111 protein-coding genes and 1 pseudogene (1 of these 112 running past the window's edge) are annotated in these 110232 nt (G+C 70.5%); 59 read left to right on the top strand and 53 right to left on the bottom strand.

The features are described 5' to 3' along the window. The 4 genes from Ate02nite_RS02080 to Ate02nite_RS02065 form a co-directional block, all read right to left on the bottom strand. A protein-coding gene (locus Ate02nite_RS02080; protein ID WP_203798033.1) for an LLM class flavin-dependent oxidoreductase crosses the window boundary here: on the bottom strand, positions 1–699 show its 5' portion. Its footprint begins 177 nt before the window's first position; only the first 699 of its 876 coding nucleotides appear in the window; the start codon lies at positions 697–699; the stop codon falls past the left edge of the window. A gap of 14 nt (positions 700–713) precedes the next feature. Then, complete coding sequence (locus Ate02nite_RS02075) at positions 714–1169, bottom strand: MarR family transcriptional regulator (RefSeq protein WP_203798031.1); 456 nt, start codon at positions 1167–1169, stop codon at positions 714–716. Between the two features lie 69 nt (positions 1170–1238). Beyond that, the gene (locus Ate02nite_RS02070; protein ID WP_239147062.1) at positions 1239–2390 is read right to left on the bottom strand and encodes a PP2C family protein-serine/threonine phosphatase; all 1152 of its coding nucleotides are present in this window, start codon (positions 2388–2390) and stop codon (positions 1239–1241) included. 98 nt (positions 2391–2488) lie between these two features. Continuing rightward, on the bottom strand, positions 2489–2875 hold the full coding sequence (locus Ate02nite_RS02065; RefSeq protein ID WP_239147061.1) for an ATP-binding protein: 387 nt from the start codon (positions 2873–2875) through the stop codon (positions 2489–2491). 155 nt (positions 2876–3030) lie between these two features. Here Ate02nite_RS02065 and Ate02nite_RS02060 point away from each other — a divergent pair, with 155 nt between their 5' ends. Next, positions 3031–4836 carry a sigma-70 family RNA polymerase sigma factor gene (locus Ate02nite_RS02060; RefSeq protein ID WP_203798026.1) on the top strand — a complete coding sequence of 602 codons (1806 nt, stop codon included), beginning with the start codon at positions 3031–3033 and terminating at the stop codon, positions 4834–4836. 9 nt (positions 4837–4845) lie between these two features. Beyond that, positions 4846–5844, top strand: coding sequence for a glucose-6-phosphate dehydrogenase (coenzyme-F420) (fgd, locus tag Ate02nite_RS02055; protein WP_203798024.1), 999 nt, complete (start codon positions 4846–4848; stop codon positions 5842–5844). Here fgd and Ate02nite_RS02050 read toward each other — a convergent pair. After that, positions 5841–7007, bottom strand: a complete 1167-nt coding sequence (locus Ate02nite_RS02050) for a glycosyltransferase family 2 protein (protein WP_203798023.1) — start codon at positions 7005–7007, stop codon at positions 5841–5843. The genes fgd and Ate02nite_RS02050 overlap by 4 nt on opposite strands. Before the next feature lie 286 nt (positions 7008–7293). On the opposite strand from Ate02nite_RS02050, the gene Ate02nite_RS02045 reads away from it, so the two are divergent. The 3 genes from Ate02nite_RS02045 to Ate02nite_RS02035 are packed head-to-tail and all read left to right on the top strand — an operon-like array spanning position 7294 to position 9595. Next, complete coding sequence (locus tag Ate02nite_RS02045; protein ID WP_203798021.1) at positions 7294–8160, top strand: LLM class F420-dependent oxidoreductase; 867 nt, start codon at positions 7294–7296, stop codon at positions 8158–8160. Continuing rightward, positions 8157–8810 carry an HAD family hydrolase gene (locus Ate02nite_RS02040; protein WP_203798019.1) on the top strand — a complete coding sequence of 218 codons (654 nt, stop codon included), beginning with the start codon at positions 8157–8159 and terminating at the stop codon, positions 8808–8810. Before Ate02nite_RS02045 ends, Ate02nite_RS02040 begins: the two co-directional genes overlap by 4 nt. Beyond that, positions 8810–9595 (top strand): alpha/beta fold hydrolase, encoded by a 786-nt coding sequence (locus tag Ate02nite_RS02035; protein WP_203798017.1) that lies wholly within the window; start codon positions 8810–8812, stop codon positions 9593–9595. The genes Ate02nite_RS02040 and Ate02nite_RS02035 overlap by 1 nt, the downstream gene beginning before the upstream one ends. Before the next feature lie 490 nt (positions 9596–10085). On the opposite strand, the gene Ate02nite_RS02030 is transcribed toward Ate02nite_RS02035, so the two are convergent. Next, positions 10086–11264, bottom strand: coding sequence for an FAD-dependent monooxygenase (locus Ate02nite_RS02030; protein WP_203798015.1), 1179 nt, complete (start codon positions 11262–11264; stop codon positions 10086–10088). A gap of 63 nt (positions 11265–11327) precedes the next feature. On the opposite strand from Ate02nite_RS02030, the gene Ate02nite_RS02025 reads away from it, so the two are divergent. The 4 genes from Ate02nite_RS02025 to Ate02nite_RS02010 all read left to right on the top strand — a co-directional run bounded on the left by Ate02nite_RS02025 (position 11328) and on the right by Ate02nite_RS02010 (position 14327). After that, entirely contained in the window at positions 11328–11984 is a 657-nt protein-coding gene (locus Ate02nite_RS02025) for a TetR/AcrR family transcriptional regulator (protein ID WP_203798012.1), read from the top strand. 50 nt (positions 11985–12034) lie between these two features. After that, the gene (locus Ate02nite_RS02020; protein ID WP_203798010.1) at positions 12035–13702 is read left to right on the top strand and encodes a sodium:solute symporter family protein; all 1668 of its coding nucleotides are present in this window, start codon (positions 12035–12037) and stop codon (positions 13700–13702) included. A gap of 14 nt (positions 13703–13716) precedes the next feature. Then, positions 13717–13986 carry a hypothetical protein gene (locus Ate02nite_RS02015; protein WP_203798008.1) on the top strand — a complete coding sequence of 90 codons (270 nt, stop codon included), beginning with the start codon at positions 13717–13719 and terminating at the stop codon, positions 13984–13986. Between the two features lie 158 nt (positions 13987–14144). Next, positions 14145–14327 carry a hypothetical protein gene (locus Ate02nite_RS02010; protein ID WP_203798006.1) on the top strand — a complete coding sequence of 61 codons (183 nt, stop codon included), beginning with the start codon at positions 14145–14147 and terminating at the stop codon, positions 14325–14327. Positions 14328–14371: 44 nt separating this feature from the next. Here the strand turns inward: Ate02nite_RS02010 and Ate02nite_RS02005 are convergent, their stop codons facing one another. Further along, positions 14372–15463 carry a PQQ-dependent sugar dehydrogenase gene (locus Ate02nite_RS02005; protein WP_203797998.1) on the bottom strand — a complete coding sequence of 364 codons (1092 nt, stop codon included), beginning with the start codon at positions 15461–15463 and terminating at the stop codon, positions 14372–14374. 115 nt (positions 15464–15578) lie between these two features. On the opposite strand from Ate02nite_RS02005, the gene Ate02nite_RS02000 reads away from it, so the two are divergent. From Ate02nite_RS02000 to Ate02nite_RS01975, 6 genes are all read left to right on the top strand, one after another. Further along, complete coding sequence (locus Ate02nite_RS02000; protein ID WP_203797996.1) at positions 15579–17075, top strand: alpha/beta hydrolase; 1497 nt, start codon at positions 15579–15581, stop codon at positions 17073–17075. A gap of 80 nt (positions 17076–17155) precedes the next feature. Continuing rightward, the gene (locus Ate02nite_RS01995; protein WP_203797994.1) at positions 17156–18931 is read left to right on the top strand and encodes an ABC transporter ATP-binding protein; all 1776 of its coding nucleotides are present in this window, start codon (positions 17156–17158) and stop codon (positions 18929–18931) included. After that, positions 18928–20862, top strand: coding sequence for an ABC transporter ATP-binding protein (locus Ate02nite_RS01990; RefSeq protein ID WP_203797992.1), 1935 nt, complete (start codon positions 18928–18930; stop codon positions 20860–20862). The genes Ate02nite_RS01995 and Ate02nite_RS01990 overlap by 4 nt, the downstream gene beginning before the upstream one ends. A gap of 30 nt (positions 20863–20892) precedes the next feature. Further along, positions 20893–22686: a gamma-glutamyltransferase family protein gene (locus tag Ate02nite_RS01985; RefSeq protein ID WP_203797990.1), complete on the top strand. Its 1794-nt coding sequence runs from the start codon at positions 20893–20895 to the stop codon at positions 22684–22686. Between the two features lie 30 nt (positions 22687–22716). After that, the gene (ggt, locus tag Ate02nite_RS01980) at positions 22717–24483 is read left to right on the top strand and encodes a gamma-glutamyltransferase (RefSeq protein ID WP_203797988.1); all 1767 of its coding nucleotides are present in this window, start codon (positions 22717–22719) and stop codon (positions 24481–24483) included. Positions 24484–24543: 60 nt separating this feature from the next. Next, entirely contained in the window at positions 24544–25059 is a 516-nt protein-coding gene (locus tag Ate02nite_RS01975; protein WP_203797986.1) for a GNAT family N-acetyltransferase, read from the top strand. Between the two features lie 356 nt (positions 25060–25415). On the opposite strand, the gene Ate02nite_RS01970 is transcribed toward Ate02nite_RS01975, so the two are convergent. From Ate02nite_RS01970 to Ate02nite_RS01925, 10 genes are all read right to left on the bottom strand, one after another. Then, positions 25416–25994: a 3'-5' exonuclease gene (locus Ate02nite_RS01970; protein ID WP_203797983.1), complete on the bottom strand. Its 579-nt coding sequence runs from the start codon at positions 25992–25994 to the stop codon at positions 25416–25418. 65 nt (positions 25995–26059) lie between these two features. Beyond that, positions 26060–26476, bottom strand: a complete 417-nt coding sequence (locus tag Ate02nite_RS01965; protein ID WP_203797981.1) for a PIN domain nuclease — start codon at positions 26474–26476, stop codon at positions 26060–26062. After that, positions 26467–26691, bottom strand: coding sequence for a type II toxin-antitoxin system VapB family antitoxin (gene vapB, locus Ate02nite_RS01960; RefSeq protein WP_203797979.1), 225 nt, complete (start codon positions 26689–26691; stop codon positions 26467–26469). Before vapB ends, Ate02nite_RS01965 begins: the two co-directional genes overlap by 10 nt. 115 nt (positions 26692–26806) lie before the next feature. Then, the gene (locus tag Ate02nite_RS01955) at positions 26807–28288 is read right to left on the bottom strand and encodes a family 43 glycosylhydrolase (RefSeq protein WP_203797977.1); all 1482 of its coding nucleotides are present in this window, start codon (positions 28286–28288) and stop codon (positions 26807–26809) included. 10 nt (positions 28289–28298) lie between these two features. After that, entirely contained in the window at positions 28299–29273 is a 975-nt protein-coding gene (locus Ate02nite_RS01950) for an arabinan endo-1,5-alpha-L-arabinosidase (RefSeq protein WP_203797968.1), read from the bottom strand. 111 nt (positions 29274–29384) lie between these two features. After that, positions 29385–31439 (bottom strand): ATP-binding protein, encoded by a 2055-nt coding sequence (locus Ate02nite_RS01945; RefSeq protein ID WP_239147060.1) that lies wholly within the window; start codon positions 31437–31439, stop codon positions 29385–29387. A 104-nt stretch (positions 31440–31543) separates the two neighbouring features. Beyond that, positions 31544–32218, bottom strand: coding sequence for a tRNA (guanosine(46)-N7)-methyltransferase TrmB (gene trmB, locus Ate02nite_RS01940; RefSeq protein ID WP_203797960.1), 675 nt, complete (start codon positions 32216–32218; stop codon positions 31544–31546). A 17-nt stretch (positions 32219–32235) separates the two neighbouring features. After that, the gene (locus Ate02nite_RS01935; RefSeq protein WP_203797958.1) at positions 32236–32625 is read right to left on the bottom strand and encodes a hypothetical protein; all 390 of its coding nucleotides are present in this window, start codon (positions 32623–32625) and stop codon (positions 32236–32238) included. Between the two features lie 69 nt (positions 32626–32694). Then, positions 32695–33648, bottom strand: coding sequence for a TolB family protein (locus Ate02nite_RS01930; RefSeq protein WP_203797956.1), 954 nt, complete (start codon positions 33646–33648; stop codon positions 32695–32697). Between the two features lie 81 nt (positions 33649–33729). Further along, positions 33730–34419: a MerR family transcriptional regulator gene (locus Ate02nite_RS01925; RefSeq protein WP_203797955.1), complete on the bottom strand. Its 690-nt coding sequence runs from the start codon at positions 34417–34419 to the stop codon at positions 33730–33732. Between the two features lie 58 nt (positions 34420–34477). On the opposite strand from Ate02nite_RS01925, the gene Ate02nite_RS01920 reads away from it, so the two are divergent. Next, positions 34478–34960, top strand: coding sequence for a DUF4188 domain-containing protein (locus Ate02nite_RS01920; protein ID WP_203797953.1), 483 nt, complete (start codon positions 34478–34480; stop codon positions 34958–34960). Positions 34961–35009: 49 nt separating this feature from the next. Here the strand turns inward: Ate02nite_RS01920 and Ate02nite_RS01915 are convergent, their stop codons facing one another. Next, entirely contained in the window at positions 35010–35681 is a 672-nt protein-coding gene (locus Ate02nite_RS01915; RefSeq protein ID WP_203798907.1) for a hypothetical protein, read from the bottom strand. 81 nt (positions 35682–35762) lie between these two features. Here Ate02nite_RS01915 and Ate02nite_RS01910 point away from each other — a divergent pair, with 81 nt between their 5' ends. From Ate02nite_RS01910 to Ate02nite_RS01900, 3 genes are read left to right on the top strand one after another with little or no spacing between them, the layout of a single operon-like run. Beyond that, positions 35763–36311: a uridine kinase family protein gene (locus Ate02nite_RS01910; RefSeq protein ID WP_203797951.1), complete on the top strand. Its 549-nt coding sequence runs from the start codon at positions 35763–35765 to the stop codon at positions 36309–36311. Positions 36312–36334: 23 nt separating this feature from the next. After that, on the top strand, positions 36335–37276 hold the full coding sequence (locus Ate02nite_RS01905) for a MerR family transcriptional regulator (RefSeq protein WP_203797950.1): 942 nt from the start codon (positions 36335–36337) through the stop codon (positions 37274–37276). 17 nt (positions 37277–37293) lie between these two features. Continuing rightward, the gene (locus Ate02nite_RS01900) at positions 37294–38040 is read left to right on the top strand and encodes an alpha/beta hydrolase (RefSeq protein WP_203797948.1); all 747 of its coding nucleotides are present in this window, start codon (positions 37294–37296) and stop codon (positions 38038–38040) included. Positions 38041–38085: 45 nt separating this feature from the next. Here the strand turns inward: Ate02nite_RS01900 and Ate02nite_RS01895 are convergent, their stop codons facing one another. Together Ate02nite_RS01895 and Ate02nite_RS01890 are read right to left on the bottom strand one after the other, a co-directional pair. Further along, positions 38086–38475 carry a hypothetical protein gene (locus Ate02nite_RS01895; protein ID WP_203797946.1) on the bottom strand — a complete coding sequence of 130 codons (390 nt, stop codon included), beginning with the start codon at positions 38473–38475 and terminating at the stop codon, positions 38086–38088. Positions 38476–38593: 118 nt separating this feature from the next. Next, a complete protein-coding gene (locus tag Ate02nite_RS01890) occupies positions 38594–39499 on the bottom strand; it encodes a proteasome assembly chaperone family protein (RefSeq protein WP_203797945.1) in 906 nt (301 codons plus the stop codon). A 276-nt stretch (positions 39500–39775) separates the two neighbouring features. Between Ate02nite_RS01890 and Ate02nite_RS01885 the strand changes: the two genes are divergently transcribed. Together Ate02nite_RS01885 and Ate02nite_RS01880 are read left to right on the top strand one after the other, a co-directional pair. Continuing rightward, positions 39776–40381: an EcsC family protein gene (locus Ate02nite_RS01885; RefSeq protein WP_438871152.1), complete on the top strand. Its 606-nt coding sequence runs from the start codon at positions 39776–39778 to the stop codon at positions 40379–40381. A gap of 66 nt (positions 40382–40447) precedes the next feature. Next, positions 40448–41035 (top strand): hypothetical protein, encoded by a 588-nt coding sequence (locus tag Ate02nite_RS01880; RefSeq protein WP_203797935.1) that lies wholly within the window; start codon positions 40448–40450, stop codon positions 41033–41035. On the opposite strand, the gene Ate02nite_RS01875 is transcribed toward Ate02nite_RS01880, so the two are convergent. From Ate02nite_RS01875 to Ate02nite_RS01855, 5 genes are read right to left on the bottom strand one after another with little or no spacing between them, the layout of a single operon-like run. Further along, positions 41022–41867 (bottom strand): NAD-dependent epimerase/dehydratase family protein, encoded by an 846-nt coding sequence (locus Ate02nite_RS01875; RefSeq protein WP_203798905.1) that lies wholly within the window; start codon positions 41865–41867, stop codon positions 41022–41024. The genes Ate02nite_RS01880 and Ate02nite_RS01875 overlap by 14 nt on opposite strands. 32 nt (positions 41868–41899) lie before the next feature. Then, complete coding sequence (locus Ate02nite_RS01870; RefSeq protein WP_203797933.1) at positions 41900–42988, bottom strand: cytochrome P450; 1089 nt, start codon at positions 42986–42988, stop codon at positions 41900–41902. Continuing rightward, on the bottom strand, positions 42981–44408 hold the full coding sequence (locus tag Ate02nite_RS01865; RefSeq protein ID WP_203797918.1) for a class I adenylate-forming enzyme family protein: 1428 nt from the start codon (positions 44406–44408) through the stop codon (positions 42981–42983). Before Ate02nite_RS01865 ends, Ate02nite_RS01870 begins: the two co-directional genes overlap by 8 nt. After that, positions 44408–45142, bottom strand: coding sequence for a glycosyltransferase family 2 protein (locus Ate02nite_RS01860; RefSeq protein ID WP_203797916.1), 735 nt, complete (start codon positions 45140–45142; stop codon positions 44408–44410). The genes Ate02nite_RS01865 and Ate02nite_RS01860 overlap by 1 nt, the downstream gene beginning before the upstream one ends. Then, positions 45139–46149, bottom strand: coding sequence for a 3-oxoacyl-ACP synthase III family protein (locus tag Ate02nite_RS01855; RefSeq protein WP_203797914.1), 1011 nt, complete (start codon positions 46147–46149; stop codon positions 45139–45141). The genes Ate02nite_RS01860 and Ate02nite_RS01855 overlap by 4 nt, the downstream gene beginning before the upstream one ends. An 81-nt stretch (positions 46150–46230) precedes the next feature. On the opposite strand from Ate02nite_RS01855, the gene Ate02nite_RS01850 reads away from it, so the two are divergent. Genes Ate02nite_RS01850 through Ate02nite_RS01840 form a run of 3 tightly spaced genes read left to right on the top strand, consistent with a single transcriptional unit; the run spans position 46231 to position 48983 of the window. Then, on the top strand, positions 46231–47802 hold the full coding sequence (locus tag Ate02nite_RS01850; protein ID WP_203797912.1) for a Na+/H+ antiporter: 1572 nt from the start codon (positions 46231–46233) through the stop codon (positions 47800–47802). Next, positions 47799–48062 carry a UBP-type zinc finger domain-containing protein gene (locus tag Ate02nite_RS01845; protein ID WP_203797910.1) on the top strand — a complete coding sequence of 88 codons (264 nt, stop codon included), beginning with the start codon at positions 47799–47801 and terminating at the stop codon, positions 48060–48062. The genes Ate02nite_RS01850 and Ate02nite_RS01845 overlap by 4 nt, the downstream gene beginning before the upstream one ends. A gap of 6 nt (positions 48063–48068) precedes the next feature. After that, entirely contained in the window at positions 48069–48983 is a 915-nt protein-coding gene (locus Ate02nite_RS01840) for a ketopantoate reductase family protein (protein WP_203797908.1), read from the top strand. A gap of 4 nt (positions 48984–48987) precedes the next feature. Here Ate02nite_RS01840 and Ate02nite_RS01835 read toward each other — a convergent pair whose 3' ends face one another. Then, complete coding sequence (locus tag Ate02nite_RS01835) at positions 48988–49620, bottom strand: DUF4360 domain-containing protein (RefSeq protein ID WP_203797905.1); 633 nt, start codon at positions 49618–49620, stop codon at positions 48988–48990. 401 nt (positions 49621–50021) lie between these two features. On the opposite strand from Ate02nite_RS01835, the gene glgX reads away from it, so the two are divergent. The 8 genes from glgX to Ate02nite_RS01795 all read left to right on the top strand — a co-directional run bounded on the left by glgX (position 50022) and on the right by Ate02nite_RS01795 (position 62571). Then, entirely contained in the window at positions 50022–52133 is a 2112-nt protein-coding gene (gene glgX, locus Ate02nite_RS01830) for a glycogen debranching protein GlgX (RefSeq protein WP_203797903.1), read from the top strand. After that, a complete protein-coding gene (treY, locus tag Ate02nite_RS01825) occupies positions 52133–54403 on the top strand; it encodes a malto-oligosyltrehalose synthase (RefSeq protein ID WP_203797901.1) in 2271 nt (756 codons plus the stop codon). Before glgX ends, treY begins: the two co-directional genes overlap by 1 nt. Beyond that, on the top strand, positions 54400–56133 hold the full coding sequence (gene treZ, locus Ate02nite_RS01820; protein WP_203797899.1) for a malto-oligosyltrehalose trehalohydrolase: 1734 nt from the start codon (positions 54400–54402) through the stop codon (positions 56131–56133). The genes treY and treZ overlap by 4 nt, the downstream gene beginning before the upstream one ends. 23 nt (positions 56134–56156) lie before the next feature. Then, entirely contained in the window at positions 56157–57254 is a 1098-nt protein-coding gene (locus tag Ate02nite_RS01815; protein WP_203797897.1) for a transporter substrate-binding domain-containing protein, read from the top strand. Further along, positions 57251–58273, top strand: coding sequence for a hypothetical protein (locus Ate02nite_RS01810; protein ID WP_203797895.1), 1023 nt, complete (start codon positions 57251–57253; stop codon positions 58271–58273). The genes Ate02nite_RS01815 and Ate02nite_RS01810 overlap by 4 nt, the downstream gene beginning before the upstream one ends. A 92-nt stretch (positions 58274–58365) precedes the next feature. Continuing rightward, positions 58366–59088, top strand: coding sequence for a PP2C family protein-serine/threonine phosphatase (locus Ate02nite_RS01805; RefSeq protein ID WP_203797893.1), 723 nt, complete (start codon positions 58366–58368; stop codon positions 59086–59088). Positions 59089–59170: 82 nt separating this feature from the next. Further along, positions 59171–61495 (top strand): putative bifunctional diguanylate cyclase/phosphodiesterase, encoded by a 2325-nt coding sequence (locus tag Ate02nite_RS01800; protein ID WP_203797891.1) that lies wholly within the window; start codon positions 59171–59173, stop codon positions 61493–61495. Positions 61496–61566: 71 nt separating this feature from the next. Continuing rightward, a complete protein-coding gene (locus tag Ate02nite_RS01795; protein WP_203797889.1) occupies positions 61567–62571 on the top strand; it encodes a cation diffusion facilitator family transporter in 1005 nt (334 codons plus the stop codon). Here the strand turns inward: Ate02nite_RS01795 and hrpB are convergent. Next, positions 62552–65128: an ATP-dependent helicase HrpB gene (gene hrpB, locus Ate02nite_RS01790; RefSeq protein WP_203797888.1), complete on the bottom strand. Its 2577-nt coding sequence runs from the start codon at positions 65126–65128 to the stop codon at positions 62552–62554. The genes Ate02nite_RS01795 and hrpB overlap by 20 nt on opposite strands. Positions 65129–65253: 125 nt before the next feature. On the opposite strand from hrpB, the gene uraD reads away from it, so the two are divergent. From uraD to Ate02nite_RS01755, 7 genes are all read left to right on the top strand, one after another. After that, on the top strand, positions 65254–65763 hold the full coding sequence (uraD, locus tag Ate02nite_RS01785; protein WP_203797885.1) for a 2-oxo-4-hydroxy-4-carboxy-5-ureidoimidazoline decarboxylase: 510 nt from the start codon (positions 65254–65256) through the stop codon (positions 65761–65763). Next, entirely contained in the window at positions 65750–66112 is a 363-nt protein-coding gene (uraH, locus tag Ate02nite_RS01780) for a hydroxyisourate hydrolase (protein ID WP_203797879.1), read from the top strand. Before uraD ends, uraH begins: the two co-directional genes overlap by 14 nt. A gap of 4 nt (positions 66113–66116) precedes the next feature. Next, the gene (gene pucL / locus Ate02nite_RS01775) at positions 66117–66977 is read left to right on the top strand and encodes a factor-independent urate hydroxylase (RefSeq protein WP_203797872.1); all 861 of its coding nucleotides are present in this window, start codon (positions 66117–66119) and stop codon (positions 66975–66977) included. Continuing rightward, positions 66974–68329, top strand: coding sequence for an 8-oxoguanine deaminase (locus tag Ate02nite_RS01770; RefSeq protein ID WP_203797870.1), 1356 nt, complete (start codon positions 66974–66976; stop codon positions 68327–68329). Before pucL ends, Ate02nite_RS01770 begins: the two co-directional genes overlap by 4 nt. 176 nt (positions 68330–68505) lie before the next feature. Continuing rightward, on the top strand, positions 68506–69993 hold the full coding sequence (locus tag Ate02nite_RS01765; RefSeq protein ID WP_203797868.1) for a DUF1996 domain-containing protein: 1488 nt from the start codon (positions 68506–68508) through the stop codon (positions 69991–69993). Positions 69994–70309: 316 nt separating this feature from the next. Further along, a complete protein-coding gene (gene aceB, locus Ate02nite_RS01760; protein WP_203797866.1) occupies positions 70310–71851 on the top strand; it encodes a malate synthase A in 1542 nt (513 codons plus the stop codon). A 3-nt stretch (positions 71852–71854) separates the two neighbouring features. Next, the gene (locus Ate02nite_RS01755) at positions 71855–72985 is read left to right on the top strand and encodes a DUF6986 family protein (RefSeq protein WP_203797864.1); all 1131 of its coding nucleotides are present in this window, start codon (positions 71855–71857) and stop codon (positions 72983–72985) included. On the opposite strand, the gene Ate02nite_RS01750 is transcribed toward Ate02nite_RS01755, so the two are convergent. After that, the gene (locus Ate02nite_RS01750; RefSeq protein WP_203797862.1) at positions 72982–73623 is read right to left on the bottom strand and encodes a response regulator; all 642 of its coding nucleotides are present in this window, start codon (positions 73621–73623) and stop codon (positions 72982–72984) included. The two genes, Ate02nite_RS01755 and Ate02nite_RS01750, sit on opposite strands and share 4 nt — an antisense overlap. Next, complete coding sequence (locus Ate02nite_RS01745; protein WP_239147058.1) at positions 73620–74738, bottom strand: sensor histidine kinase; 1119 nt, start codon at positions 74736–74738, stop codon at positions 73620–73622. The genes Ate02nite_RS01750 and Ate02nite_RS01745 overlap by 4 nt, the downstream gene beginning before the upstream one ends. A gap of 101 nt (positions 74739–74839) precedes the next feature. Between Ate02nite_RS01745 and Ate02nite_RS01740 the strand changes: the two genes are divergently transcribed. From Ate02nite_RS01740 to Ate02nite_RS49360, 3 genes are all read left to right on the top strand, one after another. Then, positions 74840–75526 carry an ABC transporter ATP-binding protein gene (locus tag Ate02nite_RS01740; RefSeq protein ID WP_203797858.1) on the top strand — a complete coding sequence of 229 codons (687 nt, stop codon included), beginning with the start codon at positions 74840–74842 and terminating at the stop codon, positions 75524–75526. After that, entirely contained in the window at positions 75523–76485 is a 963-nt protein-coding gene (locus Ate02nite_RS01735) for an ABC-2 membrane transporter-related protein (RefSeq protein ID WP_203797856.1), read from the top strand. The genes Ate02nite_RS01740 and Ate02nite_RS01735 overlap by 4 nt, the downstream gene beginning before the upstream one ends. A gap of 200 nt (positions 76486–76685) precedes the next feature. Next, positions 76686–76820 carry a hypothetical protein gene (locus Ate02nite_RS49360; RefSeq protein WP_275422754.1) on the top strand — a complete coding sequence of 45 codons (135 nt, stop codon included), beginning with the start codon at positions 76686–76688 and terminating at the stop codon, positions 76818–76820. Positions 76821–76827: 7 nt separating this feature from the next. Here the strand turns inward: Ate02nite_RS49360 and Ate02nite_RS01725 are convergent, their stop codons facing one another. The 3 genes from Ate02nite_RS01725 to Ate02nite_RS01715 all read right to left on the bottom strand — a co-directional run bounded on the left by Ate02nite_RS01725 (position 76828) and on the right by Ate02nite_RS01715 (position 79411). After that, entirely contained in the window at positions 76828–77370 is a 543-nt protein-coding gene (locus Ate02nite_RS01725; protein ID WP_203797854.1) for a hypothetical protein, read from the bottom strand. A 91-nt stretch (positions 77371–77461) separates the two neighbouring features. Then, on the bottom strand, positions 77462–78628 hold the full coding sequence (locus Ate02nite_RS01720) for an FAD-dependent monooxygenase (protein WP_203797852.1): 1167 nt from the start codon (positions 78626–78628) through the stop codon (positions 77462–77464). A gap of 123 nt (positions 78629–78751) precedes the next feature. Beyond that, a complete protein-coding gene (locus Ate02nite_RS01715; protein WP_239147057.1) occupies positions 78752–79411 on the bottom strand; it encodes a PadR family transcriptional regulator in 660 nt (219 codons plus the stop codon). A 136-nt stretch (positions 79412–79547) separates the two neighbouring features. Here Ate02nite_RS01715 and Ate02nite_RS01710 point away from each other — a divergent pair, with 136 nt between their 5' ends. After that, entirely contained in the window at positions 79548–80075 is a 528-nt protein-coding gene (locus Ate02nite_RS01710) for a hypothetical protein (RefSeq protein WP_203797850.1), read from the top strand. A 97-nt stretch (positions 80076–80172) separates the two neighbouring features. Then, complete coding sequence (locus Ate02nite_RS01705; RefSeq protein ID WP_203797848.1) at positions 80173–80325, top strand: hypothetical protein; 153 nt, start codon at positions 80173–80175, stop codon at positions 80323–80325. A 96-nt stretch (positions 80326–80421) separates the two neighbouring features. On the opposite strand, the gene Ate02nite_RS01700 is transcribed toward Ate02nite_RS01705, so the two are convergent. From Ate02nite_RS01700 to Ate02nite_RS01685, 4 genes are read right to left on the bottom strand one after another with little or no spacing between them, the layout of a single operon-like run. Continuing rightward, on the bottom strand, positions 80422–80997 hold the full coding sequence (locus tag Ate02nite_RS01700) for a dihydrofolate reductase family protein (RefSeq protein WP_239147056.1): 576 nt from the start codon (positions 80995–80997) through the stop codon (positions 80422–80424). 19 nt (positions 80998–81016) lie between these two features. Then, on the bottom strand, positions 81017–82006 hold the full coding sequence (gene alc / locus Ate02nite_RS01695) for an allantoicase (protein WP_203797846.1): 990 nt from the start codon (positions 82004–82006) through the stop codon (positions 81017–81019). Between the two features lie 3 nt (positions 82007–82009). Continuing rightward, positions 82010–83308, bottom strand: a complete 1299-nt coding sequence (gene allB / locus Ate02nite_RS01690; RefSeq protein ID WP_203797844.1) for an allantoinase AllB — start codon at positions 83306–83308, stop codon at positions 82010–82012. 54 nt (positions 83309–83362) lie between these two features. Next, positions 83363–84118: a transglutaminase-like domain-containing protein gene (locus Ate02nite_RS01685; protein WP_203797842.1), complete on the bottom strand. Its 756-nt coding sequence runs from the start codon at positions 84116–84118 to the stop codon at positions 83363–83365. Positions 84119–84156: 38 nt separating this feature from the next. Between Ate02nite_RS01685 and Ate02nite_RS01680 the strand changes: the two genes are divergently transcribed. Both Ate02nite_RS01680 and Ate02nite_RS49940 read left to right on the top strand, forming a co-directional pair. Next, positions 84157–85263 carry a phosphotransferase family protein gene (locus Ate02nite_RS01680; protein WP_203797840.1) on the top strand — a complete coding sequence of 369 codons (1107 nt, stop codon included), beginning with the start codon at positions 84157–84159 and terminating at the stop codon, positions 85261–85263. Positions 85264–85267: 4 nt separating this feature from the next. After that, positions 85268–86506 (top strand): protein-L-isoaspartate O-methyltransferase family protein, encoded by a 1239-nt coding sequence (locus Ate02nite_RS49940; protein ID WP_203797838.1) that lies wholly within the window; start codon positions 85268–85270, stop codon positions 86504–86506. On the opposite strand, the gene Ate02nite_RS01670 is transcribed toward Ate02nite_RS49940, so the two are convergent. After that, positions 86455–88008: a phospholipase D family protein gene (locus Ate02nite_RS01670; protein WP_203797836.1), complete on the bottom strand. Its 1554-nt coding sequence runs from the start codon at positions 88006–88008 to the stop codon at positions 86455–86457. The genes Ate02nite_RS49940 and Ate02nite_RS01670 overlap by 52 nt on opposite strands. 104 nt (positions 88009–88112) lie before the next feature. On the opposite strand from Ate02nite_RS01670, the gene Ate02nite_RS49355 reads away from it, so the two are divergent. Then, positions 88113–88247 carry a hypothetical protein gene (locus Ate02nite_RS49355; protein WP_275422752.1) on the top strand — a complete coding sequence of 45 codons (135 nt, stop codon included), beginning with the start codon at positions 88113–88115 and terminating at the stop codon, positions 88245–88247. Here Ate02nite_RS49355 and Ate02nite_RS01665 read toward each other — a convergent pair. Beyond that, entirely contained in the window at positions 88237–88902 is a 666-nt protein-coding gene (locus Ate02nite_RS01665; protein WP_239147055.1) for a class I SAM-dependent methyltransferase, read from the bottom strand. The genes Ate02nite_RS49355 and Ate02nite_RS01665 overlap by 11 nt on opposite strands. Before the next feature lie 66 nt (positions 88903–88968). Next, positions 88969–90165: an aminopeptidase gene (locus Ate02nite_RS01660; protein WP_203797834.1), complete on the bottom strand. Its 1197-nt coding sequence runs from the start codon at positions 90163–90165 to the stop codon at positions 88969–88971. A gap of 237 nt (positions 90166–90402) precedes the next feature. Here Ate02nite_RS01660 and Ate02nite_RS01655 point away from each other — a divergent pair, with 237 nt between their 5' ends. Then, the gene (locus Ate02nite_RS01655; RefSeq protein WP_203797832.1) at positions 90403–90849 is read left to right on the top strand and encodes a DUF6232 family protein; all 447 of its coding nucleotides are present in this window, start codon (positions 90403–90405) and stop codon (positions 90847–90849) included. A gap of 3 nt (positions 90850–90852) precedes the next feature. Here the strand turns inward: Ate02nite_RS01655 and Ate02nite_RS01650 are convergent, their stop codons facing one another. Continuing rightward, positions 90853–91776, bottom strand: coding sequence for a helix-turn-helix domain-containing protein (locus Ate02nite_RS01650; protein ID WP_203797830.1), 924 nt, complete (start codon positions 91774–91776; stop codon positions 90853–90855). A gap of 222 nt (positions 91777–91998) precedes the next feature. Between Ate02nite_RS01650 and Ate02nite_RS01645 the strand changes: the two are divergent. Continuing rightward, positions 91999–92163, top strand: a pseudogene (locus tag Ate02nite_RS01645) (DUF397 domain-containing protein); the annotation flags it as partial. Here the strand turns inward: Ate02nite_RS01645 and Ate02nite_RS01640 are convergent. Both Ate02nite_RS01640 and Ate02nite_RS01635 read right to left on the bottom strand, forming a co-directional pair. Continuing rightward, positions 92141–92773, bottom strand: coding sequence for a DUF5753 domain-containing protein (locus Ate02nite_RS01640; protein ID WP_203797826.1), 633 nt, complete (start codon positions 92771–92773; stop codon positions 92141–92143). The pseudogene Ate02nite_RS01645 and the gene Ate02nite_RS01640 sit on opposite strands and share 23 nt — an antisense overlap. A gap of 135 nt (positions 92774–92908) precedes the next feature. Next, positions 92909–93367 (bottom strand): GNAT family N-acetyltransferase, encoded by a 459-nt coding sequence (locus Ate02nite_RS01635; RefSeq protein WP_203797824.1) that lies wholly within the window; start codon positions 93365–93367, stop codon positions 92909–92911. A gap of 61 nt (positions 93368–93428) precedes the next feature. Between Ate02nite_RS01635 and Ate02nite_RS01630 the strand changes: the two genes are divergently transcribed. From Ate02nite_RS01630 to Ate02nite_RS01620, 3 genes are read left to right on the top strand one after another with little or no spacing between them, the layout of a single operon-like run. Continuing rightward, positions 93429–94817, top strand: a complete 1389-nt coding sequence (locus Ate02nite_RS01630) for an alpha/beta fold hydrolase (protein ID WP_203797822.1) — start codon at positions 93429–93431, stop codon at positions 94815–94817. Positions 94818–94863: 46 nt separating this feature from the next. Then, complete coding sequence (locus Ate02nite_RS01625; RefSeq protein WP_203797820.1) at positions 94864–95304, top strand: MarR family winged helix-turn-helix transcriptional regulator; 441 nt, start codon at positions 94864–94866, stop codon at positions 95302–95304. Position 95305: 1 nt separating this feature from the next. Continuing rightward, positions 95306–96274, top strand: a complete 969-nt coding sequence (locus tag Ate02nite_RS01620; protein ID WP_203797818.1) for a pirin family protein — start codon at positions 95306–95308, stop codon at positions 96272–96274. Between the two features lies 1 nt (position 96275). Here Ate02nite_RS01620 and Ate02nite_RS01615 read toward each other — a convergent pair whose 3' ends face one another. Together Ate02nite_RS01615 and Ate02nite_RS01610 are read right to left on the bottom strand one after the other, a co-directional pair. Further along, the gene (locus tag Ate02nite_RS01615; protein WP_203797816.1) at positions 96276–97511 is read right to left on the bottom strand and encodes an enolase C-terminal domain-like protein; all 1236 of its coding nucleotides are present in this window, start codon (positions 97509–97511) and stop codon (positions 96276–96278) included. Then, positions 97508–98350: an NAD-dependent epimerase/dehydratase family protein gene (locus tag Ate02nite_RS01610; RefSeq protein ID WP_203797814.1), complete on the bottom strand. Its 843-nt coding sequence runs from the start codon at positions 98348–98350 to the stop codon at positions 97508–97510. Before Ate02nite_RS01610 ends, Ate02nite_RS01615 begins: the two co-directional genes overlap by 4 nt. 108 nt (positions 98351–98458) lie before the next feature. Between Ate02nite_RS01610 and Ate02nite_RS01605 the strand changes: the two genes are divergently transcribed. After that, complete coding sequence (locus Ate02nite_RS01605; RefSeq protein WP_203797812.1) at positions 98459–98872, top strand: hypothetical protein; 414 nt, start codon at positions 98459–98461, stop codon at positions 98870–98872. Here Ate02nite_RS01605 and Ate02nite_RS01600 read toward each other — a convergent pair. From Ate02nite_RS01600 to Ate02nite_RS01585, 4 genes are all read right to left on the bottom strand, one after another. After that, on the bottom strand, positions 98869–99480 hold the full coding sequence (locus Ate02nite_RS01600; protein WP_203797810.1) for a Clp protease N-terminal domain-containing protein: 612 nt from the start codon (positions 99478–99480) through the stop codon (positions 98869–98871). The genes Ate02nite_RS01605 and Ate02nite_RS01600 overlap by 4 nt on opposite strands. Position 99481: 1 nt before the next feature. After that, on the bottom strand, positions 99482–99718 hold the full coding sequence (locus Ate02nite_RS01595; protein ID WP_203797808.1) for a helix-turn-helix domain-containing protein: 237 nt from the start codon (positions 99716–99718) through the stop codon (positions 99482–99484). 101 nt (positions 99719–99819) lie between these two features. Further along, the gene (locus Ate02nite_RS01590) at positions 99820–100590 is read right to left on the bottom strand and encodes a VOC family protein (RefSeq protein WP_203797806.1); all 771 of its coding nucleotides are present in this window, start codon (positions 100588–100590) and stop codon (positions 99820–99822) included. Between the two features lie 160 nt (positions 100591–100750). Beyond that, positions 100751–102901, bottom strand: coding sequence for an ATP-binding SpoIIE family protein phosphatase (locus tag Ate02nite_RS01585; RefSeq protein WP_203797805.1), 2151 nt, complete (start codon positions 102899–102901; stop codon positions 100751–100753). 146 nt (positions 102902–103047) lie between these two features. Between Ate02nite_RS01585 and Ate02nite_RS01580 the strand changes: the two genes are divergently transcribed. Together Ate02nite_RS01580 and Ate02nite_RS01575 are read left to right on the top strand one after the other, a co-directional pair. After that, a complete protein-coding gene (locus Ate02nite_RS01580; protein WP_203797803.1) occupies positions 103048–103335 on the top strand; it encodes a hypothetical protein in 288 nt (95 codons plus the stop codon). Between the two features lie 109 nt (positions 103336–103444). Continuing rightward, positions 103445–104644 (top strand): mechanosensitive ion channel family protein, encoded by a 1200-nt coding sequence (locus tag Ate02nite_RS01575; protein WP_239147054.1) that lies wholly within the window; start codon positions 103445–103447, stop codon positions 104642–104644. Between the two features lie 73 nt (positions 104645–104717). On the opposite strand, the gene Ate02nite_RS01570 is transcribed toward Ate02nite_RS01575, so the two are convergent. Then, positions 104718–105074, bottom strand: a complete 357-nt coding sequence (locus tag Ate02nite_RS01570; protein ID WP_203797801.1) for a DUF6401 family natural product biosynthesis protein — start codon at positions 105072–105074, stop codon at positions 104718–104720. Between the two features lie 83 nt (positions 105075–105157). Next, positions 105158–105364, bottom strand: coding sequence for a hypothetical protein (locus Ate02nite_RS01565; RefSeq protein WP_203797800.1), 207 nt, complete (start codon positions 105362–105364; stop codon positions 105158–105160). Positions 105365–105461: 97 nt separating this feature from the next. Between Ate02nite_RS01565 and Ate02nite_RS01560 the strand changes: the two genes are divergently transcribed. Continuing rightward, complete coding sequence (locus Ate02nite_RS01560) at positions 105462–106157, top strand: hypothetical protein (protein ID WP_239147053.1); 696 nt, start codon at positions 105462–105464, stop codon at positions 106155–106157. On the opposite strand, the gene Ate02nite_RS01555 is transcribed toward Ate02nite_RS01560, so the two are convergent. Next, entirely contained in the window at positions 106145–106519 is a 375-nt protein-coding gene (locus Ate02nite_RS01555) for a DoxX family protein (protein WP_203797798.1), read from the bottom strand. The genes Ate02nite_RS01560 and Ate02nite_RS01555 overlap by 13 nt on opposite strands. A 98-nt stretch (positions 106520–106617) precedes the next feature. On the opposite strand from Ate02nite_RS01555, the gene Ate02nite_RS01550 reads away from it, so the two are divergent. Beyond that, positions 106618–107109, top strand: a complete 492-nt coding sequence (locus Ate02nite_RS01550) for a MarR family winged helix-turn-helix transcriptional regulator (protein WP_203797796.1) — start codon at positions 106618–106620, stop codon at positions 107107–107109. Then, positions 107106–107984, top strand: coding sequence for a dioxygenase family protein (locus tag Ate02nite_RS01545; protein ID WP_203797795.1), 879 nt, complete (start codon positions 107106–107108; stop codon positions 107982–107984). The genes Ate02nite_RS01550 and Ate02nite_RS01545 overlap by 4 nt, the downstream gene beginning before the upstream one ends. 110 nt (positions 107985–108094) lie before the next feature. Here Ate02nite_RS01545 and Ate02nite_RS01540 read toward each other — a convergent pair whose 3' ends face one another. Beyond that, positions 108095–108274, bottom strand: coding sequence for a hypothetical protein (locus Ate02nite_RS01540; RefSeq protein WP_203797793.1), 180 nt, complete (start codon positions 108272–108274; stop codon positions 108095–108097). A 38-nt stretch (positions 108275–108312) separates the two neighbouring features. Further along, positions 108313–108777, bottom strand: coding sequence for an SRPBCC family protein (locus Ate02nite_RS01535; protein ID WP_203797792.1), 465 nt, complete (start codon positions 108775–108777; stop codon positions 108313–108315). Between the two features lie 191 nt (positions 108778–108968). Here Ate02nite_RS01535 and Ate02nite_RS01530 point away from each other — a divergent pair, with 191 nt between their 5' ends. Continuing rightward, the gene (locus Ate02nite_RS01530; protein WP_203797790.1) at positions 108969–110177 is read left to right on the top strand and encodes a glycosyltransferase; all 1209 of its coding nucleotides are present in this window, start codon (positions 108969–108971) and stop codon (positions 110175–110177) included. Positions 110178–110232: the final 55 nt, after the last annotated feature.

Genomic DNA, 110232 nt, shown 5'->3' with positions numbered 1-110232 from the left:
GTCCAGGTTCAGATAGCGCGGGATCGCGTCCAGCGGGCGGCCGGCCGCGTTCAGGGCTTCGGCGAAACGGGCCGAGATCTCGGCCACTCCGCGCCACCACGACTCGAGATCGTCGGCCGCCGGGCCGGTGGTCACCCAGCCGTCGCCGTGCCGGGCGGCCAGCCGCAGCGCCCGCGGGCCGTTGGCCGCCACCACGAACGGCGGCCGCGGCTGCTGCGTCGGGCCGGGAATGCTGCGCGCGTCGACCGCGGTGTAGAACTCCCCGCGGTGCGTAGTGGCCGGGTTGGTCAGGATCGTGCCGAGCAGGTCGAGGAACTCGGTGAACCGGTCCACCCGCCGGCCCGGCGTCAGTTCCGGCTCGCCGAGAACCGCCGAGTCGAAACCGATCCCGCCGGCGCCCAGCCCGAGCAGCAACCGGCCGCCGGAGATGTCGTCGAGCGCGGTGACCTCCCGGGCGAAGTGCACCGGGTGCCGGAAGTTCGGCGACGCGACGTAGGTGCCCAGCTTGATCGTGCTGGTCACGCCGGCCGCCGCGGTCAGGGTCGGCACCGCGTCGAACCACGGGCCGTCGATCAGGTCCCGCCAGCCGAGGTGGTCGTAGGTCCAGGCGTGGTCGAAGCCGTACTCCTCGGCGCGCCGCCACCGCTCGGAGGCGACCGACCAGCGCTGGTCGGGGAGGATCACGATGCCGATGCGCATATCCGGACGCTATCTCAGGCCAGGCGGAGCGCCTCGCCGTGGTCGGGGTCGGCGGCCGCGGCGAACGCCTCGAGAGCCCGCAGCAGGTCCTGCCGGTCGTCGTCGGGCATCCGCTCGAGCACCACGGCAAGGGCCGCGCGGCGCCGCTCGCGCAACTCGTCGAGCAGCCGCCGGGCGGCCGGGGTGATCATCAGCCGCACCTCGCGGCGGTCCCGGGGGTCGGGCACCCGGCGCAGCAGGCCGGTCGCCTCGAGCCGGTCGCACAGCCGGCTCGCCGACGACGGCACCACGTCGAGCGCCTCGGCCAGCCGGCTCATGTTGGTGTGCCGGGTGGCCGAGATGATGGTGAGCACCCGCAACTGGGCCGGCGGAACGGCCGGCGACTGGGCGTCGCTCGTGCTGAGCACGGACACGAGGGACTCGACCGCCGATTCGACGGCCGCGGCGACGTCGGTGACCCGGTCGTCCATGTATGTGTCCCTGTTCTGCCGTGCTTGATGCGCGGAGGCGACCTGCCCTCTACCCCCACGGCGGGTGGATCATGCCGCTTGGCGGAGCCAATCCAAGCAGACAATCACGGCATCGTCCTCCGCGTCGGTCCCCGCATGGTAGTCGCGGAGGCTTCGCAGCACGGTGCCGACCGCCTCGGACGGCGGCTGCAGCCGGGTCGAGCGCAGCGCGGTGAGCAGCGCGGCCGAACCGAAGTCCGGGCCGCCGCCGGGGGCCGCGGCGTGCACGCCGTCGCTGACCACCAGCAGCCGGTCGGCCGGTTCCAGCTGGACTTTCTGGATCTCGTAACGGGTGTCGCCGAACATCCCGAGCGGCAGTTGCTGCTCCAGCGTGACCTGTCGGATGTCGCCGTTGCGGGCGATCATCGCGCGCGGCGAGCCGGCGTCCACCGCCTCGACCGCGCCGCTGATCAGATCGATCTCCAGCAGCAGGGTGGCCACGTGCGCGTTGCCGCCGTTCCGGGAGTAGATCGCGTCCGAGGCCAGCTCGGCCTGCTCGACGATGTTGGCGCCGGACCGGCGGGCGTTGCGCATCGCGTTCACCGCCACGGCGGTCAACAGGGTCGCCTCGAGTCCGTCACCGCTGCCGTTCAGCACGGTCGCCGTGATCCGGTCGCCGGTGAGTGCCCAGTCGTAGTGGTCGCCGTAGACGGCGTACGCCGGTTCAAGCGCGCCGGCCAGCCGGAACCGCTCGCCGCTGAGCGAGCGCCCGGGCAGCAGGTCCCACTGGAGTTCGGCGGCCATGGTGAGGCGCTGCTTGCGGCGCGCGTGGTGGTAGCGGTCGGTGTCCCGGTCGGCGGTGCGCAGGGCCATGGCGAGCTCGCCGGCAATGGCGTGCATCTCCTCGATGGCCGTGCGGGACGGCGGCGTGCCGGTTTCGATCCGCAGCACGCCGAGCCGGTCACCCCAGACGGTGAGCGGCAGGATCAGCCGGGTCGGGCCGTCCGGCCGCGGGTCGATCTGCGGTTGCTGGCTGCCGAAGCAGCGCTGTTCGAGCGGCCCGCCGGCCGGCCCGTCGGGGTCGAGCAGGGGTCGCAGGGCGGACAGGCTCAGGTCACCCAGCAGCACCTCCACGCCCTCGGCGGCGTAGCGGGTGCGCAGGTGTTCGGCGGTGACCTCGGGAAGGCGATCGGGTGGCGCCGCGCGGAGCGATACGCCCACCGATGTCGGGCCGTCGGACACTCGATCTCCCTTCAGTAGTCGGAAGCGCTGCACGGTCAGCAATAGTTGCCGGACGGCAAGCATGATAGTGCCTGCTCCGGTACGGGAGTGACGGGGCCTTACGCGAAGGACTTCTCGAAATGGATCAAGCTGCCGCGCCGGGGTGCGGACTGCATCCGGACGTTCTCGGCGAGTGCCTTGATCAGGAAAAGGCCGCGGCCGCGCTCGTTGCCCGGCCCCGGCGGACCGACCGCCTCGGGGTCGAAGCCCTCACCGTCGTCGCGCACGTCGATGGCGCAGTGATCGTCGGCGACCTCGAGGCATACCTCGAAGTTGTTGGCACCGTTCGCGTGGTCGATCACGTTGGCGCACGCCTCGGTGATCGCGATCTCCAGGTCGGCGCCGTGCGTCTTGTCGACGTGCAGAGCGGCGAGTGCGCAGCGCAGCAGCCGCCGCGCGGCCGGCACGCTGCCGGTCTCGCGCGGAAGGTTGAGGCGGACTGTCATACGCATAGCTCATGAGTGCCCGTCAAATGGCAGGACTAATCGCGGCCCGCTCATCCGGGTGTGATCGAAAAACGTGTTATCCATGGACAGCTTGCGCGTCCCCCTTTGGTCGGCCCGCAAAACGAGGGCCGGAAGGAACGACGAGAGGCAGGAACATGGCGGACCAACCCGACATTGCGACGGTCGTCGCGGCCCGTGCCGGCGACCCGGCCGCCATCGACCGGCTGGTCGCGGGGTACATGCCGCTCGTCTACACGATCGTCGGCCGGGCCCTGGAGGGCCACGCGGACGTCGACGACGTGGTGCAGGACGTCATGCTGCGGGTGCTGCGCAATCTCGGTGACCTGCGCGAGCCGGAATCCTTCCGGTCCTGGCTGGTGGCGATCACGGTCCGCCAGGTGCGGGAGCGGTTCCGGGCCCGGCGCGGCGCGCCCGACGCGCTGCTGCACGAGGACGTACGCGACCCGGGTGCCGATTTCACCGACCTGGCCATCACCCGCCTCGAGCTCTCCGGGCAGCGCCGGGAGACCGCCGAGGCGACCCGCTGGCTCGACGAGGACAACCGGGAACTGCTGTCGCTGTGGTGGCTGGAGGCCTCCGGGGAGCTGACCCGGGACGAGATCGTCGAGGCCACCGAGGTGACCCGGCAGCACGCGGCGGTGCGGATCCAGCGGATGAAGGGCCAGCTGGAGACGGCCCGGGCGGTGGTGCGGGCGCTGAACGCCCAGCCCGCCTGCCCCGACCTGCGGTTGCTCACCGTGCCGTGGGACGGCACGCCGGGCGCGTTGTGGCGCAAACGGATCGCCCGGCACACCCGGGACTGCTCCTACTGCTCGCCGAGCTGGAACAACCTGGTCGCGGCCGAGCGGCTGCTGGCCGGCATGGCCCTCGTCCCGATCCCGGCCGCGCTGACCGGCAAGGTGGTGGCCGCGAAGACGGTGGTGGGTGGCGGAACCCATCTCGCCGCCAAGATCGGGCTGGGTGTGTCGCAGAAGGTGCTGACCGCGGCCCTGTCCACGGTCGCGGTGGCCGGTGCGGCGACCGCGGTGGTGGTCATCCGGCAGGACCCGCCGCCGTCCACCCCGACGGCGGCCGTCCTCGCTACCCAGTCGACCGCTCCACGGCGTACGCCATCGGCCACCCCGGCCACGGCGTCGCCGACGCCGTCCCCCTCGCCGACGCCGGCGAAAACCTCTAAAAAGCCCGTCGTGATCGCCGCCAAGGCGAGCAAGAAGAAGGGCGTCGGGGTCTGGGAGTTCACCGGGGTCAAGGCGGCGCTGGCCGACGTCGGGGCCGGTTGGTACTACAACTGGGCGCCGAACAACGACAGCGTGCCCGGCCCGTCCGGCGTCGAGTTCGTCCCGATGATCTGGGGCAAGGCCAACGTCACCGACGGCACCATCGCCCAGGCCAAGAAGGAGAGCGAAGGGGAACTGCTCGGCTTCAACGAGCCGGACATGGGTGGGCAGGCCAACATGAGCGTCGAGGACGCCCTGGCCGATTGGCCCAAGCTGCAGGCGACCGGGCTGCGGCTGGGTTCTCCGGCGGTGGCGTACGGCGGTGACACCGCCGGCGGCTGGCTGGACCGCTTCATGACCGGGGCGACGGACAAGGGCTACCGGGTCGATTTCATCACCCTGCATTGGTACGGCAGTGACTTCAGTGACGCGGCGGTCAATCAGTTCCTCGGGTACGTCGATGCCGTGCACAAGCGCTACGGCAAGCCGATCTGGATCACCGAGTACGGCCTGATGAACTTCTCCGGCTCGCCGAAATACCCGTCCGACGCGCAGAAGGTCGCCTTCATCTCCGGCAGCACGAAGGGACTGGAGAGCCGTTCGTTCGTCGAGCGGTACGCCTGGTTCGGTCTGCCGGCCGTGGGGGACAGCGTCGACTTCGGCCTCTACAAGGACGGGGATTCTCCGACCGCGGCGGGTCAGGCGTACAAGGCCGCGGGTTAGATTCGAACCATGATTCGGTTCGGGTACAAGGCCTCGGCGGAGCAGTTCGCCCCGGCGGAGCTTCTCAAATACGGCGTGCTGGCCGAGGAACTGGGCTTCGACTCGGTCTTCACGTCAGATCACCTGCAGCCGTGGCGGCACGACGACGGGCACGCCCCGGCCGCCCTGCCGTGGCTCGGCGCCCTCGCCGCCCGCACCGAGCGGGTGCTGATCGGCACCAGCGTGCTGACCCCGACGTTCCGCTACCACCCGGCGGTGGTAGCCCAGGCGTTCGCCACGCTGGGTTGCCTGGCGCCGGGCCGGGTGGTGCTCGGCGTGGGCTCCGGCGAGTCGCTCAACGAGGTGCCGCTGGGCATCCCGTGGCCGGACGGCAAGGAGCGGTTCGCCCGGCTCAAGGAGGCCGTGCTGCTGATCCAGAAGCTGTGGCAGGAAGACCGGGTGACCAGCGAGGGCCAGTTCTACCGGGTCGAGAACGCCACGATCTACGACAAGCCGGAGACGCCGGTCCCGATCTATATCGGCGCGTCCGGCCCGGCCGCCACCCGGCTGGCCGGCCGGATCTCCGACGGCTTCATCACCACCAGCGGCAAGGGCGCCGAGCTCTACACCGAGACGCTGCTGCCGGCCGTGCGCGAGGGCGCCGAGAAGGCCGGTCGCAAGGTCGACGACCTGGACCTGATGATCGAGGTCAAGGTGTCCTTCGACGAGGACATCGAGCAGGCCCGCAACAACACCCGCTACTGGGGTGCGCTGGCCCTGACGCCGGACGAGAAGACCGGCGTCGAGGACCCGATCGAGATGCAGCGGCTGTCCGACGCGCTGCCGGTCGAGCGCACGATGACCCGCTGGATCTGCTCGTCCGACCCGGAGGAGCACGCCCTGCGCATCACCGATTACCTCGACATGGGCTTCAAGCACCTGGTCTTCCACGCCCCCGGGCCCGACCAGGAGCGCTTCCTGCGGTTGTACTCCGAGCAGATCCTGCCGAAGCTGCGCGAGCGCGCCTAAGGATTTTCCCGCGGGACGGGGCGCAGGCGGCCGCTCCGGGTGCGCGGGCCGCCGGTGCCCTGGCCGTTGATCAGGCGCAGGTCAGGGCGCTGGCGGTAGGTCTCCAGCCGGCGGCGCTTGGCGCCCACCTCACGGTTGGCGGCCGGCTGCGGCGGGAGCGACCGTGCCTTGGCCGGGTCGAGGCGGTGATCCTCGGCCGACCGCGGCTTCAGGTCGGCGGTGCGACTGCCGGGGCCCGGTCCGGCGGCTCCCGGGTAACTGGACCGCCAGGAGTGTGGTTTGCCGTTGCCGGTGGGCCGGGTCGACGTGTGCGGGGCCGGGTTCTCGCCGGCCCGCCACAGATCGCGGCCGGGCGACGGCCGGCGGCGCGGCGGACCCCACAGCGGCTCGCCGGTCGGCTGCCGGTCGGACTGCCGCCAGCCCGGCGACATCGGCACGGTCGACGCGTTCGGGTCGGCCATCGCGGCGTCGGAGCCGGTGTGCCGGCCGCGGCGCAGCCGGTACTCGGCGGTGATCACCCGGAACCAGTGCCGCAGGCCGGCCCGCTCGCCACTGTTCATCCTCGGGTACGCCACGCTGCCCACCTCGGTGACCTGCAGGCCGCGGGCGGCCGGGCGCACCGCGAGCAGCGGCTGCATCTCCGGGCCGTCGCCCCAGGCGGTGGCGTGCCGGGCGGACGGGTCGGGCAGATCGAGGCGGTCGATGGCGTCCCTCCAGAAGGCGGCGTAGCCGAAACCGGGGTCGGTGCGGCGCGTGCCGAACAGCGCGTTGACCACCCAGATCAGGAGCATGTTGAACCAGCGGCGGAACCGGCCACCGGTCAGGTCCCGGCCGCCCGGGCGGTAACGGGAACCCAGCGCGACGTCGGCGCCGTCGGTCAGCGCGGCCACGTAGCGGGGGATCTCGGCCGGGTCGGTCGAGCCGTCCCCGTTCAGCGTGATCACGACATCGCCGCTGCTGGCGGCGACCCCACTGGCCAGGGCGTTGCCGGAGCCGTGCCGGCCGGGCCGGATCACCAGGGCGTCCGGCCGGGCGGAGCGGACGACCGCGGCCGTGTCGGCGGCCGGGCCGTCGGTGACCACGATGACCTCGTCGACGGCGGGCAGACCGCGCAGCATCAGCGGAAGGCCGCCGGGGTCGCGCACCGGTATCACCACGCTCACGGAGGGTGATGATCGTCGGTAACGGCTCGTCGCTGGGATATGCGGCGAAGGAGGCATGGCGGTGCTCCTTACGGTGACTGCTGATCTTCGAAGCTACCGGTCGGCAACCGAATCGCAACTCATCGGAACGGTCGAGGCGATGCCTACCGGAGGACCGAACCGGACTCCGGAAATGCGGTAACGGAGGGTGCTCGGCGGTCGCGCAGCTACTGTCCGTACAAGAAAGGGGGGTTGGGGGTAGGGTTTCAACCGTTGCGATCTATCTCTTGGTCGGAGGACAACGGCTGTGAAACTTGGCCTGCACATCTCGAACTTCACCTGGCCGGACGGCGCCCCTCGGCTCGCCTCGGTGCTCGCCGACGTGGCCTCCGCGGCCGACGAAGCCGGCTTCGAACGGATCAGCGTGATGGACCACGTCTGGCAGATCGGAGTCAACGGTCCGCCCGAGATGGACATGCTCGAGGCCTATACCGCGCTCGGCTTCATCGCCGCCCACACCAGCACCGCGAAGCTGCTCACCCTGGTCACCGGCGTTTCCTACCGCGACCCGGGCCTGCTCGCCAAGGCCGTCACCACGCTTGACGTGCTCTCCGGGGGTCGGGCCATCCTCGGCATCGGCGCCGCCTGGAACGAGGAGGAGTCGAAGGGCCTCGGCCTGTTCTTCCCCTCCACCAAGGAGCGGTTCGAGCGGCTCGAGGAGACGCTGCGGATCTGCCGGCAGATGTTCGACGGCGACGAGACCGCCTTCGAGGGCAAGCACTACCAGCTCGGCCGGGTGCTCAACGTGCCGGCGCCGCTGGCCAAGCCGCGCCTGCCGATCCTGATCGGCGGCGGTGGCGAGAAGAAGACGCTGCGCCTGGTCGCGCAGTACGCCGACGCCACCAACCTGTTCCCCGGCCCCGAGGTGCAGCACAAGCTCGACGTGCTCAAGGCGCACTGCGACGACGTCGGCCGCGACTACGACGAGATCGAGAAGACCGTCATGTACCGGTTCGACCTGTCCGCGCAGACCCCCGGCCAGATCATCGAGGACCTGTCCGGCCTGGCCAAGCTGGGCTTCACGGTCGGACACGGCGGCGTGCGCAACGTCTACGACACCAACCAGCTCGAGATCTTCCGGAAGGAGATCATCCCCGCGGTCGAGGCGCTGTGATCAACGCCGTCGTTTTCGACCTGGACGGCGTCATCATCGACTCCGAGGAGGTCTGGGAGGAGGTCCGCCGCGACTACGTAGCTTCATACGGCCGCGAGTTCCTGCCGGACAGCCAGGACCGGATGATGGGGATGAGCACCCCCGAGTGGTCGACCCACCTGGCCGAGGAGGTAGGGGTGCCGCGCACCCCCACCGAGGTAGCCGACGACGTGCTCAGCCGGATGGCCGAGAAATACAAGAATGACCTGCCGCTGATCCCCGGCTCGGTAGATTCGGTGCGGCGCATCGGCGAGCGTTACCCGATCGCCCTGGCCAGCTCGTCGGCCCGCATCCTGATCGACCAGGTGCTGGCGACTGCCGGATTAAGCGAAGCGTTCCAGGTGACGCTCTCCACCGAAGAGGTGCCGCGCGGCAAGCCACACCCGGACGTCTACCTGGCCGCCGCCGAGAAGCTGGGTTTCGCCCCCGAGACGTGCGCCGCCGTCGAGGACTCCAGCAACGGCCTGCGCTCGGCCGGCCGAGCCGGCCTGGCGGTGGTGGCCGTCCCGCACGGCGTCTACCCACCCGCCGCCGACGCCCTTGCCCTGGCAAGCCTGGTGGTGTCAGATTTGGGCGAGCTGACAGTGGAAGCGATCGATAGGCTCCGCTGATGGGGGTCTTCACGTCTGCCGCTGGCACGGAGTTGCATTACGAGCTGCGCGGGGAGGGACCCCCGCTGATCTGTCATCCGGGTGGTCCCGGCCGCCCGGCGTCCTATCTGGACGACTTGGGCGGGGTAGCGCACACGCTGGTGCTGCTGGACCCGCGCGGCACCGGCGAGTCCGAACCGGCCACGCCGTGCGCTTTCAGCGACCTGGCCGACGACCTGGAACTGCTCCGAGTGCACCTGGGCGCCGAGCGACTGGACGTGCTGGGCCATTCCGCCGGCGCCTGGCCGGTGCTGGCTTATGCGGCAAGGCACCCGTCCCGGGTGTCCCGCCTGGTCCTGCTCACTCCGTCCCGAAAGCCGATCCCGCAGGGCGCCGACGAGCCAACCCAGGACGTATTGGTAAAGCGCTGGTTCTCCGCCGAGCCCTGGTACCCCGCAGCCAAGGCGGCATGGGACGCGGACGACCTACCCGGCCTGATGCCACTGATCTACGCGACGGACACCCCCGAGGTACGGGCGCATGCGTCCCGCCCCGAGGCAACAGCCGACTACGAGGCCGAATTCTGGTCCGCAGCACTGGACCCAGGCGACCTGGCCGCGGTAGGCGTCCCGGTAAGCATCATCGCCGCCGACCGAGACGTGGTGACGGGCCTGGCCGCCCCACACGTCCTGGCAGATTGGCTCCCCAACGCCTCAATCATCTGGCTGCCAGACGCCGGCCATTTCCCGTGGGTGACCCACCCCGAGCTGACCCGCCTGTCGATAGACGAGGCCCTGGCCAGCTGACCCCCAAACTCCCCGGCGAGTACGGCACCCGAGCCAAACGGCCAAGGGCGTGGAGTTCCCGTCAGCTCCGAACGCCAACTCCACAAGATCGGCGCGGGTGGCGCGGGTGGCGCGGGGCCCCGGCGGGCGGCGGCAGCGGGCGGCGCGCCTCGGGTGGCCAACGACGACAGCGTGGCCACCTCCACGACAGTTCGCACACCCTGGTTTTGGCTTGGGGATCTCCTCGCGGCGGCACGCCCGCCCAATCGCGCCGGTGGTTGGTGTGCAAGCGGGGTTTTGCTTGCGCACCGGCCGCCGGTGTGATCGCTTCAAGTGCCGCCGCGAGGAGATCCCCAAGCCCCGCCCTAACCCCAGCCACAAACAAAGCCCGAAGCACAAACGCGCGGATCTCCGAGCGCCCGGCCGGGGTCCGGGGCAGCGCCCCGAAGCTTTGACCGCAAGCAGCGTCCACCGACGACCCGGCCGGGTCCGGGGCTTCGCCCCGAACCCCCTACCGAGAAACGCCAACCCCGGCGTAATCCGGCAGCTCAAACGAACTACTCCGATCCGCTGCGATCTTGAACGTCAGATCCAGGAACCACTTCTGATTGTTCATATAGTTCCGCACCCGGATCCCCCGATCCGTCTTAGGAGCCAGGAACATCCCAGTGGTGTCCCCACCCTTCTGCGTCCCCCGAGCAAACTTCCCGATCCGCTTCTCATAGGCAGCGAACGCCACCCGATGGTCACCCCCCGCCGCCGCCAACTCCCCGGCCAGCACATAAGCGGAGACAAGGGCAGTCCCGTTCCCCTGCCCGCCGATGGTCGCCCCACAGGCCGCGTCCCCCACCAGAGCAACCCGCCCCCGACTCCACCCCGGATTGTCAACCCGGCAGATCTGGTCGAAGTAGAAGTCGGAAGCCCCGTCCAGCCCATCAAGCAACGACGGCGCCAACCACCCCATCCCGGCAAACCGAGAACGCAAAATCTCGTGCATCGCCCCCCGGTCATGCCGGTCGTAACGAAGCAGAGGGGAGCGGAACACCGCGAACGCCCCCGCCCGCGACGGATCGTGCTGATTGCCCCCGACGCTGAGCATCCGCCCCGGCAGGTTGTGCAACAGGCTGTCCTTCCCGACCCCCCATTCATTGGCCACGTCCCACCCGGCCACGTAATACCCGAGGTGCTTGACGAACTGCTCCTCCGGCCCGAACACCAGCCGCCGCACCCCCGAGTGCACCCCGTCGGCCCCGATAACGAGATCGAACCGCCGTTCCACCCCGCTGGCGAACCGCACGTCAACCCCGCCGGCATCCTCGGACAGGGCAGCGATCCGATCCCCGAACAGGTATTCGGTCCCGTCAGCGGCTGCACACAGAATCCGAGACAGCGCCCCGCGCTGAACTTCAAGGTCCCCACCGGCCAGCCCGGCAGGCCACTCCATCAGCTTCCGCCCGTCCCCGTCGACGAACCGCATCGCATTACCCCCGGTCTGCACCGCTCGCAGAGCCGGCAACACCCCCATTTTCTCCAGCACACCCATATGAAGCTGCCCACGAAAGTCGACCGCGTTACCACCGGTGCGCAGGGAAGGCGCCACCTCGACGATGGTCGCCTGGAAGCCGTAGCGGCCGAGCCAGTAGGCAAGGGCGGGCCCGGCGATGCTGGCGCCCGAGATCAGGATTCGCATAACTGTGTCCTCCATACGCAATTACTTCTGTGTACGGTAGACGCTGTTTGGAGAGAGGGCAACATGTCTGTCGAATTCCTCTGGCACGAGCGCCCGAAGCCGGCCCGCGGCCCGAAGCCGACCCTGACCCTCGACCAGATCGCCGACGCCGCGATCGCGATAGCCGACGCCGAGGGCCTGGCCGCCGTCTCGATGCAGCGAGTGGCCGCCGACCTGGGCTACACAAAGATGTCCCTCTACCGCTATCTGCCAGGCAAGGCCGAGATGGTCGCGGCCATGCTGGAGCGGGGAATCGGCGACCCGCCCGACTTGTCCCAAAGGCCATGGCGGGAAGCGCTAACAGAATGGGCGCAGACCCTCTTAGGCCGATATTTCGGACACGCCTGGGCGCTAGAAGCCAGCACCGGCACCCGCGCCATCGGCCCGGTAGAGCTGAGCTGGCTGGAAAGCGCCCTGAAAGTCCTGCCAGAAGGCCTGACCGGCGGCGAGCGGATGGACGCGATCGCCACCATCGCCGGCCACGTAAGAGCCATCGCCGGCCAGAAGGGCGGCGAGCAGATGATGACCGAGGCCATGACCCTGGTCCTGCGGGAGCATGCCGACCGCTTCCCGGCGATCGCGGCCGCGGTAGCCGACCCGGGCACCCCCGACCAGGCGTTCACCTTCGGGCTCGAGCGCATCCTGGACGGGCTCGAGGTGCTGCTGGGACGCAGGGTGTGAAACTGATTCGGTAGGGGTATCCGAGGCCGACTCAGCCTTGGAGGTGGCCCATGGTGATCGCGGCGAGTGGATTACGACTCGACCTGGACATTTTCGATTACCTCATCCTCGCGCTCTACTTCATCACCGTTCTGGGCATCGGTTTCGCGGCCCGCGCGGCGATCAAGACCAGCGCCGACTTCTTCCTCTCCGGCCGCTCGATGCCGGCCTGGGTGACCGGTCTCGCCTTCGTCTCGGCGAACCTCGGCGCCCTGGAGATCCTCGGCATGGCGGCCAACGGCGCCCAGTACGGTCTGATGACCCTGCACTATTACTGGATCGGCGCGGTCCCGGCCATGGCCTTCCTCGGCATCGTGATGATGCCCTTCTACTACGGCTCCAAGGTGCGTAGCGTCCCCGAGTTCCTTCGCCGCCGCTTCAACGACAGCACCCACCTGTTCAACGCGATCAGCTTCGCGATCGCCCAGATGCTCATCGCCGGCGTCAACCTTTTCGCCCTGGCGCTGATCCTGCAGGCGCTGCTCGGCTGGCCGCTGTGGATCTCCATCGCGCTCGGCGCCGCGATCGTGCTCATCTACATCACCCTCGGCGGTCTCTCCTCGGCCATCTACAACGAGGTGCTGCAGTTCTTCGTGATCCTCGCCGGGCTCATCCCGATCACCATCGTCGGCCTGGTGAAGGTCGGCGGCTGGAACGGCCTGGTCGACAAGGTGCAGCAGACCTCGCTCGGCGAGGCCGGCCTGCACACCTTCGCGAACACGGCGAGCAGCGACAACCCGCTCGGCGCCAACTGGATCGGCATCATCTTCGGGCTCGGCTTCGTGCTGTCCTTCGGGTACTGGACGACCAACTTCGCCGAGGTGCAGCGGGCCCTGTCGGCCAAGAACATGAACGCCGCCCGGCGTACCCCGATCATCGGCGCTTTCCCGAAGCTGGTGATCCCGGTGGTCACCGTGGTCCCCGGTCTGATCGCGCTGGTCACCGTGAAGGGCCTGGGCGCGGACAAGGGCGACCTGACCTACAACTACGCGATCCCGCTGCTGATGCGCGACCTGCTGCCGAACGGCGTGCTGGGGGTGGCGGTGACCGGCCTGCTGGCGTCGTTCATGGCCGGCATGGCGGCGAACGTCTCCGGATTCAACACCGTCTTCACGTACGACATCTGGCAGTCCTACATCAAGAAGGACCGCGACGACGCGTACTACCTGCGGATCGGCCGGTACGCCACGATCGGCGGCGTGGTGGTCGGCATCGGCACCGCGTTCATCGCGGCCGGCTTCAGCAACATCATGAACTACATCCAGGCGCTGTTCTCGCTGTTCAACGCGCCGCTGTTCGCCACCTTCATCGTCGGCATGTTCTGGAAGAGGATGTCCTCCTGGGCCGGCTTCTGGTCCCTCGCCCTCGGCACCCTGTCGGCGCTCACGCTCTACCTGCTGCACCTGAGCGACGTGGTCAAGTTCAACTCCGACCTGGAGGAGAGCTTCTGGGGCGCCGGCCTGGCTTTCGTGGTGGCCGTCGTGGTGGCGCTGATCGTCACCCAGTTCACCCCGTCAAAACCGGAGAACGAACTTCGAGGCCTGGTGTACGGCATGGGCGGCGACGCGACCTCCACCGAGACGATCATCTCCGGCGAGAAGGTCTGGTGGCGTAACCCGGTCCTGCTCGGCGCGATCGCCGTGGTGCTGGCCCTGCTCCTGTACATCCCGGTCTGGTAAAGGAGGTTCTCGACATGGCAGACGAAACGCGGACCAGCAAGGCGGCCCGGCTCTTCGACGTGCGCCGGGTGATCGGTGGCCTGTTTCTTCTCTACGGGGTGATCGTCACCCTGCTCGGCCTGTTCGACAGCCAGGCCGAGATCGACAAGGCGCAGGGCGTGCGGATCAACCTCTGGATGGGCCTGGCGATGCTCGCCCTGGGCCTGCTCATGTTGCTGTGGTTGAAATTGAGCCCGCCGGAGGCCCCTCCGGAAAGCTCAGAACCCGAGAACCCGGCCGAATGATGGTGGTGCCGGTGCCGACCGGGTGCGGTTCGGTTGCACAGCATCCGCATATCTTCGAGTCGGGGGCATGACCGTCCGATACACAGGGCATGGAACCCCTTGCAGCAGTCAGCTTCGCCACCTCCGGGGTCAGCCGAGCCCCGGGGTGGCAGGCACAGGTGAGAATTGACTACGCCATCAACAAGGTCGCGCAAACCCACCGCGGTCAATCCGAGGACACTATTGCGCAGGCAATCCACGACCAGCTCCGGGCTCTCGGAGTAGTGCCGAACGGACGCAAGGTCGCCGAGTACGCGACGGCCATCTCCGCTCTTCCCCAACTACCGCCGAACAACAAGTGAGTGACCCGTGGCCCGGTCCTTGAGCAGGACCGGGCCACGTAGTTTCACGAGAAGCGCAGGATCCGGTCGTCGCCGTCCTTGGGGTCGCCGCGGCCGTCCCGGTTCGAGGTGGTCAGCCACAGCGCGCCGTCCGGCGCCACCGCCACCGTGCGCAGCCGGCCATATTCGCCGGTCAGCTCGGCCTTCGGCTCGCCGCCACCGAGCGGGACCGTCCACAGCCGCTCGCCCTTGAGCCCCGCCACGTAGAGGGTGTTGCCGGCCACGGCCGCGCCCGACGGTGAGGCGTCGTCGGTGTGCCACTGCGCGATCGGGTCGACGAAGCGCGAGTCGTTCGCCTTACCCTCCACGGTCGGCCAGCCGTAGTTCTTGCCCGGCTCGATGATGTTCACCTCGTCCCAGGTGTCCTGGCCGAACTCGATGCCGTACATCGTCTTGTCCGGCCCCCAGGCCAGGCCCTGCACGTTGCGATGGCCCATGCTCCAGACCGGCGAGCCCGCGGTCGGGTTGCCCGGCGCGGCCTTGCCGTCGGTGGTCAGCCGCAGGATCTTGCCGTTCACGTCCTTCGGGTCCTGCGACTGCGGCTCGTCGCCGGCGTCGCCGACCCCGGCGTAGAGGAATCCGTCCGGCCCGAACGCGATCCGCCCGCCGTTGTGCCGGCCACCCTTGGTGATTCCCTTGAAGATCACCTGCGGGGTCTTGTCGTCGAGCGTGAACTTCACGATCCGGTTGTCATCGGCTGCCGTGAAGAACGCGTACACCAGCTTGTTCTCGGCATAGTCCGGGTCGACCGCGAGCCCGAGCAAGCCGCCCTCGCCGCCGGATTCGACCCCCGGCACCTGGTAGACCTTCGCCGGATCGCCGCCGCCGACCGGGATGTGCAGGATGTCACCCTTGTCGCGCTCGCTGACCAGGGCGCTGCCGTCCGGCAGGAAGGCGAGACCCCACGGCACGGCGAGCCCGGTCACCAGGGTCTGCGGTTTCGACAGATCGGGCTTGCCGGCCGGGGACGCCGAGGTGATCGCCGGGGCCGAGGGCACTGTCGCCTCGGCGCGCGGAGTCGACGACGTCGGTTCCCCGGAGGAGCAGGCGGCCAGCGCGGCGACGCCGGCGGTGGCGAGCAGAAGACGCGTTCGCATCGCCCAACGGTGCCACGCTCCGGCGAACTTCACCCGTTTCCCGGCCCCGCGCTCAAGATCCGTTTCAAGATGAGGCCGCGCGGTGGGGCAGCCGCGCAGGGCGGAGAGGCACCCGGTGCGAGCTTTGGCGCGTCCCTTGCGGGCCGCGATCATCACGGTCACGACACTGCTTGCGTACGGGGTTCCGCCCGCGTTCGCCTCGTCGACGCCAACTATCTCCTGGCAGCCGTGTCCCGAGAACGACAAGGTTCAGTGCGGGGAGATGAAGGTGCCGGCCGACTGGGCCAATCCGGCCGGCCCGACCGTGACCCTGACCATCGCGCGGCGGCCGGCCCTCGACCCGGCGCACCGGATCGGCGCCCTGCTGGTCAACCCCGGGGGCCCGGGCGGGTCCGCCGTGGACTTCACGTTCGACGCCTCGACGTTCTTCACCGAGCAGGTGCGCAAGCAGTTCGACATCGTCGGGATGGACCCGCGCGGCGTCGGTCGCAGCAGCCCGATCCTCTGCTCCCAGGACCTGGTCGACGCCAAGCCGTCCCCGCTGATCGAGACCGCCGCCCAGTACGCCGCCACCATCGAGTACAACCGCAAGCTCGCGGCCGACTGCGCCGCCCGCACCGGCCCGGTGTTCGCGCACGTGGACACCGGCAGCGTGGTGCGCGACATGGACGCGGTCCGGGTCGCCCTGGGCGAGCAGAAGATCAGCTTCTACGGCGCCTCGTACGGCTCGCTGATGGGTGAGCAGTACGCCGAGCGTTACCCGGAGCAGCTGCGCGCGCTGGTGCTGGACGGCGTGATGGACCACACCGCCAACGTGGGCACGTTCCTGACGCTGGAGACCGACGCGGCCCAGGATTCGTTCCGCGAGTTCGTGGCCTGGTGCGCCCGGGACGAGAAGTGCGTGCTGCGCGGGCAGGACGTCGACAAGGTGTGGGCCGCGCTGATGGTGCGGGCCCGGGCCGGAACCCTGAGCAACCCGTACGAGCAGCCGGAGAAGCTGAACCCGGCCAGCCTGGCGCAGGCCGCGTTCGCCGCGTTCTACGAGCCGCAGTGGTATTCGTTCGCCTACTACCTCAAGGACGCGACCACCCCGAAGAAGGACGCGACCACCCCGAAGCCGGCGGCCCGCAGCGGGGTGCCGCCCAGCCCGTCCGACATCGTCGCGCACAGCTTCCCGGGGGTGATCTGCTCGGACTGGTACCTGCCGATCACCGGCTTCCCCGACCTGCACCGCCGGCTGTCGATCCTGGCCGGCCGGGCCCCGCAGATGCTCGCCTCGCCGCTCGCCCTGTCCGCCACGGTCGGCTGCCTGGGCTGGCCGTACGCGCCGGCGAACCCGCAGCACCGGATCGTCCCGCCGCCCGGCATGCCGCCGGTGCTGCTGGTCGGGACCCGGCACGACCCGGCCACCTCGTACGTCTGGGCCCAGCGGATGGCCCAGCAACTCGGCCCGGCGGCCAGCGTGCTCACCTATGAGGGCTGGGGTCACGTCAACTACAACCGCAGCCCCTGCGTCGCCGCGGTAGCCGACAAATACCTGCTGACTCTGGCCCGCCCGGCGTCCGGCGCCTCCTGCCCGGCGGTCGAGCCGCAGCCGTTCGGGGTGGGCTGAGGGCTGCGTCACGCTGGCGCCTGGGACAGCCCGGAGTATCGTTAGCCAGGCTAACTACCGAGCCACCCCGGGAGGCGCTGTTGAGCCGCCGCGCGCCCAAGGCGTCCATCGATCCGGACGCCGGCAAGAGCTGGCTGCGTCGCGCGCTGCCGCTCGTCAAAGCCCATCGCGGGCTGCTGATCACCTCGCTGGTGCTGTCCTTCGCCGGGCTCATCGTGCAGGTGCAGATTCCCAACCTGGTCCGGATCGGCATCGACAAGGCCGTCGTCGACCGGGCCGGCAACCTGACCTACTACGTCTGGGCCATCGTCGGGCTCGCCCTGGTACAGGGCCTGATCAACTACCTGGCCCGGCTCTATCTGCTGCGCACCGCCTACGAGCTCGAGTACGACCTGCGCAACATCGTCTACTCCCATCTCGTACGCATGCCGTTCGGTTTCTACGACAAGGTGCAGTCCGGCGAGCTGATGTCCCGCTCCGGCTCGGACATCCGGGCCGTGCAGATGTACCTGTCGTTCGGGCCGTCGATCCTGGTGCAGTGCCTGATCGCGGTGGTCGCGTTCGGGCTGATGCTGTCGATCAACGTGCCGCTCGCCATCGTGGCGATGGCCACCATGCCGATCATCGGGATCCTCGGGGTCAGCATGCGCAAGGCGATCTTCCCGGTGTCCTGGATGATCCAGGCCCGGCTGGCCCAGCTGGCCACCGTGGTCGACGAGAACATTCAGGGCGTACGGATCGTGAAGGCCTTTGCGGCCGAGGGCCGGCAGTTGACGTCTTTGGCCGAGAGCGCCGACCGGATCCGCTGGGCCTACCGGCAGGACGCGAAGATCCGCAGTCGATGGAACCCGCTGCTGGACAACCTGCCCCGGCTCGGCCTGGCCCTGGTGCTGCTGGTCGGCGGCCTTATGGTGATCGACGGGCACACCACCATCGGCACGATCGTCGCCTTCAACTCGTACGTGCTGATGCTCCAGCCGCCGTTCCGGCTGCTCGGCATGATGATCATGATGGGCCAGCGGGCGTCGGCGTCGGCCCGGCGGATCTACGAGATCCTCGATACCCCCTCCGACGTCGTCGACGACGTCGCCCCGGTCGCGCCGAAGCTGCGCGGGGATCTTGCGTTTGTCGACGTCGGGTTCGCGTACCCGAATGGGACCGTCGCCCTTGAGGGTTTGAGTCTTTCGCTCGCGGCCGGCGAGACCGTCGCCGTCGTCGGCGGCACCGGGTCCGGCAAATCGACCCTCGGGCGGCTGGCCGCCCGCTTCTACGACGTGACCTCGGGCAGCGTGACCATCGACGGCATCGACGTCCGGAAGATCAAGCTGTCGGCGCTGCGCGAGCAGGTCGGCATCGTGCCGGACGAGCCGTTCCTGTTCTCGCTGTCGATCCACGACAACATCGCCTACGGCCGGCCGGACGCCTCCCGCGCCGAGGTGATCGACGCGGCGGTGGCGGCCGGCGCCGACGAGTTCATCGAAGAGCTTCCCGAGGGGTACGACGCGGTGGTGGGCGAACGCGGCTACACGCTCTCCGGCGGGCAGCGGCAGCGGATCGCGATCGCCCGGGCGCTGCTGATGAACCCGCCGATCCTCGTGCTCGACGACGCGACAAGCGCCATCGACGTGACCGTCGAGCAGCGGATCCACGGCTCGCTCAAGGACCGGATGCAGGGCCGGACCACGCTGATCGTGGCCCATCGGCTGTCCACGATCAGCCTCGCCGACCGGGTCGTGCTGATGGCCGGCGGCCGAGTCGTCGCCGATGGGACACACGCGTCCTTGCTGGCGTCGGAGCCGCGTTACGCCGAGGTGCTCGCCTCCACCGCGATGGAAGACGACGAGGTGTCGGCATGAGTATGTTCGGTGGTGGTTTCGGCGGGTTCAACGCCGGCGGACGACCGACCGTGGGGATGGCCGGCCGCGGCAAGGGCAACGGGCTGCCGTTCTCCGGGATCCCGTCCGACCTGGCCGAGGGCGTCGCCAAGCTGGAGGCGCACGAACCCGAGCACGGTGACCCCGGCGTCCGCTTCGATCCGGTGGCCGACTCGGGCGGGAAGATCTCGATCGGGCGGCTGCTGGTCGGGCGGCCCGGGCTGCTGGTCGCCGCCTCGCTGGCGATCCTGGTCGAGACGCTGTTGTTGCAGGCCGGGCCCTATCTCGTGCAGGTCGGCATCGACCACGGCATCGCCGACCGCAACCTGCGTGTCCTGGTCATCGCGACGATCTGTTTCGTCGCGGCCGTGCTGCTCACCGGGGTGGCCACCGCCGTACGCATGCGCAAGAGCGGCGTGCTTGCCGCCTCCGCCACCCGCGACCTGCGGATCCGGATCTTCGCGCACCTTCAGCGGATGTCGCTTGACTACTACACCCGGGAGAAGGCCGGGGTCACCATGACCCGGATGACCTCCGACGTGGAGTCGCTGCAGAGCCTGCTGCAGGACGGCTTCGCCCAGTTCCTCATCCAGGGACTGACCATGGTGGTGGTCACCGGGGTGTTGTTCCACTACAACCCGGAACTGGCGATCATCACGCTGGTGCTTGTCGTGCCGCCGCTCACGGCCGCCTCGTTGTGGTTCCGGCACGCCGCCGACCGCGGCTACAACCGGCAGCGGGACACCATCGCGGCGATGTTCGCCGACCTGGCCGAGAGCCTCAACGGGGTACGGGTGGTGACCGCGCACAACCGGCAGGAACGCAACGTGGTCGAGCACCGGTCGGTGGTCGGGGCCTACCGGGACGCCAACGACTGGACCGGGCGGATCAACGCGATCTACGGGCCCGGTACGTCGGTGATCGGCCTGATCGCGATGGCGGTGATGCTGCTGCTCGGCGGCCGGATGGTGCTGCGCGGGACGCTGACGATCGGCGAGTTGACCGCGTTCGTCCTGTACATCAACTCGTTCTTCCAGCCGGTCCAGCAGCTCGTTCAGCTCTACACGCAGTACCAGCAGGCCAAGGCCGCGGTCGGCAAGATCCGTTCGTTGCTCTCGACGGCGCCCTCGGTCGCCCAGTCCGCGGACGCGGTGGCGCTGCCGCCGGTGGTCGGGGAGATCGTTTTCGATGACGTCAGCTTCGGATATTTGCCATCACGTCCGGTTTTATCGCATGTGTCGCTGCGGATCGCGCCGGGCGAGACAGTCGCCTGCGTGGGGCCCACCGGCGCTGGCAAGTCAACTCTCGCCAAGCTGGTCACCCGCTTCTACGACCCGGTCGGCGGCGCGATTCTGATCGACGGGCACGATCTGCGGACCGTCACACTCGACTCGCTGCGTCGGCAGATCGGCGTGGTGCCGCAGGAACCTTTCCTTTTTGCCGGGACATTGCGGGACAACATTGCTTTCGCCCGCCCGGATGCCTCCGACGACGAGGTCTGGGCGGCGATCGACGCGGTCGGGCTGCGGGATCTGGTCGAACGGTCTCCGGAGGGACTCGACACGCCACTGCACGAGCGCGGGCAATCGGTCTCCTCCGGCGAGCGGCAGCTGCTCGCGCTGGCCCGGGCGTTCCTGGCCGAGCCCCGGGTCGTTGTGCTCGACGAGGCCACGTCCAGCCTTGACCTGCGGTCCGAGCTGCGGGTGGAGGCGGCGCTGGACGCGCTGCTCGACGGGCGGACCGCGATCCTGGTCGCGCACCGGCTCTCCACCGCCATGCGCGCCGACCGGATCATCGTGGTCGACGACCACGGCATCGTGGAGAGCGGGTCGCACGACGAACTCGTGCAAGCCGAGGGTCGGTATGCCGCCATGTTCGACCAGTGGGCCGCGTCATCTGGTAGCAAAGGATAGACAGCTACCTTTGCCCACTGTGGAGGATCGATGCGGATCTTGCCGGTTCTAGCAGTAGCTTCCCTCTCTACCGTATTCATCGCGGCGCCCGCCTCTGCGGCGCCTGTTCTCGGCCCGACCGCGACCGGGCGCGGCGGCGGGATCGCGACAGTCGACGCGACCTCGACCGCCGCCGGGCTTGACGTGCTGCGGCACGGCGGCAACGCGATCGACGCGGCCGTCGCGGCCGCCGCCACCCTCGGGGTCACCGAACCGTTCGTGGCCGGGCCGGCCAGCGGCGGCTTCCTCGTCTACTACGACGCCGAACACCGCCGGGTCTCCACCATCGACGGCCGGGAGACCGGGCCCGCCACGATGACGCCGACCTACTTCATCGACCCGGTCGACGGCCTGCCCTACGACTTCCAGGAGGCCAGGGTCAGCGGCCTCTCGGTCGGCGTGCCCGGCGCGCTCGCCACCTGGGACACCGCGCTGCGGCAGTGGGGCACCCGCTCGCTGGCCTCGCTGCTGCGGCCGGCCGCCGCCGTGGCCGAACGCGGGTTCCCGGTCGACGCCCAGTTCCGCCAGCAGATCAACGACAACCTGGCGGCGTTCGGGCAGTTCGACTCGACCAAGGCGCTCTACCTGCCCGGCGGTGCGCCGCCCGCGCTCGGCTCGACCCAGCGCAACCCCGACCTGGCGGCCACCTACCGGCAGATCGCGGCGCAGGGCATCGGCGCCTTCTACCGGGGGCCGATCGGTGCCGACCTGGTCAAGACGGTGCAGCACCCGCCGGTCTCGGCCAATCCGGTCGGCTCCTGGGCGTACCCGATCCGGCCTGGGAATTTGACCTTGGATGATCTTGCGGGCTATCAGGTGCGGCGGCCGGCGCCGACTCGCTCCGACTTCCGGGGGCTGTCGGTCTACGGCATGTCCACCCCGTCCAGCGGTGGCACGGCGGTCAGCGAGGTGCTCAACATCCTGGAGAAGGTGAACCCGTCCTCGGCTGACGTCACGCAGGTGCTGCACACCTACCTCGAGGCGTCGGCGCTCGCCTTCGCCGACCGCGGCCGCTACGTGGGTGCGTACACCTCGCCGGATGTCCTGCGGAAGCTGGCCTCGGACCGCTGGGCCGGGCAGCGCGCCTGCCAGATCTCACCGACTTCGGCGCTGTCAAAACCGGTCGCCCCTGGCGACATCAATGCCTCCGGGTGTACGCCCACCGCGGCCTCGCTGACCCCCGACACCGGTCGGAGCACCACCAACATCACGGTGTCCGACCGCTGGGGCAACGTCGTCGAGTGGACCTTCACCCTGGAGCAGTTCGGCGGCAACGGGATCGTGGTGCCCGGGCGCGGCTTCATGCTCAACAACGAGCTGACCGACTTCAACTTCGTGCCCTCGCAGGGTGCTGCCCCTGATCCGAATCTGCCCGGCCCCGGCAAGCGGCCGCGGAGCTCGATGAGCCCGACGATCGTGCTGAAGCACGGCCAGCCGTTCCTGGCCCTGGGCTCGCCGGGCGGCGCGTCGATCATCACGACCGTGCTGCAGATCCTGGTGAACCGGCTGCTCCTGGGCATGCCGCTGCCTGCGGCACTGGCCGCACCGAGGGCCTCGCAGCGCAACTCGGCCGGCATCCAGGCCGAGCCCGCTTTCCATGTTGCCTACGGGCCGTCGCTGACCGCATTGGGTCATACCTTCGGCCCGGACATGGCCGAGCTGGGCGCGGCGACCGCGATGGAGTTCACCGGCTACGGCGGCGTGATCGCCTCGGCCGAGCCGGTCCGCAGAGGCGGTGGGGCTGCCGCCGTGCTGTGGCCCTCGAACTCTGGTAGGCAGGGATAGACAGCTACCTTTGCCTACTTCGGAGGATCGATGCGGATCTTGCCGGTACTTGCAGTAGCTACTCTCGCTTCGGTTCTCGTAGCGGCCCCCGCCGCCGCGTCACCGTCTGTGCTGGGCCCGACCGCCACGGGATACGGGGGAGCGGTCGCAACCGTCGACCCCACGGCCACGGCGGTCGGGCTGGACGTGCTTCGCCGCGGCGGTAACGCGGTCGACGCGGCCGTCGCGGCGGCGGCCACCCTCGGCGTCACCGAGCCGTTCTCGGCCGGCATCGGGGGTGGCGGCTTCTTCGTCTACTACGACGCCAAACATCGCCGGGTCTCCACCATCGACGGCCGCGAGGCCGGCCCGGCCACCATGACGTCCACCTACTTCATCGACCCGGCCGACGGTCTGCCCTACGACTTCCAGGAGGCCCGGGTCAGCGGCCTCTCGGTCGGCGTGCCCGGCACCCTCGCCACCTGGGAGACCGCCGCGCGTTCCTGGGGCACCCGGTCGCTGGCCTCGCTGCTCAAGCCGGCCGCTTCGGTGGCCGACCGCGGCTTCCCGGTCGACGCGACCTTCCGCCAGCAGATCGCCGACAACGCGGCCGCGTTCGGCCAGTTCGACTCCACCAAGGCGCTCTACCTGCCCGGTGGCGCGCCGCCGGCGGTCGGCTCCACTCAGCGCAACCCCGACCTGGCCGACACCTATCGGCTGATCGCCCGCAAGGGCACCGACGTGCTGTACCGGGGTGCGGTCGGCCGGGACATCATCCAGGCCGTGCAGCACCCGCCGGTGTCCGCCAACCCGATCGGCACCTGGGCGTACCCCATTCGCCCGGGTGTGCTCACCGCGAACGATCTCGCACGCTATGACGTGCGCCGACCGGCCCCGACCCGCTCCGACTTCCGAGGCCTGTCGGTTTACGGCATGTCCACGCCGTCCAGCGGTGGCACCGCGGTGAGCGAGGCGCTCAACATCCTGGAGAAGGTCAACCCCACCGACCTCACCCAGGTCCTGCACACCTACCTCGAGGCGTCGGCGCTGTCCTTCGCCGACCGCGGTCGCTATGTCGGCGCGTACACCTCGCCGGATGTTCTGCGGAAGCTTGCTTCCGATTCGTGGGCGCGGCAGCGCGCCTGCCAGATCTCGCCGACCGTCGCGCTGACCAAGCCGGTGCCGCCGGGCGACATCAACGCCCGCGGCTGCACGCCGGCCACCGTCGGCGGCCCCACCGAACAGGGCCAGTCGACCACCAACCTGACCATTGCCGACAGGTGGGGCAACGTCGTCGAGTACACCTTCACCATCGAGCAGACCGGCGGCAACGCCATCGTGGTGCCCGGCCGGGGGTTCCTGCTCAACAACGAACTGACCGACTTCAACTTCACCAACACCCAGGCCCCCGCGGCCGACCCGAACCTGCCGGGTCCCGGCAAGCGCCCGCGCAGCTCGATGAGCCCGACGATCGTGCTGAAGGACGGCAAGCCGTTCCTGGCCCTGGGTTCGCCCGGCGGCGCCACCATCATCACCACGGTGCTGCAGATCCTGGTAAACCGCCTGATCCTGGGCCAGTCGCTGCCCGAGGCGATGGCCGCACCGCGCGCCTCCCAGCGCAACACGGCCGGCATCCAGGCCGAGCCGGCCTTCCACACCACGTATGGTCCGTCGCTGCTGCCGCTGGGTCATTCGTTCGCGGCCGATGTCCCCGAGCTGGGCGCCGCGACCGCGATCGAGCTGACCAGAGGCGGGGGCTTCATCGCCTCGGCCGAGCCGGTCCGCCGAGGTGGCGGGGCAGCCGGGGTGGTTCGCTAGGTCTTTCCGGGAGCGGTAATTCCTTTGCCGCTCCCGGCCCCTGGTCGCTACCTTCCGGCCATGACCGTGCGCCGGGAAGAACCGCGTGACCAGCTGGCCGTCGAGTCTGTCGTCCGGCGTGCGTTCGGCGAGGAGCGAGTGGTGGGGCTGGTCGCCGCCTTGCGCCCGGCCACGCTCTCGCTGGTCGCCGAGGAGGCAGGCGAGGTCGTAGGCCACATCATGTTCAGCCGGTGCCTGCTCGACGCACCACCCCGGCTGGTAGAGGTCCAGACCCTGAGCCCACTCTCGGTAGTCCCCGAATGGCAGCGCCGAGGCATAGGTTCCGCCCTGATCGCAGCCGGCCTGCGCGAGCTTGATGAGCGCGGCGTCCCCCTGGTCTTCCTGGAGGGCGACCCGGCCTATTACTCCCGCGCGGGTTTCACCACGGCCCGAGACCACGACTTCCGCAAGCCTTCCCTGCGCATCCCCGACCCAGGCTTCCAGGTCGTGCGCCTGTCCGCCTACGAGCCATGGATGACCGGCACGTTCGTCTACGCAGACACCTTCTGGGAAAACGACTGCGTAGGCCTCCGCTAGACCCAGAATCAAACCCTTTGCCGATACGGGCGACACCGTCCACAACCGCATTTACCCCCGACCGCCGCCACCGCGCGACCGACGTGCAACACCGGCACGTGCCGCGCCGCTCGCGCAACCGAACACCCTTTGCTCTGCTTACCAATACGCGCTGCGCGTATAGGTGAGCAGAGCAAACTGTCGAACGGGCTGGTGTTTGTCCTGGCTGGCGGGGGGTGAGCCGTCATCTGCGCGTGGGGCGGGTGGTGGTTGAGGTCTTGGGCCGGGACCGCCCGTGGCGGGCGCGCGGAGGGTGAGTTCCGCTCAGCGGGACCGTGTGTCACGGGACTTGTCCGACGGCGTACCTAAAAGGAGCGTTAGCCGAGGTCGAAGATGGGGCGATTCTGGGAGCGCAGGTGGCGCAGGGCCTCGAGGATCGAGTGGCAGTCGGCCACGGCGTTGTGGGTCGACTCGGCCGGGCCGGGGCGGTCCAGCGCGGCGGCCAGCTGGCCGGAGGGCAGCGACGCGGTGACCGGCAGGGCGCGGTTCAGGTAGGGGCGGATGTTGGCGAACGGCGGCAGCGGGCGGGCCGGCGCGCGGTCCGGTGGGGACTGGAGGATGAGGTTCTCGCCGAGGATGACCATGTCGTTGCCGTAGGAGAGTGCGTAGGCGCCGTCGCAGAACTTCACGAAGTCGTCAAGCGCATCGGCGAACCCGACCCCGTGCGTCGCCACGTCCCCGTCGGTGATGCCGGTCAGCTGCTGAAAGAAGTCGGAGAGCCGCGGGTTGCGCACCGGCCGGACCAGCACGTCGAACTCGCCGTCCACCGCCAGCGTCGCGGTGTCGACCCGCAGAGCCCCGATCTGCACCACCTCGCGAAATTCGCCCGGCCCGGTCCAGCCACGCTCCTGCGCACCCACCCAGGTCGTGTACTCAAGGTCGAAGATCACGATCACCCGGCTCATGCTAGGCAGCGCGAGGGCCTCGGGCCGGAAACGCCGGGGGCCCTCGCGCATGAAATTCAGGCGGCCAAGGTGTCGACGGGCTGGCCGGTGATGTCCGCGATGAGGTCGAAGTCCTTGTCGACCGCTAGTACGGTCAGGCCGGCCTTCTCGGCTGTCGCCGCGATCAGCAGGTCGGGGATGGACGGGGCGCGGTGCAGACCGCGGTCGGCGAGGAGCATCTGAACTTCGAAGGCTCGATCTTCGATAGCCGGCGTGAGGTGCTCGATCGGCATCAATGCCAGCGGTGGGAGGGCGAACTGCTGGCGGCCCGTTTCGCCGGAGCGGGCCGAATAGCCGAGTTCCAGTCGGGTGATCGCGGAAAGGCGGACAAGCCCTCGGCTGATGCGGCGGCTCCACTCATCGCGGTTGGCCGCCTCGCCACGCTGGAGCCGCACATAGGCGGATTTGTCGATCAGCCAGCTCGTTACCGCCACGCTGAGTCCATCACCGCGGGGTCGCCCAGATCGGCAAATGCCTCCGCTGATCGATGCCAGTCGTCGTCGGTGACCGTCTGTCCGTCGGTGGGGCCGGTGCCCTCCTCGAACTTGCGGCGGAGATATTCGTTGCGCGAGAGACCCAGGTTGGCGGCCGCTGCGTCGATGCGATCGACGGCTTCCTGGCTCAGATCGCGGATGAGGATGTTGGGCATGTGCACCTCCGGGCGCCTGTCGTGATATCACGATATCACCGTAGCGTTCGCGGTCTGTGCAAATCCTGGGAGTCGGTCTGGCCCGAGCGATCATCGCCCGGGCCAGACTCGCGTCCTACGCGGTGATGGTCCACTCCTGGCAGGTGTTTCCCAGGGCGGACCACTGGCGTACGGCTGTGCCGTCGGTTGCGGCGCAATTCGTTACGTCCAGGACCAGGCCGTTGCTGCGGTTGGCTATCAAGTAGCCGCCGTTGAGCGGGGTCAGGCTCCACTCCTGGCAGACGTTGGACAGGCTGGACCACAGGTTCAGGGCGGTGCCATTGGTGGCGCCGCAGTTCACCGAGTCCAGGACTGTGCCGCTGTTGGCGTTGGTTATCCGGTAGTAGTTGCTCGTCGTTTTGGTGAAGGTCCACTGCTGGCAGGCGTTGCCCAGTGACGTCCACTGCTGGATCGCGGTGCCGTTCGCGGTGCCGCAGTTCTGGGCGTCCAGGACCTTGCCGCTGCTCTTGTTGATGACGCGGTAGCGAGTGCCGGCCACCGGGAACGAGACCGTGCCGCCCGGGTCACCGGCGGGGGCCGTCAAGGATGTTGAGAGCTTGTCCGGCGTACCCAGATTGGGGCTTCCGTCGGAATTCCAGGAGATCTTCTTGATCCGGGTCGTGCGGGTGCCGCCGCAACCCTGGGTGGTGCTCTCGTTGGCGTGGTAGACCAGCCACGTCTCGGCGCCGTCCGGTGAGTTGAAGAAGCCCTGGCCGCCGGGGCCGTAGACGCCGTTCGCGTCGCTGCGCTGGAAGATCGCGGTGCTCTTCTTGGTCCACGAGCTCGCCGCCAGCGGGTTGCTGCCGGTCAGGGTCAGCATGCCCAGCTTGTAGTCGGGGGTGTTGCAGGAACTGGCGGAGAAGGTCAAATACGTCACCCCATTGTGCTGTACGACGTACGGCGCCTCCTCGGTGTTGCCGCCGACCATCTCCCACGAGTACGTCGGATAGGAGATCCGCGTTCCGTAGGCGCTGACCGTCCAGGGGTTGGACAGCGGCGCCACGAACAGGCTCTGCAGGTTGCCCACCCACGACGAGTAGAAGTAGTAGTTCGCGCCGTTGATGGTGGCCACGCTGCCGTCGATCGCCCAGCCGTTGCCGGACTGCACGTTCAGTTGTCCCTTGTAGGTGTACGGGCCCATCGGGTCGTTGCCGGAGCTCTCCAGCACGTACGACCGCTGGCCGTCGCAGCACGCGGTGGTGCCGGCCGTGTAGTAGAGGTACCACCGGGTGCCGTTCGGCCCGGTCAGCCGGTGCAGCGAGGGCGCCCACATGTTGCAGCAGTTCGCGGTGCCGCTGCCGGTGAAGACAACCGACTCGGAGGCGCCGGGGAGAGCGGCCACCGAGGTTGCCTTCTTGATCACGATCTGCGAGTTCCAGGTGGTGGCGGCCACGTAGTAGTAGCCGTTGTAGTAACCCATCCACGGGTCGGCGCCGTAGGGCGCGGCGGCCAGCGGATTGGTGAAGGCGACGGCCGCCTCGCTGGTGTGCGGGCGGGAGACGATCACGATCGAGCCGACCACCGCGAGGAGGACGGCCAAGAAGATCTTGCGCAGCATCGATTCCTCCTCAGTAGACGTAGGGCCAGGCGGACGAGTCCCAGGCCAGCAGGTTGATGCCGAGCTTGGCCGCGCCGGAGCTGGTGTAGTAGTGGTAGACCAGCACGTCCTGGGTCCCGTCGGCGATCACCGCCGGGTGTCCGGGGCCGTAGACGGCGTCGTGCGCGGCGAGGATCTGGGTGCCGCCGCCCGCGGTGGTCGCGACCCCGGCCCGGTCCACGTACGGCCCGGTGATCGTCTTGGATCGGGCCACCATCGTCCGGTACGTGCTGGACGCGCCCTGGCAGCAGAAGTCGAACGACATGAACAGGTAGTAGTAGCCGCCGTGGTAGTAGACGAACGGCGCCTCGACCGACTTGGAGTTCACGAACCGCTCGGCGATGTTGTACATCGTGCTGTCCGCGCGCTTCCCGCTACTCGGGTTGATCTTGACCATCTTGATGCCGCTCCAGAAGGAGCCGAAGGTCAGCCACCACTCGCCGGACGGGGTGACGGTCAGGTTCGGGTCGATCGCGTTCCAGCCGCTGCTGGTGGTGGACTCGATGACCTTGCCGTAGTTGGTCCACGAGCCGGCCGCGCCGGTGGTGCTGCCGGCCAGGAAGATCGCCGACTTGCTGGAGCCGAACGAAGAGGCGGCGTAGTACATCAGGTACTTGCCGCCCTGGTACGAGATGTCCGGCGCCCAGAGGTCGGCACTGCCGTTGGTGTACGGGGTGGCCCACGAGGTGCCGCTGGGGAAGGCCTTACCCGCGTCGGCGAACGCGGTCCGGTCGGCCGAGGTTTTCAGCGTGATGCCGGCACCGGTGGTGGCGAGGAGGTAACCACCGGTGGGCCGCTTCACGATCGTCGGGTCGTGCGCCCCGGTCGAGCCGGTGACGACTCCCGGGTTGGGGTAGGTGGCGGCGGAGGCCGTGGACAGGCCGTAGATGCTGGCCGCGGCCGCCACCACAAGGGTGACGCCGGCCAGCAGGGACTTTCGAAGCATGGGGGAATGCCTTCCGAGTCGGTGGACTGCTCGGGGAAGCAGTGGCCGATTGGGTGCGAAACGTTGCTCGCTCCCGTAGATGTTTCGGAAGGCGCTAAAACAACAGAAATATCAGCGGGCGTCCATGGGTAGGCGGACCAGGACGGTGGTGCCGGCGCCCTCGTGGTCGACCAGTTCGATGCTGCCGTGGTGGCGGGAGACGACCGCCCGCGACAACGTCATGCCCAGCCCGGTGCCGGGGATCGCCTTGTCCCGGGCCCGGCTGGTGCGGTAGAGCCCGGTGAACAGCTTCTCCCGCTCGTCGGCGGTGACGCCCAGGCCGGTGTCGGAGATCGCCAGCTCGGCGGCGCGGCCGTTGGACCGCAGGGTCACCCCGATCCGGCCGCCGTCCGGGCTGTACTTGACCGCGTTGCCGAGCAGGTTGTCGACGACCTGACGCAGACGTTTCCGGTCGCCGGGCAGCACCAGCTGCTCGGGTAACTCGTCGTCGATGACCAGCGGCGCGCCGTCGATGGCGGTGCGCGCCTTGGACACCGAGTCGCGGACCACCTCGGCCAGGTCCATCGGCGCCAGCTGCACGTCGGCGTGGCCGGCGTCCAGCGCGGACAGCTCCATCAGCTCGGTGATGATGTGCCGCAGCTGGTTGGTGTTGCGGTCGATCACCTCGAGCAGCCGCGGCCCCTCGGCGACCAGGGTCTTCTCGTCGGCCTCGCGCAGCAGCTCGGTGTACGCGCTGATCGAGGTGAGCGGCGTGCGCAGCTCGTGCCCGATCAACGCGAGATATTCGTTCTTCGACCGGTTGAGCTGCCGCTGCAGGTCGTCGACGAGCCGGCGCTCGACGAATTGACCGATGTGCGCGGCGATTCCGGACATCAGCGCCAGCAGCTCGTCCTCCGGGTCCTCGACGGTGTCCGCGAAGACCGTCAAAACCCCCAAAGTCTCAAAACCTTCCCGCACCGGTACGGCGAGAGCGGCGTGCAGTCGCGACGTGTGGGCGGTCTCCTCGGCGATCAGGCTCTGCGGCTGTCCCACGTCCCGGATCCACAGCGGCTTGCCCACCTGCCAGACCCGGCCGGCCAGCCCGGTCCCGTACGGCAGGTCGACCGGCACGTCGATCTCGGCGTCCCAGCCCGGGGCGCTCCACTGCGCGGCCGACCGCACCACCGCGGCCGCCTCGTCGACCAGCCACAGCTCGGCATGCGCCCAGCCGAGCGTGTCGACCACCGCCTCCAGCACCCGCGGGCCGGCCTCCTCGATGCTCGGGGCATCGGCCAGCGCCATCGTCACGGCCAGTTCGCAGGTGCGGAAGCGTTCGACCCGGCGGCGGCGGGTGACGTCCTGCACGGCCTGCACCGCGCCGACCGTGTGCCCGTCCGGCCCGGTGATCGGGTGTGCGTCGATCAGGTAGTGCCGGGTGCGGCGGTCCGGGCCGTGCAGGATGACCTCGTCGTCCCGCAGGTGATCACCGCGCAGCGCCCGGAACAGGCCCAGGTCGTTCTGGCTCAGCGCCCGGCCGTCGGCGTCGGTGAAGCCGTCCAGGGGCAGGTCACCGCCGGGCAGTCCGGCGTCCTCCCACATCTGCCGCATCCGCTCGTTGACGAACACCACCTCGCCGTCGGCGTCGCAGGCGGTGACGCCGTCGTGCAGGCTGTCCAGCACCGCGTCGAGGAAGCGGCGCTGCTGGTCGATCTCGTGCCGGGCCAGCTGCTCGGTGATCAGCAGAGTGCACACCTGGGCGGCCTCGGCGACCGCGGCGATCTCGCCGGCCGTCCACTGGCGTGGCTCGGTGTCACACGCACAGCAGACCCCGAGCACGGCACCGTGCGGATCCCGTACCGAATGACCGATGTAGGCGCCGCGATGCGCGGCACCCAGCCGGACCACCCGCTCGTCGGCGGCCAGGTCGTTGATCAGGATCGGATCGTCGCTGTCCAGCACGAGCCCGGCGAGCGACTCGTCGATCGGGGTGTCGGCGACCTCGTTCCACGCGCCGGAGAGACCCCAGCCGCCGTGCAGACGCAGGCGTCCGCCCTGGGCGAAGTGGATGAGACCGACCGGCGCGTTCGCGGCCCGGGCCACCAGCGCGGCCAACTGGTCGGCGGCATCGCTGGTCAGCACCCCGCGATGCAGCTCGGCTGACGGGTTAAGCAGGCCATCCGCGAGCACACCGGGACGCCATCCGACCGCCGTTCGACGGCCGCTCCACGCCCGTCCGGCGTCCTCAACCACCATCGGCGACCTCCGGCTTTCAGCCTAAAGGCGGCAAATCGCTACCGCCGCTGGAATCGCAGATCCGCGATCGGCCGTCCGGCCTGGTGGCCCCGGCGCTCGAACTTCGTCTCCGGCCGGCCCGCCCGATCGGCGCCGGCCGGCGTCAGGCCCGGGTCGGCCGCCAGGACCTCGGCCATCGCCTCGGCGTAGTGCGGCCAGTCGGTCGCGCAGTGCAGCAGACCGCCCGGCCGCAACCGCTCGCGGAGCAGGGCGACGTTGTCCGGCCGGATCAGCCGGCGTTTGTGATGCCGGGCCTTCGGCCAAGGATCAGGGAAGAAGACGTGTACGGCGTCGAGCGCGCCTGGAGTGAGACGGTGCACGAGTTCCATCGCGTCGCCGTGCGCCACCCGCACGTTGGTCAGGTCTTTCTCGCCGACCAGCGCGAGCAGGTTGCCGATGCCCGGGGTGTGCACCTCGACGCCCAGGTAACCACGTCCGGGGTCGGCCGCCGCCATCGCGGCCGTGGTGTCACCCATCCCGAAACCGATCTCCAGCACCACCGGGTCGGTGGTCCCGAACAGCCGGGCCAGGTCGAGGGGAGTGCGGTCGCCGTCCGCGACGGTCAGCCCGAAACGCGGCCACAACTCGGCGTGCGCGTCATGGTGCCGCGAACTCATCCGCCCACGGCGCGGATGGAACGTACGGATCGGGCGGTGGTCAGCGGTGTCTGTCATAGCACCGCCAAGCGTAGTTACGCCGAGACGTCGATCCGGCGCGGGCCGCTCTGGGCCAGGTAGGCGAGGGCCTTGTCCAGGTACGGGCCGATCGGGCTCGGCGCGCTCGCCCGCTGGTAGCGGTGGTGCAGATCCTTGAGGTAGACCGCGGTGACCGGCTGACCCGGGGCCAGATGACCGATCGCCCGCTCGGTGGCGAGCGCCGTCGCGAAGCTTGTCGGCTTGTCCTTGGCCGGGTCGAAGCCCGGCGTGACCCGCTGCCCGGTGGACTGGAAGATCAGTTCCCGGTCGGACGTGGTCAGCGCCTCGAAGTCGTTGCGCTCGTTCTTCGCCACCTGCGGTCGCCGGGGCGGCGCCGAGATGGGCGTGTGGTGGGTGCGAGCGGTACCCAGGCCGGAGACGGTCATGTCGTTGCTCCCTCACTGCATGGCAACGTGGTTGCCACCGGTCTGTACCTCTCTTCGGCACCCGCCGCCCTACCGCTTAGCGGCAAGCACGCTCGGCTGCGAGCCTTCGCGCAGCGGGGTCCGGGAGCCGTCGGCCAGGCCGACCGTCATCACCCACGAGTGCCCCCGGTACTGGCCGGTGGCCAGGCCGTGGGTGGCGTCCAGGTAGGCGAGTTCGCGGTCGCCGACCCCGCCGACCGTGCGCTTGACCCGGGTGGCCGGGTCGTACTCCACCAGGTGCACCGGCTCGTTCTGGGCGGCCGTCTCACCCTCCTGGTACGCGGTCCAGGCCAGCTTGCGGCCGTCCGCCCGCCAGCCCGGCACCACCGCGAAGCCCCGGTTCTGCAGGCTGCCCCCGCCGTACGCGGCCACCGTCTGCTCGCCGCCGGTGGCCACCGTGCCGACGCTCAGGCAGGCGTCGTAGGTCGAGTCGCAGTCCCCGCCCCGGAACGCGATCCTGGTGCCGTCCGGCGACCAGGCCACCGCGTCGTCGGTGCGCAGCCGCTCGGTCAGCGACGCCGGCGCCCGGCCGCTGGGCAGGGCCGGCTCGTCCGGCAGGTCCTGCTCGCGGCAGTCGCGCGGGAACAGCACCTCGGCATTTCCGCCGGTCGCGGCGATCCGATAGACGCCGGGGCCGCCGGTGCAGGAGAGCGAGGCGAAGGCGATCCACTTGCCGTCCGGCGACCAGGACGGCCCGGCGGCGGCCCGGGTGGTGAGCCGGCGGGCGGCGCTGCCGTCGGACTTCATGGTCCACAGCTGCCCACCCTTGAGGTACGCGATCTGCTTGCCGCCGGGCGCCCACTGCGGGCGGGAGCGGCCGCCACCGGTGGTCAGCCGCGTCTCCGCGGTGCCGGTGCTCCTGCTGACGTAGATGTCGCCGTTCCGGACGTAGGTCACCTGGCTCGCGCCGGCGGCCTCGGCCGGCGATGCGAAACCCGCCAGGGCCACACCGGTCATGGCCAGAACCGTGCTGATCTTCTTCATGCCCTGCATAACGCAACGCCCCCCGACGCGCTTCGCCCCGCCCTGCCAGTTACACCTCGCAGATCGTCCGCAACCTTTTCGCTACTGAGCGATTCCCGGATTCTTCTGCGGCGGGGCTTCCGGGATGCCTATCTGGCGGGCGCTCTCGTGCTGGTGGGCGAGCTGGCGCAGGGCGCTGAACAGGGCTTCACCCAGCACCGTGCCGAGAACCACGAGCTCCATCCGGGCGGCCGGGTCCGGCCTTTCCAGGACCGTACGCACCTCGGCCGCGGCCAGTGAGGCGGCGGAATCCGCGTATTGCCCGAGGTTGTCGAAGAGCTCGGTCGCCCCGAGTGACGCGGCGGCGGTGAGGGCGTCGGCGACCAGGTCGATCGAGGGGGACAGCGGGTAGACCAGCCAGCCGCGCGCGGCGATCAGATCGAGCACCCGCTGCTTGGCGGCCTGCCACTCCGGGGTCTCCCGGTCGGGCCGGTGCCGGGGAGTGACGGCGCTCTGGGCGGCACCGAGCAGCTCGAGGGGGTCGTCGGCGTAGGTGCCGAGAGCCGTGACGACCTCTCGCGCCGAGGCCACCGAGACGCCACCGACGTCGATGAGCGCCCGGATCAGGAGCAGCCGCCGCAGGTGCTCGTCGCCGTAATCGGCCTGGTTGGCGGCCGTGGCGGCCCCGGCCGGCAGCAGCCCTTCCCGCAGGTAGTACTTGATCGTCGGGATCGGCACCCCGCTCCGCTTACTCAGTTCGCCCACACGCACCTTGCGATCATCCTCCTTCAAGTGGATAGTGTAACTATCTGAAGCGGATAGCGACGCTATCTATAGTGTGGAGGCGACGATGGCGAAGGTTGTTCCCGGTTACGTGACCGCCGAGGTCGAGGGAGACTTCGTGGTCTTCCTGATCGGTATGCGCATCAACAAGTGGTGGAAGCTGCACAAGTGGGTGCCGGTGATGGCCGCGATGGGCCCGATGCTGCGCGAGCTGATCCGCCGCAAGGAGTTGGGCCTGCTGCACTTCACCTCGTGGATAGGCCCGTCCGGCCCGCTGCTCGTGCAGTACTGGCGGAGCGTCGAGCAACTCGAGGCCTTCGCCAAGGACGCCCGGCTGCCGCACCACCCGGCCTGGAAGCGCTGGAACAAGGCGATCGGCGACAGCGGCGACGTGGGCATCTGGCACGAGACCTACGTGGTCCACAACGGCGCTTACGAAACGCTGTACGGCAACATGCCCGCCTTCGGCCTCGGCCGGGCCGGCACCACCGCGCCTTTGACCAGGGCGACCAGGGGTGCCGCCGGCCGCCGTGCGGCCAACGCGGGCTGAGTGGGGGTGGCCGCCGCCGCCCGGGCGGCGGCGGCCACGACTGGGTCGGTCAGGCCGCGGTTGTCGCCCACATGGCGGTGAAGGCGGCGGCCTCGCCGGCCAGCCAGCTCTCGATGTCGGCCGGCTTGGCGGCCGGGTCGATGCGGTGGGTGACGCCGCGGCGCAGGTCGACCAGGACCGGCTCGGCGTTGGGCAGGATCTGATCCATGTGCCGGGCCATCAGGTACAGCGTCGCCGTGATCGCCTCGGTCGTCGGTGGTGCCTCGTCGAAGTGCAGCCGAACCGCTTCGCGGCGGCCCCCGTCGGCCTCGTAGCGCAGCCCGAAGTGCGGGTTGATCTTCACGGCGAGCGGCCCGACCGAGGCGAGTGCGTCGCGCGTCTGCGCGAGCCCGACCTGCTCCGGATCGCCGAGCGACGCGAGGTAGGTCAGGGCGCCGGCGCTGACCGACTCGTAGAGCGGCTTCCACCGGTCCTTCACCAGATCGGTGACGCCGTTGAGGTAGCTGCCGCCGGTGCGGAACGCGATGTCGGCCTTCAGTGCCTTGACCAACTGACCGTGCGGGTTGAAGCCCGACCGGCGCTCCCGAGCCTTACGCAGGCCGCCGACGAACGTGGCCTTGGCGGGCCCCGTGCGGGTCACGTAGCGGGTGAAGCCGAGCATGGTCGCATACGGCGGGATGGTGGGAACAGGTGCGGACAAAACAGGCGCGGTCACGTTGATCTCCTCGCAGCTCACGGCCCCTTTTAGTACACACATTCTAATCGACGGGTACGACATTCCCAACCTCGGTAGGCTCGGCTCGTGTCCAATCTCGAGGCAGCCCGGATCGCGGCCGTGATCGCCGCCCGCGAGCCGGTCGACGGCATCCGCATCGTCGGCGTCGACGGACCGAGCGGTGCCGGCAAGAGCACGCTCGCCGGCGCCCTGGCCGCCGCCCTGCGAGCGCCGATCATCGAGATCGACGACTTCGTCTCGTGGGGCGACTTCGCCGGCTGGTGGCCGCGCTTCGACGCCCAGGTGCTCGCGCCCCTGCTGCGTGGCGAGGCCGCGACCTACCAGGCCCGGGACTGGACGGACTGGTACGGCGACGCCCTCGGCGAGTGGAAGATCCAGCCCTGGTCACCCACGATCGTCCTGGAGGGTGTCACCTGCACCCGCCGGGAGACGGTCGGCCGCCTGACATACGCGATCTGGGTCGACGCCCCCGCGCCGGTGCGGCTGGCCCGGGGTCTCGCCCGTGATCGGGCCTTCGCCGGTGCCGAGCGGCTGTGGCGCACCTGGATGGCCGAGGAGGAGCGCTTCTTCGCCGCCGACGACACCCGCGCCCGCGCCGACTTGACCCTCCCGTAGGGGGAGGTACCAGAGTTACCGGCATGGACGACGACCCGGTCTACTCGATCGGCGACCTTGCTCGGCGCACCGGCCTGACGGTCAAGACCATCAGGTTCTACTCCGACAGCGGCATCGTGCTGGCCACCCACCGCAGCCCGAGCGGTCACCGCCGCTACGGCCTCGAGGCGGCCGCCCGCCTCGACCTCGTGCGCACGCTGCGCGATCTGGGGCTCGACCTGGCCACCATCCGGAAGGTCGTCGACCGGGAGTCCTCGCTGACCGAGGCCGCCGCCGCGCACGCCGAGGCGCTGGCGGTGCAGATCCGAACCCTGAGCCTGCGGCGCGCGGTGCTGACCGTGGTCGCGCAACGAGGCTCGACACCGGAGGAGATGGACCTGATGCATCAGTTGGCCAAGCTGACCGAGGGCGAACGCCGGCGTCTGATCGGCGACTTCCTCGACACCGTCTTCGGCGGCCTCGGCGACGACCGGGCCTTCGCCGGGATCGTGCGCTCGATGACCCCCGAACTCCCCGAGAACCCCGAGGCCGAGCAGGTCACGGCGTGGGTCGAGCTGGCCGAGCTGTCGCAGAGCCCAGCCTTCCGGGCGAGCATGCGCCGGATGGCCGAGCAGTTCGCGACCCAGCGTGGCCGGGGCGCCGACGTGCCGGTGCGCCGCGACCCGGCTGCGCTCGTCCGCGATCTGGTCCGCCCGGCGCTGGCGGCCGGCGTCGACCCGGCCTCGCCGGCCGCCGATCCGGTGGTCGAGGCGGTCGCCGCCGAATACACGTGGCTCGCCGGCCGCCCCGATCACGTCGAGGCGCGGCGGGAGCTGCTGACCTACCTGGAGAACGCGAACGATCCGGGCCGGCAGCGCTACCTCGAGCTGCTCTCGGCGATCAACGGCTGGGCCGCACCCGAGAGCCTGGCTCCCGCACTGGAGTGGTTCCTGGCGGCCCAGCGAGCCCGACTCCCGGCGGGGTGAGGAGTAAGACTGTGGTCATGGCCGTGATTCGCTGTGACTTCGCCGCTGAGACGCTCGAGCTGGGCACCTCGATGACCGTGGTGCTGCCGGAGGAGGGGCCCACGCCACCGCCGGTTCTCTATCTGCTGCACGGGCTCAGCGACGACCACTCCGCGTGGACGCGGTTCACGGCCATCGAGCGATATGCGACCGACCGGGGCCTGGCCGTCGTGATGCCGCAGGTGCATCGCAGCTTCTACGCCAACGAGGCGGTCGGGATGCGCTTCTGGGACTTCCTGTCCGAGGAGCTGCCGGCCACGGTCGACCGGTTCTTCAAGGTGTCGGCCCGGCGCGAGGACACGTTCGTCGCGGGGCTGTCGATGGGAGGCTACGGCGCGTTCAAGTGGGCGCTGCGGCAGCCACACCGGTTCGCGGCGGCGGCCAGTCTTTCCGGCGCGCTCGATCTCGCGTACATCCAAGAGTTTGATCTTCGGCCGCACATCCGCGGCCTGGTGCCGCGGGTTTTCGCGGACCGGCAGGTTCGCGGCGGAGATGAGGATCTCCTGCATCTGGTCAAGAGCGTCGCGCCGGCCGAGCTGCCGCGGCTGTTCCTGCGCTGCGGCACCGAAGACGTGTTGCTCAAGCAGAACGAACGGTTCGTGGCCGCGGCGCAGGCCGCGGGCGTGCCGGTGGATGCCGGGTTCGGGCCGGGTGAGCACGTCTGGCAGTACTGGGACGACCAGATCCGCAACGTGCTCGACTGGATGCTCCCGAAGCCGGTCTAGGCCGGCGGCCCCGCAACCACCTGGTGGCGGGGCCGCGTCGCCGGGTCAGCCGGTGCAGGCCTTGTACGCCTTCATGTAGTTCGCATCGGTGGTCGCGTCCGCCTTGACCACCTGGTACGGCTGCCCGTCGCGGACGTACCCGGCCGGTGCGCCCGATGCGGCCCCGACCTGCCACAGCTGGGTGCCGTCCTTGCAGTCCAGCGAGGCCAGCATCAGCGCGGTGCCGGACGGGCTGGCACAGCCCGCCTTCGCCTTCTCCTTGTCGACCAGCTTGCCCGGCTGGAACACGTCCTTGCAGGCCGGCGGTGCGTCGGCCGACGCGGACGCCGGCGCGACCGGCGCTGCGGCCGCGGTTTTGGCCGGTTCAGCCTTGGAACATCCGCCGAGCACGACCACCGCGCCGGCAGCAAGACCGAACATGTGCAGAGCCCTCATTGATCATCTCCCGTATCGAGGTGGAACTCGGCGGACGCTAGCGACGTCCCGGGAGTGCGCGACGGACAAAAAGTCCAGTTCGCCGAGGGCTGGCCGTTCGGCCTACGGGTTTCGGTCTTTACTCGCCGTCGCGGGTCTGCTCGGCCAGGAAGCGTTCCAACTCGGCGCCCAGCTCCTCGGCGGTCGGCAGCGGAGTGCCGTTGTCGGCCAGCAGGTTGTTCTCCCGGCCGCGCAGGAACGCGTCGTACTGCGCCTCGAGCGAGCTGACCAGGCGGCCGGCCTGCTCGTCGTCGGCGATCTGCTTGTCGATGTCGGCGCGGACCAGTTCGGCGGCTTTGCGCAGCTGGCTGGTGGGCAGGGCCAGGCCGGTGCTCGACGAGACCGAGTCGGCCAGCAGCTCGGCGGCGGCCGGATAGTTGGTCTGGGCCAGGTAGTGCGGGACGTGCGCCGCGTACCCCATGGCGTCCTTGCCGGCCTGGCCGAGGCGGAACTCCAGCAGGTTGCCGACGCTGGCCGGCACCTGCACCCGCTGCAACCACGACTCGTGGTCGCCGAGCAGGCGCTGGTCGGTGGCGTGCGCGGTGACGCTGACCGGGCGGGTGTGCGGCACCGCCATCGGGATTGCGTTGAGGCCGACCGTGAGCTCGACGCCGAACCGGTCGATCAGGCCGGACACCGCCGCGATGAACCGCTCCCACTGCAGGTCGGGTTCCGGGCCGGCGAGCAGCAGGAACTCGGCACCGAGCTGGTCGCGCACCAGGTGCAGGACGAGGCTGGGCTGCTCGTACGACTCCCAGTGGTCCTCAACGAAGATCATCGGAGGGCGGCGGGAGCGGTAGTCGAGCAGCTGGTCGAGGTCGAACGTCGCGACGACCTGGGTGTCGAGGGTGTCCAGCAGATTTTCGCGGAACAGCTGAATGGCGCTGCCCGCGTCGACGAACCCGGTGAGCGCCTGAACAAGCACGGGCTTGTCCAGGGCCGGCAGGTCGTCGGCCAACTCGTAGAGCTCGTGTGGGTCGAGCACGTCGACGACCTCCTGTGCTGAAAAGCGAGTAACTGTGGCAAACAACTACCGGCCATAGTTCATTCCGGTGACCGCATGATCTTCCCAAAGGTGCGATAGATCTCAGCCTGGGCACAACCGATCTTCACCCCTCGCGTGCACGTGCATGTGCACGGCACAATGGATCGAGATCTTTTCCCCCAAGAGATCCCCTCGGAGCGTGATCTGGTGAGCGAAGTCGCCGTGAAAGAGCCCATCCCCGAGACCGAAGCCCCACCCGGCACCCTGTGGTCGCGCATGAAGTCCGACCCCCACTATGCGCCGGAGCACCTCGCCCTGGAGGCCGTGCGCCGCCTCGGCCCCGAGGCTGCCCAGTGGGCCGAGCGCGCCCGGCTCGACAACCCCGGCATCACCCCCGACGCGCTGGCCGACCTGACCGTCAAGCGGTTCACCACCCTGGCCCGCATCTCCGGGGCCGTCTCCGGCGCCACCGGCCTGCCCGGCGCGGTGCTCGACGTCGGTGTCCTGGCCTGGACCCAGTCGCGGATGACACTGCACATCGCCGCTGCGTACGGTCTGGATCCCGCCGCCCCCGAGCGCGCCACCGACCTCCTGGTCCTGCAGCGGGTGCACAAGGTAGCCGAGACTGCCCGGCTCGCGCTGGGGGTGGCGGCCGGCCGCGAGCGCGCCACCCGCATGTTCACCGACATCGCCAACCGCCCGATCACCCGGGTGATGCTGAAACTGAGCGTCCGGCTCGCCCACATGGCCGGGGTCCGCGCCGGCCGCCGGGTGTTCGCCAAGATCGTCCCCGGCGCCGCGGTGATCCTCGGCACCTGGGTCAACTCGGCCGCGACCAAAGACCTGGCCAAACGCTCCCGTCAGCTCTACCGGTCGGCCTAAGCAAACTCCTCGTTCCCGACGATCTGACCCAGAGAGGGTCAGTTCTAGGCGGGGGGAGGCAGGCCGATGCGCCGTCGTTGGCTGATGCTGGGTGGAAGCGCCGCGCTGCTGTTCCTGAGCGGCTGCAGCTCGGCGAGCACCACCGCGACCGCGATCCCGTCCGCGAGCGGTAAGCCGTGGGTGATCACCACCAAGGGCAGCGCCACGCCGTCCCCGACCGTCAGCGTCGTGACCGCGACGACAAGCGCGTTCCCGTCCGGCTTCCTGCCACTGCCGTCGATCACCGCGACCGCGACGGTCACCCCGAGCCCGACCTGCACCCCGATCGGCCAGACCAGCCCGATCGAGGCCGCCGGTGTCGTCCCCGGCAAGACCACCGCGGTCGTCACGTTCTTCAACCCCGGCGGCGCCGACCTGCAGGAATTCCGGGTCACCGCGATCGCGCAGGACCTGGTGGTCGGTTCGCAGCGGGACGTCGGCTGGACCGTGGTCACGCCCGGCACCCCCTGCACCTTCCAGACCGTGACGATCACCGGCCTGGACTCCGCCGCCGACTACGTCTTCTCGGTCGACGCCGTCTGGACCAGGACCGGCGGCAAGGACGGCACCACGGCCCGGACGGTGGCCCGGTCGAAGGTGATCACGACGGCATGAGCGTCCGCGCGGGCCGCCAGCCGAGCCCGAGCGCTTTGCCGATGTCCAGCACCATCCCGTCGGTGACCTGGTCAATGCTGTAACGAGTCAGCGCCGGCCCGGCCACCAGCGAGGCCGCCCGGGCGACGGCGATCGGCACGTGCCGCACCGGCACGCCCAGCACGGCCGCGATCGCGGCGTCCCGCCGGTAGACCCGGTCATCGGCGATGTTGTAGGCACCGGCAGGCCACCGAACAGCCGCGAGACAGGCGGAGGCGAGATTTTCCACGGCGGTCAGGCTGAGCGGCACGTCCGGCCCCGGCAGCCAGGCGCGGCCGCCGCGCACGACCCGCCGCAGCCGCGGCATCAGATGCGGATCACCCGCGCCGTAGACGGCGCGGGGCCGCAGCACGACCGCTCCGGCCGCCAGCGCAAGCTTTTCACCAGCCGATTTCGTACGCCCATAAGCAGTCCGCTGCCCCTCGGCCGGATGATCCTCCCGGACCGGCGCCAGGTAGGGCCCCGGCCGGTAGACGCTGGCGCTGCTGACCCAGACCACCGGCCGCCCGGCCGCAGCCGCGAGCAGCCGCCGGGCCCCCTCGACGTTGACCGCGTGAAAGGCCGCTTCGGTACGCTTCCCGCCGCGCGGATCCCCAACGGCCGCCGCGAGGTGAAGCACCGCGTCCACATGGGATAAATCCGGAATATCACCCGAGGCGGCATCCCAGACCCGATGCTGTCCGACCGGCCCCGGCCGCCGCCCAAGGCAGACCACGTCGCTCCCCGAAGCAGCCGCCAGTCGAGCCACGAAACCGCCACAGAACCCACTGCCCCCAGTGACGGCGATCCTCATCGCATGCCCGCTGCCTCCGGTCACGGCGGCGCTCACGCTGAGTCGCCGCCGAACTCGGTGGCGCGCACTATCAGTGAGCGCCAGCCGGGCAGGGCCGAGCGGCGATCCGCGCGGGCCCGGACGACCACCGGCCGATGCGGCGCGAGCGCGGCGAGAAAGTCGCTGAGCTGAAGCCGGGCCAGCCGGGCACCCGGGCAGGCGTGCGGCCCCGCGCCGAAGACGAGCTGCGCGGTCCGGGCCGGCGCCGGCCGGGCCGGATCGGGGTCAAGCCGGTGCGCGTCGGCGGCATGCCGGGCGATCAGCAGCATGCGGTCGCCGGCCCGCACCGGACAACCACCAAGATCACCGCCGTCGGCGGCCACGCGAGGCAGGAGCGGCGTAGGCGCGGTGACGCGCAACAGCTCATCGGCAAGGGCGGCCTCCCCGGCGTACGCCCAAAGCGCCCCATCCCCACAAGCCCACGCCGCGGCCCGAGGCAGAGCGGCCACCGTGGTGTTGACGGCCGCAACAGCAAGCGTGGCAGCCAGCCCACTACCGGCTGGAGCGTTCCCGAGCAGGTTGATGAGCCGCTCCGCTGCTCGTTCGGCCTCGCGGGCGGCCCGTCGGCGGCCGATCCCCGGCAGATGTCCTCGCGCTGCCGTGGCTCCGGCCTCTTGAGCGGCGGCCGCCAGGGCGATCGGGTCCACGTCCAGGTCGAGCAGCGCCGCCGCCGTGCTGCCGGCGATCTCCGCGGCGAGCGGCACGAGATCCACGGTCCCGCCGGTGCCGAGCGGCGCGAGCCGTTCGTCGATGAGCTTGGTCCAGGCCGGCCGTAGCCGTTCCACCCCGGCCGCCCCGAGCCCGTCGGCCACGTCCCGCCGGGTGCGCCGATGCGCGTCTCCGTGCTGATCGAACAGCCCGCCCGTCCCGGCGAGCCGATCAACCGCCCCGCCGGTGGTGCCCGCGGCGGTCCGATCGAGCGGGATCCGGGTGAGCGCCGCGAGATAGGCCTCCCGATCGTGCACGATCAGCGTCCGCCCGATCCGCAGCACCGGCCACCGCCGGGTGGCCGCGAGCAGCGCGAATAGCACCGGATGACTGCCCAGGTAGACCCGCCGATCCCGGGCCCGGGCGTTACCCATCGATCCGCGATGCGGCCAGGTGGGCGGTGGCGGGGCGGTCGGGCTTCTGCGAACGGCCGGTCAGCGGGATCTGGGCGAACAGCACCGCGTCGGGGCGGGCGGCGCCCATCCGGGACAGCGGGTCGCGAAGCGCCGCGCGGATCGACGCCTCGGCGGCACCCGTCGCGGGCTGGATCACGGCCACCACCCGCTCGTCGCCGTCGGGGGTGGGAACGCCGACCAGCAGGGCCAGCTCTACGCCGGGGACGTGCAGGGACGGCTCGTACAGGCCCGGATAGATGTTCTCGGCCCGGCGCAGGATCATGTCCTTCAGCCGACCGCCCAGGATCACCCGCCCGTCCTCCACCCGGCCCTGGTCACCGGTCGCCACCTGGTCGAACGGTTCCTCGCCCAGGTAGCGGGACGCCGCGGTCGGGCCGGACAGCAACAGCTCGCCGCCGGCGCTCACCGACGCGGTCACCCCGGGCAGCAGCTCGCCCACCAGGTCGCCGGAGCCGGTGTAAGCCGACTTCGCCGCCGACTCGACCGCGGCGGCGGGAAACACCTCGGTCAGCGCGTAGACCCCCCAGGCCTCCGCGGCGCCGGCCGCGCGTACCGCTTGCAGCAGGGCCGCGCTGATCGGCGCCGAACCGCTGTAGACCCGCCCGGTGAACCGCACCCGGGCCGCCAGCGCCGCCCGGAGCTGAGGCGGCGTCAGATAGGTCGCCTGCGGCTGCAGCGTGCGGATCTGCCGGCCCAGACCGCGCCGGGCCGGCAGCGCCACCGGAGCGCCGCTCGCCAGCGACGGCAGCAGCACGAAGAACGTTCCGCCCAGGACCGGGACGTCCGGCGCCGGCCGGACCAGGTCACGCACCGCAGTCATCCCGGCGGACAGCGATGACCGGGTGTGCACGACGGCGCGCGGCCGGCTGGTCGTCCCGGAGGTGAAGACGATGACCGCGTCGCCGTCCCCGTCGAAGCCGGCCGGCAACGGACCGGGTAGCGGGCGCAGCGCCGGCGGTGAGCCGGGCAGGCGCCGCCCGATGGTGCGAACCGGCGCCAACGCGCCGAGATCCGGCAGGGCGAGGTGGGCGCGCCGGGCCAGCGGGGCCAGCCACCCGGCCACGGCCTGCGCGGCCGCGTCGGCGAGGATCAGCCGCGGCGCGGCCAGGGCCAGGCGAGCTTGGAGCACGTCGGGGCCGGCGGTCGGGTCCAGCACGGCGATCCGCAGGCCCAGGTGGTACGCGGCCAGCATGGTCGCCAGTGAGCGTGCTCCCGGCCGTACGGCCAAGCCAACCGTGTCGCCCGCGCCCAGCCCTTGTTCGCGCAGCGAAACGGCGTAGCCGTGGGTGAGCACGGCCAACTCACCGCGAGTGACCCGCCCGGCCAGAGCGGGCCGGTCGTCCCCGGCGCGGAGGCCGCCGATGAAGGAGTCGAGCATCAGCGCGGGTCCGCCGTTCGGTGGCCGCTGCCGCGGTCGAGGTACCACTTCGCGGTGCCCAGGACGCCGTAGGCGCGAATGCGGCGGGTGGAGTTGGCCACCACCATGTGCCGGCTGTGGGTGATCGCCGCGGTGGTGCGGCGGACCCGGTTGAGGAACGTGCGGTCGGTGGGGGACGGGCGGCGGGGCATGCCGCCGCAGGCCTGGTACAGCTCGGCGGTGATGGCCATGTTGTTGCCGGCATGCATCCGGTAGGGCGCCTTGAACTCGGGGCCGCGATGTTCCGGCCGGAACCGGCCGAACCACGCGGCCAGCGAGACCAGCAGGCGGAACCAGGCGCGGCCGAGCGGGCCGTGTTCGTCGCGGCGGGCCACGATGCGGCCGCAGGCCAGGCCGCGGCTCTCGGTCAGGGCCAGCCGGGCGGCCGCCACCCAGCCGGGCGCGGGCAGGCAGTCGGCGTCGGTGCGGGCCAGGTGGGTGGCGCCGTGCGCGATGGCGTGCCGGAATCCGGTGTCGACCGCGCAGCCGACGCCCTTCTCCGGCTCGACCAGCACGTGCACGGGAAACGGCGCGGTGAAGCGCCGGGCCAGCGCGGCCGTCGCGTCGGTGGAGCCGTTGTCGACCACCAGCAGGGTGAAGTCGGTGTCGGTCTGGCCGGCCAGGGCACGCAGGGTGGCGCCGATCTTCGCGGCCTCGTTGTAGGCCGGCACGACCACCCACAGCGGTGCCGTCACGAGACCTCCCAGATCATGGTCATCAGGCTGACACCGCCGCCCAGTCCGATCAACAGCACCCGGTCGCCGGTTTCCAACTGCGGACGAACCCGAGCCAGCTGTACGCCGAGAGACGCCGATGCCATATTGCCCAGTTCCGTGACGGTGACCTCGAGCTTGTCCCGGGGCACCCCGGTGACCTGCACGAACCGGTCGAGGTAGGGCAACGTCACCTGGTGCACGAGCACCTTGGCGTAGTCGTCCCAGCCGTACCCGGTGCGTCGCGCGACCCGTTCGATCAGGCCGGCCCCGATCTGTTCGAAGATCCGGCGCAGCCGGTGCCCGTCGCCGGTGAAGTAGGTGTGCTCGTCACCGCGCGGGTGCCGGGAGCCGCCGCCGAAGATGCCGCCGGCCGCCCAGTGCTCGGAGTGGGTCTCGCTGTCGATGTCGACGATGCCGCCGGTCGCCACCGGCTCGACCAGGACGGCCGCGCCGGCGTCGCCGAACGTGTAGCCGGCGAACGCGCTGCGGGCCTGGGCCAGACCGTCGAGGCGGGGGCGCATCGCCCGGGTCGGGGTCTCGCCGGTCACCACCAGGGCGCGGGTCGCCCGGCCGGCCAGGATCATCGAGCGGGCCAGGTCGATGCCGTTGAGGAAGCTGTTGCAGGCGTTCGTGACGTCCATGACGTGCGCCCGGCTGCCCAGCGCGGCCTGCACCACGTGCGCGGTCGCCGGTTCGGCCATGTCCCGGGTGGCGCTCGCGAACAGCAGCAGGTCGATGTCGAGCGGGTCCCGGCCGGTCTCGGCCAGCACCTTGGTGGCGGCGTCGATGGCGAGGTCGGAGGCGTACTCGTCGTCGGCCGCGATCCGCCGCCGCCGGATGCCGGTGGCCTGCTCGAACATCCGCGGCGGCAGCATCAGGCCGCTGGCCGTCGCGACCCGGCGCTGCAGGTCGGCGGTCGGCACCTCGCGGGCCGGCAGGGCGTACGCGGTTCCGGTGATCCCCACGGTCTTAAGAGGCTCCGTCATGCGCGACAGCCTTGCCTATCCGCGCTATGCGGTGATGATCCGCACGCGCCGTCGCTATCAGCATTCAATAAGCTTTGCGGCATGAGCAGCATCGTCGACGTGGTCGTCCTGGTGGCCATCTCGGTTATCGGTGCGGCCCTGGCCCGCCGTCTCGGGTTCGTGGCGCCCCTGGTCCTGCTCGTGGCCGGGCTCGGCCTGTCCTACGTGCCGGGCTTCCCGGAGGCGGAACTCGAGCCGGAGCTGGTGCTGATCGGCATCCTGCCCCCGCTGCTGTACGTTGCCGCGCTGCAGACCTCGGTGCCCGCGTTCCGCCGGGCGATCCGCCCGATCCTGCTGCTCGCGGTCGGGTTGGTGCTGGTCACCGCGTTCGTCGTGGGCGCCGTCGTGCACATGCTGGTGCCGGACATCCCGTTCGCGGCGTGTGTGGCGCTGGGCGCGATCGTGGCTCCGCCGGACGCGGTGTCGGCCACCGCGATCGCCCGCAGCATCGGCCTGCCCCGCCGGGTGGTGACCATCCTCGAGGGCGAGAGCCTGCTCAACGACGCGACCGCGCTGGTGCTGGTGCGCATCTCGGTGGCCGCGCTCAGCGCCGGGGTGGTCGGGTTCTGGCCGATCGCGGGCGAGGTGGCGCTGAAGGCCGGCGGCGGCGTGCTGATCGGGCTGCTCGGCGCGTTCGTGGCGGCCAAGCTGCACCGCAAGATCGTCGACCCGCTGCTGGACGACGCGGTGTCGCTGCTCACCCCGTTCGTGGTGGTGATCGTGGCCGAGGAGCTGCACAGCTCCAGCGTCGTGGCCGTGGTGATCGCCGGCCTCTACCTCGGGCACCGCATTCCGTACCTTTTGTCGCCCACCTCGCGGCTGCAGATGGACGCGGTCTGGAAGCTTGTCACGTTCCTGCTCGAAGGCGTGGTGTTCCTGCTGGTGGGGCTGCAGCTGCGGCACATCGGGGAGAGCATCGAGACCGACGTGGGCACCACCGTGACGGTCACCGTCGCGGTGTTCGCCACGCTGGTGGTGCTGCGGTTCGTGTGGATGTACCCGGCCACCTATCTGGTGCGGCTGGTGCCCCGCATCCGGCAGCGCGAGGAACGGCCACCGATCAGCGTGCCGACCGTGCTGGCCTGGGCCGGCATGCGCGGCGTGGTGACCCTCGCGGCCGCGCAGACCCTGCCGCCGGAGGGCGGCAAGGTGCCCGAATATCACCGCGACCTGTTCATCTTCGTGGCGTTCGCGGTGATCGTGCTGACCCTGCTGATCCAGGGCACCACGCTGCCCTGGATCGCGGTGAAGCTCGGCGTGCGGCAGGACACCAGCACCGAGGACGCCCTGGCCGAGGCGGGCGTGCAGCATCAGGCCGGGCGGGCCGCGCTGGCCGCGCTCGAGGAGAACGCCGGCGACGCGCCCAGCGAGGTGGTCGACCGGCTACGGTCACTTGTCGGCAGCCGGGGCAACAACGCCTGGGAACGGCTCGGCAATCAGCAGGCGGAGACCCCCTCCGCGGCGTACGGTCGGCTGCGGCGCGAGATGATCAGTGCGGAACGGCATGTTTTCAAGATCGCGCGGAACGAGGGGCGCATCCCCGAAGAGGTGCTCACCCGCGCCCAGCGCGAGCTCGACCTGGAAGAATCCCAGCTGCAACGGAGTGACGATTGAGCTGCCAGCACCTGGCGGAAGCCGGCGAACCGGAACCGCAGTCGGCCTACGAGGACGGGTGCCCCCAGTGCGTGGCCGCGGGCTTCACCGGTTGGGTGCACCTGCGTACGTGTCTGAACTGCGGCGTGGTGGCCTGCTGCGACTCGTCACCGCGCCGGCACATGTCCGCGCACCACGCCGAGAGCGGCCACCCGGTGATGCGGTCCTACGAGCCGGGCGAGAAGTGGCGCTGGTGTTTCGAGGACGAACTCCTAGGCTGAGTCCTTGTGCGGACACTCTTTGTAGGGGCCGGTGCCACCGGCGGATATTTCGGCGGGCGGCTCGCCTCGGCCGGTAAGGACGTCACGTTCCTGGTGCGGCCGGGCCGGCAGACCGTGCTCCAGCAGCGCGGCCTGCGGATCAAGAGCCCGGACGGCGAGACCGTGGTGCACCCGCGCACGGTCACCGCGGACACCGTGGACGGCGCGTACGACCTGATCGTGCTGGCCGTGAAGAGCTACGCCCTGGAGCAGGCGCTGCTCGACATGGCACCGGCGGTCGGCCCGGACACCGTGATCGTGCCGCTGCTCAACGGCATGCGGCACGTCGACGAGCTGGAGGGCGCGTTCGGGCCGGAACGGGCCTGGGGTGGCGTCTGCATGATCCAGGCGACGCTCGACGACGACGGCGACGTGGTGCAGATGACCGGGCTGCACCGGATCGGTTACGGGCCGCTCGACGGCTCCGAGGACCCGCGGCTGCCCGAGGTCACCAGCGCGCTGTCCGGGCCGGAGTTCGACTCGAACCCGTCGCTGTCCATCGTCCAGGACATGTGGGAGAAGTGGGTCTTCCTGGCGTCGCTGGGCGCCGCCACCACGCTGATGCGGGGCACGGTCGGCGAGATCAACGCGGCGCCGGGCGGCAGCGACTTCGGGGCCCGGGTCGCCGCGGAGGCGATGGCGATCGCCGCCGCGGCTGGTCATCCGCCCCGGGCCGGTGCGGTGTCGCTGCTGCAGAGCAACATCTCCAGCACCGCGCCGCTGACCTCGTCGATGTACCGGGACCTGATCCAGGGCGCTCCGGTCGAGGCCGACGCGATCCTCGGCGATTTCGTGGCCGAGGCCGCCAAGCACGACGTCCCGGTCCCGATGCTCAGCGCGGCGTACACCGCGCTGAGCATCTATGCGACGAACCGGTCCTAGCGTCCTAGCACTTCTTCCAGGCCAGGTGGTAGATCGTGCTGAGGCTGGTGTCGGTGGAGTCCATCGCGATCATGTTGAGGGTCTGGCCGTTCGACGAGCCGGTGCCGACCCGCAGTTCGGTGTTGATGTTCAGGTAACGCTTCTCGCCGCACGGCGCCCACGAGTACGACTCGAGCCCGACCAGGTCGGTGGCCTGCCAGTCGCCGTCGGCCGGGCCACCGAAGTTGTGCCGGGCCCGGACCGTCTGCGAGTAACCCTGGAAGTAGTAGTTCGCCTGCTCGTACGCCCAGGCGCCGGGGGCCAGTCGCATGAAGCCGCGGAAGTCGGTCTTGGCGATCGCGTACGTGTAGCCGGACGGCACCCGCACGTTGAGCGCGAGCTGACAGTTGCGCCGGAACTCGTCCGGCGCCGCGCCCTTGCCGGCCTGGGCCGCGTACTCGCTGTAGAGCACGGTGAACGCGGTGTTGTCCTGCGCGGGCAGCACGGTGGCGGTGCCCGGGGCGCAGCCGCTGCCGTTGACGCCCACCACGGCGATGGTCATCTTGTCGTTCGGCGGCGGGGAGGCCTTGGCCGGCGAGGTCACCGGCGACGCCAGCGACGACAGAAAAAGGACTCCGGCAGTCAGTGCCTGAAACATTTTCTTTTCCTCCTGCGAATAGCCGAAAAAGACTTACATAATGGAATCGGCAAGCCGCAAGTAACGTACTTTTCGCAGGTGAAAGCCGTTGTTGGAAAATGGATATACTGGCTATTCGAAAGATTTATGAGGCCGACCGTTCGGTCATTGTTCGGATAACTGGTCAGTATTTTGTGAATGACGCCGCGGGGCGGGCGGCGGATGCTACGGCTCGGCCGATCGGCCCACCCCGAGCGAGCGGATCTGCGGGCAACCGGACAGTCGTGCGGAAGTTGTCAGCCCCATCGGTGAGAATGACCGCTGACGCGGGCGCACAGGATTAGACCGGCGGGGCGGCGGGCACACACCGCTCGCCACGGTGCGGCCGTAGTGCACCGACGGTCGAGGGGTGGGAGCACGAAATGCAAGTTTGGCCTGGTCACCGGTACCCGCTTGGGGCAACCTACGACGGGACGGGCACGAACTTCGCGATCTTCTCCGAGGGAGCCGAGGCGGTCGAGCTGTGTCTGTTCGACCCGTCCGGAAACGAGCGCAAGGTTCAGCTGCACGAGCAGGACGCCTTCGTCTGGCACGCCTACCTGCCCGGCGTCGAACCGGGACAGCGCTACGGCTACCGGGTCTACGGGCCGTACGAACCGGGCCGGGGCCTGCGGTACAACCCGCACAAGCTGCTCCTGGACCCGTACGCGCGAGCGGTCGACGCCGACATCAACTGGCACCCGTCGCTGTACGCGTACGAGCTCGGCAACCCGGACCAGATGTCGGATCTCGACTCGGCGCCGTACATGGCCAAGGGCGTGGTCGTCAACCCGTACTTCGATTGGGGGAACGACCGCCGCCCGGACATCCCTTACCACCACTCGGTGATCTACGAGACGCACGTCAAGGGCCTTACCGAGCGGCACCCCGAGGTGCCCAAGGACATGCGCGGCAGTTATTCGGCGCTCGGCCACCCGGCGATCATCGAGCACCTCAAGGGCCTCGGCGTGACCGCGGTGGAGCTGATGCCGGTGCACCAGTTCGTGCACGACAACCGGCTGCACGACCTGGGCCTGCGCAACTACTGGGGTTACAACACGCTCGGCTTCTTCGCGCCGTACCAGGGTTACTCGTCGACCGGCACGCTGGGCCAGCAGACCCAGGAGTTCCGCGGCATGGTCAAGGCCCTGCACAAGGCGGGCATGGAAGTCATCCTCGACGTGGTCTACAACCACACCGCCGAGGGCAACCACCTGGGTCCGACGCTGTCGCTGAAGGGCATCGACAACCGCACCTATTACCGCCTGGTGGACGATCAACCCCATTTCTACATGGACTACACCGGTACGGGTAACAGCCTCAACGTGCGCAGTCCGCAGAGCCTCCAGCTGATCATGGATTCGCTGCGTTACTGGGTCACCGAGATGCACGTCGACGGCTTCCGGTTCGACCTGGCCTCGACCCTGGCCCGGGAGTTCTACGACGTCGACCGGCTGTCCACGTTCTTCGAGGTGGTGCAGCAGGACCCGGTGGTCGGCCAGGTCAAGCTGATCGCCGAGCCGTGGGACGTCGGCCCCGGCGGCTACCAGGTCGGCAACTTCCCGCCGAACTGGACCGAGTGGAACGGCAAATATCGCGACACGGTCCGCGACTTCTGGCGGGGCGAGCCGGCCACGCTGGCCGAGTTCGCCTCCCGGATCACCGGCTCGGCCGACCTCTACCAGGACGACGGCCGCAAACCCTTCCACTCGATCAACTTCGTCACCGCGCACGACGGCTTCACGCTCAACGACCTGGTGGCGTACAACGACAAGCACAACGACGCCAACGGGGAAGAAAACCGGGACGGCGAGAGCCACAACCGGTCCTGGAACTGCGGCATCGAGGGCCCGACCACCGACGAGAAGGTGCTCGCCCTGCGCGGCAAGCAGCGGCGCAACTTCCTGGCCACGCTGATGCTGTCCCAGGGCGTGCCGATGATCTCGCACGGCGACGAGCTCGGCCGCACCCAGCAGGGCAACAACAACGCGTACTGCCAGGACAACGAGCTGGCCTGGATCGACTGGGGCGCCGCCGACGAGCAGCTGCTCGAGTTCACCCGCAAGCTCACCGCGTTCCGGCACCGGCACCAGGTGTTCCAGCGGCGCCGGTTCTTCACCGGCCTGCCGGTCACCGCCCGCGGCGGCGGCGACCCGCTGCCCGACCTCGAGTGGTTCACCCCGGACGGCCGGCAGATGGCCGGCGACGACTGGGGCAACGACTTCGGCCGGGCGGTGGCGCTGTTCGTCAACGGCGAGGGCATCCGCGAGCGCGGTCAGTACGGCCAGCGCCACGTCGACTCGTCGTTCCTGCTGTTCTTCAACGCGCACGACGCACCGCTCGAGTTCGCCACGCCTCCGACTGAGTACGGGGAGAAGTGGGAAAAGGTCATCGAAACGGCCGAGCCATCCCCGGACAGCCCGTCGGTCGTGGAGGCCGGCAGCAAGATCTGGGTGGCCGACCGATCCCTCATCGTGCTGGACAGGACGGTCTGATGTCCCCATCCGGAACCTATCGAGTCCAGGTCCGACCCGATTTTCCGTTGTCCGCCGCCGCCGAACTCGCTGACTACCTGGCCGATCTAGGGGTGTCGCACCTCTACACGGCGCCGATCCTGACCGCGACTCCTGGTTCCCAGCACGGCTACGACGTCGTCGATCACCGCGCGGTGAATCCCGAGCTCGGTGGCGCTGCCGCTTTGACCGATTTGTCGGCCGCATTGAAAGCAGCCGGCCTCGGCCTCGTGGTCGACATCGTCCCCAACCACGCCGGGGTGGCGGTTCCGCCGCTCAACCCGACGTGGTGGGACGTGCTGAAGCACGGGCAGAAATCGGAATTCTCCGATTTCTACGACATCGATTGGTCGCGCGGCCGCCTGCTCCTTCCGGTCCTGGGGAGTACGCCGGAGGAGCTCGACCAGCTGCGCATCGAGGACGGGGAGCTGCGCTACTACGACAAGCGCTTCCCGATCGCGGACGGCACCGGCGACGGCACGCCCCGCGAGGTCCACGACCGGCAGCACTACGAGCTGGCCGACTGGACCCGCGGCGACCGCGAGCTCAACTACCGCCGCTTCTTCACCATCACCGACCTGGCCGGCCTGCGGGTCGAGGACCCGGCCGTGTTCGCCGCCACGCACGCCGAGATCCTCCGCTGGATCGCCGAGGGCATTGCCGACGGCATCCGGGTCGACCACCCGGACGGCCTGCGCGACCCCGGCGGCTACTTCGACCGGCTCCGCGACGCCGCCCCCGGCGCCTGGATCGTGGTCGAGAAGATCCTCGAGCCGGGTGAGGAGCTGCCGCCCTGGCCGGTCGCCGGCACCACCGGCTACGACACGCTCGCCGAGGTCTGCGGGGTCTTCGTCGACCCGTCCACCGAGGCGTTCTTCGACACCCTCCAGCACCACCTCACCGGCGGTGAGACCTCCTGGCAGGACCAGGTGCACGAGGCGAAACTCGCGATCGCCACCACGCACCTGGCGGCCGAGCTCGGCCGGCTCGCCCGCCTCGTACCGGAGATCGAAGCCGCCCCGAAGGCCCTGGCCGAACTGGCCGCCTGTTTCCCGGTCTACCGCTCCTACCTGCCGTTCGGTTCCCGGCACCTGGCCAAGGCGCGGGCCGAGGCCGGCCGCCGCCGGCCGCAGCTGATCGGGGTGCTCGACCAGCTCACCGCCCGGCTGCGCAACCCCGCCGACGAGCTGGCCGTGCGGTTCCAGCAGTACACCGGCGCGCTGATGGCCAAGGGTGTCGAGGACGCGTCGTTCTACCGCTGGACCCGCTTCACCGCCCGCAACGAGGTCGGCAACGACCCGGCCAAGTTCGGGGTCAGCCCCGACGAGTTCCACGACGTCACCGAGCAGCGCCGCCGCGACTGGCCGGACGCGATGACCAGCCTCTCGACCCACGACACCAAGCGCAGCGAGGACGTCCGGGCGCGGCTCGCGGTGCTCGCCGAGGTGCCCGGGGACTGGACCGAGGTGGTCCGCCGGTGGGTCCGGATCGCTCCGCTCCCGGAACCGGCGCTGGCCCATCTGATCTGGCAGGCCGCGGTGGGTGCCTGGCCGATCTCCCGGGAGAGGCTCCAGGCGTACGCCGTGAAGAGCGCCCGGGAGGCGGCGACCGCGACCAGCTGGCACCAGCCCGACGAGCGTTTCGAGTCGCGGCTGCGCGAGATGGTCGACCAGATCTACGACGACCCCGCGCTGAACCGGGAGATCACCGACTTCGCCGCGTCGATCACCCGGCCCGGCTGGTCCAACTCGCTCGGGCAGAAGGTCGTGCAGCTCACCATGCCCGGCGTCCCCGACGTCTACCAGGGCAGCGAGCTGTGGGACCTCTCGCTTGTCGACCCGGACAACCGCCGGCCGGTCGACTTCGCGGCCCGCCGCGAGCTGCTGGCCCGCCTCGACGACGGCTGGCTCCCCGAGGTCGACGAGAGCGGCGCGGCCAAGTTGCTGGTCACCAGCCGCGCCCTGCGGTTGCGCCGGCAGCGTCCGGAACTGTTCACCGGTTACCGCCCGGTCTGGGCCGAGGGGCGCTGCGGCGAGCACGCCCTCGCCTTCGACCGCGGCGGCGTGGTGACGGTGGCCACCCGGCTGCCCGTGGGTTTGTCACGCCATGGCGGCTGGGGCGACACTTCGCTGTCACTCGACGGCCACAGCTGGACGGAAGTCTTCACCAACACGAGCTATGGCGGGAACCGTTTGTCGGTGGCCGAACTGCTGCGCACCTATCCCGTCGCACTCCTGGTGAAAGAACAATGACGCTCTTCGAAGTCTGGGTCCCCGAGAAGACGGTCAAGTTGCGGGTGGCGGGGGAGGACCGCGAAATGGAACGCGGCGACGACGGCTGGTGGCGCCTCGACGTGCCGGCGGCCGGCCCCGGCAGCGACTACGCGTACGTTTTGCCGGACGTCCAGGCGCCGCTGCCCGATCCGCGCTCGCCGTGGCAGCCGGACGGCGTGCACGGCCCCAGCCGGGTCTACGACCAGTCCGCCTTCACCTGGACCGACCAGACCTGGACGGGCCGCCAGCTGCCCGGCGCGGTGCTCTACGAGTTGCACGTCGGCACGTTCACCCCGGCGGGCACCTTCGACGCGGCCGTCGAGCGGCTCGACTACCTCGTCGACCTCGGCGTCGACCTGGTCGAACTGCTGCCGGTCAACGCCTTCAACGGTGAGTACAACTGGGGCTACGACGGCGTCTGCTGGTACGCCCCGCACGCGGCCTACGGCGGCCCCGACGGCTTGAAGCGCCTGGTCGACGCCTGTCACGCGCGCGGCCTGGGCGTGGTGCTGGACGTGGTCTACAACCACTTCGGGCCCAGCGGCGCGTACGCCCCGATGTTCGCCCCCTACCTGGCCGCGCACGGCACCAACCCGTGGGGCGACTCGGTCAACCTGGACGGCCCGCGCTCCGACGAGGTGCGCCGCTACATCGCCGACAACGTGCTGATGTGGCTGCGTGACTACCACGTCGACGCGCTGCGACTGGACGCCGTGCACGCACTCACCGACCACTCCGCGACCAACCTGCTCGAGCAGCTCGCGGTCGAGGTGGAGACGCTGTCGGCGCAGCTGGGCCGGCCGCTCTCGCTGATCGCCGAGTCCGACCTCAACGACCCCCGGCTGATCACACCGCGCGAGGCCGGCGGCTTCGGCCTGCAGGCCCAGTGGGACGACGACGTGCACCACGCCCTGCACACCCTGCTCACCGGGGAGCGGCAGGGCTACTACGGCGACTTCGGCTCGCTGGACTGCCTGCAGAGCGTCCTGGAAGGCGCGTTCTTCCACGCCGGCACCTGGTCCAGCTTCCGGCAACGGCACCACGGCCGGCCGGTCAACCGGCTGTCCACGCCGGGCCACCGGTTCGTGGCGTTCCTGCAAAACCATGATCAGATCGGCAACCGGGCGGTCGGCGACCGGCTCTCCGCGCTGCTCTCGCCCGGCCTGCTCAAGGTCGGCGCGACCCTGCTGCTGACCGGGCCGTTCACCCCGATGCTGTTCATGGGCGAGGAGTGGGCCGCCAGCAGTCCGTGGCAGTTCTTCACCAGCCACCCCGAGCCGGAGTTGGCCGACGCGGTCCGCACCGGCCGGCGGCGTGAGTTCGCCTCGCACGGCTGGGCCGAGGCCGAGGTGCCCGACCCGCAGGACCCGGCGACCTTCCAGCGGTCCAAACTCGACTGGGAGGAGCCGGCCAAGCCGGGCCACGCCGAGATCCTCGATCTCTACAAGCGGCTCATCGCGCTGCGGCGCACCCAGCCCGGCCTGTCCGACCCGTGGCTGTCCAAGGTCGAGGTCTGGCACGGCGACCAGCATGTCGTGATCAGACGCGGCAACTGCCTGGTCGCCGCCAACCTGGCGCCGGTGCCGCAGACCGTCAGCCTGCGCTCGGTGCCGAGCAAGGTACTCCTTGCCACCGAGCCCGGGGTAGTGCTGCAACGCGATCGGGTGGAGCTGCCGCCCGAGAGTGCGGTGGTGGTAACCACGCGGTAGTGCCGGTACGGCACCATGGGCCAATGACCGAGCGCTTCGCGTGGCCGTTGAAGCGGCGCATGCCGGGACCGGACGGCACCGCGGAAGACATCGCCGTGCAGGACATCGCCGAGCGGGAGGCGGCCGACCGCCGGTTGCCCCCGCCCGACCCGGAACCGCTCGCCGACCCGCGGCCGCGTTTCAACCTGGCCGCGTTCCGGCTGGCCGCGCTCGGCCTCGCGCTCGTTCTGACGCTCGGCCTGGCCATGGTGAAGGTGTTCGTGGGCGGGCCGCCGTCGGTGGCCCAGCTGCGTGCGCAGTCCGGCGTGGACACCTGGGCGGTGCTCACCGTCGGGGTCAAGGACGACCAGCCCGGGGTCGCGTACTACGACAAGGGCAAGAAGATCTGGAGCGGCTTCGACGTCGACGTCGCCTACATGATCGCCGAGGACCTCGGGTTCCGGCGCTCGGAGGTCAAGTTCTACGGCATCCAGAGCGAGGACCGGGCCCGCATGCAGGCCTACGACACCGACGGGAAGCGGGTGCCGGTCAAGCTGGTGATCGCCAGCTACAGCATCACCCCGAGGCGGGAGGACATGGCCGGGGTGACCTTCTCCGCGCCGTACCTCTACACCGAGCAGTCGGTGCTCACGCTCAAGGGCCACTCCGCCGTCTCCCGGTTCGAGGACCTGAAGGGCAAGCAGGCGTGCTCGCTGTCCGCCTCGACCAGCCTCACCGCGCCCGAGCAGGCCGGCGTGATCGTCCGCAGCAAGAACGTGGTCAGCGAGTGCGTGACCGATCTGCGCGACCACAAGGTCGAGGCGGTCACCACGGACGCGGCGATCCTGGCCGGTTACAAGGACCGCTACCCGGACGAGTTCGATCACTGGGACCTCGGCCTCGACGTCACCGAGGCCTGGGGCGTGAACGTGGGTGAGAACCCGGCCCTGAAGAAGCTGGTCGACCTCACGCTCTACCGCTCGCTGAAGGACCCCAAGGACGACCGCTGGGAGAAGGCGTTCCAGGCCAACCTCCAGACCGAGGTCGAGCAGAACGGGCGTACGCCCATCGCGGTTGATCTTCAGCCCAATGTCGACAAGCCGGATATTCGGGACCTTCCGTGGGATGGCGTGTTCCCGTGACGGACATCTACGTCAAGGGCGGGCCGATCCCGCCCCGGCGCCGCCGGGCGCAGCTCAACTGGCTGCTCACCGTGCTGCCGGCGTTCCCGCTGGTGCTGCTCGTGCTCCGGTTGTGGTATTTGAGCCGTCAGGACCTGCCGACGATGCTGCTGCTGGTGCAGTACATCAGCCCGCTCGGCATGATCAGCGCGCTGTTCATCACGCTGATCTGGACCGTGCCGGCCGCCATCCTGGTGCTGCGCGCCCTCGGCGGCATCCTGCTGGTCAGCGAGCCGGACAACGCCGGCCGCTCGCTGCTGGCCGTCACCGCGCTGCGGATGCCCGACTGGGTGGTCATGCTCGCCACCATGATGGCCGCCTTCACCTGGCAGCTGCGCCTGCTGCCGACCCTCGGCATGCTTATCGTCTCGATCCTCGGCGTCACCGCGTCCCTGCGCTTCCGCACCGAGCGCTGGGTCATGCTGTGGATCACCGTGGGCGTTCCGGTCCTCACCGGCGCGCTGGTGCTGATCTTCGTGTGGCCGGGCATCGTCACCGCGCTGCGCGCCGGCGAGACCACCACCGCGCTGATGCTCGGCGTGCCGCCGCTGCTCGGGCCGCTGCTCACCGGCCCGGTGCCGCGCTGGTCGGCCCGGCTGGTCACGCACTGGCCGGCCGTCGCCGCCGCCCTGGTCGCCCCGCTCGCCATCGGCGTCATCTTCCTGCGGGCCCCGGTGCTGCCCAACAGCGCCATCGAGGTCGGCCCGGCCGACGGTGCCAGCCACGTGGTCCGGGGGCAGCTGATCTCGGTCGACGACACCTCGACCACCATGCTGCAGGGCGACGGTGCCGTCCTTTTCATCCCGAACGACCAGGTACGGTCGAAAACGTTGTGTCCCGAGCCGGTACGACCGCCGGACAGCGTCGTCGCGGTCCGCGGCTGGCGGGTCGAGGAGTCCGCCCTGTCGTGGATAGCGCCTACCCACCGTGACAACGCGGTCGACCCGCGATGCCTGGGCCGGCCCCTTAATCCCAGCTGACGCGCCTTTTGAACCGGGTTCGCCGCGCTTTTCGGCGACGCGCCGCCGCCCACGTGCAGACAGGGTGGCGGTGATCTGGGAAGCTACCCGCCATGACCTTGCACCTGAGGTGGGCAGCGATCACCGATCAAGGACATGTCCGCAGCAACAACGAGGACAGTCACTACGCCGGTGACAACCTGCTCGTCGTCGCCGACGGGATGGGCGGTATGGCCGCCGGTGATCTCGCCAGCCGCGTTGCCATCGAGGCGATGAGCGTGCTCGACGTGCCCATCGACAACGAGCACCAGATGGACGCGTTGCACAAGGCGCTCGAGGCGGCGAACGGCCGGATCGCCGAGCAAGTCGTGGCCGACCCCGAGCTGCAGGGCATGGGCACCACGCTCACCGCGGTCATCTTCTCCGGCACCCGCGCCGCCATGGCGCACGTCGGTGACTCCCGGGCCTACCTGGTGCGCGACGGCCGGCTCAACCAGCTCACCAAGGACGACACGTACGTCCAGATGCTTGTCGACCAGGGCCTGATCCGCCCGGACGAGGCGGCCGGGCACCCGCGCCGCTCGGTCGTCACCCGGGTCCTGCAGGGCGAACCGGTCAGCCCCGCCTACGTGATCGTCGAGCCGGAGGCCGGCGACCGCTGGCTGCTGTGCAGCGACGGCCTCACCGCGGTGGTCAGCAACGAGACCATCGAGCAGGAGATGCTCGCCGCCTCCGACGCGAAGTCCTGCGCCGAACGGCTCGTCGACCTCGCCCTGCGCGGCGGCGGCCCGGACAACATCACGGTGATTGTCGCCGATCTGACACCGGTGGACTGAGGCAGTCGTCACCCGGGTTTAGCTGCGGTACCTTACTCCGGTCGCGGATCAGGGGGCCTGCGGCTCAATCGGGAGTTGATGGATGACAGCGCGACTTTTCGTCACGCTGACACTCGTTCTGGGTTCGGTCGCGGTGGGCGAACTCGTCGGGCCGCGGGGGTCGCGGCTCTACGACGACGCGGCGCAGGCGGTGGCGGGGGTGGCCGCCGCGTGCATCTGCCTTGCGGCCGCGAACCGGCGTACGGGTGTGCAGCGTCGATGGCGGCTACTCGCCGGGATCGGCCTGGCCGGATGGGCGCTGATGCGCATCTGGTGGGTCGTCCGGGACGTGGCCGAGCCCGGCTGGACGACCACCACGGTCGCCGACGTGGGCTTCCTGGTGCTGCCCGCCTTCATGCTGTTCGGGCTGCTCAACGTTCCCTACAGCCGGCCGCGCCCGATGCCCACCTCACCGCGCCGCGACCAGGTCGCGCTGCTCATCGACAGCGTGCTGATCTGTGGCTCGCTGGTGGCCCTGGCCTGGTCGGCGGTCCCCGACCGGGTGATGAACTGGGCCGGCCAGACCCCCGGCGCGATCGGCATGGCCGCGGCGTACGCGATTGCCGACCTGCTCCTGCTCACCATGGTGGTGCTGCTGCTCGCCACCCGGCCCGGCTCCCGGGCCGGCCGCCAGCCGCTGCAGCTGGCCGGCGTGGCCATCCTCGGTTTCGGGATCAGCGACACCCTCCGCCTGATCTACCTCGGCGACGGCCCGCCGTCCCCGCTGCAGTCCGCCGGTTACCTGATCGGCTGCGGCTTCGTGGCGCTGGCCGCGGTCTCCCGGCCGCCCGCCGTCGACGAACCGCAGCCGACCGGCTCGGAACGGGACTGGCTGCACCTGCTGCTGCCGTACGTCCCGGTCACCGCCACCGGCGTGGTGATCGCCATCAACACCGGCGCCGGGCATCCGTTGTCGCCGTTCGAGGCGTACCTGGGCTGGCTCGGTCTGGGTTTGGTGGTGGCCCGGCAGATGTTCACCATCGTCGACAACACGGTGCTGCTCGACCGGGTCTCCGAGGGGCAGCAGCGGCTGCACCATCAGGCCTACCACGATCCGCTGACCGGCCTGGCCAACCGCGCCCTGTTCCGCGAGCGCCTGGTGCTCGCCCTGGACGCCCACCGGCACCGCGGCAAGCCGCTGGCCGTGCTCTTCGCCGACCTCGACGACTTCAAGCTGGTCAACGACAGCTTCGGGCACGCCATGGGCGACCGGGTGCTGCGCGCCATCGCCGAGCGCATGCAGGCCTGCGTGGACTCCGACGACCTGGTGGCCCGGCTGGGCGGCGACGAGTTCGCGGTGGTGCTCGACCACCACCCGGCCGACGCCGAACCGGCCGGTCATCGCATCCTGGCCGCGCTGCGCGAGCCGTTCTTCATCGACGGCCACCGGATCGGGGTGGGCGCCAGCATCGGCCTGGTGGCCCCCGAGCCGGGCGAGCCGCTGACCGCGGACGCCCTGCTGCGCCGGGCCGACGCCGCGATGTACTCCAGCAAGCGCCGGGGCAAGGGCGCCCTGGCCCGGTACGCGGGTACCGCCGACGGGTCGCCCAACGCCGACCTGCCGCATCTGCTGGCCCAGGCGCTGCTGCCCGGCAGCCGGCCCGAGGCGGCCGGCTTCGAGGTGTACTACCAGCCGATCGTCCGGCTGACCGACGGCGCCACGGTCGCGGTCGAGGCGCTGGCCCGGTGGACCCTGCCGGCTGCCGGTGGTTCCGTGCACCCCGACGTGTTCGTCACGGTCGCCGAGCGGACCGGGCAGGTGGCTGCCATCGACGACTTCGTGCTCGACCAGGCCTGTGCCGACGCGGCGACACTCGCTCTGGTTTACGGCCGCCCGATCGACGTACACGTCAATGTCTCCGCGGCCCGGTTGGGCCAGGCGGGTCTGGAGGAGGCGGTCCGGGCAGCCCTGGCCCGGCACCCGCTGCCGCCGTCCCGGCTGATCATCGAGATCACCGAGACCCACCGCATCCAGGACCTTCCGTCGGCGGCGGCCGCCGCCAGCCGGCTGCGGGCGCTGGGCCCGCGGATCGCCCTCGACGATTTCGGCAGCGGCTTCAACGCCCTGGCCCAGCTGCACTCCCTGCCGGTCGACATCGTGAAGCTCGACTCCACGCTGACCGATGTGGACGTGGCCCCCGAGCGGGCCGGCGCACTGTGCCGCTCGGTCCTGGCCATCTGCGCGGAGCTGGACATCGTCGTGGTCGCCGAGGGCATCGAGACCGAGGCCCGGGCGGCCGGTCTGGCCGAGCTGGGCTGCCCGCTCGGCCAGGGTTACCTGTTCGGCCAGCCCGCCCCGGTGCACCGCCTGCAGTCGACGGTCGTACCCGCCCAGCCTGGCGCACCCTCGCTGCGCCAGCTCAGCTAAGTCTTTGTTGTTGCAGGTCGTTGGCGGTTGCCGCATTGTCGCGGAGCAACCCCCGGGCCTACCCTGACCCGATGGACCTGCACCATCTCAAGCCCCACTCGCACGACAGCGCCGACAAGGTCGACTCCGCGCTGGAGGCCTCCCGGGCGGGCATGCGCGCGCTGTGGATCTCGCTCGGCGTGCTCGCCGCGACCGCGGCGGCGCAGGCGTTGATCGTGGTGCTCTCCGGCTCGGTCGCGCTGCTGGGCGACACCCTGCACAACGTCGCCGACGCGCTGACCGCCGTACCGCTGGGTATCGCTTTCTGGCTCGGCCGGCGGGCGGCCACCCGGGCGTACACCTATGGTTTCGGCCGGGCCGAAGATCTTGCCGGCATCGTCATCGTGCTGGTCATCGCGGCATCCTCGGTGACCGCCGCCTGGTTCGCGATCGACCGCCTGCTCGACCCGCGCACCATGACCCACCTGCCCTGGGTCCTCGGCGCCGGGCTGGTCGGCTTCGCCGGCAACGAGGTGGTGGCCCGCTACCGCATCACCGTGGGCCGGCGGATCGGCTCGGCCGCGCTGGTCGCCGACGGCCTGCACGCCCGCACCGACGGCTTCACCTCGCTGGCCGTGGTGTTCGCCGCCGCCGGCGCCTGGCTCGGCTGGTCCTGGGCCGACCCGGTGGTCGGGCTGGTGATCACCGTCGCGATCGCGTTCGTGCTCAAGGACGCGGCCCGCGAGGTCTACCGGCGGCTGATGGACCGGGTCGATCCGGAGATCGTCGACCGGGCCGAGGAGGCGCTGCGCGCGATTCCGGGCGTCCGCGACGTGTCCGGGCTGCGGTTGCGCTGGATCGGCCACCGCATGCACGCCGAGGCGGCGGTGGTGGTCGGCGCCGACCTGTCCCTGCTGGCCGCCCACGAGATAGCCGCCGACGCCGAACACCAGCTGACCCACCACGTCCCGCGCCTGCTGAGCGCCACCGTCCACGTAGACCCGGACAGCCACCCCGGCGTAGGGCACCACCCCGACCTCTCCCACGACCGCCGCCACCGGCTGGAACTTGCGCGGCTCAGCGGGAGCGGGGATTGACTCGCTTCGTCGGCGCGGCGGTCGTCGGGTCCTCCGGCCAGGGGTGGCGTGGGTAGCGGCCGCGCAGTTCCGAGCGGACCTGCGGGTAGCCCTGCTGCCAGAACGACGCCAGGTCGCGGGTGACGGCCACCGGCCGACCGGCCGGGGAGAGCAGGTGCAGGAGCACCGGGACCCGGCCGTCGGCCAGCTTCGGCGCGTCCTTCCAGCCGAAGGCCTCCTGCACCTTCACCGCCAGCACCGGCGCCTCCACATCGGAGTAGTCCACCCGCACGCGCGAGCCGCTCGGCACCGGCAACCGCTCCGGCGCCACCTCGTCCAGGCGGCCCGCCACCGACCACGGCAGCAGCCGGCGCAGGGCGGCCGTGACGTCCAGCTTCGCCAGGTCGGACCGCCGCCGGGCCGAGCCCTGCTCCAGCCACTCCGCCGCGTGCTCGACAAGCGATTCATCGGACATGTCCGGCCAGGGATCGCCCAGCGCGGCGTGCGCGAACGCCAGCCGTTCGCGCAGCTCGACCGCACCCCGTGACCAGGTCAGCAGGCCGAGCCCCTCACGCCGCAGCCCTTCCGCCAGCGCGTCTCGCACCCGCGCCGGGTCGGGTTTGGCGATCGGCCGTTCGACAAGGGTGATCGCGCCCAGCCGCTGAACCGTCCGGGCCACCACGTCACCGTCCGCCCAGCCGATCTCGGTGGTCTCGGTCAGCAGGGTCGCGGCGGCCTCCCGCGCGGTCGCCTCGTCGAGCGGCGCGGCCGCCCGGATGCGTGCCGTCCGAGCCCCGGCCGTACGGTCGGCCGAGGCCACCGCCAGCCAGGTCACCCCGCCGAGCCCACTGCCCGGCCCCAGGTCCCCGGCGGTGCCACCGGCCATCAGGTAGGACCGCCCGCCGGCTTCCCGCACGCGGGCGACCCGCTCCGGATAGGCCAGCCCCACCACCAGCCCGGCCGCGAGGTCATCCGGCAGCCGCGCCGCCTCCGCCGCTTCTCGCCGGCCAGCGGTCCCGCCACGCGGCTCCTCGCCGGCGATGTCCGGTTCCAGGGCGGCGGCGGTGTCGGCTACCTCGGGGGCGTTGATGTCGTCGGTGGGGGCGCGGTCCAGGGCCGCGGTCAGGCGGCGCACCTCGGAGCGCCACGTCGGGTCTCCGGCCGAGCGTGCCCGCCGCCACGCGGCGACCAGGTCGTCGGTGGTCGCCCGGTCGTCGTCGAGCAGGGCGACGATCTCGGCGGAGCGCCGGGCACCGACCAGGGGAGCGCCGTCGTGCAGTGCGCGGGCCAGGCGCGGGTGCAGGCCGGCGTCCGCCAGCGCGCGGCCGCGGGCCGTGATGCGCCCGGCCTCGTCGATCGCGCCCAGGTCGTGCAGCGTGCCTACCGCGGTCTGCATCGCCCCGGCCGGCGGAGCGTCGGGCAGGGCCAGGCCGCTGCCGTCCGGGTGACCCCACAGCGCCAGGTCGAGGGCGAAGCCGGTGAGGTCGGCCGCCGCGATCTCCGGCTCCGGCTGGGCCGGCAAGCGGTCGTGCTGGGCCGGCGACCAGCACCGGTAGACCCGGCCGGGGGCCTCACGACCGGCCCGGCCGGCCCGCTGGGTGGCGGACGCCCGGGACACCGGCACGGTCACCAGGGCGCCCAGGCCGCGGGCGTGATCCATTCGGGGCACCCGGCTCAGGCCCGCGTCGACCACGGCCCGCACGCCGGGCACGGTCAGGCTGCTCTCGGCGACCGCGGTGGCCAGCACGACCCGCCGGCGCGACCCGGGGCGCAGGGCGGCGTCCTGAATGGAGCCGGGCTGCCGGCCGTGCAGCGGGATCACCTCGGCGCCGGCCCCGCCGAGCAGGCCGGCCACCCGGTCGATCTCGCGGGCGCCGGGCAGGAAGACCAGCACGTCGCCGTCGCCGTCGGCCAGCGCGCGCCGGGTGGTGGCGGCCACGTGGTCCAGCAGGCGCGGGTCGACGCGCAGGCCGAGCGGCGGGGCGATCGGCCCGGTCGGGGGCGCCCAGTGCACGTCGACCGGGAAGAGGCGGGACTCGGCGCTGACCACCGGAGCGCCGCCGAGCACCTCGGCCAGGCGGTCCGCGTCGGCGGTGGCCGAGGTCGCCAGCAGCTGGAGGTCGGGGCGCAGGGCGGCGCGCACCTCCACCAGGAAGGCCAGGGCCAGGTCGGTGTCGAGATGCCGCTCGTGGCACTCGTCGAGGATGACCAGCGCGGTGCCGGCCAGCTCCGGATCACGTTGCAGGCGGCGGACCAGGACACCGGTGGTGACCACCTCGACCAGGGTGCGGCGGGAGACGCGGCGCTCACCCCGTACCGAAAAACCGACCTGTTGGCCGACCGCCTCGCCCAGCAACGACGCCATTCGTCTCGCGGCGGCTCGCGCCGCGAGACGGCGTGGTTCGGCGACCACCACCCGCCCGGCCGGGCCGGCCAGCGCGAGCGGGACCAGCGTCGTCTTGCCGGTGCCGGGCGGCGCGACCAGGACCGACGCACCGGAACCGGCCAGCGATTCGCGAATTTGCGGCAGAAGGGTCCGGATCGGCAGATCGGGCAAGGCACCATCGGGAAGGAGCACGCGACCATCGTGACGCAGACCCACGGTGTGTTGCGGCAAGGGACGCGTTTGTGAATTCCCTTGCAAAGATCTGCACCGGCCCGCGCGGGCCTGCTTGACTGATCGGCACCAGGAGGGGGTCGGAGATGGACGCGGTCGAGGTTTTCAATGCTCTGCCGGCCGCACGCATCGAGGAAGACCTTCTCGCCTGCTGCGCGGCGCCCGCGTGGGGTGTCGCGGTGGCGGCGAAACGGCCCTACCGCGAGCGATTAGAGATCATCTCGGCGGCCGACGCGGCGGGGCGCGAGCTGAGCTGGGCCGAGGTCCGGGTGGGGCTGTCGGCCCACCCGCGGATCGGGGAGCGGGCGGCCGGTGATTCGAAAGAGGCGTCCTGGTCGCGGCGGGAGCAGTCGACGGCGGCGCAGAGTGCCGACGAGTTGACCAAGTCCGCGCTGATCGACGCCAACCGGGCCTACGAGGAACGCTTCGGCCACGTGTTCCTGATCTTCGCGAGCGGCCGCACCCAGGAGGAGATCTTGGCGGTGGCGCAGGAGCGGCTGACCAACGACGAGGAGACCGAGCGGGTCATCGTGCGCGACGAGCTTCGCAAGATCGCGCTGTTGCGGCTGGAGCGGGTGCTCGATGCCCTCGGATGACGGCACGGAACCCGAGTTCCACGCCAAGATCTCGACGCACATCCTCGACACGGTGACCGGTGCTCCGGCCCGTGACGTCTACGTCCGGCTCGAGCGGCGTGACTCCGAGGGCTGGCGCATGATCGCCGAGGGCCGCACCGACGCCGACGGCCGGCTGCGCTACCGGGTGCCGCTGCACGAGTGGCAGGCCGGTGGCTACCGCCTGTTCTTCTACGTGGAGCCCTACCTGGGTGACGAGGGCTTCTTTCCCGAGGTCACCATCGCGTTCCACGTCCGCGACCCGGAGCGGCACTATCACGTTCCGTTGCTGCTCAGCCATTACGGCTACACCACCTACCGAGGGAGCTGACGCTGTGGCGATCGTGCTCGGACCCAATCGCTACGGCAAGGCGGAGACGCGCCTGGTGCGCGTCGTGCGCGACGGCGACACCCATGCGCTGGCCGACTTCAACGTGAGTGTCGCGCTCTCCGGCGACCTGGCCGCCACCCACCTGACCGGCGACAACGCCGGCGTGCTGCCGACCGACACGATGAAGAACACGGTGTACGCGTTTGCCAAGAAGCACGGCGTCGGCGAGCCGGAGGAGTTCGGCCTGCTGCTGGCCCGTCATTTCGTGGCCACCCAGCCGCAGGTGAAAACGGCTCGGGTGAGCATCGAGTCGTTCGGCTGGGAGCGGCTCGGCCCGCACTCGTTCGCCCGCAAGGGTGATTACACCCGGGTGGCCACCGTGCTGGTGAGCGACGAGTTCGAGCAGGTCGTCTCCGGTGTCACCGGCCTGGTGCTGCTCAACTCGACGGCGTCGGAGTTCCGCGGTTTCCCCCGCGACGAATACACCACGCTGCCCGAGACCACCGACCGCATCCTGGCCACCGCCGTCGACGCCCGCTGGCGGCACCTGTCCGCGAGCGGCGACTTCGCGAAGTCCTACCCGGCCGCGCTCGAAGCCCTGACCAGCGCGTTCGTCAACACCTACAGTGCCTCGCTGCAGCAGACGCTGTTCTCGATGGGCAGCCACGTGCTGTCCCAGCGGCCGGAGATCGCCGAGGTCCGGCTGGCGCTGCCCAACAAGCATCACTACCTGGTCGACCTGTCCCCGTTCGACCTGACCAACGACAACGAGGTGTTCATCGCCGGCGACCGGCCCTACGGCCTGATCGAGGGCACGGTCACCCGCGACGACGCGCCCCCGGCCGCCGCGGAGTGGTATTTGTGATCATCATCGAGAACGTCGCGGTCGCCACCGTCGACGCGAACGACACCTACCACCCGGACGGCCACGTGGTGGTCGGCGACGACGGCCGGATCGTCGCCGTCGGCTCGGGCCACGCCGGCCGCTACCAGGGCTCGGTGCGCCGGGTCGACGGGGCCGGCTGCCTGGTCACGCCCGGCCTGGTCAACACCCACCACCACCTCTACCAGTGGGTGACCCGCGGGCTGGCCCTCGACGAGACCCTGTTCGGCTGGCTGACCACGCTGTACCCGATCTGGGGCCGGCTCGACGCCGGGATCGTCGGCGCCGCCGCGGGCGCCGGGCTGGGCTGGCTGGCCCTGGCCGGCTGCACGACGAGCATGGACCACCACTACGTCTTCCCGCGCGACGGCGGCGACGTGCTCGAGGCCGAGATCGAGGCGGCCCGGCAGATCGGTGTCCGCTTCCACCCGACCCGCGGCTCGATGGACCTGAGCCAGAAGGACGGCGGGCTCCCGCCCGACAACGTCGTGGAAGACACCGACGAGGCGCTCGCCGCCACCGAGGCCGCGATCGACCGCTGGCACGACCCGTCGCCCGGCGCGATGCTGCAGATCGCGGTGGCGCCCTGCTCGCCGTTCTCGGTCACCCAGAAACTGATGAGCGAGGCCGCCGTCCTGGCCCGCCGCAAGGGTGTCCGGCTGCACACCCACCTCGCCGAGACCGACGACGAGGAAGCCTTCTGCCAGGAGCGCTTCGGCTGCACCCCGGTGGAATACGCGGAGCGCCTCGGCTGGCTCGGCGACGACGTGTGGCTCGCGCACGGCGTCCACCTGGACGACTCGGCGATCACCAAGCTCGGCGCGACCGGCACCGGCGTGGCGCACTGCCCCAGCTCCAACGCGCGGCTGGGCGCGGGCAGCGCCCGGGTCCGCGAACTGCTCGACCACCGGGTGCCGGTCGGCCTGGGCGTCGACGGCGCGGCCTCGCAGGAGGTCTCGCACCTGGGCGCCGAGCTGCGGCAGGCGCTCTACACGGCCCGCCTGCGCGGCGGCCCGACCGCACTGACCGCGGCCGAGGCGCTGCGGCTGGGCACCATCGGCGGCGCCCGCTGCCTGGGCCGCGACGCCGATCTCGGTTCCCTGGAGCCCGGCAAGCTGGCCGACCTGGTGATGTGGCGCCTGGACGGCCTCGGCCACGACGGCATCGACGACAAGCGCGCGGCCCTGGTCTTCGGCCCACCCGCCCCGGTCGAGCTGTCCCTGGTCGGCGGCAACCCCATCGTCGAGCGTGCCCAACTGGTGCACGCCGACGCCGAAACCCTGACCCGGGAGGCCCGCCGAGCCCACCGCCGAATTCTCAGCGACCGAACTTAAGGAAAACTTAAGCCGGGGCTTCCGGAAAAGCGTTATCCGGAATGGAAAACGCGGCCACCAGGAACGACAAAAAGCGTTATTCATAAGTCTTTCTCCACGCGTTGAAACAAGACCTCTACCTGGGCATACTCCCTCTTGAATCGAGCCCCCTCGGTCATCGAAAAGGGTAGAGAACAATGCGGACCGAACCTCTCCACGCACCCCCACGCAACCGTCGCGCCCGCACCCGGGTCATCGCCGCCTCGGCGGTCGCCGTGGCGCTGGGCGCCAGCGGCTTCTATATCGCCAACGCCAGCGCCGCCGAGACCGTGGTATCCGGCAGGCTGCAGGCGGAGGCCTACTCCGCGCAGTCCGGCGCGCGCACCGAGAACACCGGCGACGCCGACGGCGGCAAGAACGTCGGCTGGCTGGCGAGCGGTGACTGGCTGCGCTACGACAACGTGCAGATCGGCGCGACCGTGCAGGCCCGGATCGCCTCGGACAACATCGCCGGCGGCTCCGTCGAGCTGCGCCTCGGCAGCACGACCGGCACGCTGCTGGCGACGATCCCGGTGGCGAAGACCGGCGGCTGGCAGAAGTGGGTCACCAAGACCGCCACGATCAAGACGCCGCCGACCGGCAACCAGACGCTGGTAGCCCTCATGAAAAGTACGCAAAAATCGGACTTCGTGAACCTCAACTGGTTCACCCTCGGCGGTGCCCCGGCCACCACCGCGCCGGCCACGCCAGCGACGACAAAAGCGACGACCCCGGCGACGACTCCGGCCACGACGGCCGTGCCGACAACGGGCACCGGCGCGGGCACCGGAGCCGGCTGGGTCGACGTCGACCAGGCGAAATGGGCCGCCCAACTGGCCGAGTTCAACGCGATGAGCTTCCGCCCGATCACCAACAACCCGGTCCGGGTCGCCGAGTTCAACGCCTCCTGCACGGTCAGCCACTCGAAGACCGACGACCCGATCGTCTTCCCCAACCTGCCCGGCGCCTCGCACATGCATTCGTTCCTGGGCAACAACATCACCGACGCCGCCACCACCACGGACACCCTGCTCAAGAACACCGGCTCCAGCTGCAAGCCGCTCGACGACCACTCGGCCTACTGGATCCCCACGCTCTACGAGAACGGCCAGGCCGTCGAGCCGCACGGCGTCACCGTCTACTACGGCTCGCGACTGCCGGACACCACCAAGACGGTCCCGTTCCCGCAGGGCTTCCGCATGATCGTCGGCGACGCGAAACGCCAGATCGACACCCCCGAGGGCGCTTCCGGCCAGTTCTGGTGCGCCGGCGCCGGCGGCGAGGTCGGCCGCAGCGCCGACGGCAACTGGCCGGTCTGCGCCAAGACCGCTGAGCTGACCTTCCAGCTGACCTTCCCGGACTGCTGGGACGGCGTCCACCTGGACAGCCCCGACCACAAGTCGCACGTCGGCGGGGCTGACGGAAACGGCAAGTGCAGCGGCAAATACCCGGTCGCGATCCCGAGCCTGTCGTTCGTGATCGGCTACCCGACGTCCGGCTCGGCCGCGGGCTTCAAACTGGCCTCCGGCAACGCCAGCTCCATGCACGGCGACGCGTTCTTCGCCTGGGAGGACGCGGCACTCGGCCACCGCGTCAAGGACTGCATCGTCCAAAAGGCAAAGTGCAACACCAACGGCACTTTCTAGCCGTACGCCCTGATAGCTGGACAAAAGCAGTCAGCACGAACCCCGCCTCCGGCGGCTGCCGCCCGCGATCCTCGCGGGCGGCAGGGTCGTAGCGCGCCTCTCGCGCGAAGCTTTACTCCCGGAGGTGCGGGCGTGGCCAGACGTCCCCGCCGCGCCCGCACCTCTCCAAACCGAGGTTGTTGATCTGCGGTTCGCCCCGCACGGGAACTCCGCAAGATCGCCGAGTTGGCCCGGCTGTGATCTAGTTCAGCGCTGACGGCGGGCTCGGGCTCCACTACGGTACGAGGGAGTAATCGCACCGAGAGGAGCCGGCGAGATGACTGAGATCCTGTCCGACGAGGCCGTGGCGTTCGTCGCGGATCTGAACCGTCGTTTCCGGCCCCGCCGTGACGAACTGCTCGCGGCCCGGTCGGTCCGCCGGGCCGAGATCGCCGCCGGTGCGTCGCTGGGATTCCTGGCTGAGACCGCCGACATCCGCGCCGCCGAGTGGCAGGCGCCGCCGGCCCCGGCCGACCTGACCGACCGCCGGGTCGAGATCACCGGGCCGACCGAGCGCAAGATGACCATCAACGCGCTCAACTCGGGCGCCAAGGTGTGGCTGGCCGACCTGGAGGACGCGAACACCCCGCACTGGCAGAACGTGGTCGACGGCCAGCAGAACCTCTACGACGCGATCCGTCGCACGATCACCTTGGAGACCCCGCAGAAGACGTATTCGCTCGGCGAGGGCCCGTACCCGACGATCGTGATGCGCCCGCGCGGCTGGCACCTCGACGAGCGGCACCTGCCGGTCGACGACGCACCGGCGGTCGGTGCCCTCGTCGACTTCGGCCTCTACTTCTTCCACAACGCGAAGGAGCTGCTCGAACGCGGCAGCGGGCCGTACTTCTACCTGCCGAAAATGGAGTCGCACAAGGAAGCGGCCCTCTGGAACGACGTTTTCACGTATGCCCAGGAGGCTTTGGGAATTCCGCATGGCACCATCCGCGCCACCGTGCTGATCGAGACGATCCCGGCCGCGTTCGAGATGGAGGAGATTCTCTACAGCCTGCGTGACCACATCTCCGGTCTCAACGCCGGTCGCTGGGACTACCTGTTCAGCATCATCAAGTACTTCCGCGACAACCCCGGCATGATCCTCCCGGACCGCGCGTCGGTGACGATGACGGCACCGTTCATGCGGGCGTACACCGAACTGCTGGTCTCCACCTGTCACCGCCGCGGCGCGTTCGCGATGGGCGGCATGGCCGCCTTCATCCCGAGCCGGCGCGACCCGAAGGTCAACGAGGTGGCCCTCGCCAAGGTCCGCGAGGACAAGGAGCGCGAGGCCGGCGACGGCTTCGACGGTTCCTGGGTGGCGCACCCCGACCTGGTGCCGGTCTGCCAGGAGATCTTCGACCGGGTGCTCGGCGACCGGCCGAACCAGCTCGACCGGCAGCGCCCCGACGTGTCGGTCGACGCAATCCAACTGCTCGACGTGGAAAACACCGGCGTCACCGAGGCCGGGCTGCGCGGCAACGTGTCGGTGGCGCTGCAATACCTGGAGGCGTGGCTGCGCGGCAACGGCGCGGTGGCGATCAACAACCTGATGGAGGACGCCGCCACCGCCGAGATCTCCCGCTCCCAGGTCTGGCAGTGGATCCACAACGACGTGCGCCTGCCCGACGGCACCTCGATCACCGCCGACCTGGTCGGCCGGATCGAGGACGAGGAACTCGTCAAGATCCGCAAGGCGATCGGCGACGAGGCGTGGGCGTCCAGCCGCTTCGACGACGCCCGCAAGCTCTTCGAGCGGGTCGCGCTGGCCGACGACTTCGCCGACTTCCTCACCACCGCCGCCTACGACTCGATCGACTGAGCGATGCGCCTGTCCGACGGTGACTACACCGAGCTCGATGCCCGGCTGGCCGACCACGATGCGTTCCTGAAGTCCCGTTACCCGGGGGAGCGCCCCGGCCGCCAGCCGGTACACACCGTGTACATCCCGGCCGACCGCCTGGACAACTTCCGGGATTGGGGCTCGATCGCGCTCGCCGCGATGACGGACTTCCCGTGGGAGGCCGACGACATCCGGGCCAAGCTGGCCGCCGAGCCGATCGAGGACCTGCGCGTCGACTTCGAGGACGGCTACGGCGTCCGCTCGGACGACGAGGAGGACGAGGTGGTCCGCCGGGCCGCGAAGATCCTCCGCGCCGGCCCGGTGCCACCGTTCCTCGGCATCCGGATCAAGTCCCTGGAAGCGGCCACCCGCCACCGGGCCCTGCGCACCCTCGACCTGTTCCTGGACTCCTATCAGGACACCGTCGAGATCACCCTGCCCAAGGTGAGCGGCACCGACCAGGTCGCCGCGATGGTCACGCTGGCCGAGAAACTGGAGAAGGCGTACGGCCTGCCGGCCGGCACCCTCACCTTCGAGATCCAGATCGAACTCCCGTCCGCGATCCTGGCCGCCGACGGCACCGCCACGGTCGCGCGGCTGATCACCGCGGCCGCCGGTCGCTGCACCGGCCTGCACTACGGCACCTACGACTACAGCGCCGCGGCCGGGGTGGCCGCCGCCTACCAGTCGATGGAGCACCCGGCCGCCGATTACGCCAAGGCGGTAATCCAGGCCGCCGCCGCCCAGACCGGCGTCCGCCTCTCCGACGGTTCCACCAACATCCTCCCGGTCGGCTCCGAGCAGGACGTCCAGGCGGCCTGGGCCCTGCACTACCGGCTGGTCCGCCGCTCCCTCGAGCGCGGCTTCTACCAGGGCTGGGACCTGCACCCGGCGCAGCTGCCGACCCGCTACGCGGCGACCTACGCGTTCTTCCGGGACGGCCGCGACGCGGCGGTGGACCGCCTGCACCGCTACCTCTCCCGCCAGGACAGCGGCATCGCCGACGAGCCGGCCACCGCCCGCGCCCTGGCCGGTTACCTGCTGCGCGGCCTCGACTGCGGCGCCCTGACCGACGCCGGCTTCCCCCGAGCTGACCTGCAGAAACTCGCCTAGACGACCCGGTTGGCCCAGGCCCAGACCGCGATCTCGGTGCGGTTGCGCAGGGTCAGTTTGGTCTGGATCGTCGAGACGTGGCTCTTCACGGTGCTCAGCGAGATGAACAGCTCGGCGCCGATCTCCAGGTTGGTGCGGCCCCGGGCGATCTCGCGCACCACCTCGACCTCGCGGTCGGAGAGCGCGCGCACCGACTCGTCCGGCTCGCGGGGTGGTGCGGTCAGGTGGCGCAGCAGCCGCACGGTGACCGACGGCGACACCAGCGCGTCGCCGTGGTGGGCGGCCCGGACCGCCTCGACCAGCAGCGCCGGCCCGGCGTCCTTGAGCAGGAAACCGGTCGCCCCACCGCGCAGCGCGCCGTACACGTACTCATCCAGGTCGAACGTGGTCACCACGACGACCCGCAGCGGGTCCGGCACCGCCGGCCCGGCCAGGGCGCGGGTCACCTCGAGGCCATCGGCCCGGGGCATCCGGATGTCGACAAGGCAGACGTCCGGCCGCAGCCGCCGGGCCTGTTCGATCGCCTCGACGCCGTCGGCCGCCTCGGCGATCACCGTGATGTCCGGCTCGTCCTCCAGGATCAGCCGCAGCCCACTCCGGATCATCGCCTGGTCGTCGGCGATCAGCACGCGAATCACGAGCTTCTACTCACCGGCAGGGTGGCCCGTACCGACCATCCGGCCTCGGCCCGCGGCCCGGCGTGCAGCGTGCCGCCCAGCGACTCGACCCGTTCCCGCATGCCGACCAGCCCATAACCGCCGCGCGATTCCGGTGCCGGACCGTGCGCGGCGTCGTCGGCCACCTCGACCGTGACCCCGTCCGGGCCTTCGCCGACGACCACCCGCACGTCCCCGGCATGCGGCGCGTGCCGGGCCACATTGGTCAGCGACTCCCGGACGATCCGGTAGACCGTGCTGCTCACCTCCGGCGGCCACGCCGCGTCCGCGCCGCCGGCGTGCAGCACCACCGGCGGGCCCTGCCGGTTGAACCGCTCCACCAGGTCGCCCAGCCCTTCCGGCCCGGCCGAGGTGGCCGGCGGGTCGTCGTCGTCCCGCAGCACCCCGACCACCCGCCGCATCGCGCGCAGCGCCTCGGCGGCGGACGCCTCGATCCCCGAGAGCGACTCGCCCACCCGGCCCGGATCGCGACGGGCCAGGACGTGGGTGGCCTGTGCCTGGATCAGCATGCCGGCGATGTGGTGGGCGACCACGTCGTGCAGTTCCCGGGCCAGCTCCAGCCGCTCGTCCTGGCGCACCCGCGCGGTGGCGACCGCGGACCGCTCGTCCAGCAGCCGCAACGCCAGCCCGATGGTGACGCCGCCGAGGTAGGAGGCGATGTTCAGCGCCACCGCGGCCGAGGCCCCCGACGAGTGCGGGCGAGCGGCGAGGAACGCGCCGACGACCACGGCGAGACCACCGGCGGCGATCCCGCCGGCCGGCCGGACCGGCTGGGTGCGGACCGCGGAGCCGACGAGTACGGCCAGCGCCAGCGCCATCGCCGGGCCCGGTTCGGTCGGCAGGTTGAAGACCCGGGCGGCCGCGATGGTCAGCCCGGCCACGACCAGAGCGGTGACCGCCGTCCACCGCGGGTGCCGGTGCCGGGCCAGCGCGAGCCCGCCGACCACGACCGCGGCGACCCCGCCGACCAGCCAATATCGGACGCCCCAGCTCGCCGCGATCGCGACGGCCTCGATGCCGAGCGCGGCGAGCAGGACGACCGCGAGAAACGCCGACGACGCGATCCGGATGTTCACGGCCTTCACGGTAGGAGACCAGGCCGACTTCCGAACCGGTCAAAAGTAGGGGGTCTTCGAGCTGATGCCGTCGCCGGTCGCCGTCGGCACGATTGGCCGCCATGCAGACACTGCACGCCGAGAAACTCACCAAACGCTACGGCCGCCGGGCCGCCCTGCTCGACTGCGACCTGGCCGTCCCGAGTGGACACATCGTCGGTCTGGTCGGCCCGAACGGCGCCGGCAAGTCGACCCTGCTCAAACTCGCCTGCGGCCTGATCCGGCCGACCTCGGGCACCCTGGAGGTTCTGGGCTCCGTCGGATTTGTCGCCCAGGACACTCCGGTCTACGCGTCCTTCAGCGTCGCCGATCACCTGCGGATGGGCGACTGGCTCAACCCGGCCTGGGACGCCGCCCTGGCCGAACGCCGGGTCGCCGAGGTCGGCCTCGACCCGGCCCAGAAAGCCGGCCGGCTCTCCGGTGGGCAACGCGCCCAGCTCGCACTTACCCTGGCCGCCGCGAAACGCCCCGACCTGCTGATCCTCGACGAACCGGCGGCCGCACTCGACCCGCTGGCCCGCGACGCGTTCCTGCGCAGCCTGGTCGGCTTCGTCCGCGAACTGGGCGCCGGCGCCGTACTCTCCTCGCATCTGCTCGGCGACATCGCCCAGGTCTGCGACTACCTGATCGTCCTCGGCGCCGGCCGGGTCCAGGTCGCCGGCCCGGTCCGGCAGCTGCTCGCCGACCACCGGCCCGCCACCCTCGAAGAGCTGGTTCTCGACTACATGTCCCGGGCGGTGGCCCGATGATCCGGATGACCCTTCGCCAGTTCCGCCTCCCGGCCCTGGCCGGCGGCGTTCTGCTCGCCCTGGCCGCGATCTACCTGCTCCGCCTCGGCAACGCCACCCACGCCGCCCGGTTGCCCGTCGACTACCACCAGACGATGCTGTTCCTGGCCGGCGGGGCCGGCCTGGTGCCCGCGTTCCTCGGCGCGTTCTGGGGCGCCCCGCTGATCGCCCGCGAGCTGGAAACCGGCACCCACCGTCTGGTGTGGAACCAGAGCGTGCCCCGGCGTCGCTGGCTGACCGTCAAACTCGCCGTGGTCGGCCTGGCCGCGATGGCCGCCGCCGGCCTTCTCAGCGCCGCCCTGACCTGGGCCGCCGTGCCTGTCGACCGGGCGGCCGGCGACCGGTTCAGCACGGTCATGTTCGGTGCGCGGGGCGTAGCACCGATCGGCTGCGCCGCGTTCGGTTTCGTCCTGGGCGCCGTCACCGGCCTGCTGATCCGCCGCACCCTGGCCACGATGGCGGTCGTCTTCCTGGCCGTGATCGCCGTGCAGTTCGCCGTGCCGAACCTGCTGCGCCCGCACTACCTGCCGCCGGAACGGGTCACCGTGGCGATGACGGCCGACGCCATCAACCGGGCCCGCATGCTGGGCGGCATCACCGGCGCCCCGATCGTCGGCGGCCTGGAGTTCCCGGACGCCTGGATCACGCACACCAGCGAGCTGCGGACCGCCGACGGCCGCCCGCTGTCCGACCAGGCCTTCGACACCTGCTTCGCGCACGCTCCGAAAACCGGCGCGACCGGCACCTTCGGCGACATCGCCGTCTGCCTGGGCGAGCTGGACCTGCACGTAGACCTGACCTACCAGCCCAACCGCCGCTTCTGGCCCTTCCAGTGGATCGAACTGGCCGTCTACCTGGGCACCGCCGCCCTGCTGGCCGCGCTCGGCCGCTGGCGCATCCAACGCGACACCTTCGCGTAGCGGTGCGGTGTACGTTCGGGTGATGCGCCTACCCACTGCCGCGATCACCGCAGGTTCCCTCATCGGCGGCTGGCAGCTGGCCCGCCGCACCGGCATCCGCCCGCTCGGCGGCGCGGTCCTGGCCGCCGGCGGCGTGCTGGCCGGCCGCGAGTGGTCCCGGCGCACCACCCCAACGGTGACCACTGCGCTGGTGGCGACCTATGTGGGGGCGTTCGCCCTGTCCCACCCACCCCCTGGCCAAGCGCATCGGCGCCTGGCCCTCGGTCCTGGCCGTCTCGGCCTTGACCGCCGCCGCCTCCTACGCCGCCGCCGACCGCCGCCCCACCACCCGCTGACCCCCGCTCAGTCCTGGCGAGCGCGCAGGATGCTGCGCGGAGGATCCAGTGGCGGCCCGGGGCGCGTTCCGGAGATTCGTGCGGTGTTGGCGGAGCCGATGTCGGCGACCAGCTGATGGCGTAATCGACGGCCCAGGGCTATCAGCTGGTCCCCCTCCTCGGGGGAGATCTGGTCGCCCCCGTCGTCGCGCGGCCGGCCGTCGACGAAGGCCAGGCCGGCTATGTGGTTCTGCAGTTCCAGGAAGGATCTCTTGGCCGCCGCGGTCAGGAACATGCCGCCGGCATCCCGATTGAAGTACCAGTCGTGCAGTTCCTGGCGGCACTGCCGCAGGTCGGAGCCGGTGGGGCGCTCGTCTTCCAGATAGAAGCGGGGGAAGTGCCGGGTGACATAGAAGAGACGCTGGTAGGCATCGATTCGTTTGTCACGCAGCGTTCGGTCGTAGGCGTATTCCAGCTCGAGCGTCAGCTTCGGACGCAAGGTCAGATAGGTGGACAACGTTCCGGCCATCGCGCCGACCAGAGCGGCGATCAGGGCAACCCAGCCAGCCATACCATCACGGTGGCAGCCGGACGCAAACGCGCGGCAGCCGCCGGAGGCGGGGTTCCCGGCTTTGCGGTTGGCCCGCCCCGACGGCGTACTCCTAAAGGGTTTTGGCCCAATCGATGCGATAGCGCTGCTCCGGGCCGATGACCTTCTCGGGGTTCATGGCGAACTTCATGAACGCACGCATGATGATCGGCATCAGGGCTTTTCCGATCGGACCGGGAGCCTTGACGCTGTTGGTCCGGGCAGCGCGGGCGGCCACCTTTTCGACGCGGATGCGGCGCAAGCGTTCGTAGGTGGAGAAAGCCTCGGTGACGTCGGGGATGTCGCGCAGGCATTGGGCCAGTTCGATGGCGCTCTCGATGGCCAGCGAGGCGCCCTGGCCGGAGCTGTTCGACGGGGCGTGCACGGCGTCGCCGGTCAGGACCATGCGGCCGCGGTGCCAGCGCGGCACCGGCGGCATGATGTGCAGTGCGCCATTTACCGTCAGGTCTTCGGCGGGGAGCTGCCGGATCAGGTCGCCGCCGGGGGAGTCCTCGCCGTAGATCTCCAGCAGCGTGTCTTTCCACTGTGGGCGCGGGATGGCCCGGGCCTCGGCGATGGTGAGTGGGCGGTGGGGCAGATTGATGCCGATGGTGGTGCCGCCGCCCAGGGCCGGGCCGTAAAGGTAGAACCCGCGCTTGCCGAAGGCGAACACCATTGTTCCGGCCTCTTCCGGCACGGACATCGGTGAATGGCCTTCGAGGGCCAGCATTCCGGTGAAATGCGGGCCGGGCGCGGCCGGGTCGATCAGCGAGCGGACCGTGGAGTGCACGCCGTCGGCGCCGATCAGAATGTCGGCCTGGATTTCCTCGCCGTCGGCGAAGGCAGCGGCTATGCCATCCTGCCGCGAGACGGCAGTGACCAGGCGCTTTCCGTACTCGATCGGCGCGTTTGCGGCGAGGATCCGGTAGAGGTCGCTGCGGTTGATCACGTGCAGCGGGCCGGCGTCGGGCAGGCCTGGTAGTTCCAGGCGTTTGCGGCCGACCGTCATGACCTGGCGGTGGACCGGCCAGGACGCCGCCGCGGCCGGTGCGGCGGCGCCGACGATGTCCAGGGCGGCCATGCCGTTCGGGGCGATCGCGATGGTGCCGCCCACGCCGTCGGCGGTGGTCGGGTGGCTCTCGTAGACGGTGGCCTCGATGCCGGCCTTGCGCAGGGCCAGGGCCGCGACGGGGCCGGCGATGCCGCCGCCGATCACGGCGACGGTGCGTACTCGGTTCATCTGTTCCTCCCGGGATCAGGGGAACGGACCCCGGTATCCTGAGATTGCGCCCTTCGGACCGGGTTCCGCTCGTTTCGAGGGTTGGTCCCGGCGGTCTGTTGCAGCAGATCGCCGGGACCGCTTTCAGGTCTTGCGCATGGCGTCTTCCGCGAGCTGGATGATCTCGTCGGGGGCCGTGCCGGTCTCGTGGAACCGCCGCCAGTCGTCCTGACCGGGCAGCGTGCCGGATTCCAGTTCGTCGAGCAGTGACCGCATCCACGACGCCTCGGCCCGCAGCATCGCCCGGTCGTACTCCACCTCGATCAGGAACAGGCGGGGCACCTGCTCCTCGGCCAGGGTGGTGGTGGCCGCCTCGATGGCCCGGCCGACCGCCTCGAGACGCTGTTGCAGCAGCGTCACGACCTCGTCGGGGGACAACACCGGCAGCACCGAGAGTCCGCTGCGGAAGCGCGGGGACTCCGGCTCGGCGGTGGACAGCAGCTCCCGCGTCCAGTCGATCAACTCGGCCCGGCCCGCCTCGGTGATGCGGTAGACCGTGCGCTCGGGGCGCTTGCCGGCCCGGACGCTCTCCACCTCGGCGATCAGGCCGTGTTTGGCCAGGTTGCCGACGACGGTGTAGAGCGAACCCCACTTGATCTGCAGGTCTCGCTCCTTGCCCCAGCCTTTCAGGGCGGCCGCCATCTCGTAGGGGTGCATCTGCCGGAACGCGACCGCCGACAGCACCCCGAGCGCCATCGGGTTGCCGACCTTCCGCCGCTTGGCCACCACAAACTCCTCGTCCACGAATGCTCGTGGACGAGTATACGACCTACTTCAAGCCCTCCCCGGGCCCGCTCCTCGGCCGGCGCCACCGCGGGGCCGCTACGGCCCGGCGACCGGAACGGTTCCCGCCGCCGGGACGGACGTGTGACAGGGGAGGGTGATCGCGGGCTTCAGGAGCGCCGATGCCCTACGGTCGAGCACATCGACAACATTTTCGGCGGGGGCACAGCTCATGATTTTCAACCGGCCGCTGGTGAAGTGGGGGTTGCTCGGCGCGGTTGTCTTCGGGCTGCTGGCGGCCGGACTCTTCGCCGTCGACGACAGGCTCCGCAAGGACGTCGTTGAACACGGCATCCGCACCCGAGCGGTCATCATCAGCGACCACGACAACGAGATCGACCACTGGTTCACGGTCAGCTACACCGTCCAGGGCGAACAGCACAGCGCGAACCTTCGCTCCCCCTGGATCATGGACAAGGTCCGAGAGGGCCAGGAGCTGACCGTCTACGCCGACCGGACGAACCCGGACCTGATCGCCACCGAGGACGGCTACGCGACGCCAGTGTGGACCTCTGCGCCCGGCGCACTAGCTGTCTTGGCGCTACTCGGCGTCTTCGTGGCTGTCGTTGAAGGCGGGCGTTCCCTCCGCCGCGCACGCCGAGCTGATCCACGAGAAACTCCCTGACCGAGGAAATGACTCAGCTGCGTGCCATCGCCCCGGCGCGGTGCACGGTGGTCGGGCCGCTTTCGGATGGTGGCGGCTGCTACGGCAGGCTGGGTGGATGTCGGGGGCGGTGGTTTTCTGGGATTTTGAGGGCACTCTGGCCGAGCGGCCTGGGCGGTGGCGCACCTGCCTGGTGGAATGCCTGGCCGAGGTCACCGGCGGGGCATCAGCCCGGCCGCCCGCCGAGCCGGTCGCGACGATTCTCGCGTGAGGCGCGCTGCGGCCGGGGTCACCCACCTGCCTTGCGGGCGGCAGCCGCCGGAGGCGGGGTTCGCGATGGTGCGGTTGTCCGGCCCCTACGCCGTACTCACATGATTTGGAATGTCAGGTGGGTTACGCCGTGGCCTTCGGTGACTTTCGGGTCGGAAAGGCGGATGGGGGTGGTGGCGAGGTTGTCGAAGAAGCGGATTCCGCGGCCCAGCAGGACCGGGACCAGGGAGACGACTATCGCGTCCAATTCGCCGGCGTCCAGGAACTGCTGGGTGATCGACGGGGTGGCCACCGCGATGTCGCGGTCGCCGGCCTCTTTCCGGGCGGCAGAAAGGGCCTCGAGTGGGTCGGTGAAGAAGAACGCGCCGTGCTTGTCGTCGGGGACGGAATGGCTTACCACGAAGACCGGGCAGCCGACCGGGTGCGTTCCGCCCCAGCCGTTGGTCTCGTCGAAGACCCGGCGGCCGCAGATCAGCGCGCCGATCGCGCCGGCGAACGCCGGCCGCAGGTGGTCGGCGCTGGCCGGGCTGACCTGGAACGTCAGGTGTTGGACGGCGGTCGGCACGGCTACCTCGCCGTTGCCGTACCAGCCGAACAGCTCATCTACTCCGCTTTGCTCGCCGGCGATGAAACCGTCGAGCGACATCGACATCTCCGCGATTACCTTTGTCATGCCCTAGGGTCGGAGCGGCTCACTGGGCTTCGACATGGCGCTGGAAATTTTCCTCGAGAATTTTGCGGTCGGGACGGCCGATCACCCGGAGGCGGGCCATTCCGCCGTCGGGAATGATGTCCAGGCGGACGCGGTCGGCGGGGCCGGCCGGCTGCACCGGGAAACGGTGTGGGGTGTCCGGGGTCAGGGGCGCGGCCGGCAGCAGGTCGAACCATTCGCCGCCCGCCAGCGAACCGCGCAGCGACGCCCAGCCGGGGGAATTGCCCTTGAAATGGGTGGTGTCCAGGTCGACGAATTCGACCTGGGTGGGTGCGGCCAGGGTGATCTCGGCCCATTCGTTGCCGTCGACGCGGCGGCGGGCCGTCTCCCAGCCGTCGCCCATGTGCTTGGCCAGGCCGGGCTGGAGCATGTTGTCGGGGCGGCCGTAGAACATGTTGCTGCAACCGGTCACGTGGCCGCCGTTGGCCAGCGCGGCCACGTCGAACACCTCGGGCAGCAGGGCCGGATCCGGCACGACGTCGCCGTGCACGCGCAGCCGGGCCACGCCGCCGTCGGGGTGGATGGTCAGGCGCACGTGGGTGAAACGGCGGTTGTCGTGCACCGGGAACAGGTTGCGGGTGTCGCCGTCGAGCGGGCTCTTCGGCACGATCGGCACCCAGGTGGCGGCCTGCAGCGCGGCCGGCGTGGGATAGCCGTCGACGGCCAGGGCGTCCACCGAGGCGTGCGGCGGGTAGTTGCCGGTGAAGAACGCGGTGTCCACGTCGACGCCGTGGATGACGCCGGGCGCGCCGAGCCGGACGATCGCCACGTCCTGGCCGGGGGTGCGCCGGCGGCGGGTCTCCCAGCCGTCGTAGACCTGGCCCTTGTGGTCGAACGTCCGCGGCGAGTACGTCGGCGGCTCCGGCATGACCAGGTGGTCCGCGGCGGCGAAGAACTCGTCGTTGGCGAAGACCACGCCGCCGCCGAGAGCCCGGGACGCGAGGTCGGGCTTGGTGCTGAAGTCCTCCATCGTTCAGTCCTTCCTGCTCAAGAAGCTGCCGGTGGGCTCGATCTGCCCGCGCACCCACGTTTTGCGAACAACCCCATGCAAAACCTTTCCGGCGTACGGCGTGACCGGGTTCTTGTGGTGCAACGTCAGCGGGTCGACCGTGAACGTGTCGTCCGGGTCGAACACCACCAGGTCGGCGTCGGCACCCACCTCGATGCGGCCCTTCTGGGACAGCCCGACCAGGTCGGCGGGCCGCCGTGCCATCCAGTCCACCACGTCGGCGAGTCCATAGCCGCGCTCCCGGGCCGCGGTCCAGATCACCGGCAGGCCCAGCTGCACCGAGGCGATGCCACCCCAGGCGGCCGCGAAGTCGCCGGTGTCCTGCCGCTTCAGCTCCGGCGTGCAGGGGGAGTGGTCGCTGACCACGCAGGTGATCAGGCCGTCGGCCAGCGCCTGCCACAGCCGGTCGGCATTGTCGGCGTCCCGGATCGGCGGGCAGCACTTGAACTCGGTGGCACCGTCGGGGATCGTGCCGGCGTCCAGGGTCAGGTAGTGCGGGCAGGTCTCGGCCGTCACCCGTACGCCCTCGGCCTTCGCCGCCGCGATCAGCGGAAGCGCGCCGGCCGCCGAGAGATGCAGGATGTGCACGCGCCGCCCGGATTTCCGGGCCGCCTCGATCGCGGTGGCGATCGCGGCGTGCTCGGCCTCGGCCGGCCGGGAGGCGAGGAAATCGGCGTAGGTGGCCGAGGAGGCGGCGTCGTGCAGGTGGTCCGGGTCCTCGGCGTGCACCACGAACAGCGCATCGACGGCCTCCAGGGCGGTGGCCAGCTCGGCCGCGGAGACCGGCGGGAACTCGGGCACCCCGGAGTCGGCGAGGAAGGACTTGAAGCCGAAGACCCCGGCCTCGTGCAGCGCGGGCAACTTGTCAGAATTGCCAGGGATGGCGCCGCCCCAGAAACCGACGTCCACGTGGATCTGGCCGGTCGCGGCCTTCTGCTTGATCTTCAGCGCGGCGACGTCGACCGTCGGCGGCAGGCTGTTCAGCGGCATGTCGATGATCGTGGTGACGCCGCCGGCCGCCGCGGCCCGGGTGGCGGTCGCGAAACCCTCCCACTCGGTGCGGCCCGGCTCGTTGACGTGCACGTGCGTGTCGACCAGGCCGGGCAGCACCGCCGCGTCGGCCACGTCGAGGGTCAGGCCCGCCTCGACCTGCGCGTCATAGGGGCCGACCGCCACGATCTTCTCGCCGACGACCGAGACAGAGGCCGGGACGACCCCGGACGGAGTGACGACGCGGCGGGACCGCAGCACGAGATCGACCATGACTCGACCCTAAACGGCGTTCGTGTTCAGGAGATCACGTCGGGAGAGTGACCCTCAGGACAGCGACACCAGCGACGTGTGGTCGTCGATCGGCAGATCGCCGTCGGCCACCGCGAGAATCGACATCTCCGACAGAGTGAGCACCCCGGACAGGGTGGTGGCCAGCGCGGTGTCGGCGGCGTCCCGGCCGTTCACGATGCGGATCAGCGACTGCCGGGGAGCCAGCCGGGTCGAGTCCCACACCCGCCAGACGCCGTCCAGGGCGGTCTCGACGACCAGGTGGAAGTCCATCGGGCTCAGGCCGGGGGCGTAGACCGCGGCGACCCGGGCCGGGATGTCCAGCGCCCGGCACAGGGTGGCGGTCAGGTGGGCGTAGTCCCGGCAGACCCCCGCGCCGGACAGCAGGGTGTCCACCGCGTCGGTGCTCGGGCCGCTGCTGCCGACCGTGTAGAACAGGTGGTCGTGCACCCAGTCGGTGATCGCCCGCACCGCGGCGGCCGGGTCGTCGGCCCCGCCGAACAGGTTCGCGGCGAACCCACCGAGCCGGTCCGACGGGCAGTACCGACTGGGGCGCAGCGCCACGATCCGGTCCAGCGGGGAGACCGGCGCCGGCGGTGGTAGTTCGCCGACCGTCGCCCGGTATTCGATGATCAGCTTGCCCGGCTCGGCCCGCAGGTAGTGCTGGCGGCCCGGCAGCTCGTCGGCCTCGACGGAGAGGGTTTCGGTCAGCGGGGACGGCGGCGCGATCTGGAGGACCAGTTCGGCCGGTTCGGTCACGTCGAAGCCGAGCAGGCAGGCGATCTCACTCACGCACCGCACGCTATCCGCCGTAGGTTACGGTCGCGGTCGTGACTCGAACCGTGACCCTCATTCTTGTCGATTCCGCCGGGTCGGTGCTCGGCCGGCTGCCGGAGTTCGAGGTGTCGACGCCGTGGTGGCAGGAGGTGGGCGAGTTCGCCCGGCCGGACCGTCAGGTGCTGCGGTTGTTGCACGGCGACCAGCCCGGCCCGGTCGGCGGTCACGTGACCTATCTGGCCGAGGCATCCGGGCCTTTCGACCAGCTGGAAAAGACGGAGATCGACCTCGCGCCGCATCCGCTCCGGGCCCCGTACGCCGAGGTGGGCGGGCCGGCCGCGTCGCTGGCCTGGGCTCGGGAGGCGCTCGGCGTCCCGGTCACCGCCCACCAGCGCCGCACCTGGAACCTGTCGGCGATCTGGCGTCTCGACGGCGCCGACGGCCGGCCGGTCGCCTGGCTCAAGCAGGTCCCGCCGTTCTTCGCGCACGAACCGGCCGCCATCCGGCTGGCCGGGGAGATCGGGCCGCCGCTGCTGGCCGACGGCCCCGAGGGCCGGATGCTGCTCGCCCACGTCGAGGGGGAGGACCGATACGGCGCCGGCCCCGACGTGTGCGACCGGATCGCCGAGGCCTTCCACCCGGTGCAGGTGGCGCTGGCCGGGCGGGTCCCGGACACGATTCCCGGCAGCCGGCTCGACGCCGACCGGATCCGGCGGGTCGCCGAGCCCTACTTCGACCGGCTCGACGGGCTCGCCGCCCTGGTCGACGGGCTTCCGGCGCGCTTCGCGGCGGTCGCCGAATGCGGGCTTCCGGACACGCTCATGCACGGTGATCTGTACCCCGGCAACGTGCGGACCGATCCGGCCGGCAACCTCACCATCCTGGACTGGGGCGACAGCACGATCGGGCACCCGGCGTTCGACATCCTGCGGCTCACCGAGGACCTGGACGACCCGGAGCCGGTGGTGCGCCGATGGGCGTACCGCTGGAAAGAAAGCCTGCCCGGCACCGAGCCGATCCGGGCCGCCGAGCTGTTGCGGCCGGTCGCGGCGCTGCGCGCCGCCGTCGCCTACGCCGACTTCCTCGCGCAGATCGAGCCCTCCGAATGGCCCTATCATGCCCAGGACGTGCCAGAAAGCCTCGCCGCCGCCCTAGTCTGAAGGCATGACCGGGCCGCGCGGGGAGTACCTGGAGCAGATCCGGCGGGGCGGCGTCGCGCTCTCGCCGCAGCTCGCGGCCGCGTTCGGGTCGGTGCCGCGCGAGGCGTTCGTGCCCGACGGATTCCAGCGCCGGGACGGCAGTTGGGTGCGCCCGGCCGACCCCGAGTTCATGCCCGTCGTCTACAGCGACGACGTGCTGGTGACCAAGATGGACGGCCGCACCCCGACCAGCTCGTCGAGCCAGCCGTCACTGATGGCGGTCATGCTCGACGCCCTCGAGGTGACCCCCGGCCTGCGGATCCTCGAGGTGGGCGCGGGGACCGGCTACAACGCCGCCCTCCTCGCTTCGCTCGGGGCGTCGGTCACCAGCATCGACGTGCAGGAAGACGTGGCGGTCCGGGCACGCGCGGCGTTGGCCCGGGCCGGAATTGCGGGGGTACGGGTAGAGCACGCCGACGGATACGCGGGTTGGCCGGGGGAGCGCTTCGACCGGGTGATCGTGACGGTCGGGATCGCGGGGATCTCGCCGCACTGGCTGGAGCAGCTGACCGAGGGCGGTTTCGTGCTGGCCCCGGTAATCCACGCCGGCACCCACCCGGTCCTGAGGGTGAGCCGCACTAACGTTGGCGCCCCTAACGTTGGCGCCCCTAACGTTGGCGCCCCTAACGTTGGCGCCCCTAACGTTCGTCCGGCTAACGTTAGTCGCCCTAACGTTAGTGAGGCGAACGTTGGCGCGCCTGACGTTAGTGGGCGGCCGGTTTGTGCGGCTGGGTTCATGCAGGCGTCCGGGCCGCTCGTGGCGGACTTCCCCGGCGCTTTTCCGCCGCCGACCTCGGCGCTGGCCGAGCTGACCCGCTATGCCCCGCCCCGGTTCGACCCGCCGCTGACCGAGACGGCCTACCGCGACCTCTGGTACGCGACCGGCGCCTGGAACCGCCGCGCCTCCCACGCCGGAGTCCCCGGCCAGCAGCAGAGTCGCCTGGCCTTGCTAGACCACACCGGCGCGGCCGGCGCCATCCTGCCGGCCGATGGCAGCGTCTGGGCCGGCGGCGACGAGGCCGAGCAGTATGCCGCCCAAGCCGCCGCCATCCTGGACGACTGGGAAGCCGCAGGCCGTCCGCCGATCCGGGCCTGGCACGTAACCCTGGCCCTGGCCGGCGACCCGGCCCAGCCGATCTGGGTGCCCGCGACCTACCAGGTCCCCGAGCGCCGGGTCCGCCACGGCCGGCCGTCCGGGTCGTAGGCCAGCCGGTACGCCGGGATCGCCCACAACCGTTGGAACCAGGGCAACCGCTCGGTCTGGTGCGGGAACACCCGGCCGGGCGGCCGGGGACCCTTCCGGCCACCGTCCTTCCAGGACTGCAGGCGGTCGGCGGTGACGGTCATTTCCCGTACGACATCAAGCGGGTCGATCAGTCCCCGGTCGTCGTCCCGGTCGAGATGTTCGCGCGTCAGCGCGAGGCGAAGGTCCCGCGCGAAGCGGCGGGGCCCCCAGGAGTTGGGCGACCGCTCGTCCATCGTCTCGTCGAGGGTGGCGCAGGAGAGCTCGCTGTCGTGGGTCCAGGACCGGCGGTTGAAGTTGTCACTGCCGACGCTGCACCACACGTCGTCGATGACGCAGACCTTCGCGTGCACGTAGACCGGGGTGCCGGCGTGATTTTCCAGGTCGAAGACGTGGACCCGGTCGGGGGCGGCCCGGCGGCACAGGTTGATCGCTTCCTCGCGGCCGATCTCGTTGGGCGGCAGCGCGAACCGGCCATCGACGTCGGGATGCCGGGGCACGACCGCGATGAGGTGCAGTTCCGGGTTGTCGGTCAGCGCGGCGGCGAACAGGTCGGCCACCTCGGTCGACCACAGGTACTGATCTTCCAGGTAAACCAGCCGGCGCGCGTTGCGGATCGCCTTGGTGTAGCCGCGGGCCACGGTCCGCTCACCCTTCCGGGCAAAACTGTACGGCGGCCGCATAGCCGGATATGTCCGCAGAACCTGGATATTGTGCGGCCCACACGAAGGCGGGTCCGGCGGCTGCGGCGGGAGCCGGTCCGCGTGCTGGTCGGCGTGCCGCAGACGGTCGACGACCGTGGAGATCGGGCCGTGCTGGTCGAGCGGGGTGGGATCGGTCCAGCGCTCCCGGAAACAGAGATCCAGGACGCCGACCACCGGGCCGCGCAGCGCGAGCTGCACGTCGTGCCAGGGCGGATTCTTCCCGTACGCCGAGGACATCTGCACCGCCTGCGGATCACCGTGGTGGTCGGCGGTGTCGCGCCGGCTGTGGCACAGATCGATGCCACCGGCGAAGGCGATGTCCAGCTCGGGACGCCCGGGATGCCGGAGTATGACCAGTTTCTGGTGGTGTGAACCGCCGCGCCGGACCCGCTGGTCGAGCAGCACCTCGCCGCCGGCCGCGTTGATGTCGTCGCCGAGGTTGCGGTTCTCCTCCTCGCTGTACGCGAACTTGTCCAGATGGGACCGCCACAGCAGGCCCTTGACGATGACCCCGCGCTTGGCGGCCGCACCGAACAACTCGGCCACCGTCGGGCCGTCGTCGCGCATCCGCTGGTCCGGGTCGCCGCGCCAGTCGGTGAAGAACAGGTGGTCACCCTCGCGGAGGCTTTCCACCTCGGACACCAGCCGGTCAAAATACGTTATTCCATGAATTAGCGGTTCGGCGGTGTTTCCACCGCACCACGAGGGTATGGAGGAGTCCGGGTTGCCGCGCTCCTGCGCATTGAGAAACCAATCCACCGAGACACAGCCCTTTCGAGGTCAAAGACGACCTCACGCTATGCCCCTTGACGAGTAGGCGCACCTTGAACGTGCCCGCTCACAGTCCCCGGAGGGATCAGCCCATGAGCAGCGAGCCGCTCGCCACGACCACTGCCATCACCGACGCCACCGATGCCGCCGCCGCGGAAAAGGGCCTGCTCATCGCGGTCCTGCTGCTGGTCCTGTTGGGTGCTTCCGCCATGCTCTTCATGGTCTGATGGCTTTGATGGACAGGGTCGTGGGCACCGGATCACCGCCCTCGGCGAAATCGGTCAGCACCAGACCGGCGTCCAGAAAAGCCCGCAACAGTGCCGGCAGCGGCAAATGCGTCGCGCCGACCCGATTGCGTACTCCCTCGGTGGTCCACGAATGTTTGGTCCAGTACCCGTCCAGATAACCGCGGCTGATGACCACGGCCTCCGGGTCGGAGCGGTCGGCGAACCCGCCGCAGAACGCCGGATGCACCCCGACATGCACGAACACCCCGCCCGGCCGTAGCACTCGGGCGACCTCCCGCAGCACGGCCGGGTAGTCCGGCATGTCGGTGTGCACCATCATCGCGACGACCGCGCCAAGCGCGGCGTCGCGGACCGGCAGCCGGGTCGCATCACCCCGAGCGATCGGCAGCCTTTCCCGGGCGTACGCCAACATGCGCGTCGAAAGATCGACCCCGACCGGATTCCAACCGAGCTCACGCAGCTGAGCGGCGTGCACCCCGGTGCCGCAACCCACCTCGAGGCAGAGCCCGTCACCGGGCCCGAGCAATTCCGCCAGCGAGGCCCGGATCCCGATCGGGTCACCGGGGGTCGACGCCGGCAGGAACTGCTTCTCGTACCAGTCGGCGATCTCGTCGTAAACCGCGATGGGCGTCATCACCTCATGCTGCCGCCGCCCGGCCCGGCCCGCCGCCCCGGACGGTCCGCCCTCAGCGAACGCGGATCACAGCACCCACTCGTCGTCCCGGATGATGTCGACAGTGCCGCGCGGCCCGGTGCCGGTGACCGTGATGCCGTCGCCGCCGATGACCACGTCGGTGTGCACGCCGGACTGGTTCAGCCCCAGGTCGACCCGCTGCTCCGGGGTCATCGCCAGGCCGCCCTCGACCGACCACGGGAAGCTCTGCCCCCAGGCCACGTGGCAACCGGCGTTCTCGTCGTAGAGCGTGTTGTGGAAGACGATGCCGGCCTTCGCGATCCGGCTGTCCCGGTCGACAAGCGACACCTCACCCAGGAACCGGGCACCCTCGTCGGCGTCGATCTGGGCGCGGATCACGTCGCCGCCCTCGTCCGCCCACACCTCGGTGATCCGCCCGCCCTTGAACGTCACCCGCAGCCCGGTGATCAGCTGACCCGCGATCACCATCGGCCGGGTGACCCGGATCGTGCCGTCCGCGCGCCGCCGGTCGGGGCTGGTGAAGACCTCCTCGGTGGGGAGGTTGGGCAGGTAGGGGATGCCGTCGTGGTCGATCAGCCCGCCGCCGGTCCAGCGCGCGTTCGGCGGCAGCCCGACCGCCAGGTCGGTGCCCTCGCCGAGGTAGTGCACGGCGGTCAGCTCCAGCGCGTCGAGCTGCTTGGCCCGGGCCGCGAGGGTGGCCGTGCGGGCCTGCCACTCGGCGACCGGATCGGCCGAGTCGAGCCGCATCGCGGTGCTCACCGCCGCCCACAGCCGGTCGACGTCGGGCTCACCGAAGATCTGCTTGGCCCAGCCCGGGTTCGGCGCCGCCACCAGCGACCAGCGCATGCCGGCGAACATCGCGTCCCGCCGGGCCCGCACCTCGTCGTGCCGGCGGGCGGCCACCCGGGCCGGGTCGGCACCGTCGAACAGGTGCGGGTCGGGGTCGCCGACCAGCCCGATCGAGGCGACCCCGGCGGCCCGCCACTCGGCGATCCGGGCGAGCGCCCACGGCCGGCTCGCGGAGAGCTCCTCGACCGTCGCGTGATCGACCGCCGATCGCTGGATCGGCCCGTCGGTGAAGATGACCTCCACCCAGCCGGCCCCGGCCCGATAGGCGGCCTCGACCACGGCGCGGGCGATCTCCAGATGCGCGGTGTCGCTGTCGACCACGACGCCCTGACCCGGCTGGACATTGACCCCGGCCCGGACGACCAGGTCAGCTAAGCGCTCGATCTGTCCCATGCGGGACAGACTAGATCAGCGGTGAAGTGCCGGTGGTGCCCCGTGACATGGTGCAGTTTGCGGGCCAAGGAACGAATGCCAACGAAAGCCACAAACTTTTCTACACAATATCTGGCAAACGTGTCTTATCTTCGAACCTGCGTAACGCAGTTAGCGTACAGCCGACAGGTTTTCCTTGTTCGCCGCTTGCTGTCAGCCGTCTGACACCTCACGATGAGTTACATCAAGGAGGTCGTCATGGCACTCAATTCGGGTACCTCGGCAGCCAGTCACAGCGGGCAGACCGTCTACTACCGCGGTCGCCGCATTCGCGTCACCAGCCACCACATCGATGCCGTCGACGAGGGTTTCTTCCTGGTTCGCGACCTGAGCCAGTTGACGCGAGTCCTCTCGTACCAGTACCCGGCTCGCAAGGTCGCGCTCATCAGCGGCGGCATCGAACTGCTGCTCGGCCTGGCGCTCTCCGCGTTCTTCGGGGTGGCGGTCCTGCTCGGCGTGGCCGTCATCGACGCCGGCGGCCTCGCCGCCGCGATCCTGCTCGACAGCCGCCGTAATCCACGCTGGATGGAGCTACGAGCCACCCACCGCGGCCAGCAGACCGTGCTGTTCCGCAGCCGCGACCAGCGCGAGTTCGAGCAGGTGCGGCGCGCCGTGATCCGAGCGATCGAAGCCAACCGCTGGTAGCACTCAGGGAGTCCGAATGGAGTCCCGAATCTGCTCGATCGTCTCGATCGCGTCCTCCCCGGTGCGGCCATAGGCGAGCAGATCTTTGAAGATTTCTTGGAACAGTTCTGTCCGTTCCTTGTCCGTAATCAGCGCGTCGGCACCGGCCGCAGCTTCGACGAAAAGAACGTCCTTGTGGCGCTCGCCGCCGAATTGCAGCAGCTCGAAGTTGCCACCGATGCCAGGCTGATGAACCATGTCGATCGGGATCACGCCGATCGAGTAGGCCGGCTCGGCGGCCAGTTCGAGAAGGTGCGTCAGCTGCCGGCGCAGGGCGTCGCGGCCGCCGATCGGACGTCGCAGGACGGCCTCGTCGATCACCGCCACCATGCGCGGCGGACCTGACTTGGCCAGCCGCTCCTGGAATGCCTGTTGCCGGTCCATGCGCAATTTGACCCGCGCGAGAGTCTCTTTGTCATCGGGGCTGCGCCGAGTGGACAGACCGGTGACCGCATGAGCGTATTCCCGCGTCTGGAGAAGTCCCGGGATGAACAGCATCTGCCAAACATTGATGGTCTTGGCTTCGCTCTCGTACGCCACGAAGCGTTGGAAATCGCCCTCGAGTCGATGCTTGCTGTACCACTGCCGGGTGCGAGAAGCCTGGGAGAGCCGGGCCAGCGCGGCCATTTCGTCGGGGTCGTCGACACCGTAGTAGGTGAGCAGCGCGCGCACCTCAAGCGGCTGGACGGTGACCTCGCCTTTTTCGATCCGGGCCAGCTTCGAGATCGACCAGCCGGTGTGCTCGGCGACGGTGGCCGGCGACAACTCGCTGGCCTCACGAAGCTGCTTCAGCCGAAACCGGACCAGCTCGCGGGCAACGGCGGGACCGACCTCCGGCGTACTGGTCGCGGCGGAGGAATCAGGCGAGTCGGGCATGGCCTCGATCATCCAGGTGTTGCCCCGGTGAGTCAAAGGGATCTGCGAATTGCAAGTAGCCGAAACCCATCGGCGAGAGCCTATCGTATTTCGGCGCGAATGCCAGAACTTCAGGAGACATGAATGGCTCTGAATATCCGGTACTGTGAGTGATCGGTCGGCTTCATGGTGGCAGGACATGTGGCCGAGCCGATGGCGGGAGGGACGATGGACTATCGAGGCCACCTCACCTGACGGAAGAGCACACGGAGTTCCGGGGGCGCTTGCGTGGAGATCGCCGAGAAGGGCGATGCGGTCTACATCCGCGATTCGAAGGATCCGGCCGGGCCGGTGCTTACCTTCGGGCGCGACGCCTGGACGGCGTTCGTTGACGACGTCAGGACGACAGCGATCCGCTGATCGACTCGAGTAGGGCGGTCGCCTCGGCGCCGGTGACCGCCGACGTGAGCATTGACTCGACCGTCTCGCGGTGCCGCCGGACCAGCTCCGGGTCGGTATCGATCTCGTCGCCGTTGACGCCTTCGAAGAACACCGCGGCTGGCCCCTCGGCGACCTGGTGGATCTCGAGCGACCCGGTCAGGCCGGGGTATGCCCCGTGGCCGAGGGGGACGATCGCCAGCGTGATGGTGTCGAGCTTGGACACCGCGACGAGATGGTCGAGCTGCTCGCGCATCACCGCCGGACCGCCGACGACGCGGCGGACAGCGGCCTCGTCGATCACGGCCCAGAGCCGCGGCGGCCGTGTGCCCTTCAGCCGTGACTCGAACGCGCGAGCCCGTTGCATGCGGACGCCGACGCGCTCGGTGAGCTCGGTGGCGCCGGGTGCCAGCTGAGCGATCCCACCGATCATCGAGGCGGCGTAGCCCTCGACCTGCAGCAGGCCCGGGAGGAAATTGGGCTGGACCTGGAAGATCTCCGTCGACTCCTGCTCCAGCCTCATCAGCTGATTGAAGGCCTCTGGCCCTCGGGCGTCGTTGATCTCCACCGAACCCATTCCCGGTCCTCTCATCAGGTCAGCATAGTTCCGACAGCCTTCGGCCGTCTGCATTTTGCAGACTGCAGGTTTTCACACACTAGCCCCGGACGTCGAGGTCGACACGGTGTCGTATTCCCGTCCCGAAATCCGACAATGCTGGCATAACTGTCAGAGCCGCAGGCGCATCGCCGGATCCGGGGTGCGGACGAAGCCCAGCGAGCGGTACAGCGGCTCACCGTCGGGTGACGCCCGTAGGTCCACCTTGCCGATGCCCTGCTCGCGGAACCACTGAAGGAGCGCGGTCAGGCATTGCCGGCTGAAGCCCCGGCGACGCATGTCGGGGTCGGTGGCGACGCTGAAGACGTACCCGGAGCGGCCGGCCGGGTTGCCGGGGCTGCCCAGCCGGGTCTCGACGGTGCCGATCGCGCAGGAGGCCAGTCCGGTGCCGTCCGGCCGGTCGACCACGAACGCGGCCAGCGCGGGCGACCCCAGCCGCTCGGTCAGCGTCTGCCGGGCAGGTTCCCGCCAAGCGTCGTCCCAGTCCGACGGGCTCAGGCTCTGCAACATCACGGCTCGCAGGCGGATCAACTCGTCGGCGTCCGCGTGGCCGGCGGGGCGGGCAATCATGGCACGGACGTTAACCGGACGGGGGCAGCGCCGAGTATTGAATATCCACTAGCGTCCCAGCATGGCTCGCGGCGTTGGTCTGCTTCCGGCGCTGGTCTGGGGTGTCCTGGCCGGCTTCTGGCGCCCGCGCGGGCCGATCTTCCCGATTGACGCGGTCGCCATCCTGGTCATCAGCGTCGTGGTCGGGGTGATCGCCGGGCGAATCGTCCGGTCGCGCTGGGCCATTCTGCTGGCGCCGATCTTCTTCGCGCTGGCCGGGGAGATCACCCGGGTGGGCTTCACCGGGCCGACTGTCGACTACCCGCGGCCGACCGCGCTCGGGCTGCTCGCGCTGATCGTCGGGCGGGGGCTCTATGCGCTGCTCGCGCTGCTGCCGATGGCGGTGGGGGCCGCCTACGGCGCCGGGTCGCGGCGGCGCAGTCGCAGCGCCTGGCGGTTCGTGGGGCGGTTCGTGGCCGGGGTCTTCGCGCTTGTCGTGCTGGTCACGGGAGTGGCGGTGGTGCTTCCGGGGCGGGTCGCGCCGATCCCGGGCGGGATCTCCGAGATGGCGTACGCCGGGAAGATCGGCCTGATGATCCGGGGAGCCCGGGCCACCGCGCCGGTGTTGCTGTTCGTGCCGGGAGCGCCGGGTGGCTCGGAGTTGGCCGCCATGCGGCAGCGGCTCGGTGTGCTGGAGCAGACGTTCGTGGTGGTGACCATGGATCGGCGGGGTGGTGGGCGGTCGTTCGGGGCGCTCGATCCGACGCCGACGTTCACCGTGGACGACGAGCGGCGCACCGTGCTGGCCGTCACCGACTACCTCCGCACCCGGTTCCGGCGCGACAAGATCTACCTGGTGGCGCACTCCGGCGGCACGATCGGGGCGACCCTCGCGGTGCAGGACTCGCCGGACAAGTTTGCCGCCTACGTCGGGGTCGGGCAGGTCGCCGATCCGACCGCCAGCGACCGCACGCAATACGACGACACCCTGGCCTGGGCGCGATCCAAGGGCGACACCGCGCTGGTCGCCCGCCTCACCCAGGTGGGTCGGCCGCCCTACGCGAACATCTACGGGTACGAACCGATGGTGCTCAACGAGGACGCGGTGTACGGGTCGGACAACGGCGACGCGCTGCTGGAAAATGCGCAGGCGCCGGAGCTCGGGGTGCTCGACAAGGTGCACGTCGTGGCCGGGTTCCTGGACTCGTTCGACGCCCTCTACCCCGGGGTGCGCGGTGTCGACTTCCGGACACAGGTGCCCTCCCTCGGCGTACCCGTCTATTTTGTTGCCGGAGACCGTGAGGTGCCCGCCCGCGTGCGTGACCTCAACCTGTGGTTCTCGGCGCTGCAAGCGCCGCGCAAAGAGATCGTCACCCTCAAGGACGCGGGGCACCGGTCGATGTTCGATCAGCCGGCGCAGTTCGAGGCGGTTCTGAAGCGGGTCCTGGCCGAGAACGCCGGGAACCCGTGACCGACGGCACTTGTTGTTTCAGATTTGAAAGAGTTACCGTGTGAGCATGGCCGAACCGCTGAGCGACAACGAACAGCGCGCCTGGCGCACCTTCATCGAGAGTTCGTGGGCGCTGCACACGCACCTCGAGGACGATCTGCGCGCCGCGACCGGTCTCAGCATGAACGATTATCACGTGCTCGTGGTGCTCTCCGAGGCGCCCGGGCACCGGCTGCGGATGGGCGAGCTGGCCGGCCACCTGGTCTTCTCGCCGAGCCGGGTCACCTACCAGATCAACTCGATGGTCAAGCGAGGACTGGTGCTCAAGCAGCCCTGTCCCGAGGACGGCCGTGGTCAGGAAGCCATCCTCACCGACGACGGGATGGCCGCCCTCGAGGCGGCCGCGCCGCTGCACCTGATCACCGTTCGGGACCGGTTCATCGACCGGCTCGACCCCGACGAGCTCGACGTCATCGCCCGGGTTTTCGACAAAGTAAGGAAGGCCTGAGATGCCCGCCATCACTGTCGACGACGTATTGGTCCTGCCCCGCCTGCCGCAGCTGGGGGAGGGCACCGACTTCCGGTCGGTGCGTCGGCTCACCACCGCGCCCTCCGGCTACGAGGGCGAGGGCTTCCCGGTGCGCCGGGCCTTCGCCGGGGTGCCGATGAACGAGCTCGACCCGTTCATCCACCTGGACCAGATGGGTGAGGTCGACTACGCGCCGGGCGAGCCCAAGGGCACGCCGTGGCACCCGCACCGCGGCTTCGAGACGGTCACCTACATGATCGACGGGATCATGGACCACCAGGACTCGCTCGGCGGCGGTGGCACCATCACCAACGGCGACACCCAGTGGATGACCGCCGGCCAGGGCATCCTGCACATCGAGGCGCCGCCCGAGCACCTGGTCACCAGCGGCGGCCTCTTCCATGGCCTGCAGCTGTGGGTCAACCTGCCCCGCGCGGCCAAAATGATCACCCCGAAGTACCAGGACATCCGCGGCCGCGAGTCGGCCCTGCTGACCTCGCCGGACGGCGGCAGCCTGATCCGGATCATCGCGGGCGAGGTCGCCGGGCACGCCGGTCCCGGTTCCACCTTCACCCCGATCAACCTGGCGCACGTCACGCTGCAGCCCGGCGCCCGGCTCGACCTGCCCTGGCAGCCGGACTACAACGCCCTGGTCTACGTGCTGGCCGGCCGGGGCACGGTCGGTGTCGAGCGGCGGCCGATCCAGATGGGCCAGCTCGCCGCGCACGGCGCCGGCGACGCGATCCGGGTCGAGGCCGACCCGGCCCAGGACTCGAACATCCCGGCCATGGAGCTGTTCGTGATGGGTGGCCGGCCGATCCGCGAGCCGGTGGCGCACTACGGCCCGTTCGTGATGAACACCCGTGAGGAACTGGCCCAGGCCTTCGAGGACTTCAAGAAGGGCCGCCTGGGCGTCGTCCCGGCCGGCCGCCTCCCGCACACCGACTGAGCTACGGCGCCTCGATAGCGCCGTCGGGGCGGCGAACCGTCGCGGCCCAGCGTTCGTGGTTGCCGATCACGGGCGGGTGGGCCGCGGCGAGCTTCTCGTCCAAGTCGATGCCCCAGCCGGGAGCCGTGGACGGGCGGGCGTAACCGGCCGCGATCACCGGCGTGCCCGGGAAGATCTCGTGGACCACGTCCGGATAGACGTGGCCCTCCTGGATGCCGAACGCCGGGCTGGTCAGGTCGAGGGCCAGGTTGGCGGCCGCGCCGACCGGGGAGACGTCGGCGGGAGCATGCCAGGCGGTCTGCACCCCGGTCAGCTCGCACAGGTCGGCCAGCTTCCGGGCCGGGGTCAGGCCGCCGATCGTCGACACGTGGCAGCGCAGCAGGTCCACGCCGCCGGTCTGCACCAGGCGGGCCGCCTCGGTGACCGAGACGGTCAGCTCGCCGGCCGCGATCGGGACCGGCGAGGCGGCGCGCACCTCGGGCAGCCGGTCGTAGTGCTCGGGCGCGATCACGTCCTCCAGGAAGAACAGGCGGTACGGCTCGAGCGCGCGGGCCAGCACCACCGCCTGCTTCGGGGTGAGCCGGCTGTGCACGTCGTGCAGCAGCTCGACCCCGTCGCCGAAGCGGTCCCGGGCTTTGGCGAACAGGCGCGGCGTGGTCGCCAGGTAGTGCTGCACGTCCCAGCCGTCGGGGTAGGGAGCGCCGGGATAGCCGCCGGGGGAGCCGGGCGCGCCGTAGGTGCCGAGGCCGGGCTGTCCGGTCTGCAGCCGCACGTGCCGGTAGCCGGCGTCGATCAGGCGGGCCGCGTCGTCCAGGGTCTCCTCGACCGTCGCGCCCGAGGCGTGCAGGTAGACCGGCACGTCCCCGCGCAGCCGGCCGCCGAGCAGGTCGTGGACGGGCAGGCCGGCGCGTTTCCCGGCGATGTCCCACAGCGCCATGTCCACACCGGACAGCGCGCTGTTGAGCACCGGCCCGCCGCGCCAGTAGGACGAGAAGTGCACCAGCCGGCCGATCTCCGAGATCTCGGCCACCGGCTTGCCGATGACCAGCGGCGCGACGTGCGTCTCCAGGGTGGCGACCACGGCCGCGAAACGCTGGTGGAAGGTGGCGCAGCCCAGGCCGAACAGGCCGGGCTCGGAGGTGTCGACCCGGACCACGACCAGGTTGACGCCCTCCGGCGCGGTCACGATGGCCCGCAGGCCGGTGATGGTCGGCCCGGTGATGGTCGGCCTGGTCATGACGCGACCGGGAACGGGAAGGCCGCCTCGAAACCGAGCAGTTCCTTGGCCGGCGCGAGGTCGATCGGCACGGTCCGGCCCGGGAAAGAAGGCCGGGGTACGCCGGGATGGAACCTCTCGAGGAGCCACTCGGTCGGCTGTGGGGCCAGGGTTTCCGGTGCGGCCGCGTACACCACGTGGGCGCCCGGGGTGGCCGGCCGCAGCGCCGCGACCAGCACTGCGGCCGCGTCCCGAGCGTCGAGGTAGCTCCACACGTCGGCCGCCCCGAGGTCCGGCCGGTGCGCGAAGTTGGCCGAGGCCTCGGCGAGCCGGCCGTCCGCCGTGCCGATGAAGGGCAGGCGCAGGGCCACCACGCTCATCCCGTACCTCCGGTTGATCATCTCGGCGGTGGCCTCGTCGACCTGCTTCGACAGCGCGTACGGGTCGGTGGCCTGCAGCGGCAGCCGTACGTCGATCGGCAGGTAGGGCATCCGCAGCGGGGTGCGCGCGAACGGCAGGCCGCAGATCGCGTAGCTGCTCGCGATCGCTGCCCGCTCGATGCCGGCCAGCCCGGCCCGGTCGAGCACGGTGAAGGTGGCGAGGGTGTTGTGCCCGAAGACGACCTCGCCGGGGTCGTTGTTCGGGTTCGGGATGGCGGCCAGGTGGATCACGGCGGTGGCTGCTCGGAGCGCGTCGTCGACGACCGCGGCATCGCGCGCGTCCCCGACGACGACCCGGTCGGCCCGGATCGCCGCGACCGGCTCCAGGATCAGCGCGGTGACCGGGATGCCCCGGGCCGCGAGAAGGTCGAGCACGGCGGTGCCGACCAAGCCGGCCGCGCCGGTCACCAGGACACGCATGGCTGCAACGTACTCCAGCAATGTCCTGATCATCACGGGCGACGAACGGCCGGGTCTCCATTATCATCGAGCCGATTGCGCGTGGTCGAGATGCTGTCTGGGGGCGGCATGGCGTTTCGGGTGGAGTACAACGGCGAGGACATCCAACTCGCCACCCTGGAAGCCGCGCTGGACTGTGCCCGCAACGCGATCGCCAACGACCTGGACCGCTTCGACGGCTGGGCGGTCGAGCACGACGAGGACGTCGACGACTGGTTCGTGCAGGCGGTGCGCAACGGCCGCCGGGTCGGTCCGCTCGCGGTGATCAGCGCCCTGAACCACCGGGCTCAGCCGGGCCCGGCGGTCGTCGAGGAGTGGGAGCGCCGGGTGTCGTTCGTCGGGCAGACTCCGGCCGAGGCGTTCGCGATGGCCGCCGACTGGCTGGAGCGCCGCCCCGACATCGAGACCCTCGGCGACGTCGGCTGGCACCACACCGCCAGCGGCCATCAACTGCGCATCTATTACCGGGCCGTGGAACGTTAGGCGGCCTGTTCCTTCAGGGATTTCTCCAGGTCGGCGCGCAGGGCGGCGAAGTCGACGCCGTGGTCGGCGAGGATGCGGGCGGCCAGGCCCTGGCCCTCGCGCAGGATGCCCAGCACGATGTGCTCGGGCGCGATGAAGTTCTGGTGGAGCCGGATCGCTTCGCGCAGCGACAACTCGAGCAGTTTCTTGGCCCGCGGCGAGAACGGGATGTGCCCGCCGGAGGCGTAGAGCTTGCCGAAGAGGCCGCGCTTCTTCGGGGGCGGTTTCGGCAGCCGCAGCGCGCCGGCGCCGAAGTTCTCCTCGATGGCGGCGCGCACCTTGTCGAGGTCGATGCCGATCGCCTTGAGGGCGGCCGCGTCCTCGGCGTCGGCCTCGGTGAAGGAGAGATCGGGCGGCTCGGTCGCGCCGACCAGCCGGCGGACGTCGGCCTGGGCGGTGTCGGCGTCGAGGTGGTGCTCGCGCAGCAGGGCGGCGACCGTGCCGTCCTCGTCGCGGAGCATCGCGATCAGTAGGTGTTCGGTGCCGATGTGCTGGTGGCCCAGGTCGCGGGCCTCCTCCTGCGCACCGATGACGACCTGGCGCGCGGCGGCGGTGAACCTCTCGAACATGTCAGTCCTCCCGTGGGTCGCGCGCCGGCATCAGGTGCGCGTGCTTCTTGTGGACGCCCTGGCGGGTCACGCCGAGTGCGTCGGCGATCTCCTGCCAGGACCAGCCGTTGCGGCGTGCGTTGGCCACCTGTAGGTGCTCGAGGCCCTCCAGCAGGCGGCGCAGCGCCACGACCGCCCGCAGGCCGACCCGTGGATCGGTGCTGCCGGCGGCGGCGGCGAGGTCGGTTGCCTCAGTCATGCTGTCAACTTACGTTGACATTCGACCAGCGTCAACCCCGGTTGACACGAAGGGCAAAAAGAAAGGCCGGCGCGAATGCGCCGGCCCCCACTGCCAAAGATTCAGCCGCCGTACGTGAGCTCCAGCCCGATGATGTCGTTGTAGGCCACCGACAGCTCGACCGGGCGCGGCACTGGTGCGGTGACCGCGAACGGGGTGCCCAGCGGGTCGATGATCTCGACGTACTTCCCGAGGCCCATCTCCATCGGGCCGGCCGCCACCCGGCCGCCGAGGCGAGCCACCTTGTCGATCAGGTCGAGACAGTCGCCCACCTGGAACGACGGTTGCCAGCGGAAGTCGTACCGCCCGGTGATCAGCCCGGCCACCGAGTCGTGCGCTTCCGTCAGCCACTCGCCACTGCCGAACTCGTGCGTCAGCGACCAGCCGAACACCGAGCCGTAGAACGCGGTCGCCTGGCCGATGCCGTCGGTCAGCAGGTCGGACCAGGCCATCGCGCCCGGCTCGCCGCGCAGCTGGGCGCCGGCGAACCCGGCCGCCTGCCACAGACCGAAGATCGCGCCGGACGAGTCGGCCACGATCGCGCTGCGCGCGCCGGACCGTTCCTCCGGGCGAACCAGGGTGCGACCGTACGCGCCCTCGACGCGCTGGATCGTCTGCTCCAGGTCGGGTGCCGCCAGGTAGGTCAGCCAGCCCTCGGGCCGGTCCGGGCGGCTCCGCGCGAGGCCGGCCACCGGGCGGCCGTCGAGCAGGAACCGGTCACCGTCGAGCTCCCAGCCGAACAGGTCGGCATAGAACCTGGCCGCACGGGCCGGGTCCGACGTCGTCAGTTCCGCCCAGCAGGGTGTCGATGGCGCAAAGCCTCTTATCCGCATGTGCCGCTCCAACGTGGATGCCCCGATTTAGTTGACCACCTTACGGCACCCAATACGCTTCGTCACTACCCAAGGGTTCAATGCCCGTTTTAGCGCGTGTTTCGGTTACGAAGAGTAATCGGTCAGGGGGGCGGATGTAACGTGACCGTTAAACACCTGATCAGTCCGAAGTGGACCGCAGCAGCAATTCGAACCACACCGTGGAACCGCGGACCGACGGGTCGGTGCCCCACGAGTCGCTCAGCTCCTCGATCAGGCCCAGCCCCCGGCCGCGGCTGCTCATCGTGTCGGTGTGCGCGCGGATCACACTGCCCCGGGTGCCGGTGTCGGCCACCGACACCAGCAGCCGCACGGCGTTCAGGTCGATGTGCACCTGGGCCGGGGTGCCCGCGTGCAGCAGGGCGTTGGTGGTCAGTTCACTGGTGCACAGGATCGCCGAGCTGATCACCGGTTCGGGGACCGTCCACTCGCGCAGCCAGGTCGTCATCCACTGCCGCACCCGGCTCGGTCCGGTCGGCTCGGCCGCCACCAGCATCGTGGCCGACCGGCTCAGGGCCACCGCCCGCTCGACCGCGAGCACCGCCACGTCGTCGTCGGTCGGGCCGGGTACCGCGGTGGTGGCCAGCGAGCAGAGATTGCGCGGGTCGCCGCTGGACGCCCCGGCGGCCACCGCCACCAGCGCGTCCAGGCCGTCATTCAGCGCCCGGCCACGCCGCTCGACCACGCCGTCGGAGAACATCAGGATCGAGTCGCCCGGCTCCAGGCGGACCAGCCCGGTCTGCCACCGGCCGCCCAGGCCCAGCGGCGCACCCGGCGGCACCTTGACCAGCTCGGCCGTCGGCGGCTCGCCGCCCAGCCCGGCGCGGCGCAGCACCGGCGGCGGGTGCCCGGCGCTGGCCAGCGTGATCGTGCCGTCGGCCGGGTCGAGAACCCCGTAGACGACGGTCACGAAGATCTCCTCGTTGCGCGACTCGGCGCCCAGCGAGGTGACCAGCCGGTCGAGCCCGGCCAGCACCCCCGGCGGGTCGGGCTCGGTCAGGGCGAGCGCCCGCAACGCCGCCCGGACCTGGCCCATCACCGCGGCCGCCCGCACGTCGTGGCCGGCCACGTCGCCCAGCACCATCGCCAGCCGGCCGTCGGCCAGCCGGAACGCGTCGTAGAAGTCGCCGCCGGCCGCGTTGCCGTCCACGCCCACGTCGTAGCGGGCCGCGATCCGGAAACGCTCCAACTCGGGCAGGTGCTCCGGTAGCATGCTGCGCTGCAACAGCTGGGCCGTGCCGTGCTGCGCCTCGAACCGGCGGGCCCGCTCGGCCGCCTGCGCGACCAGCTGGGCCGCGGCGTTGAGCAGGGCGCGCTCGGCCGGCAGCCAGGTGTGCGCGGCGCGGTAGCCGATGCTCAGTGAGCCCTTGAGCGAGGCGGTGCGCAGCGGCAGCACGGCCAGCGCCCGGATGCGCCGCTCGTGCCGGTCGGACGCCACCGCCCGCAGCGGTTCGCCGTCGGGCACGAACGAGGGCCGGTTGGCCCGGGCCGACGCGACCAGCGGCGCGTGCGGGTCGTCGGACAGCCGCTTCCACACCGGGGGCAGCCGCTCGTCGGCCTCGTCGAGCATCTCGCCACGGATGCGGCGGACCGCCCGGAACCCGTTGCCGTCGTCCACCGCGAACATGCACAGGTCGACGTCGAACGAGGCCATCGCGTAGCCCAGCACCACCCGGGCCACGTCGTCGACGGTCAGCGCGGCGGCCAGCCGGGAGGTCAGCTCGCTCAGATTTTGCAGGCGGCGGGTCACCTGGGTGGTCTCGGCGGCCACCGTCAGCACCCCGGCGATCGTGCCGTGCGAGTCGCGCACCAGTGAGTGGCCGCGGGTGAAGAACGCCTGTTCCGGGCGGGTGCCCTCGGCGCGCACCACGGTCAGCTGGGTCTCCGGTTCGAGGAACGGCTGGCCGCTGCGGAAGACGTCCTCGACCACGCCGCCGATGCCCGGCGACCGCCAGAGCTCACCGAAGGAATCGGCGGCCGGCCGGCCCATCGCGGCCGGATGCAGGGTGCCGATCAGATCCGCGTACGCGTCGTTGTAGATCAGCACGAAGCGGTCACCGAAGCAGAAAGCCATCGGCATCGGCGAGGTCAGCACCAGCTCGACGGTCGCGGTGACGGCCGGATCCCAGCGGTCGCGCGGACCCAGCGGGGTGTGCTCCCAGGCCAGGTCGCGGACAATCTCGGCGCAGCCGATGCGGCCAGGTGTCATCGCACCCGGCTGCGTGGGCAGCGTGGGCGTTTGCGAAGGGCTCACCCCACCCGTCCCGGCCATGCTCAAAAGGGTAGCCCGACTCGGCCATTCGGACGATGCCCCACCGGCCGACCGTCCGATTGTTGACGGGACGGGCAGCCCCGGATCTCGGTCAGGCACGGGCTGAGCTTGGCAAACGTATGTTTCTCTCACGTAAGGTCGCCGCCGTGACCGACGCGGAATTCTTGATCGACCTGTCCGCGCCCCGCCATTACGAGCAGGTGACCCCGCGCGGCCGTCGCCGGCGGCGGGTCGCGATGGCCGCCCTGGCGGGAGTGGCCATGGTCATCGCCGGTGGTGCCGGCTACGCCGCGATCCACCGGACCGCCGATCCGGCGACCGCCCCGGCGGTCTCCCCGAGCACCCGGCCCACCGCCGAACCCGGTGCGCTCCCCGCTCCCCGCAACCGCCCGGTCCCCGGCCTGGACCCGATCAAGGCGTCCCCGGCGCGCTGAACCGCAACCGTCCGGAGGACGTAGTGCCTCGTCGGGCGGAATCGTTCGTTTCGTCCTATGGTCGCAGTGCTGGCGGACGCCGGCCTGCCGGAAACCATGGGAGTGTGTGATGACCGGGAACGGGCTGGGCCAGGGGCTCAGCGACATGTGGCGATCGGTGCTGTTGTTCCTGCCTGCCGCGCTGGCCTTTGTCGTGATCCTGGTGGTCGGCTACGTCGTGGCGCGGGTGTTGCGGACCGTGGTGGCCAAGGGGCTGCGCAAGGCCGGTTTCGACCGGGCGGTGTCGCGCGGTGCGGTCGGCCGGGCCCTCGCGGGCGGCGGGATCAGCGCCACCGACCTCTGCGCGAAGATCGTCTTCTACGCGGTGCTGCTGTTCGCGCTTCAACTCGCATTCGGGATCTGGGGCCCCAATCCGGTCAGTGACCTGCTCACCGCCCTGATCGGGTGGCTGCCGCGGGCGTTCGTGGCGATCGTGATCGTGGTGGTGGCCGCGGCGATCGCGGGGGCCGTGCACGACCTGATCGTCAGTGCGCTGGGCGGGCTCGCGTACGGGCGGCTGATCGCCCGGGTGGTGTCGGTGGTGATCGTCGCGCTCGGCGTGATCGCTGCCCTGGACCAGGTGCGGATCGCGACCTCGGTGACCCAGCCGCTGCTCATCGCGGTGCTGGCGACGGTCGCCGGCGTGGTGATCGTGGGCGTCGGCGGTGGGTTGATCCGGCCGATGCAGCAGCGCTGGGAGACCTGGCTGGAACGGGCCGGCGCCGAGTCGGCGGTGATCCGCGAGCACGCCAAGGCGTACGCGGAGGAGCGCCGGGTGGCGGAAGAGGCGCGGGTCGCCGAGGCCCACCGGGCCGAGGAGTTGCGCCGCGTCGAACAGGCCCGCGAGCAGGACATCCGCGAGGCCGACGAGCGGCGCCGGGCCGAGGAGACCCGGTCGGCGCAGGAGGCGTGGCAGGCCGAGGAGACCCGGCTCGCGGAGGAACGCCGGCGGGCCGACGAGGCGCGCCGGCACGAGGTCGCCCGGCGGGCCGAGACAACCCAGGTGGTCAGTGACCCCGCCGCGGAGACCCAGGTGGTGTCGGACATCGCGGAGACGCAGGTGGTCTCGGACCCGGCCGGGACTCCGGTGGCGGAGGAGACCCAGGTGATTCCGCCGCCGCGGCAGGGGCGGCCGCACCCGGTGCCCGGGTTCGACCGGGACGACGACGATCCGGACAGCACCACCGTGATCAGCAGCGACTCGACCCAGGTGATCCCGCCGCCGGACGAGACGCCCGGCGAAGAGCCTCCCGGCAAGGGCCGGAAATAGGAGAGGGGCCGGCGCCAGGTTTCCCTGGCGCCGGCCCCGGTGTGACGGCAAGCCTGTAGCGGTTGTGGTTAGGTCAGTTGGCGGTCGGCAGCGTGCGGGCAAGGGAGCAGACCGCCAGCAGGCGCTGCATGACCCAGTCGTTGTCCGCCCAGTCGAGCGGGCCGACCGGCGGGCGCCAGCCGTGCGTGAAGGCGGCGTCGCGTACGCCCTCGGCGTACGCGGCCAGCAGCACCGCGGTCAGCGGGCGGGTGTCCGCCGAGAGGCTGTCGCGGACGCCGGCGGCGTGCTGGTCGACGACTGCCATCAGACCGGGGTTGGTGTCGGCGGCGGCAAGGCCGCTGACTCCCACGGTCTCGTGGAGCTCGGCGAGGCAAGCGTTGGCGGAACGGAGGGCAGCACGGGCGGCGGCGCCGCTGAACAGGCCATTCATGAGGGAAAAGTTACGGAGCCCGGGGTAGTTAACGGTTCTCCCCAACGGTGCAGCTTGGTTGAGGATTTCCCGGGCGGGACCGGCTAGTTCTCCTCGACGGCCTCGGGGCGGCGGCGCTGGGCGTCGTCGGCGAGGATCACGGTGGCGACCACCATGGCGACCACGACGGCGAAGAGCCAGGACGCGTCCTCGACGAACTTGGCGGCCAGGGGCGCCTGGAAGGCGGCCAGCATGAAGCCGACCCAAGCGAGACGGCGCTGACGTTCAGACAGGAATCCGGCAGATCGCATTCGGAAAGTTTGTCTCGATCGGGGCAGATCGCCGTCACCCGTTCGGCCGATTCTCCGTTGTCCGATGGTGCCCCTTGCCTTGCGTCCATGCGGCTCAATGATTCGCCTCATCGTCGCATTGTCGCTGCTCAGCGCCGTGTCCGGATGCCTGAACCGGAAACCCGAGCCGGTGCCGCCCGCGCCGGCGTCGGAGCATGTCGTGGCCGGGGCTCTGCTAGGCCGGACCGGCGGCTATCTGACCGTCCGGGACGCGGCGTCCCGGGTGCGGGTGGTGCTGGCGACGCTGCCCGGCCTGCTGTACCGGATCAGCACGCCGGCCGATTCCGGCCTCACTCCGCAGGTCTCCAGTGCGAACGGCCGGGTCGGGGTGTCGCTGCGGCCGGCCGGGGGTGATGGCCCGGACGAGGTGCACATCGTGCTGAACCGGGAGGTGCGCTGGCAGATCAGCCTCCCGGCCGGCGCCGGTGAGCAGCAGCTGGACCTGCGCCGGGGCCGGATCTCCCGGCTCGACCTGGGCGCTTCCGGCCTGGTCGAGCTGAACCTGCCGGCCGCGGACGGGCCGGTGCCGATCACGCTGGGCGGGGGAGTGGGCAGCGCGGTGGTGACGGCCGAGGCGGGCACCCCGCTGCGGGTGCAACTCGATCAGGGCGCCGGGGCCTGGCCCGGCGGGCCGGCCTCCCCGCCGGGGACGGTCTGGCAGACCCTGGGCCGGCCGGCGGCTTCCGGACGGTACGCGATCAGGGCGCTCGCGGCGATCGGCACCCTGACCCTGCGCACGCGTCAGAAGGAGTAGGGACCGAACCGTCCCCAGGCGACCACGGCCGCCAGGATCAGCAGCACCACGTTGGCCGCCGCCATCGGGTTCTCCTTGCGGCGCACGTGCACCACGATCGCGCCGATCATGATGATGACCAGGCCGAGCGCGGCCAGCGGCACCAGGATCGGGGCGATGTCGAGCGCGGCCGGCAGGATCAGCCCGATCGCGGCGAGCACCTCGGCCGCGCCGATCAGCTTGACCGTGCCGTCGCTGGTGTCGGCGGCCCAGCCCATCCCGGCTTCGATCAGTTTCGGCTTGGGCTGAAGCAGCTTCATCGCGCCGGCGGCCAGGAAGGCCAGGGCGAGCAGCCCGGCGATGATCCACAAAACGACATTCACGGGTCCTCCATGACTTAATGAGTGAAGCGCAACGTACGCGACTATGACTTCACGGCGCAAGTGATTGGCACTTCAAGCATTAAGCTAATATGGGCGGCATGGAGAGCGAACCGCGCTGGCTGGACGCCGATGAGCAGGAGACCTGGATGGCTCTGGCCGGCGTCCTGATGCGGTTGCCCGGTGCGCTGGACGCCCAGTTGCAGCGCGACGCCGGGGTCACCCACTTCGAATATCTGGTGATGTCCGGCCTGTCGATGCAGCCCGAGCACACGATGCGGATGAGTGAGCTGGCCGCGGTCGCCGAGGGTTCGCTGCCACGGTTGTCCCAGGTCGTGTCCCGGCTCGAGAAGCGTGGCTGGGTGCGGCGCACCCCCGACCCGGCCGACGGGCGGTACACCCTCGCGATCCTCACCGACGAGGGCTGGGACAAGGTCGTCGCGACCGCACCCGGCCACGTCGAGGCCGTCCGCCAGTTCGTGTTCGACCCGCTGACCAAGGCACAGCAGCGGCAGCTCGGCGAGGCCGGCCGCCGCATCATGCGGGTGATCGCCCCCAGCGAACCCTGCCCCTCCCGGAAGGCCGACTCATGAGTGACCTCTTCAACCCGGCGATCCCGGCCGGCGCCTACGACGAGTTCCTGGTCGAGGCGCTGCCGGCGGCTCGCGCGCAACGGCCGTGGACGCCCGCCGACGGGCCGATGCCGGCGCTCTATCTCAGTCACGGCGCGCCGCCGCTGTTCGACGACGGCCCGTGGCTGCGCCAGCTGTTCGGCTGGGCGCAGTCGCTGCCCAAGCCGGCCGGCATCCTGATCGTGTCGGCGCACTGGGAGAGCGCGCCGCTGATGCTGTCGTCGGCCGCGGCGCACACCCCGCTGGTCTACGACTTCGGTGGCTTCCACCCGCGCTACTACTCGATGACCTACGACACCCCGGGCGCAGAAAATCTGGCTCGCCGGGTGGCCGCGGCCATGCCCGACACCGAGCCGGTTCACCAGCATCCGCGGCGCGGGCTCGATCACGGTGCCTGGGTTCCGCTGATGGCGATGTACCCGCTGGGTGACGTGCCGGTGCTGCAGCTGAGCATGCCCACCCACGACCCCGATCGGCTGCTGGCCCTGGGCTCGCGGCTGCGCTCGCTGCGCGAGGAGGGCGTGCTGGTGATCGGGTCGGGGTTCATGACGCACGGGCTGCCGTTCGTCACCCGGGACATGCTGCACGGGGTGGTCCCGGGCTGGTCCTCCGACTTCGACGCGTGGGTGGCCGATGCGCTCAGTCGCGGTGACGTGGACGCGCTCGCCGGTTATCAGCGGGCGCCCGGCATGCCGTTCGCGCACCCTACGCCCGATCATTACCTGCCGCTGTTCGTGACGCTGGGTGCGGCCACCGACCCGTCGGCGCCGGTGCGGACGGCCATCGAGGGTTACATGATGGGCTTCGCCAAGCGGTCGTTCCAGACCGTGGGCTGATCTGAGCCCGGCCGACCACCGGGCCGGAAGCCCGGTGATCGGCCGGTGTGGCAGTCAGATCTCGCTGTAGCTACGGGACCGTGTTCGATGCCCGTATTATTCTATTTTGATTAGTTCGGACCGGTGTGGCCGGTCGTGCTCGGCTCGTCGTCGGTCGGCTCCGCGCCGGTTTCGTTGTCCGACGGGTCGTTCTGGCCGTCGGTGTCCCACGTGGCCATCGCCTGGTCCAGCTCGCTGAGCGGGAGTTTCTGCTCGTCGCGCCACACGCCGTCGTCTGTCGGATGCGTCATGGCGTCAAGCTACCCCGGCCGGCCGGCGATCAACCCCGTCAGATGCCCGGGCGGTCGACCTGGCCGCGCCACTCGCCGGTCTCGGTGCCGTCGCGGTCCTCGATGAACTCCTTGAAGCGACGCAGGTCGCCCTTGACCCGGTGATCGACGACGCCGAGCGCGGCGCCGGTCTTCTCGACGATGCCGTCCGGCTCGAAGTCCATCTGGACGGTGAGCCGGGTGTGGGTGTCGTCGAGGCGGTGGAAGGTCACCACGCCGGCCTGCTTCTCGCCGTCGGTCGCCTTCCAGGCCACCCGCTCGTCCGGGAGTTGTTCGGTGATCTCGGCGTTGAACTCGCGCTTCACGCCGGCGATCTCGGTCTTCCAGTGCAGGTGGGTCTCGTCCAGCTGGCGGATCTCCTGGACGCCGTCCATGAACCGGGGGAACTCCTCGAACTGGGTCCACTGGTTGTACGCGGTACGCACAGGTACGTCGACGTCGACGGACTCGGTCACGGTACTCATGGGTGCATCCCTTCCTTGCTGTGGTGTTGTTCAAGACGTGCCCGGGTGATGGAGTGCTAAACGAGGCGAGCGTCGATGAATGTGATCTCCGCAGCTCATCGCGGTGTTCTAGGGTAGGAGGCGGCTGATGTTTACGGATTTGGGCTAAGGGCAACTGCACCGCGTTACCGCAGCCCGACCGGAGGGACCACGTGCGCATCGCGATGATTTCCGAGCACGCCAGCCCCTTGGGCGACGGCGGCCAGCAGACCCACGTCGCCGACCTGTCGCTCGCCCTGGCTGAGCAGGGTCACGAGGTGCGCGTCTACACCCGCCGCGACGACCCGGTGGTGGCCGACGAGATCACCACGCCGGGCGGCATCCGGGTCGTGCACGTGCCGGCCGGCCCCACCCACGTCGTCCCGCCCGACCTCCTCCTGCCCTACATGGGGGAGTTCGCCCGCTGGCTCGAGGACAAGTGGCGCAACGGCGGCTGGACCCCCGAGGTGGTCCACGCCCACTTCTGGACCAGCGGCCTGGCCGCGGTCACCGCGGCCCGCCAGGTCGGCGTCCCGGTGGTGCAGTCCTTCCACGAACTGGGCGAGGCGTTGCCGGCGGCGGACGGAAAACCGTCCCGGGCCGGCTACGAACGGGCGCTCGGCCGGGCGGTCGACCGGGTGGTCGTGCAGACCCAGGACGAAGTACGCGGACTCGTGCGCATCGGCGTTCCCCGGGCCCAGCTCACCGTGGTCCCGGCCGGAGTCGACAGCGAACGCTTCACCCCCGAGGGCCCGGCCGTCGAACGTGACTCGGCCCGCCCCCGCATTCTCTCGGTCGGCCGGCTGGTCGAGCGCAAGGGCTTCGGCGACGTCATCGAGGCCATGCGCTGGGTGCCGGACGCCGAGGTGGTGGTGGTCGGTGGCCCGGCCGCCGACGCGCTGCCCGCCGACCCCGGTGCCCGCAAGCTGCGCGCGCTCGCCGAGAAACTGCACGTCGCCGACCGGTTCCGGCTGGTCGGCCGGGTGCCGGCGGCCGACATGCCGAGCTGGTACCGCTCGGCCGACGTGCTGGTGGCCGCGCACTGGCAGGACGACCTGGAATCGTCGGCGCTCGAAGCGATGGCCTGCGGGGTGCCGATCGTCGGCACCGCGGTGTGCGGGCTCAACGAGGCCGTGGTCGACGGGCTCACCGGTGACCTGGTGCCGGCCCGTGACCCCCGGGCCCTCGGTGGGGCGCTGCGCCGGTTGGTCAACGACAAGGTGCGCCGGTTCGCGTACGCGACGGCTGCCCTCGACCGGGCCCGCCAGGCGTACTCGTGGCGGCGGGTGGCCTCCCAGGTCGGCTCGGTCTACTCGGCCGTCGCCGGGCTGCGCCGCGGCGGCACCCCCGACGCGACCGACGCGAACGAGGCCATGGCGTAGCCCGGCATCCACCAACTGGTTGATCGGAAGGCTCGCTCGCCGGTCGATTCGCCGC

This window comes from Paractinoplanes tereljensis, assembly GCF_016862435.1.
GTDB classification, from domain to species: domain Bacteria; phylum Actinomycetota; class Actinomycetes; order Mycobacteriales; family Micromonosporaceae; genus Actinoplanes; species Actinoplanes tereljensis.
The sequence above is the reverse complement of the archived record's forward strand: the minus strand, read 5'-3'. Positions and strand labels throughout refer to the sequence as shown.

Coding starts and splice junctions, on each gene's coding strand:
- Ate02nite_RS01795 (WP_203797889.1), top strand. CDS start 61,567: ATGGACCTGCACCATCTCAAGCCCCACTCGCACGACAGCGCCGACAAG.
- Ate02nite_RS01660 (WP_203797834.1), bottom strand. CDS start 90,165: ATGGGACAGATCGAGCGCTTAGCTGACCTGGTCGTCCGGGCCGGGGTC.
- Ate02nite_RS01885 (WP_438871152.1), top strand. CDS start 39,776: ATGAAGTCCGACCCCCACTATGCGCCGGAGCACCTCGCCCTGGAGGCC.
- Ate02nite_RS01805 (WP_203797893.1), top strand. CDS start 58,366: ATGACCTTGCACCTGAGGTGGGCAGCGATCACCGATCAAGGACATGTC.
- Ate02nite_RS01990 (WP_203797992.1), top strand. CDS start 18,928: ATGAGTATGTTCGGTGGTGGTTTCGGCGGGTTCAACGCCGGCGGACGA.
- Ate02nite_RS02060 (WP_203798026.1), top strand. CDS start 3,031: ATGGCGGACCAACCCGACATTGCGACGGTCGTCGCGGCCCGTGCCGGC.
- Ate02nite_RS01765 (WP_203797868.1), top strand. CDS start 68,506: ATGCGGACCGAACCTCTCCACGCACCCCCACGCAACCGTCGCGCCCGC.
- Ate02nite_RS01655 (WP_203797832.1), top strand. CDS start 90,403: ATGGCACTCAATTCGGGTACCTCGGCAGCCAGTCACAGCGGGCAGACC.
- Ate02nite_RS01630 (WP_203797822.1), top strand. CDS start 93,429: ATGGCTCGCGGCGTTGGTCTGCTTCCGGCGCTGGTCTGGGGTGTCCTG.
- Ate02nite_RS01870 (WP_203797933.1), bottom strand. CDS start 42,988: ATGGGTAACGCCCGGGCCCGGGATCGGCGGGTCTACCTGGGCAGTCAT.
- Ate02nite_RS02035 (WP_203798017.1), top strand. CDS start 8,810: ATGGGGGTCTTCACGTCTGCCGCTGGCACGGAGTTGCATTACGAGCTG.
- Ate02nite_RS01975 (WP_203797986.1), top strand. CDS start 24,544: ATGACCGTGCGCCGGGAAGAACCGCGTGACCAGCTGGCCGTCGAGTCT.
- aceB (WP_203797866.1), top strand. CDS start 70,310: ATGACTGAGATCCTGTCCGACGAGGCCGTGGCGTTCGTCGCGGATCTG.
- Ate02nite_RS01850 (WP_203797912.1), top strand. CDS start 46,231: ATGAGCAGCATCGTCGACGTGGTCGTCCTGGTGGCCATCTCGGTTATC.
- Ate02nite_RS01755 (WP_203797864.1), top strand. CDS start 71,855: ATGCGCCTGTCCGACGGTGACTACACCGAGCTCGATGCCCGGCTGGCC.
- Ate02nite_RS01700 (WP_239147056.1), bottom strand. CDS start 80,997: ATGACAAAGGTAATCGCGGAGATGTCGATGTCGCTCGACGGTTTCATC.
- fgd (WP_203798024.1), top strand. CDS start 4,846: ATGATTCGGTTCGGGTACAAGGCCTCGGCGGAGCAGTTCGCCCCGGCG.
- Ate02nite_RS01740 (WP_203797858.1), top strand. CDS start 74,840: ATGCAGACACTGCACGCCGAGAAACTCACCAAACGCTACGGCCGCCGG.
- Ate02nite_RS02025 (WP_203798012.1), top strand. CDS start 11,328: ATGTCTGTCGAATTCCTCTGGCACGAGCGCCCGAAGCCGGCCCGCGGC.
- Ate02nite_RS01615 (WP_203797816.1), bottom strand. CDS start 97,511: ATGACCAGGCCGACCATCACCGGGCCGACCATCACCGGCCTGCGGGCC.
- Ate02nite_RS01620 (WP_203797818.1), top strand. CDS start 95,306: ATGCCCGCCATCACTGTCGACGACGTATTGGTCCTGCCCCGCCTGCCG.
- Ate02nite_RS02015 (WP_203798008.1), top strand. CDS start 13,717: ATGGCAGACGAAACGCGGACCAGCAAGGCGGCCCGGCTCTTCGACGTG.
- Ate02nite_RS01560 (WP_239147053.1), top strand. CDS start 105,462: ATGATTCGCCTCATCGTCGCATTGTCGCTGCTCAGCGCCGTGTCCGGA.
- Ate02nite_RS01550 (WP_203797796.1), top strand. CDS start 106,618: ATGGAGAGCGAACCGCGCTGGCTGGACGCCGATGAGCAGGAGACCTGG.
- Ate02nite_RS01635 (WP_203797824.1), bottom strand. CDS start 93,367: ATGATTGCCCGCCCCGCCGGCCACGCGGACGCCGACGAGTTGATCCGC.
- Ate02nite_RS01720 (WP_203797852.1), bottom strand. CDS start 78,628: ATGAACCGAGTACGCACCGTCGCCGTGATCGGCGGCGGCATCGCCGGC.
- Ate02nite_RS01735 (WP_203797856.1), top strand. CDS start 75,523: ATGATCCGGATGACCCTTCGCCAGTTCCGCCTCCCGGCCCTGGCCGGC.
- Ate02nite_RS01865 (WP_203797918.1), bottom strand. CDS start 44,408: ATGCTCGACTCCTTCATCGGCGGCCTCCGCGCCGGGGACGACCGGCCC.
- Ate02nite_RS01985 (WP_203797990.1), top strand. CDS start 20,893: ATGCGGATCTTGCCGGTTCTAGCAGTAGCTTCCCTCTCTACCGTATTC.
- Ate02nite_RS01585 (WP_203797805.1), bottom strand. CDS start 102,901: ATGGCCGGGACGGGTGGGGTGAGCCCTTCGCAAACGCCCACGCTGCCC.
- ggt (WP_203797988.1), top strand. CDS start 22,717: ATGCGGATCTTGCCGGTACTTGCAGTAGCTACTCTCGCTTCGGTTCTC.
- Ate02nite_RS01665 (WP_239147055.1), bottom strand. CDS start 88,902: ATGACGCCCATCGCGGTTTACGACGAGATCGCCGACTGGTACGAGAAG.
- alc (WP_203797846.1), bottom strand. CDS start 82,006: ATGGAGGACTTCAGCACCAAGCCCGACCTCGCGTCCCGGGCTCTCGGC.
- Ate02nite_RS49355 (WP_275422752.1), top strand. CDS start 88,113: ATGAGCAGCGAGCCGCTCGCCACGACCACTGCCATCACCGACGCCACC.
- Ate02nite_RS01800 (WP_203797891.1), top strand. CDS start 59,171: ATGACAGCGCGACTTTTCGTCACGCTGACACTCGTTCTGGGTTCGGTC.
- uraD (WP_203797885.1), top strand. CDS start 65,254: ATGGACGCGGTCGAGGTTTTCAATGCTCTGCCGGCCGCACGCATCGAG.
- Ate02nite_RS01640 (WP_203797826.1), bottom strand. CDS start 92,773: ATGAGAGGACCGGGAATGGGTTCGGTGGAGATCAACGACGCCCGAGGG.
- Ate02nite_RS02030 (WP_203798015.1), bottom strand. CDS start 11,264: ATGCGAATCCTGATCTCGGGCGCCAGCATCGCCGGGCCCGCCCTTGCC.
- Ate02nite_RS01535 (WP_203797792.1), bottom strand. CDS start 108,777: ATGAGTACCGTGACCGAGTCCGTCGACGTCGACGTACCTGTGCGTACC.
- Ate02nite_RS01895 (WP_203797946.1), bottom strand. CDS start 38,475: ATGAGGGCTCTGCACATGTTCGGTCTTGCTGCCGGCGCGGTGGTCGTG.
- Ate02nite_RS01705 (WP_203797848.1), top strand. CDS start 80,173: ATGTCGGGGGCGGTGGTTTTCTGGGATTTTGAGGGCACTCTGGCCGAG.
- Ate02nite_RS01625 (WP_203797820.1), top strand. CDS start 94,864: ATGGCCGAACCGCTGAGCGACAACGAACAGCGCGCCTGGCGCACCTTC.
- Ate02nite_RS01605 (WP_203797812.1), top strand. CDS start 98,459: ATGGCGTTTCGGGTGGAGTACAACGGCGAGGACATCCAACTCGCCACC.
- Ate02nite_RS01855 (WP_203797914.1), bottom strand. CDS start 46,149: ATGACGGAGCCTCTTAAGACCGTGGGGATCACCGGAACCGCGTACGCC.
- Ate02nite_RS02075 (WP_203798031.1), bottom strand. CDS start 1,169: ATGGACGACCGGGTCACCGACGTCGCCGCGGCCGTCGAATCGGCGGTC.
- Ate02nite_RS01900 (WP_203797948.1), top strand. CDS start 37,294: ATGGCCGTGATTCGCTGTGACTTCGCCGCTGAGACGCTCGAGCTGGGC.
- vapB (WP_203797979.1), bottom strand. CDS start 26,691: ATGCCCAACATCCTCATCCGCGATCTGAGCCAGGAAGCCGTCGATCGC.
- Ate02nite_RS01595 (WP_203797808.1), bottom strand. CDS start 99,718: ATGACTGAGGCAACCGACCTCGCCGCCGCCGCCGGCAGCACCGATCCA.
- Ate02nite_RS01935 (WP_203797958.1), bottom strand. CDS start 32,625: ATGACCGTCTCCGGCCTGGGTACCGCTCGCACCCACCACACGCCCATC.
- treY (WP_203797901.1), top strand. CDS start 52,133: ATGTCCCCATCCGGAACCTATCGAGTCCAGGTCCGACCCGATTTTCCG.
- trmB (WP_203797960.1), bottom strand. CDS start 32,218: ATGACAGACACCGCTGACCACCGCCCGATCCGTACGTTCCATCCGCGC.
- Ate02nite_RS01575 (WP_239147054.1), top strand. CDS start 103,445: ATGACCGGGAACGGGCTGGGCCAGGGGCTCAGCGACATGTGGCGATCG.
- Ate02nite_RS01600 (WP_203797810.1), bottom strand. CDS start 99,480: ATGTTCGAGAGGTTCACCGCCGCCGCGCGCCAGGTCGTCATCGGTGCG.
- Ate02nite_RS49360 (WP_275422754.1), top strand. CDS start 76,686: ATGTGGGGGCGTTCGCCCTGTCCCACCCACCCCCTGGCCAAGCGCATC.
- uraH (WP_203797879.1), top strand. CDS start 65,750: ATGCCCTCGGATGACGGCACGGAACCCGAGTTCCACGCCAAGATCTCG.
- Ate02nite_RS01570 (WP_203797801.1), bottom strand. CDS start 105,074: ATGAATGGCCTGTTCAGCGGCGCCGCCGCCCGTGCTGCCCTCCGTTCC.
- Ate02nite_RS01835 (WP_203797905.1), bottom strand. CDS start 49,620: ATGTTTCAGGCACTGACTGCCGGAGTCCTTTTTCTGTCGTCGCTGGCG.
- Ate02nite_RS49940 (WP_203797838.1), top strand. CDS start 85,268: ATGACCGGGCCGCGCGGGGAGTACCTGGAGCAGATCCGGCGGGGCGGC.
- Ate02nite_RS01920 (WP_203797953.1), top strand. CDS start 34,478: ATGGCGAAGGTTGTTCCCGGTTACGTGACCGCCGAGGTCGAGGGAGAC.
- Ate02nite_RS01540 (WP_203797793.1), bottom strand. CDS start 108,274: ATGACGCATCCGACAGACGACGGCGTGTGGCGCGACGAGCAGAAACTC.
- allB (WP_203797844.1), bottom strand. CDS start 83,308: ATGGTCGATCTCGTGCTGCGGTCCCGCCGCGTCGTCACTCCGTCCGGG.
- Ate02nite_RS01545 (WP_203797795.1), top strand. CDS start 107,106: ATGAGTGACCTCTTCAACCCGGCGATCCCGGCCGGCGCCTACGACGAG.
- Ate02nite_RS01565 (WP_203797800.1), bottom strand. CDS start 105,364: ATGCGATCTGCCGGATTCCTGTCTGAACGTCAGCGCCGTCTCGCTTGG.
- Ate02nite_RS01905 (WP_203797950.1), top strand. CDS start 36,335: ATGGACGACGACCCGGTCTACTCGATCGGCGACCTTGCTCGGCGCACC.
- Ate02nite_RS01880 (WP_203797935.1), top strand. CDS start 40,448: ATGCGCCGTCGTTGGCTGATGCTGGGTGGAAGCGCCGCGCTGCTGTTC.
- Ate02nite_RS01875 (WP_203798905.1), bottom strand. CDS start 41,867: ATGAGGATCGCCGTCACTGGGGGCAGTGGGTTCTGTGGCGGTTTCGTG.
- Ate02nite_RS01725 (WP_203797854.1), bottom strand. CDS start 77,370: ATGGCTGGCTGGGTTGCCCTGATCGCCGCTCTGGTCGGCGCGATGGCC.
- Ate02nite_RS01955 (WP_203797977.1), bottom strand. CDS start 28,288: ATGCTGCGCAAGATCTTCTTGGCCGTCCTCCTCGCGGTGGTCGGCTCG.
- Ate02nite_RS02020 (WP_203798010.1), top strand. CDS start 12,035: ATGGTGATCGCGGCGAGTGGATTACGACTCGACCTGGACATTTTCGAT.
- treZ (WP_203797899.1), top strand. CDS start 54,400: ATGACGCTCTTCGAAGTCTGGGTCCCCGAGAAGACGGTCAAGTTGCGG.
- Ate02nite_RS01930 (WP_203797956.1), bottom strand. CDS start 33,648: ATGAAGAAGATCAGCACGGTTCTGGCCATGACCGGTGTGGCCCTGGCG.
- Ate02nite_RS01590 (WP_203797806.1), bottom strand. CDS start 100,590: ATGCGGATAAGAGGCTTTGCGCCATCGACACCCTGCTGGGCGGAACTG.
- glgX (WP_203797903.1), top strand. CDS start 50,022: ATGCAAGTTTGGCCTGGTCACCGGTACCCGCTTGGGGCAACCTACGAC.
- Ate02nite_RS01950 (WP_203797968.1), bottom strand. CDS start 29,273: ATGCTTCGAAAGTCCCTGCTGGCCGGCGTCACCCTTGTGGTGGCGGCC.
- Ate02nite_RS01610 (WP_203797814.1), bottom strand. CDS start 98,350: ATGCGTGTCCTGGTGACCGGCGCGGCCGGCTTGGTCGGCACCGCCGTG.
- Ate02nite_RS01650 (WP_203797830.1), bottom strand. CDS start 91,776: ATGATCGAGGCCATGCCCGACTCGCCTGATTCCTCCGCCGCGACCAGT.
- Ate02nite_RS01815 (WP_203797897.1), top strand. CDS start 56,157: ATGACCGAGCGCTTCGCGTGGCCGTTGAAGCGGCGCATGCCGGGACCG.
- Ate02nite_RS02005 (WP_203797998.1), bottom strand. CDS start 15,463: ATGCGAACGCGTCTTCTGCTCGCCACCGCCGGCGTCGCCGCGCTGGCC.
- Ate02nite_RS02065 (WP_239147061.1), bottom strand. CDS start 2,875: ATGACAGTCCGCCTCAACCTTCCGCGCGAGACCGGCAGCGTGCCGGCC.